The organism is Saxibacter everestensis, assembly GCF_025787225.1.
GTDB classification, from domain to species: Bacteria; Actinomycetota; Actinomycetes; order Actinomycetales; family Brevibacteriaceae; genus Saxibacter; species Saxibacter everestensis.
Genome location: NZ_CP090958.1, coordinates 3893809 through 4003944, shown reverse-complemented (window position 1 = coordinate 4003944; position 110136 = coordinate 3893809). Strand labels below are relative to the sequence as shown.

Genomic DNA, 110136 nt, shown 5'->3' with positions numbered 1-110136 from the left:
GAGTACCTCACCCGACCGCGCCGGCATCGGCAGGCCGAGAAGCTCGTGCTCGCCGCCGGATGCGCGGATCAGGTCGAGCAGCATCCGAATCGTCGTGGTCTTGCCGGACCCATTCGGGCCGACGAAGCCGTACACGGCGCCTTTCGGCACCTCGAGATCAACGGACTGTACCGCGGTTTGATCGCCAAAGCTCTTGGTCAGACCGCGAGATCGTATCGCTGCCTCGTAGCCGGGCAGCCCGCTCGTCATCCGGTTCGCTTGGCGTTCAGCGCGGAGTAGAGCGCATCGGGTGCCACCGCTCCGGCTACGATCTGCCCGTCATCGGTGACCAGCACCGAAAACAGTGTGCTGTCCAGCAACCGCCCAGAGCCCCAGTCACCGGATACCTTCGGCAAAGCCTGCAGTGTTCGTTGCAGGTCGCCTGATTTCGCCTCCGCCGGCAACGGCCGGATGCTGACTGCGGTCCATCCGGTACCGACTACCGTCACGTCGTCCCCATCTCGCCGATTACCATCCTTGCCGTCCCTACGCTTCTCGCCAGGATCGACGGACTCCTCGTGAACCTTGGCTCCTGGCGGCGGCGTGAACGTGAACCGGTCGTCGTCGGGTTCATTGAAGTCGACCTTGCTGAAACCCACCTCGAACGGAGGATCTGCCTTACCTGCCGCCCGGACCTGAACACGCACCGGCACGTGCTCCGTGCCGTCGATCGCAATCCGCACCTGCGCGACCCGTGACGCGCCATCCCGAGGGGTGAGCGTCAGTTCATATGCGGGGCGTCCGGCAACCGTCGCATCGTTCGTCGCGCTCACTTTGGTACTTGAGTCGAGGGCCCGCAGCGCTTCGTCGGCGGCATCCTGCGGGGTCCGCGGAGTGACACCCGGGCTTGGTTCGTCGGTCTTGCTTTGTAGACCGGTGTAATGGTGGGCGGTGTTTTCCTTGCTGGACCAGATCCACGCCTCGTCGCCGTTCCTGATCACATCTGACTCGCCGAATTCGCCGAGCAAGGCAACGCGCGACTTGTCGGGCCCGGCAGACCATACCCGCAAGGTGTGGGTGCCGGAAATCAATGACTTCAGGTCCGAACTGCGTTCGCCGCCCACCCCGGGCAAGTCCGGAATCCCAAGGTTCGCGGTCTGCTGCACTGTTCCGGATACTCCCTTGATTCGGGCCTTCTGCACGTCCTCAAGCAGTTGGGCCGGGGTTCGTTCCGGAAGACTGTTATCGGCCGTCGCAGGAAGGGACGTGATCGCGGTACCGCCACCCACCAGGAGCAGAGCGGCCACCAGTGGCACGGCCCAGCGCAGGGCGGCTTTCTGGTTCCAGTTGCGCATGGCTTCCATCATCCTCCCTTTCGGCCCGGATGCGAAGGGGCTCATTTCTGCCAAAGCCCTATGCTTCCGAAAGCCGCGTTCGGTCAGAAGCAACACTGTTCAGCAAGCCATTGACTACTCTCAGAAGGCCTTCGAAGAACTGGCCGGCTGCGAGGTCCGCATAATCGAGGCATGGAGAACAACCGCACACCACGTTGGAACTCGGGCGACCAAATCAGCTGGGTCTATCGTGATCCGGCATTTCCGGACCTTGTTGATCTCCGGCCGGTGACTGTCGTCGACGACACTGACGATCATCTCGCGGTGTACTTGGAGTCCGGAACTCGCATGCTGTGCCAGGTACTCTCCGACGGGCACGATATTCGCTCACTTCCCGGCCCAGAACGATTCAGCGCCCCTCGTGCCCAGGCTGTACGTCGGTGGACCGGCGGTGGAATTCTTGCTGTATTTCAGCCGAACACAATGTACTCGGTGTGGTGCTTCGAAACTCGACCAGGAATCCGCAATCTCTACTACGTGAACATCGAGCTGCCATTCACCCGGGACGTGGACGGCATCGAGACTTCGGACCTGGTTCTGGATGTGATAGTTCGACCAGACCGCAGTTTTCACTACAAGGACGAGGATGAGCTCGAACTGGCCCGACATGCTGGGATGTATTCAGATTCGCAGATCGCGTCGATCCGGGAAGCCGCGAGCGATGCCGCTCAAACAGTGCGGCGGTGGGCATTTCCATTCAACGCGGGTTTCGAAAACTTTCGGCCCGACCCGACGTGGCAAATTCCTGAACTTCCCAATTCTTCCAAGTGGCAATTAGACCTCGATCCGATCACGACGTAGGGCGGCCAACCTGGCAAGCCGGCCAAACGTCGACGAACTCCGTGGACGACGTTCACATGTTGCGGTAGGTTCATGGCACCGTCAACCCGCGAACCAGACGAGTCTCGTTAACCAGACTGAGGAGCAGCCATGACCAGTGAACCAGGTGCCGGCGCATCAGGCCCGGAGCTTATTACGGCAGATCAAGAAACCACGGCCGTCGTCCGCGGCGTTGTCCGGATGTCTGAACTCAGAGGCTTTTTCGACCACTCCTTCCAGGCGCTACCCGTGGCCATCTCGGCACAGGATGTCGCCATCATGAGTCCGGCATTCGCGTTTTATCACCAGCCTCCGGGTGAGACCGCCGACCTCGAGGTCGGTTTCATCACCGACCGCGCGATCCAGCCGGACGGCGATGTCGCGGCCGGTTCCATTCCCGGCGGCCGGGTAGCCAGATTGGTCCACCTCGGCGGGTACGAAGGGCTCGGCGCCTCGTGGGAGCGACTGAACAGCTGGATCCGGGAACAGGGCCTCACTCCAGGGCAAACCATCTGGGAGTACTACGTCACCGAACCAACTCCCGACATGGATCCCAGCGAACTGCGAACAGAGCTCAACTGGTCGGTCGAGGACAACCAGGGCTGAGTTATAGCAACCGTGGCGGTTCCACCTGGCTGCGTAGGATCTTGCGGGCGCGACGGATGGCCTCCTCACATTCATAGACCGCGCAGGAGCAGGACGACATATCTATCAGGTGTCGGCCCTGCACCCAACGCAGCAGACGGTCGGTCAGGCTGATCTGCGAGCGGGCATCAACCGGCGCCGGCAGCAGCCAGGCATCGTCGACGAAACCAGACAGGCAAAGCACGAGCCCCTCGGCGGAGAACAGCCGTGCCAATGCCCGGTCGGGACGAAACTCACGTTCGGCGGCGAGCAGCCGGTTGTAGTCGGTACCGAGAAGTCGTCCTGCATCATCGCTCTCTAGGTAGCGATTCAGCTGAATGTAGACCCGCCAGTACCGGACGCGGGTGCCCGCGCCACGGCCGACGGCAACGTCGGCGAAGAACGCCTCAAGAACAGCCTCGATGCTGGGAGCGTTTGTCATCATGGCTTCACCATTACAGCTGGCACTGACATTGCAGCTCAGATGACGATGTCAGTGGACGCAACTATGGTGAAGCCATGGCTATTGTGAAGATCAACGCAATCTCGGTGCCGCCCCAGGCGGGAGCTGAGTTGGAGAAGCGGTTTGCGAACCGCGCCCACACCGTCGACAACACTCCGGGATTTCTGGGATTTCAACTCCTCCGTCCGGTCAAAGGCGAAGACCGCTACTTCGTGGTCACCACCTGGGAAGACGAGGAATCATTCCAGGCGTGGTCTAGCGGAGGAGCCAAAGAGGCCCACGCCGGGCAGGCGCGCAATCCAGTGGCCAGCGGCGCCGACCTGCTTGAGTTCGAAGTCGTCGACCTCTCTGAGACACCCACGACTTAGAGGAGCGCTGGCATGGCGCAACCCGGATAGCGCCAAACGCGTCAGCTTCTCCGCACTCCGGTCGGCGTGTTGGCAGATGTGTGTTATTGGCTCAGTCCGTTCCGATAACCCGGGCAGCATCGGAATAGGCACCGGTCGCCGTCTCAAGGTATTTGGACACACCTTCGCGTTGTTCCGGCGTGAGCGCGTCCAACGCCCTCCCGATCGGCTCACGCACCAGATCAAGCGTCTCCGCAAGTCCGGTGGGCAACTTTCCGGTGTGTCGGACGAGAGCCCTACGACGGTCGGCAGAATCCTCCACTCGCTCTGCAATTCCGGACCGGACGAGTCGATCAACCAGGCGTGTCGTCGCACCGGTGGTCAGCCCTAGTCGTCGCGCCAGTTCGCCGCTCGACATCGGGCCGTCGATGTCGAGGAGGTTACTGGCTTGGTAGTCGGTCCCGGACAGCCCTGCTGAATCAGCAGCCGACTGGTGGAAGAGTGTAATGGCGGCCAGGTAACGGCGGTACTGTCTTGGCGATGGACTAGTCCTTGGCATTTTATCTGCTTTCATGCAACTATTGTTTCTATGCAGATAAGTATAGAGCAGACGTTAGTGCGCATCGAGCAGGCGTGGAACGACGGGGACGCTAGGGCGTATGCCGACCTATTCACTCCCGACGCCACCTACGTGATCTTCGCCGGCAGCACCAGTGAGGGCCGGAATGCAATCCGCCGCGATCATGAGCCTGTGCTGACAAAGTGGCAGAAGGGCAGCAAGATGCGTATCGCGGTAAAGAGCGTTCGGCACATCTCCGACGACGTGGCCATTGTGCTTAGCGAGGGCGGCATCAGCAAGGGCAAGACTATCCAACTCAACAAGGTGCAGACATTTGTATTCCATCGGCAGTCCTCGGGAGATTGGCTGTGCGCCGCATTTCAGAATACGAAGAAGAACAAGCTCCTGACCTGGTTCGCCAGCCGCGGCAGCAGCAAGGCCGAGCCTGACACCCGTGGGGTATAACGATTGTCCGTAGATCGGTTTAAGCCCTCAGGTAGAGTTCGATTCGTTGTTGTTTCTCCCCTTAAGCCAATCCCGCGCCGTCCCCACCCCCAAGGACTTTCGATATGCAGTGGCTGTTTAAGAAAACTAACCTAGCGCTTGCTTTTGTCACCTCGATATTGCTTGCGCTCAGTTCAGTACTGATCGGCATGCCTCCCGCGCATGCCGTGGAGGCCACTTCATGGGCCACGTGGAATAGCTTCGAAGGCGAGGCGAATAGCTATCAGGGATCTGTCCAGCTGAACGCAAAGGGGTTTCCGGCTGCGACATTCACCTCGGATTCCCGAGCCGGAAATGTCGGCTTGCAGTCAGGCGGAAGCACGTTCCTGAACACCAGCACCGATGTCGGCCGGAAGTACGGATCCAGCAAGAACAACAAGTACCTCAATCTCCGCCCAAAGGCGGACAACAAGACCTCACCGTCGGTGACTACGTACACATTCGAGTCGCCGACACCGGCCGCAGGTTGGGCCTTTGTGCTCGGAGATATCGACTCCGACTCTGTCGCCGTTTCGGCAACGGATGCCGCTGGCCGGAAGATTCCCGCAGACCAAATCGGCGAGACCCTCGGTTTCAATGGCGCGTTCAACTACTGCGTCGGCAGCCCGAGCCCGTGTTCCGCCAACCCGGACAAGCCGATCTGGGACGCGAGTACCGGCACGCTTAAGGGCAGTGGGGTCGGTTCGGGGAATGCACCTGACACGGATGGCGCTTCCGGCTGGTTTGAACCGACCGTCTCGCTGAGCTCACTTACCTTTACCTTCACCCGCGAACAGGGTTTCCCGATTTATCAGACCTGGTTTGCCACCGTTGCCCGGGATATCACCGGTACGGTTTCAACCGAAGACGGCGGCAGCCGCTTCGAAGGTCTTACGCTCAAACTGATCGGCCCGAACGGCGACGTTCTCGCAGAGACAACAACGGACCAGAACGGGAAGTACGCCTTCGAGGGCTATACCGCCGCCGACGGGTATGCCGTGAAGGTCGAAGGCCCCGAAGGCTACGTCCCGGTTTCCCCGACCCGCCAGGACGTCAACCTGACAAACGCTGACGGGCTGGCGGACTTCACCTTCCGCCCCGCCGAGACCGGATCGGTTGAGGGTGACGTCACCGATGAAGGTGAACCGCTCAAGGACTTTCCGTTGACACTCACCGGCCCGGATGACGAGTCGCGCGTTCTGACGACCGATGAGCAGGGGCACTTCGGTGTGGACGAACTGGAACCCGGCGACTACGAACTATCGGTCACACCTCCGGACGGCAAGAAGGTCGACGGTCCCAATCCGCGGGAGTTCGAGATAACCGAGGATGGCGAGACTGTAACTGAACAGGACTTCGCTTTCGTGCGCGAGACCACGGCGACGCCAACAGAGACGGATGACCCCACAACGCCGCCAACCCAGACGGATGACCCCACCGAAACCAAGGATCCTTCCGTCTCGCCGAGTGACAACCCTTCAAATCCTGGGGACGACCCGAGCGAAAGCGACCCCGGCCGGGATCCGCATGATGAGCTGCCATTCACTGGTGCCGACGTCAGCAAGCTCCTTGGCCTGGCAGCTGCCCTGCTCGCGCTCGGCGCCGTGGCCTATGTCGTAGCGGTCCGCGAACGACGCAGGCGACACTAGGGCGCCCGGCGCTTGCTGGGCTGCACCCGGGGAGGCTCGCCCGGCATCTTCGGGTACTCCGGCGGAAAGGGCATCTCGCCGAGCCCGTTCGCCAGGTCCGTCTCCCAGAGGCCAAGTGCCGCATCGATACCGCCGACTGCTTCATCCATCCCCGCCCAGGCGTCACCCTCCGCGGCGAGTATTTCCGGCACGGTCCGCACTGTGAACGCGCTCGGCTGGATGTCGGCCAGACTTTCCCATCGCACCGGCATTGAGACCGGGGCCCCGGGCAGGGGTCGCGGGCTGTAGGCCGAAGCGATGGTCCGGTCCCGGTTTGCCTGGTTGAAATCAACGAAGACCTTCTCGCCGCGCTCCTCCTTCCACCATGCCGAGGTGACCAACTTCGGTAAGCGGCGCTCGAGCTCTCGGGCGATTCCGATCACGGCGTGCCGGACTTCCTGGAATTCCCACTGGGGCCGGATCCGGGCATAGACATGGAGTCCTCGGTTGCCGCTGGTCTTCACCCAGGGGACCAGTTCCAGCTCGCGCAGCAGCTCACCGAGCGCGAATGCAGCTTCGACGGCATCCCGAAACCCGCGCCCGGGCTGCGGGTCCAAATCGATCCGCAGTTCGTCGGGATTGTCGTTGTCTGCGACCCGGACCGGCCACGGGTGAAACGTCACGGTATTCATCTGCACCGCCCAGACAGCTGTGGCGATCTCATCTATTACCAGTTGCGGGTGTGACCGGGCTGACGGGTAAGTGCACATCGTCGAGCGCGCCCACTCCGGCACGCCGCGTGGTGGGTTCTTGGAGAAGAACTCCTCCCCATCGATACCTGTCGGGAAGCGCTGCAGGGTGACAGGCCGATCGCCTAGCGCGCGCAGCAACTCCTCATCCACAGCGGCCACGTACTCGGCGAGGTCCCACTTGGTGACGCCGTCAGCTGGCCAGATCAGACGATCCGGGCTGGAAATCCGTATCTTTCGAGCGCCGTGCGCCCCCGGAACCTCGATGTCTTTCGCCTGCGATGCCATGTTCGAAGCGTAAGCCGATTTCGACCGCCGGCCAAGGCTCCGCGTTGCCACAACTGGTCGCGGCCGGTGTCAGATCGGGTGCGTTGGGACGGCGGAGAAACGCACCCGATCTGACAACCACAACTCAGTTAGCGCGGCTTCAGTCAGGATCCGCTTGACTCACGCGACTTAGCACCTGCTGGCCAGTTGTGGGCGAAAAAAATGTCTGTGTAGTGCTCGTGCTCGATGTCCAGTTCTGACATCCGATCCAGACCTACCCGGAGCGCGGTCCGTTGGGAACCAAGGTTGTCCGGCGTCGTATAGGCCAGAACAGGCAGATCGGACAAGTGGATTGCCGCATGGCGGACCGCCGTTGATGCCGCCTCGGTTGCATAACCCTTGCCCCAGACATCCGGCGCGTAGCGGTAGTACAGATTCAGTGCCGAACGCTGATGAACCGTTCGGTGCGACAGTCCGGTGAATCCGACAATGACGCCGGGCTGCTCAAGTTGCTCCACTACCCAGACACCGAAGCCGTGTCGTTCCCAGTGTTCGCCAAGCTCCTGGAACCTCCGCGCGGAAGACTCCTCCGTGACGGTCCACGGCTCAGGATGATGTCGGTTCGTGCTCGGATCCGTGTGAATCTGTACCGCGGGATCGAGATCGTCCGGTCGAGGACGTCGCAGCAGCAGGCTTTCGGTCCTGAGCGGAGTCCAATCGTCAACGTCTTGCTGGGTCATGCCAAAACCCTATCCTTGACCACCCACGCCACCTCGACTCCCTGCCTGAACCCAGAAGGTGCACCCCGGGTGTTGTGCTGCCGACCCGACCGAACCACCATTGACATCATGGGTCAGCAGGAATCAGAGCACGACAAAGATCACGACGACCGCCACCGGCCAGAAGTTATGGACGGAGCGTTCTGGGATTCAATGTACGAGCAACGGCCGGCCCTTTGGAGCGGCACGCCGAATCCCCAGCTGGTCAGCGAAATTTCCAGCCTGCCGCCGGGCTCGGCGCTCGACGTCGGATGCGGCGAGGGCGCGGACGCACTGTGGCTGGCCCGAGCTGGATGGACCGTGACGGCAGTGGACATTTCGTCCGTCGCTCTCGGCCGAGCCCGAACCAATGCCGCGGCCGAGGCAGAAGGCTCGGCTGCCATTGAAAGCGCGGCTGACGGCATCAACTGGCTGCAGGCGGATCTGACAACCTGGACCCCTCCGGCACCTGCGTTCGATCTCGTTTCGGCCCAGTATTTTCAGCTTCCAAACCCACCCCGCAGTGAAACGCTTCGGCGGTTGGGCTCCGCAGTGGCACGCGAGGGCCACCTGCTTGTCGTAGGTCACCATCCCGGAGACGAATTGACCCCCTCGGGCAACCGGCGGCATCCGGAGGTGCTCTACAGTCCGGACAATGTGACCGCATTGTTCGATCCTGGGCAGTGGCGGCCGGTGGTATCCGAGGCGCGAACGCGCCAAGTCAGCGACCGGCAGGGAAAACCGGGCGAAGTAACGGATACCGTCGTGCTCTTGCGCAAGATCGGCTAGGCAGCAGGATCGGCTAGGCAGCCGCCGACCACCGGCGGCGATCGCTCCGCTACCGAGCTACCGAGCGGCGCCGACCGCTCCGCTACCGAGCTACCGAGCGCGGCGAACACTTGCTACCGAGCGCGGCGAACACTTGCTACCGAGCGCGGCGAACACTTGCTACCGAGCGCGCGGAATATCCCGGTTGGATAGCAGGTTCACCCTCTGCGTCGTCCCTGGCCCAGGGGACCGACCACCACACGGCAGGAGGCCAGCATGCACATCGCACTCATCGGTGCCACCGGAACAATCGGTACCGCAGTGAACCGTCAGCTGAAGGATCGCGGCCACACGGTTTCAGCACTATCCCGGTCGACCAATCCCGCGCTGTCAATCGAAGATCACGCGTCGATCGTCAATGCGCTCGAGTCACTTGAGCAGATTGACGCCGTCGCCGTCGCCTCCGGATCGACGCCATTCAAACCGCTGCCCGAGCTCAGCCGGACCGACTTCGCCGCGGCACTCGGAAATAAGGCCCTTGGCCAGATCGATATCGCCCAGACCGCGGTGTCGATTCTGCCGGAAGGCGGATCGATCACCCTGATCAGCGGGATTCTCGCCAACGTGCCGGTAACTCAGGGCACGACAGCATCCGTTGCCAACGCGGCAATCGAGGCCTACGTTCGCTCCGCCGCCGGCCTGCTCCCGCGCGGCATCAGGATCAATGCGATCAGCCCAAGCGTTCTGACTGAATCGCTCGATGGATATGCGCCATTCTTCCCCGGCATTTCACCCGTCGATGCCGACGATGTCGCGGCGGCTTACGTTCGGTCAATCGAGGGCGCCGAAACCGGACAGGTTATTACCGTGCTCTGAGCCTGGTCTAGCCCACGGAGAAGTTCTTCGTTGTAATGGCCTCGTTCCCGACCTTGTCCGTCACGAATACAGTGATCGTGTAGTAGGTTCGCTTCCGCTCGAACTTCGAGTCCGGCACCGACACATACCATCCGGCTCCGGAAATTCTGGCCGAGGCGCGCCTTTCACAGGCTGCGCCAGTCCATTTCGAACCGTCGAAACAGCGACTATCCGATGACCTGCGCAACACGTAACTCGCCGTGCCGATGCCGCTTCCGCCGGCGTCGGACGTGTCACCGCAGAGTCCGCCTGAAATGCCATAGCTCTTACAGTTGGCACTCCACTCGGTGTGGGTCATGTCGCCGGTCCGAGACGAGACAGTCAGAACCGGAGGCCGGTTATCGAGCTTGATATGCGTGCTGTGTTCCGCCTCAGCCCGCCCGGCGGTGTCGGTCGCAAAATAAGTGATTGTGTTGTCGCCCTGTGTCGTGACCTTGAATTCGGCGGAATACTGCCGGACGGTGACCGGGGTGCCGCCATTGATCCGGTAGGTGATCGAACGAATCCCGGAGCCAGAAGATGCCGAGGCGAATATCTGCACTTCCACCGAGGACCGCTGGTACCAGCCGTCCGCCCCGGAAGTGTCGTTTACCTGGAGCCGGCTGGTCGCCTTCGATTTACCCACGGCTACCTGCCAGCTATTGCCGCTGGTGCTGGTGCGGTCTGTGAAGGCGGCATCCGCGGCGCCCATCGAGGCCCCGCCCGGCACCAGCAGCACGACCACCGCGAGGGCGGCGATGATTCCAGAGGAACGAGCAACGACACGTTTCGCTGGTTCAAGTGCCCTTGGCCGCTGGGCACCGGATTCCCCGGTCGTCCCGCCAGCCGACCCGGTACCCGCACCATCCGGCCCAGCGTCCGCAAGCTCCCGCGGCGCCTTGCTGAGAATGACAACGGACAGTGCGATCAAAGTCAGCACGGCCCAGGTCGTTAACGCCGGAAAGTTGCCGGTGCCTATCCACAGACTGGGCAGACCAACATAGGGCACCAGCAGCCTGGCCTGACCGCTGATCTGATCGCGGCTGATCGGCGTGCTGTCTATATCCTTATTGGCGTCGCCCGCCGTGTCGAAGGTGCCGTCGTCATTCGCGGAGACGATCCGGTGCAAGCGGGTCTTCGCCACCCCGCTGGGCTCGGCAAATGCCGGGCTGCTGAATTCCACCACGCCACCGACCGGAACAGCTGACTCGCTCGGAAGGTTGGTTGACAGCACGACGTCGCCCGGGTTGATATGGGGTCGCATCGATCCGCTCTGCACGACGGAACCGTGCCAGCCGAAAAGCGCTGGAAGTAGGGCAATCGCGGCAAGCGACAGCAGAAACGTGAGGTACGTCAGCGAAGCCGTTGACAGCGCGAGCCAGCCCCAGCCGCCCAAGGTTCGGGCGATACCGGGGCCGGACTCACGTGGCACTGCCCGCTACCTGACGGGCATCCAATCCCATCTGTCAGGGCTGGGTTGGCGTCTCGTTGCTTTGCAGCTCCCACACCAGATCGATGCTGGTCCGCGCGCCCTGCAGAGCATCGATCTGCTGCTGGGTCATGCCGGTGGTGTCGAACTTCCAGGTTCCCCGGTAGGTCCTCTTCTCACCTGGCTTGCCGGTCGTCGCCCACTTGGACCCGCCGGTGGCGTAGTCGTGGTTGCCCACGGCCAGGTCTGACAGTGACTCCGGGGGAAGAGCGCCCGGGGCAGGCGTGAAGCCGGTGCAGTTGTTGAATGTTCCGCCGGTGCCCTGTTCGACCTGGAAAGTAATGTGATCTTCCAGTCCCTGGGCCGACTCGGAGAGGTTCTGCACATAGGACCTCACCTCTCCGGCCACATTAGAGCCGGATGTGACGACGATGCACTTCTGGCCGGTGGCGCCCGGCACCAGGTTTTGCACGGTGAATCCGGCCGCACCCAGGTCATCATCGCTGAGCATGACCTGGCCCGAACTCCAAGCATTGCCGGAGTTGCGGGTGTCGGCGGTGAAGGCTGCCTGGGAACCCTGCCAGACGAGGCCGCCTGCCATGAGCACGGCGAGGGGACCCGCGCTGAGGGCAGCGATTTTTCGGGTGCGGGCGCTAGGGATTTTCATTTGTATGGACCTTTTCCGGTGATACTTCGAAGGCAGGGGGATACCACTCGGCTGCGGTATCAACCCCATGGGACAGGGTGAGGATCATCTAACGTGACGCTTTGGCGGTCAGGTGGTGGGCGGATCGTCAGCATCTCTTGCGAGCTGCTTGACGATCGGCCGCATTGGGATCGATCCGGTTGACCATTTCGAGCGTCTGCCGATTTGCTGTCGCGTTAAGGACCGTTGGACCATGCCCCGCGCAGGACAGCTAGAACTTGATCCTAGTCCAGAATCACCGCCGCGCAAATCAGTTACGAAAATTTGCGTGGCGCGTAACCCTCAGACGCCGCCTGGATTTGCCGATAAGGGCAACCGACAGGTGTGCGGTAGCGTGGTGAGGTCTCGTTTCCAATTGAGGAGATCCATGGCTCCCCGCGCCCTATTCCGTTCAATTGCGTTCGCCGAAGCAGTGACCTGGACGCTGCTGCTGATCGGTCTATTCCTGAAATACGTGACTCACACGACGGAACTTGGCGTTCGGATCGGCGGCGGCCTGCATGGGTTCGTATTCCTGTGCTACGTCGTCGGAACCTGCTTCGTATGGATCAACCAGAAATGGCCGGCCCGCTCGGGGCTGCTCGCCGTGGTTTCCGCGATAATTCCCTACGCCACAATCCCGGTGGAGAAGTCACTTGATCGCAAGGGCATGTTGGCCGGCGGATGGCGACTGGCTGCCGGCGGCGAGACACCGGTTGGCCTCTTGGAGAAAACTCAGAGCTGGATCCTTCGGAATCCAATTCTGTCGGTCGTCGTCGCCATTGCCGGCGTGACAATCGTATTCAGCTTCCTATTGTTCCTTGGCCCGCCGGGAACCTGGTTCGCCTAGCTGACCGAGCGAAGAGTGTGGCTTTCCCGCGGTCGCCTGCACTGCTGTTCGCCTGATTGTCACGGTTGTGCAGGTGGGTGTGAAGATCTACTGTCACGGCTCACAAGGTCAACGACAGCAGGTTCTTAGCTCGTGTCGCCGGAAAGTCATACCTGGTTCAGTCGCCGAGTGAGGAGTTCGTCGAGGCGTCCCCATGCCGGGCTGTCGATGCCGAGGTGCCCAGTAAGGATGTCGATGGTCTCTGGTGATGCCTTGATGAAGTCGGGGACGTCGGAGGCGAGTGTCATTCGTCGTGCGAGTCGTGCGGCCGCGTCGGCGAGCTGGTTGAGTCGGGGGTCGTCGGGGCCCCAGTCGATGGCATCGTCGTAGCCGCACAGCACGGCAACGTACTCGTCATCGTCGAGCAAGGCTGTGCGTGCGGGGAGGATAGCTCGGGTGATGTCTGGTGCGACGGCGTGGCCGAGGATCCAGCCGTCTCGAATGGCGTGCTCGTGGCGTTCGGATAGCCCGATTGCGCGGAGTCGGTTCATGTACTCGACGGCCTCGGGAGGAAGGCAAAGTCGGTCCGGTTGGTCGAGGTGCCGGAGGCGAACACGGCGTTCTTGGAGTTGGCGGACGTGGTTGCGCAGGTCAGTGTCGATCCTGTCGATCTGTTCATTGGCGGTCTCGGCGTCGGCGTTCAAGACGTCGGGGATGCGTGCCAGCGGAACACCGGCTTGGGCGAGAGTGATGATGCGGGTCAGGTCGATGACCGCCTGCGCGTCGTAGCGGCGATACCCGGAGGCGTCTCGCTCCGGCTCGGTCAACAGCCCCTTCGCGTGGTAGACGCGGATGGCCTTGGTCGATACGCCGGCGTAGGTGGCGAGCTGCCCGATAGTTAGCATCCTTCATGATGGTACTTGACCTTGCCCTTAGGGCAAGGTTGCAGGCTGTTTGCATGACCAATTACGAGTTCGATGAACACACCCTCCGCGCCCTCGCGGACGAGGGCAATGAGACCGCGCTGGACCAGCTCGCCGATCTCGCCGATGCCCGCAATGATGTGGACGCGCTCTCCGAGCTGCTCGACGAGGGCAGTGAGCACGCCGGACGTCTGTTGACCCGCCGCGCCGTGGAGAAGCGCGACGTGCGCGAGCTGCAGCGGCTCTCCGACGCCGGCAGCCCGGACGCCGCACCGGAGTTGGATCGGCTCCTCGACGAAGGGCGTAAACCGTGAGCGGCAGCGCGTCCAGGCAAGCACCGACAGTACTCGGAGTGGATGTAACGGCCCCCGCGATCGTGGTGTCAGGCGTTCGGAAGGCGTACGGGAAGAACGTCGCGCTGGACGGCGTCTCGCTGACCGTGCCGCGCGGGACCGTCTTCGCCTTGCTCGGACCCAACGGGTCGGGCAAGACGACCCTGGTGCAGTTGCTCTCCACTCTGCGTCTCCCGGACGAGGGAACCGCCGAGGTGCTCGGCCACGACATCCGGCGCGCGCCCGCGAAGGTTCGGGCCGGCATCGGGGTGACCGGACAGTTCTCCGCTGTGGACAGCATGCTCACCGGTCTCGAGAACCTGTTGCTGATGGCGAAGCTCTACCACGTTCCCAATGGCGAGAGGGAGGCGCGGGCGCGCAAGCTGCTGGAACGCTTCAACCTCACCGAGGCGGGGTCTCGTCCTCCGGCCACCTACTCCGGTGGAATGCGGCGACGACTCGATCTCGCGATGACTCTCATGGGCAACCCGGCATTGATCTTCCTGGACGAGCCGACCACTGGCCTGGACCCTCGCAGCCGCCAGACGATGTGGCAGATCGTCCGCGAGCTCGTCGCCGACGGGGCGACCGTGTTCCTCACCACCCAGTACCTCCAGGAAGCCGACGAACTCGCCGACAACATCGCCGTGCTCGACCACGGGCAAATCGTCGCCCAGGGCACCCCAGCCGAACTCAAACAGCAGGTTCCCGGCGCGCACCTCACGCTGCGTTTCACCGACTTAGGCATTCTCGACGCCGCCGCAGAAGCCCTTCCTGGCAGCACACCCGACGCGGACTCGCTCATCCTGCGCGTGCCGCTAGACGCGGACGGCGGCGCAATCAAACGAGTTCTGGACGAGGTACCGAGCGGCCTGGCAATCGAGGACATCACCGTGCACACACCCGACCTGGATGACGTGTTCTTCGCCCTCACCGGCATCAGAACCAACGCGAACCCTGACGAGAGCACACAGACCGAGGACCACCGATGACGACCATGACCGCTGCCCGTGATACCTCCGCGATGGTTGGGCGCGGGCCTCTCCGGGTCCGGAAGCACGCTCAGCTACGTGGACTTCCTCACGCCGGGCATCCTCGTGATGACTGTCGCAGCTGGAGCCCTTCCCTCCGCGGTCAGCGTGTCCACTGACATGTCTGAGGGCATCATCGATCGATTCCGCACAATGCCCATCGCCCGCAGTGCGGTCCTGACCGGGCATGTCGTGGGAGGCATCGTCCGCACCCTGCTCTCCGCAATCCTGGTGACCATTGTGGCCCTGCTGATGGGGTTCCGTCCGGCTGGGAGCCCTCTCGCTTGGGTCGCTGCTGCAGGGATCATCCTCGCCTTCGCGTTCGCGCTCACCTGGCTCGCCGTCGCTATCGGCCTCGCGGCCAAGACTCCCACCGGAGCCAACAGTCTGGCGCAGATTATCTCGACCGTGCTGCCCTTCCTGTCCAGTGCGTTCGTGCCCACCGCGTCCATGGCTGTCGGGATTCGCTGGTTCGCCGATTTCCAGCCCTTCACCCCCGTCGTCCATAGCGTCCGCGCTCTGCTGACCGGCACCGAAGCAGGTAACAGCGTGATATTCGCGCTCACCTGGTGCATCATCATCGCCCTGGTCGGCTACATCTGGGGACTCCGCGCATTCCGCACCAAAACGGCATGACACGGCTTACCGAGGACAGAGGGCGCTGGTGGATGACGTTCGAGAGCAGGTTCCAGACCGCGGCATGTTGTCCGCGAGCGATAACGCGTGGGAGCACGCCACGAAGATGGCGAAGATGAATCGTTTACTCACAGATCTCCCGATCGTGGGGCACGGCCGCGCGGATGCTGCAGCGTCAGACCTGGGCATCTCACGTCGGCAGGTTTACGTTCTTGCTGCAGAGGTGGCAACACTGCGATGGGGCTCGTTTCAGACCTGATTCCTGGACGATCGAACGGTGGTCGGGGTCGAACAAACCTGCCTGAGCCGGTCGAGATGATCGTCTCGGAGGCGCGCCCGCACGTGGAGTTCTACAGCAGGCCAAGCACCAGTGACATCACGAGAAAGAGCAACAGCTGATAGCCGGTGTTGATAGCCGTGAGCCTCGCGGGTTTCATCTCGAAAGCGTTGTGCTGAACGAGCGTCGACGCCGAGAACGCCCCCCACAGTGCGAGCCCCACGAGCAACGCGGCCCCTACCGAGTCGTTCCCGGTCGCCTGTGCCGTGACGCTAATGGCCACGGCCAGACCGAGCGCCATCACGATGACCGTGATGAAGAGTTGGACCATGCTTTTCGCCCGGACGGGCTTGATCCGCTCCGGCGTCACTCCCGTCAGCTTCTCCCAGGCACGGGCAATGGGGCCTTTCTGATACCAGATGAACGCGACGAGCATCCCCGCGACGATGGCGAGAACGACGCCGAGCCAGCTGAGTTCGATCACGCGTTACTCCTCGGTATGTCCGAATGTCACACCGCTCGAGACCTGGGGTGATGGCTCGGATGACGGGTTGATATTATCTAGCATGATAGAAAAAGTAAAGCGGCGCGGTGCCCGCTCCTATGGGCAGTTCTGTGGCCTCGCCCGCGCGCTCGACCTCGTGGGGGAACGCTGGAACCTTCTCATCGTCCGAGAGCTACTGCCCGGGCCGCTGCGCTACAACGAGCTGAAGACGTCGCTCGCCGGCATCGCAACTAACCTCCTGGCTGAGCGGCTACGCACTTTGGAAGAAAACGGCATCCTTCAACGACAACTCGGAGACGCTGGGATTCGCTATGCACTGACCCCGTGGGGCGCTGAACTTCGCGAACCGCTGGAAGCTCTCGGCAGGTGGGGAGCACCGCTCGTGGCCTCGGGACGCGGCGACGATTCCTTCCACCCCCGCTGGCTGGTTCTCGCGTTGCCGGCGCTGCTACGAGGCGTCACTGCAACGCCGCCGGCAGAACTCGGCCTGAATATCGAAGGGTTCTCTATCGTCCTGCACGTCGACGAGCACGGCCCACGAGCATTCGCGCACCCTGAACACGCGGCAGGAACCGTCATCGAAGCGGCCCCGGAAATCGTCGTCGGCCTTGCCGCTGGTGCGATCACGGTTGAACAAGCCCGTACATTCATTCGAGTCGAGGGGGACGCGAGCCTTCTCGACGCTGTCTTTCCAGCAGAGCGCTCCGCCGTTGCGCCAAGACTCAAACCCAAAACCTGATCGCCACCGAAACCTAGGGCCGAAACCTCTGCGAGTACGAAAACTGACGTCAGTAGCTGAACTGACCCACCAGCTGCTTCATCTCCGCAGCCATATCCGCCAGCTCATCGGCGGCCTCACTGGTACTGGCGGCAGCCGCCGTCGTGTCGGATGCCGTTCGGGCGACAACCGCGATATTGCCCGCGATACTGGTCGACCCCGTCGCCGCCTCCGCAACGTTGCGACCCATTACGTTGGTCGTCGCGGTCTGTTCCTCCACGGCGGAAGCAATAGTGGACTGGGAGTCATTGATCTGCAGAATGATCTCCAGGATCTGGGAAATCGCTGAAACAGCGGCGTCGGTACGGATGGTGTTACTGCCTTGATCGGCCGCCCAGCGGTTGATCAAACCCATTCGTGGAAGAAACCCGTCACCGCGCCCGCGCCGCACGGCCCGTCACCGCGCGCGCTGCACGGCTCGGCGACATCCGTAATCCACGCCGGAAGCCGCATCTGCGTGGGGTTATTCTCAAGACATGAACGCCTTGCCGCCACCACCCCGGGACACCAAGGACTGGACCTGGGTTCTGGACCGTCCGTGCCCGGAATGCGGCTTCAACTCAACTGATTTCGATCGCGACGACTTCGCGGACCGCATCGATGACACCGTGAATTTCTGGCGCGCCCGGCTTGCCGCCGACGACGTGCGAATCCGTCCCGAGATCACCATCTGGTCACCGCTCGAATATGGCTGCCATATCCGCGATGCCCTGGCGGTGTTCGATCAACGATTTGCGCTCATGCTCAGCCAGGACGATGCGCATTTCGACGATTGGGACCCCGACCAGGCTGCGCTTACCGGCGAGTACCCGCTGCAGAATCCGCGCACGGTTGCCGGTCAGATCGCCGTACATGGGGCGGCGGTCAGCGAGCGGCTCCGGTCAATGCGGCCCGAAGACTGGAATTGCACCGGATCCCGCAGCAACGGCTCCCTGTTCACAGTCGACTCACTCGCCCGGTATCTGCTGCACGATCTGATCCACCACGAATGGGACGTGGACGTCAGCTAACGATGCTGCCAGCCCGGAGCCGCCGCGCCAGGCGCAAAAACCCTGTCGATCCCGTCTAGGCGGAAGCAGACTTGAGCCTTGTAATCACGCAGCGACGTAATTACGGTAAGACGCATCTGGACAAACCTGAGCACCTTCGAGACGGCTGGAGCCCACCATCACGACCATGACCACCCGCACGCCGGCACCTCAGATTTATGTCAGTTTCCCCGGAACCGCGCGGGACGCGCTGAACTTCTACGCGGGCATTTTCGGCGGCGAGCTCTCCTTGCACACATACGAGGACTTCAGTAGGAAAGACGGTCCGGCAGGCGCGATAGCTCATGGAGAGCTTAAAGGCGTGGTTGCTCTGGCGGGAGCGGATGCAGCAGCCGGAGAGAAAACGGCCCGGCCCGAAGGCATCATGTTATCGCTGCTGGGGACCGCCGAACCGGCGGTTCTCCATGAGTGGTTCGACCAACTCGCTGTTGGCGGGTCGGTTGTCGATGCCCTCGCGCCAAAGCCCTGGGGTGCATCGGATGGCCAGGTCATTGATCGTCATGGCCTTCATTGGCTCGTTGGATATGAGCCTGAGGCGTGAGTGACGCGCAACTGCTTGCTCAGTTGGCGAACGAGCGCAGCCACGTGCTTCAAGCCGTGGACGGGCTCGCGGAGGCCGCGATGCACCGAGTAATGGCCCCGTCCGGTTGGACGATAACGCAGCTCCTCAACCACCTCGCGTTTGACGACGAGATGTTCGTCGATCGCGGCTGTACTCGGTGGCGACGCTCGCGCAATCGGGGCCCTTCACAATGGTTGGGCGTCGGAGCCGATGACCGGCAAGGAAGCTATCAACGTCTATAAACGTGCGATCACCCGAAGTGACGAGGTCCTTGCGGAGGCCGACCTCGATGCCGCTCCCCGATGGTGGCCACCCGCCAACGAGTTCGCCGCACCACCGATGCGCGACGGGCGCGAGGTCGTGTTTCGCGTGCTCGCCGAGACTTCCGTCCACGCCGGCCACCTTGACATTGTGCGGGAGCTGATCGACGGCCATCAGAACCTGGTGGTGGGATAAGCCGGACTCTCCAACGGCACACCCGAGGCACTTCCAGCTCTCGGCGTCCTATCCCGGACGGACAAGCCGCGTCGATACCGATTCAGTCACGACCCTGTCGCACGCCGGCCGCAATCAGCTTCCTGCGCATAGGCTGATTGTCGCTGTGCCGCCGACCAGATAGCTCCCCACCCCGACGGCATTCCCCGTACCCGACGATGGAGACTCCCCCGCGTGAACGTTTTTCGCCGAATCATTCTTCCTGTTGTCTGGCTGGCTATCGCAGCGGTGATCGCGGTCTCGCTGGTCAAGCTGGCTTTCGGAGCTGAATCTGACGCCACGGAGTCACCCCTGCAACCCGATGGCGAAGTCGTGTCATCTGAGGTCGTCGTCGAACGTGGCACTGTGCACAACACCGTCGACCTCAAGGGCACTATCCGGAAAGACACCTCCGCGCCGGCAAAGGCCTCGCACACGGGCTCCGTCAACCATTTCTTCGTGTCGCCGGGGACAGAGGTTCGTGAAGGCGACCGAATCTTCCAGATCGTCAGCGACGGCGAGCCCACTGGGCAATCCGCGCCTGAGGGCAATCAGGAGTCCGGCACCGATTCGTCCGAGGGCTCCCCGGAATCGGAAACCGAAGCCGGCGAACCAGCCGTGAGCAAGCGGTACTACACAGTCGTCGCGCCGGCCGACGGAACTGTCGGAGACTTCCAGGTGGTCCGGAACCAGGCCGTGACGACGGGCGATGTGGTGACGAAGATCGTCAAGGACACCTTCCGGGCCACCGCCACCATCGCGCCCGAGCAGCAGTACCGTCTGCTGGACGAACCGGATGTCGCAACCGTCACCGTCGCGAGCGGCCCCGAGCCCTTCGAGTGCACCAGCGTGCGCATCTCATCCGCGGACGATGCGTCGAGCAATTCCGCGCAGACCGATTCCGGCTCTGACGGCACAGAGGATGACCCCGCAGTGGATGACTCGGCAGCCGGGTCGGGTCCGGAGGACGGCGAGAGCGCCACCGGTTCGGAGGAAAACGGCGCCAGCATCAGCTGCCGGGTGCCCCGGAAGGTCAAAGTGTTCTCGGGACTCACTCTGACGATGTCTATCGATGCCGGCTCAGCCGAGGACGTGCTGACCGTTCCGGTCACCGCCATCCGAGGCGTGGTCGACAGTGGCACCGTGTGGATCATCAATGAGAACGGTGAGCCCGAAGAGCGCAGGGTCAAACTCGGACTCAGCGACGGCTCCGTCGTTGAAGTCAAAGACGGACTTACCGAAGGCGAACCAATCCTGGAGTTCGCGCCCGGCACCGAACCCGAGGAACCCAGCGACGACGGCGCGGAAATGTACGCGCCGTGACCCCACTGCTAGGCGTGACGCCACTGCTGGAACTGTCGGAGGTGACCCGGACGGTGAAGCTGCCTGACGACCAGGACCTGCACATCCTGACGGGGGTCTCGCTTTCGGTGCACCCAGGCGATCACGTTGGCATCATCGGCCGGTCCGGCACCGGAAAGTCGACCTTGCTCAACCTGCTGGGACTGCTCGATCGGCCAACGACCGGAACACTGCGGTGGGCCGAGCACGATGTCCGCCGGCTGTCGCAACGCGTCGCAGCACGGATTCGCGGTCGCGACGTCGGTTTTGTCTTTCAGCAGTTCAATCTGTTGCCCGGCCGAACCGCCCTGGAGAACGTCGCGGCTCCGCTGATGTACGCGACCGGGAAGGAATTCTGGAATCGGAATCGCCTCGCTGCCAGGATGCTGGAGCGGGTAGGACTTGGCGAGCGGCTCAATTCGATGCCGGAAAAGCTATCCGGTGGCGAACAGCAGCGCGTCGCCATTGCACGGGCGCTCGTCCGCGGGCCGAAGGTGGTGCTCGCCGACGAGCCGACCGGGGCACTCGACGTCGAAACCGGCACAAGCGTTATGAATCTGCTGGACGGCGTCACGCACGAAACCGGCGCGGCACTTATCACCATCACGCACGACATCAACATCGCCCAAATGGCACGCCGCCGATTCCGGCTTACCGGCGGAAGACTTGTCGCCCTGCGGGAGGACGGCGAATGACCGGCTTTATGGCGGCACTCGTCGAGGCGTGGCAGGAGCTGAGGATCCACAAGCTGCGCGTGCTGCTCTCTCTCATCGGAGTTGCCGTCGCGGTCTGCGCCCTGACGACGGTGGTAGCGCTCGGCAACATCGCCGAGCAGGCCTCCATCGAGGCGCAGGAACGCTCATCCGGGCGTCCCGCCCTCTTCTCGATCACAATGTTCAACGACAGCGGCGAAACAACGGCCGACTTCCAGGAAGTGCGGCTGAAGATCGGCGACGTGATGGATCGGCACGGCATCAGCTATTCCTCGCCTGCTGCGTTAACGACTGTCGGCGCGCGAACGCCGTCGGGCAAGCAATCAATCGACATGACGATCGTCGACCAGCCTTACGCCGATATGCACAGGGTCAGCGCAACCCAGGGACGATGGTTCACCCGCGCCGACGGCGAGCTGTACGGGCCAGCGATCGTAGTGGACCAGAAATTCCTGGACGCCATGGGAGTCGAGCGACTCGATCAGGCGCGCAGCGTCACCCTCGCCGGCGATCGCGATGTGAAGGCGACGATTGTTGGCGTCATCGACGGCGATCCCTATACGGAGGCACCGACAGGCTACATATTGTCCGACTCCTATCAGCGGTGGTTCTCATCGGTGGAATCCACTGTGGAACCAAGCTGGGAAATGTGGGTTCCGCTCGACAACGCCGAGGAACTCGGCACCTCGGTACAGGGAGAACTGCAGAAACAGATGCCGGGCTGGTCCGTCGACGTCAGCCGACAGGACTACCTCACCTGGGGCGGGGACGACGGCCTCGGCGTGATCAAGACAGTGCTCGCCGGAATCAGCGTTCTCGTCCTGCTGCTCGGCGCCTTGAGCCTGCTGAACGTCGCACTGGTCACTATCAAGCAGCGGGTTCGGGAAATCGGAATCCGACGCAGCTTCGGCGCCACGTCCGGACGGGTTTTCTTCTCGGTGATGATGGAAAGCGTCGTCGCTACCCTGGCCGCCGGAGTTGCCGGCGTCATTGCATCCATAGCCGTAGTCAACAGCTCATTGGTCCGCAATTTCATCGGCGAAGGCGTGGTTGATCTGCCGCCGTTCCCGCTTTGGGCGGCTGGAGTCGGCCTTGGCACCTCCCTGTTCGTCGGCGCACTCGCCGGGCTGTTGCCGGCGCTCGTCGCGGTCAGGGTGAAAATCATCGACGCGATCAGGTTCTAGGCCACGGGGGGCCGCGCTACAGCAGTGAGCTGGGCCACCGGGCCACAGCAGCGAGCCGCGCTACAGCAGTGAGCTGAATCTCTCCGCTTTACTCTTCGGCCCAGCGACGATTATCTCGTCGTCCGAGTAGAGCACTGTTTGCGGCGTGGTGTAATCCCAGATGCCGCCCTTGCGCTTGACCGCCACAACGGTGATCCCGTGTTTTGCCCGGATGCCGGTGGCAACCAACGGCCGATTCTGGGCTTCTTCCGGCGGATGCGTTTTCACCATGGCGAAATCGTCCTCGAACTCGACGTAGTCGAGCATCGAGCCCCGGACCAGGTGCGCGACCCGTTTCCCCATGTCGTACTCGGGCCGGATCACGTGGTGCACGCCTAACTGTTCGAGAATCTCGCCGTGCGGGCCGCTGATCGCCTTCGCCCACACGGTCGGCGTCTTGAACTTCAGCAGCGCCGAGGTGGTCAGGATACTGGCCTCGAGGTCGGTTCCGATGCCAACCACGACCCGATCGAATTCGTGCACGGAGAGCTGCCGGAGCACTTCCTCGCGGGTGGAATCAGCTCGAACGACGTAGGTCAGTATGCCGTCGTAGGACTGCACCAGGTCTTCATCGATATCGATCCCCAGCACTTCGGTGCCTGAGGCGATCAGCTCGGTGGCCAGAGCGCCGCCGAACCGGCCCAGCCCGATCACGGCGACCGCTTCCGAACCTGAAATTCGCTCGACCGATCGGGTGAACGGCATGCCTGCCCTAGCCAATTAGCGGCCTCTCTCTAGGAAATTCATAAAGTGACTTGCGTTGCCGGAGTGCCAGCGCTGATGCCAGAGTCACCGGACCAAGCCGCCCGACGAACATCAGCACGATCAGCAACACCTGGCCGGCCGCCGGGAGCTGCGCGGTGATTCCGGTCGACAACCCAACCGTGGCGAACGCCGAGACTGCTTCGAACAGAAGCCGGTCAAGCCCGAAGTCTGTCATCAGCATCAGCGCCATCGTAGCGCCAACCACGAAAGCGACCGACAACAAGACAACTGTGATGGCCTGCCGATGCACCGATCGCGCCAGCCGTTTGCCGAACACGTTCACCGCGGTGCCGCCCTGCACCTCGGTGTAAAGAATAAAGAACAGCACGCCGAAAGTGGTGATCTTCAGGCCGCCGGCTGTCCCCGCCGATCCGCCACCGATGAACATCAGGATGTCGATTCCCAGCCAGGTCACCGGATCCAGCGCTCCGATGTCGACGCTGTTGAACCCTGCGGTCCTGGTGACCACCGACTGGAAGAACGAGGCAAGTAACTTATCTGCGCTGCCCAGCGCTCCGATCGACGAGGCGTTGTTCCATTCGATTGCGGCGATGAATCCGGTTCCGCCAAGCAGCAGAATTACAGTTCCCAGCAGTACAAGCTTGGTGTTCATGCTCCAGTGATGCGGCATCCGATACCGGCGCCGGAGTTCGAAGAGTACCGGGAATCCAAGTCCACCGATGATGATGGCCGCCGCGATCGGCAGGCAAACCCACGGGTCACCGACGAATGGCATCAGATTGTCGCTGAACAAAGCGAAGCCCGCGTTGTTGAACGACGACACCGCGTGGAATATGCCGTTCCAGATCGCTCGTCCGATGTCGAAGTCGTAGCCGATCACAAACCGCAGAGTCAGCACGACGGCGACGATGAGCTCGACGAACAGGCTGACTTTCACCACGCCGAGCAGCACGGAACGCACATCGCCGAATCCGGTGCTTTTGGTCTCCGCAGCGGCCGCGATCTTCGACTGAAGTCCCAGGCGATGGGCAAGCACCACGCCAAGCAACGAAGCGAACGACATGATGCCGAAGCCGCCGACCTGCATCAGCGCCAGGATCACGAACTGCCCGAAAAAGGACCAGTAGACCGGAGTATCGACCACGGCCAGGCCGGTGACGCACACCGCAGAGGTTGACGTGAACAGTGCCTCGAGGAATCCCGCGCCTCCGTCCCCGCGTCGGGAAAACGGGAGCATCAGCAGCAGGGTGCCGATCAGGATCGCACCGGCGAATCCCAGCACGATCAATTGCGGGGGGTGCCACCGCGTGTTCCGGCCTATCGCCGGTCCGAGAGTGCCCGGTACCAGCCGCCGAAACCGCTGATTAAGCGCCGAGCCGTGAGAACGCATGAGCGAAACAGTAGCGGAACAGTCCCCTTCCTCGTCGGGACTGGCGGCCATATGTGACGACGTTAACGACCTACCGGACCGTTTCGCCGCCCGGAACACAGAAATCTTGCACTCTACGATAAATCGTGCAACTATGCATAGATGCAACTTAGCTAAGCTATGTATCCATCCAGAGAGGTAATTGAAGAAGAATTCATGACGACCACCCGCACCACTCCGCAAGAAAAACGCTCGGACAGCTCCAAGCGCGGCATCGTCCTGCTGTTCATCGGACTCATGTTGTCCATGCTGCTGGCCTCGCTCAATCAGACGGTGCTCAGCACTGCGCTGCCGACAATCGTCGGCGAACTCGACGGCGTCGACCACATGCTGTGGATCATGACGGCGTTCATCCTGGCATCGACCATCATGATGCCGGTCTACGGCAAGCTCGGTGACCTGCTCGGCCGCAAAGGCCTGCTGCTGATAGCCATTTCGCTGTTCATGATCGGCTCGATCTTCGGCGGCCTGGCCGGCGATATGACCTGGCTGATCGTCGCGCGTGTCATTCAGGGTCTGGGCGGCGGCGGTCTGATGATCCTTTCCCAGGCCATCATCGCTGACGTCATTCCCGCCCGGGAGCGCGGCAAGTACATGGGCATCATGGGCGGTGTCTTCGCCGTATCCTCGGTTGCCGGTCCCCTGCTTGGCGGCTGGTTCACCGAATCGATCGGCTGGCGCTGGGCATTCTGGATCAACCTGCCGGTCGGTGTCCTCGCATTTGCTGCCGCTGTCGCCTTTCTGCACCTGCCCAGGCACGCCAAAGTCACTCGGCGAATGGACTACGCCGGAATGGCGCTCCTCGCGGTCACCACAACCTGCCTGATCCTGGTCGCCAGCTGGGGCGGCAAGGATTACGAGTGGACCTCGCCAACGATCCTCGGTCTGGCACTGGTGACAGTCGTCGGCGCGGTGGCTTTCGTTCAGGTCGAGCGTCGCGCCGAGGCGCCGGTCATTCCGCTGCACCTGTTCAAGGAGCGCAACTTCAGCCTGACCACCGCGGCCGGCCTGCTGATCGGCATCGCTATGTTCGGTGCGATCGGCTACCTGCCCACCTACCTGCAGATGACCACGGGAGCGGACGCCACCGAGGCCGGTTTCATGATGATCCCGATGATGGGTGGCCTTCTGGTGACCTCGGTGATCTCCGGACAGCTGGTCAGCAAGACCGGGCGATACAAGTGGCTGCCTCTTGTCGGTTCGGTGATCCTTGCCGTAGGGCTCGGCCTGCTGTCGACGCTGACAACCGAAACGCCGTTGTGGGTTTTCTGCTGCTTCATCGCGGTGATGGGCGTCGGTCTCGGTATGAGCATGCAGATTCTTGTGCTGATCGTGCAGAACTCGTTCCCGAACAGCCAGGTCGGCACGGCCACCGCGTCGAACAACTATTTCCGCCAGATCGGCGCTTCACTGGGAACTGCCGTTGTCGGCAGCCTCTTCACCAGCCGACTCGCAGACCTGCTGGCGGAACGGCTTCCCACAGCCGGAAACGGACCGGCAGGAGGAGCCAATTCTCTGACGCCGGCCCTGGTGAACAGCTTGCCCGATGCCGTTCGGCAGCCGATTATCGAGTCCTACAACGACGCGCTCACGCCGTTGTTCCTCTTCATGGTGCCTCTGGCCGTCATCGCCGCCGTGCTGCTGTGCTTCGTCAAGGAAGTGAAGCTCGCTACCAGCATCGAACGCGACATCACGGTGGAATCCATCGCCGAAGGAGAACTGCATATCAGCAGCACCGATGCGACCCGGACAATCGACGATCCGGGAGTGGATGAATCCACGCCAGCAGAGACGCGTTCGAAGGTAGCCCGGCCCTGACCAGCGCAAACACCGCCACGGTCTCGCCGTACGCCGAGTCACAGGAGCATCCATCGCTTCGAGAACGCAAGCGGGCGGAAACGTGGGGGAACATCCACGAAGCTGCCGCAACGCTTGCCCTGGCGAAGGGCCTCGACGGCACGACAATCGACGAGATCGCGTCGGTCGCCGGCGTCTCACATCGCACCTTCTTCAACTACTTCGAAAGCAAGGACGATGCGCTCCTGGGGCTGCAGGACCCGGCGCTGGATGACGACACCCGGACTGCGTTTGTCGCTGGCAGCGAAAAGGATCTGCTGGATCAGGTCGCCCGGCTGATGCTGGCCGTCATCCGGTCCAGCTTCGGCGGCGACCGGGAACAGAGCCGCCGGATCGAGATACTCCGACGTTTCCCGGAGCTGGTTTCGCGTCGATTCAGACGGCTGATCCAGGCCGAGGATCTGGTGCGGGCGGCCGTGCAGGAGCGCCTCGAACGTCCCGACTTCACGCCGCCTGCCCCGGAGTATTCCAGGCAGGATGCCGCGCGGATGATCGTCATGCTGGCCGGGATGGCGGTGCGGTTCGCCATCCACGAGACCGCAGATGATCCCACGCCGAACCGGCAGGAGGCGGCTCTCGCACGCTCAGTGGCACTGGTGCGGATCACTCAGGCCGAGTTCTAGTCCTTTCAGGATTTCGCTGCTGGCGACTGCAGTGCACTGAGGACGCGAACGACGGTTCGTGCTCAATTGCCCGCTTCATCTCGCCCCGCTAAGGCGAATTTCGCTCAGGCAATCCCGGAAGAGTCCATATACATGACCTCCCAGAGGTGTCCATCGGGATCCTGAAAGCTCCAGGCGTACATGAAGCCCTCATCCATCGGATCATTCGATGGCGCACCACCGGCGGCAAGTGCCTTGGTCACCATCTCGTCGACTTCCTCCCTGCTTTCGACGGAGAGCGCGACGATGGCCTCGGTCGAGGTGGATGCGTCCGCAACGTCCTTTTTCGTGAACGTCTTGAAGAAGTCCTCGACCAGCAACATCACATAGATGTCCTCGGTGACGACCATGCAGGTGGCGTTCTCATCGGTCATCTGCTCATGAAAACTAAAGCCGAGCTGGGTGAAGAAATCGACGGACCTGTTCAGGTCCTTAACCGGAAGGTTGACGAAGATTTGAGTGGCCATACCTCAGCCTAAGCGCGTCAGGTGTGACTGTCACCACATTGCAAACGGTCAAGATCGGAAATAATATGCAAACGCATCTAGTTGAAGGAGGTGTAGACACAACACGAGGAGCAGATCACGATGCAGTTTGGGATCTTCACGGTCGGCGACGTCACCACCGATCCAACCACCGGCAAGACGCCATCCGAGAACGAGCGGATCAAGGCAACCCTCGAGATTGCGTTGAAGGCCGAAGAAGTCGGGCTGGACGTCTTCGCCACCGGCGAGCACCATAATCCACCATTCATTCCCTCTTCCCCGACGACAACGCTCGGTTACATCGCTGCTAAGACCAAGAACCTGATCCTCTCGACCTCGACAACGCTGATCACGACGAATGACCCGGTGAAGATCGCCGAAGACTTCGCCGTCCTGCAGCACCTTGCCGAGGGCCGTGTCGACCTGATGATGGGCCGCGGCAACACCGGGCCGGTATACCCATGGTTCGGCAAGGACATCCGGCAGGGTATTCCGCTGGCAATCGAGAACTACCAGCTGCTGCACCGGCTGTGGCGCGAGGAAGTTGTCGACTGGAAGGGAAAGTTCCGCACACCGCTACAGTCGTTCACCTCGACGCCGCGTCCGCTGGATGGCATACCGCCGTTCGTTTGGCACGGCTCAATCCGCAGCCCGGAAGTTGCGGAGCAGGCGGCCTACTACGGCGACGGCTTCTTCCACAACAACATCTTCTGGCCGATCTCGCACACCCGGCAGATGGTGGAGCTCTACCGCAAGAGGTTCGAGCATTACGGCCACGGTACCGCCGACCAGGCCATCGTCGGCCTCGGCGGTCAGGTGTTCATGCGCAAGAACAGCCAGGACGCAAAGCGGGAGTTCCGGCCGTTCTTCGACAACGCACCGGTCTACGGCCACGGACCATCAATGGAAGACTTCACCAGGGAGACGCCGCTGACGGTCGGAAGCCCGCAGGAAGTCATCGAGCGCACGCTCGGCTTCCGTGACCACGTCGGGGATTACCAACGTCAACTATTCCTGATGGACCACGCCGGCCTGCCGTTGAAAACCGTCCTCGAACAGTTGGACATCCTGGGTGAGGAAGTAGTGCCCGTGCTGCGCAAGGAGTTCGCGGCGCTGCGTCCCGCACACGTTCCCGAGGCCCCGACCTTCGTATCACTCAAGGCGGCCCGAGATGCCGAGGCGGCCCGCAGCGCGGAGGCGGCTCGGAATGCCGAGGCGGCCCGCAGTGCGGAGGCGGGAGTCGAGCAGGGCGCGGCTCCACCGGCAGCCTTCCCGGCCGGAGGTTCGAAGTGAGCAACGTGAAACTTGCCGCCGAGAGCTGGGAGTCGCTGTTTCGAGCCCAGGTGACATTGATGCGCCGATTTGCCGCCGACGATATCTGGCAGCCGATCAGCATGCGCGAGTACGACGTGCTGTTCACCCTGAGTCACTGCCCGGAAGGCCTGAGACTCAATGACCTGAATGAGGAAATCCTGATCAGTCAGCCTTCGCTCAGCAGGATGGTCGAGCGTCTTGAGGCGAAAGGACTCGTGGTCAAAGAGCCCGCGGCCGATGACAGGCGAGGCACCCGGATCCGGCTGAGCGAAGCTGGAGCCCGGATGCAGAAGCAGATCGGCCGGCGGCACGTCGCCAGCATTGCCAAATACCTCGGCCCCGCGCTCAGTGACGACGAGATGAAGAGCCTGCAGCTGCTCTGCACCAAGCTGCGGCATGCCCAGGCAGAAATCCCGGACTAGCCGATCGACAGACCGACGTCCACCCGATCAGCAAAAGGAATACCAATGACAACCCGGAAAATTGCCGTTATCACCGCAGGGCTGAGCCAGCCGTCATCCACCCGGCTGCTCGCTGACCGGCTGACCCAGGCAACTGCGAAGAGCCTGGCTGAAAGCGAGGGCAACGTAGAGGTGACCGTGATCGAACTTCGCGATCTGGCGCACGAGATCACCGACAATATGCTGACCGGTTTTCCGGCCGGCAAGCTACGGGACGCCATCAAGGCAGTCACCGCGGCGGACGGTGTGATCGCGGTCAGCCCGATCTTCTCCGCCTCATACTCCGGCCTGTTCAAGTCGTTCTTCGACGTTCTGGATAACAAGGCCCTGATTGGCAAGCCGACGTTGATCGCGGCAACCGCCGGCACGGCTCGGCACTCACTTGCGCTCGAGCATGAGCTCCGCCCGCTGTTTGCCTACCTGCGAGCCGTTGTCGTACCGACAGCAGTATTCGCAGCATCGGAAGACTGGGGTGCTGGCGGAGAGGGCTCGGGTGACCTTTCCCGTCGAATCGCCCGCGCGGCAGGTGAATTCGCGACGCTGCTCGCTGGCCACATCGCGGGCCCCGATCTCAGCGACGAGTTTTCGAACCTGGTTCCCTTCGAGCAACAGCTCGCCGAGCTCCAGTAGGTCACCTGCGGCGGAGCTAATATCCTTGACACCTCCGGGCCTGGGAGCGCACGCTACAAGCGACCAGCGACGCGACCCGCGCCGCGGCTCAGCCGTCAAGGGAGACTGCCATGCCTGCCGTTAGCTCAGCCCCACCCGGATCGCCATGCTGGATCGACCTGGCCAGTTCGGACCTGGAGAAGGCCAAGGAATTCTACTCCCAGGTCTTTGGCTGGACGGCGGTCGACGCCGGAGAAGAGTACGGGCACTATCACAACTTCAGCAAGGGCGATGCCCTGGTGGCGGGCGTGATGCAGAACTCCCCCGATTCTGGCTATCCGGATGGCTGGACGGTCTACTTGGCCAGCGACGACGCGAATGCTACTGCCGAGGCGGCAACCGATGCGGGCGGACAGGTCGCGCTGGAGCCGATGCAGGTCATGGGTCTGGGCTCGATGGCGGTGCTGAGCGATGCAGGCGGGGCGATGATTGGCATTTGGCAGCCAGGCGAACATAAGGGATTCGAAGTTGTGGAGGAAGCGGGAGCCCCCACCTGGTTCGAGTTGCACACCCGGGATTTCGCCAAGACGGTGCCGTTCTACGAGCAAGCCCTGGGCTGGAAGACATCGGTGACCGGCGACACCGATGAGTTCCGCTACACCGTGCTTCAGGAAGGCGGCAAGCAGTACGCCGGGATTATGGACGCGTCGAAGTTCCTGCCGGAGGGCGTTCCCGCCCACTGGTCGGTATACATCGGTACGGACGACATCGATGCCACCCTGCGAAGGATCGAGGAATCAGGTGGCTCGATCGTGATGCCCGCCGAAAACACGCCCTATGGCCGTTTGGCCACGGCAGCCGATCCGACCGGAGCGGTGTTCAAGCTGAGGCAGTAGGCCGGAGCCCGGCTACCCCGGTTGCGACTACCGCCAGACGCCTGAGGAGCCCCTACGGTGACTGTCAATCAGGTGGGTATCCACGACGCCGACCGCCTCCATCAGCGCATACATCGTGGTCGGGCCGACGAACGCAAAGCCCTTCTTACGGAGAGCTTTGGACAGCGCGATTGATTCGGCGGATGTCGTTGGCACCTCGTCGATGGACCGTGGCGCCGGCGTGGCCGCGGGTTTGAATGACCAGACGAATTCCTCCAGGCCGCCCTCGCTGCGCAAGTCGATAGTGGCTTGGGCATTGGTGATGGTCGCTCGGATCTTGAGCCGGTTGCGCACGATACCGACGTCAGACATCAGCCGCTCGAAGTCCGTCTCGGTGTATCCGGCAACCCTATCGGGATCGAAATCGTGGAAGGCCGCGCGAAAGGCTGGCCGCTTGCGCAGGATCGTTGCCCAGGACAACCCCGCCTGGAACCCTTCGAGACTGATCCGCTCGTACATCGCCTGCTCGCCACTCACCGGCATCCCCCACTCGGTGTCGTAGTACTCGCGCATCATCGGATCGACCGCTGCCCAGGCTGGCCGCGCTAGTCCGTCGTCGCCGACCACTACGCCGCCCAGGCTCTTGACCGTTGAGGGCTCGGCGGACGTCGACGGGCCTGCACTGCCAGCGTGGTCTACCGAAGGCTCGGCGGACGTCGACGGGCTTACGGACGACGACAGGCGTACGGGTCTCGCCGGGCTGGTACCGACGCGGTGCTGATCGGGCATGCTCTCATTTCTGGCCGTCGACAGGTCGCTATTCAACGCTTTCGTGGCGAGTCTAAGCCATGCCGGTGACACGCATCGTGATGTTCAACCGGCCGCCCTGCAATCCGGTTTCCGGGGCGGCAGTATTGGGGTAGATCTTCGGCACCCCGTGAAAGGCGAACCGCGACGGGCCGCCGAAGACGAAGAGATCTCCGGAGGCAAGGTCAAGATCGGTGTAGGGCTTCGTCCGGGTCTCGGTATTGCCGAACCGGAACAAGCAGGTATCCCCGATGCTCAACGAGACCACCGGCGCAGCCGCCTTCTCGTCCTTGTCCTGGTGCATTCCCATCCTGGCTTGATCGTCGTAGAAGTTGATCAGCGCGGTATCCGGGTTATACCCCTCGCCGGCCGCAGGGTCCTGATGTGCCTCGGCAAGCGCCCGCCGGCCCAGGTCTGCCATCCATTCCGGGAAGTCAGCCACCCGGCGCCCGTCGACGTCATCCGCCGTGCGGCTGTACTTGTACGGCTGCCAGTGCCAGCCGAGGCAGACGGTCTGCACCGACATCGAATGCCCGCCGGGCAGCTTCGCCGATCGCATCGGCACCGGGCCGCGCGCCCAATCGCGGCATGCCGTCACTAGTTCGCGCTGCTCATCCAGGCTGAGCCAGCCCGGCACATGTACTGCACCGGGCGCAATCTCGCGGGGCTGGGCAGGGAACAGACTTGAGTTCATCACGCCGCCTCGAGGGTCAGCAGCGTGTGTTTGGCAACCGGTCCGCCCACATAGCCGCCTTCGCTGCCGTCCGAGCGCACCACGCGGTGGCACGGCACGACGACCGGCACCGGATTCTTCCCGCAGGCAGTTCCGACGGCGCGCACAGCTCCTGGATTTCCGGCGAGCGCTGCAACCACGGCATAGCTGGCGGTATGACCGTAGTCGATATCGTTCAAGTGGGCCAGCACCTCGCGCCGGAATCCGCTGGCCAGTTGCAGGTCGACGTCCAGGTCGAAGGACTTGCGGCGGCCGGAAAAGTACTCGTCAAACTGCCGGACGACGGTCTCAAGCCGCCTGGGTGCACGCAGGATTCGCGGACTGACCTTGTCAGCCAGCTTGGCCAGCACGGCAGCGTGGTCTTCACGGGCGTAGGCCACCCGAACCAGTCCGCGTTCGGTGGCGGCGAGCAGCAGCTCGCCGACCGGGGAATCTATAGTCGTGTAGGCCACATCGAGCAAACCCGCGGGGCCGGCCTCGCCACTCAGCCGGGCGTGCAGCCTGGCCAAGGTCGCGGCATCCGTTGTCGCTAACGGGGCCAGCAATTCGGCGTCGGATGGCGATGTCCTGTTCATGGAGACACTTCCCTTCGAAGTTTCCTGATCCCATCGGCTGCCGATCTTCGGGCAGCTTCGGTCGATTTGCCGAGCATCGAGCCGATCTCGGCATACGGTATTCCGCCCAGGTGGTGATAGGCGACCGCTTCACGCTGTTGCAACGGCAGCCGGCTCATTGCTTGCCACAGGTCCTCGTGATCGGACCAGTGCTCGTCGTGATGCACCGGGTCGGGCAGCTGGTCGACGGGCACCGGATGACGCTCCCTCGCCCTGTGCTGGTCGATGGCTTTTCGTTTAGCTATCGTGACCAGCCAGGCTTCGACGTTCGCGTCCCGGTCCAGTTCCGGATAGGCCTTCATGGCGGCGAGGAACGTTTCTGACCAGGCATCCTCGGCATCGTCGAGACCCACTATCGCCCGGCACACCCGAAGTATCGTCGGCCCATGCTCGGCGACGATCATTTCGAACGGTTTAAGTCCCATACTCTGTAGACGTCTCCTGGCGGTAAAACGTGAGGCCCGGCCAATATCAATTTCCGATTGCACTTGAGGGATTAACGTCTAGCACAAAAATAGGCCATCGATCCTCCGCCATCTGCGCCGGCGATGATTGAATGGCAGCACAGCGCGAGCGACGGAGGTCTTGATGACGGAGCAGCCCCTGACTTTCGACCAGGTCTGGAAAAACACCGTCTCACAGCACGGTGAGCGAATCTTCCTGCTGTTTCACCAAGTCGAATCGGCAAACGCAGACACGGACGCAGCCGTTGGCGGGGATCGGTTCTGGAGCTACGCCGAATTCGACCGAATCGTAGACCGGGTGGTCGCCAGCCTGACCGCACGAGGCGTTCAGCCCGGAACCTCGATCCACCTTGCGCTAAGGAACTCACCGGCGTTCGTCGCCGTCTGGCTCGCCGCGGCAAAACTCGGCGCCTGGATAGTGCCGGTGGACCCGGCATCCAGCGCGCGCGACATCGCGAGCCAGATCTCCAGGACTCGGCCCAAGGTCGGCATCTATGCGGCCGAGCGCGGTGAGGTGTACCGCGAGGGCGCGATCGAGCAGCTCGCCAATCTGATTGAACTCACCGAGACTGCCGCCGACGTCGAAGACGGCTCAGCGCTTACATCGGGCACCGATGCAGGTGGCGCAGGCGTTGAAGACTCGGCCGTCAGTACGCAAAGCTCCCGGTCAGTGCCGAGCGATCGGCTGGCTGTCATGTTCACCTCGGGCACGACATCAGCACCCAAAGGAGTAGTGCTGACCCAGGCCAATTACGCCTCGGTTTCATCCGCGATGTCGACGATCATCGACCTGCAACCCGAGGACCGCTGGCTGGTCACCCTGCCCCTGTTCCACGCAAATGCCCAGTACTACTGCTTCGCGCCGGCGATTGCGGTCGGCGCGAGTGTCGCACTGACCTCGACGTTCTCGGCCTCGCGCTGGTGCCAGCAGGCGCACGATCTGGCGGCGACCCACGCCAGCTTGTTCGCGGCGCCAATCCGGATGATCCTCGCCCGCCGTCCGGCTGACGCTCCGCGGCTGCAGCTTAGGCACCTGTGGTTCGCGCAGAGTCTGGCCGAGTCGCATTTCCGGGAGTTCACCGACTACATCGGCTGCCGGCCCAGGCAGTTATATGGAATGACCGAGACGGTCGCGATTGTCACCGCCGATATGAGTGAGGCTCCGCGCCACGACGTGATTGGCACGCCAATTCCCGGCCGGGAGGTAGCGGTTGTCGATCCCTGGACCTTCGAGCCGGTGCCGCAGGGCGAACCTGGGCTGCTGGCATTGCATGGAGTGCCGGGCGGAGACATCTTCACCGGCTATCTGGATGACCCAGGGACGACCGAGAACGCATTTCGGACCGTGGACCGGAAACGCTGGTTCAAGACAGGCGACCTGGTTTCGGTGATGGATGACGGCAGCTTCCGATTCGTCGGCCGGATCGATGACGTGATCAAGGTCGCCGGCGAGAATGTGAGTCTTACCGAGGTCGAAGCTGCGCTGTCCGGAGCACCTGGCGTCCTCGAGGTCGCGGTGCTGGCGCAGCCGGATCCGATTCGGGATCAGGTGCCGATTGCCTACGTCGTGGCGCGCGATCCCGACCACGCACCGGACGCCGGTCAGCTGGCGGCCTGGGCCGATTCGAATCTTGCCCCGGCGGCGAGGCCCCGCGAATGGCATCTGATTTCCGAACTGCCCCGGACGAGCGTCGGCAAGGTCCGGAGGTTCAAACTGCGCGACGACAAACCGTGACTCATCCGGTGTCGATGCGGCGCCGGGGCTGGAGGCCACCATGAGAGATCGACGGTACCGTGACCGGCACGACGCCGGGCAGCAGCTCGCCGCCCGGTTGACTTCGGACTACGAACGACCCCGGGTGATCGTGCTCGCACTGCCCCGCGGCGGTCTGCCGGTCGCGGCCGAGGTCGCACAGGCAATGGACGCGCCACTGGATGTCGTAGTGGTGCGAAAGATCGGCGTGCCCTACCAGCCTGAGCTTGCGATGGGGGCTATGGCATCCATCGCGGGCGTCGAGGAGCTGGTGCTCAACCAGGACGTGATGGACGTGACCCGGCTAGCACCGGGACAGGACGCGTTCGATGAAATCGTTGCCCGCGAACGGATCGAGTTGGGGCGCCGCGAGTCGGTGTACCGCGCCGGCCGTGAACCGCTGGACCTGACCGACCGCACAGTGATCCTGGTGGACGATGGGATGGCGACCGGCTCGACCATGATGGCCGCCGCAGCCGCCATCCGGCGGCAGAAACCGGCGAGGCTGATCGCAGTGGTTCCGGTCGGGCTTGGCAAGGCCTGTGAACGGCTCGGCACATTGGCGAATGAGGTGGTCTGCCCCTGGTCGGCGAAGAATCTCGGTTCGGTCGGCCAGGCGTACATCAGCTTCGACCAGACGAGCGATGCCGAGGTGCAGGACATCCTCGCCGATGCCTGGAGCCGAGGTCGCTAGGAGGGTTCTTAGCGCCTGGGGCTTTCGGCACCGGGTCGGGGACGCCCGGGCGGCGTCGCGGGGCGGGTCTCCTGGAGCCATCGCGGGTCGAGTGGCCATCTCGTGCTGAGACGGGTCGCCCAGTCCGGGCGTCAGGCGAACTCGAGATCGTCTTCTTCGAGTTCTTCATCGGATGCACGCATCCCGAGAAGACCGCGGGTAAAGGCTTCCCGGTCGCTGCCGAGCTCGTCAGCGCTTCGTCGAAGATCGTCGTCGCCCGGTTCCCGGCCGTCTTCGACCGCGATCAACACCGCACGACGAATCAGCTCCTTTGCAAACGATGCCGGTGTCCCTTCGGTCGCTTCTGCTGCGGCCGACAGCGCAGACCGACTGAACTTGAGCGATTTCGCATACAAGTCGAAGAGATGCACTCGATCGTCGTAACCAGGCAGTGGGATTTCGACCGCGAGGTCGACTCGGCCGGGGCGCTGCGCAAGCGCCGGCTCCAGGATGTCCGCTCGGTTCGTCGTGAGCAGAAAGGCAACATCGGCGTCGTTCGCCAGGCCGTCGAGAGCATCGAGCACCTCGAAGAGCAAGGGAGCAGAGTCCTCACCCATCATCGACCGGTCCTGGGCGACTAGATCGCAGTCTTCAAGGACCACAATCGACGGCTGCAGGGCGCGGGCAGTTTCGGCGGCGTAACTGATTGCCGATAGCGCTGTGCCCGACAACATGATGATGGTGGCCTCGCTGCTCTGCGATGCGAGGTACCGAACAGTGTGGGTCTTTCCAGTCCCGGGCGGACCGTAGAGGAGTACGCCTCGTTTGAGATGCTGACCAGCGGCCTTGAGTTTTTCGGCGTGCCTGCCCACTCCCACCACGTGTCGCTCGATCCGGCGCAATAGGCCCTCCGGCAAAATTACGTCCCCGGCTGAGACCGCTGGTCGGCGGTGAAACGTCATCAAAGCGGTCGAATCATCGTAGTCCGAGCTACCGAGCGAGATCATTTGGCCCCTCAGCAGACTTCTTTCGTTGCCAAGGCGAGCTACGGCTCCCAGGAACAGATCGCCGATCTCATCGTCACAGCAGACCAGCTCGATTCGAGCGTTGGTCGAGCCGAACTCGGGATTCGGTCCCCGGAGCAACACGCCGATCCTGTGCTCCTTGAACGTCATCAACCACAGCCCGAAGCCCACGACCTTTCGACGTTCGTCCGGACCAATCGGCACTGACACGTAATCGACCGTGCCGACACCAAACTGTCCATATGTCGATGAGACCCGGATCATTTCAGAGAGGGAGGTGTGCATGCGTTCCTGGCCGCCCGCCACACCTAGGAGTTGAGCCCCACCGGTAGGGTCGGATTCGGCTAAGACGCTGAGCGCAACATCGATGTCTGCATGACGGTGCGCAGGGAAGTCCTTGACGACTACGGGAACCTTGCCGGCATCACAGTTCAGATAGTCGCTGAGCGCCTGATGAATGGCAGGGCCGCCCGCATCGTGGTTCTGTTGATCATTGGCGAATTCGATAAAGCGCGCGAATGTGGCCATGAATGCCTTGAGCTCAGTGTCCATCCGCCCAGCCTATCCAGCGCCGTCGGCGCCTCTTTTCCTGACTGTGCACTGGCGCCTAGCCGGGCCAGGGTCGCTCAGGCTCAGCCTTCGATCGCGTCCTTGTTGGGCGGGACGTTGTAGCTGTCGGCCAGTTCCTGCCCGGAGAGGCCGTGAATCTTGCCCATCACGGCATCGGTCAACGCCCGTCTGACTTGTGCCTGCGCCTGTGGCAGCTCAATGTCCTGGAGCCAAATCGGATTGCCGAACTTCACGGTCACCTTGGCCCTCCGCAACCATCGTTTGCCGACAGGCTGGAGGTTTTCAGTTCCAGCAAGCGCAACCGGAACAATCGGCGCACCGGTAGCCGTCGCAAGCCAGCCCACGCCTGTCCTGCCCTTGTAGAGGCGGCCATCTCGTGATCGGGTTCCTTCCGGGTAGATCGCGAAAGCGTGGCCGGCCTCAAGTGTCTGCTGGCCGCGCTTCAGCGAATCGCGCGCGGCCTGAATGGCGCCTCGGTCCACCGGGATGGCACCGACAGCAGTAAAGAAGGTCCGGGAAATCCAGCCCTTGAGGCCGCGCCCCGTGAAGTATTCGGACTTGGCCAGGAAGGCAACCCGGCGCGGCGCGAGAAGCGTCAGCACGACGCTGTCAATGAAGGACAGATGATTGCTGGCAATGATTACCGGACCGCGTCGCGGGACGTTACGCCGGCCAATCACGGTCGGGCGAAAGGCAACTCGAAACAGTGGCGCCAGAATGAGAACCCTCAAAAGTCCGAGCATTTCGTCCTTTCCCGGTACCGCGCCATTGCGCGGGAGACTTTGGAAACAATAAGCCGTCGCTCCGTTTGCCCGCAAGCCTCAGCTACCACAACGCGGACACGCCAGCGACGGTGGCGATGCCAGCAATCGCCGCCGCGATGGCCATGGCCAGGCTGCCGAAGGCATTGAGAAATGCCAGCCGGATCCGCTGCGCCTGGATCAGACGGACGGTTTCCACCATGGCAGCGCTGAACGTCGTATAGCCTCCGCAAAAGCCCACCGCGACGAACAGGTGCCATGATTGTGCGCCGCCAAACGCCGTTGCCCCAGTTATCAACCCGATGAGGTACGAACCGCTGACGTTGATGATGACTGTCGCGGCGGGGAAATCCGAATCCCACCTGGCCTTGATCAGGCTGTCCACGATAAACCGAACCATGGCTCCGACGCCGCCGCACAGGGCTACGAGCAGGAACGTCATGGCAGCTCCCTTGGGTCCCGGGCACGCCTCGCCGCGGGGCGTCCGTCGTTCTGGATCCGCTGTCCGACGTCCGAGTCGGGATCAATCGGCAGCCGCGATTGTCGCCACTGGTGTCCTTTTGCGGCAAGCATGACACCGACCAGGCAGAGCAGAAAGCCGGCCAGGATGCTACCGATTGCGTAGCCCGCGCCAGCCAGGTAGCGTCCGTCGGCGATCAGGCGCTCGGTTTCGATCGCCAGACTGCTGAAGGTGGTGAACCCGCCCAGTACCCCGGTGCCGATACCGAGCCGGACGAAGCGGCCGCGCACCGACTCGCTTCCGCGTCGCACCAGGGCCTCCAGTAATACGCCGAGCGCCAGGGCACCGAGAAGGTTCGCCGACATTGTCGCCGTCGGCCAGCCATGCTCCGAGGTTGGGAGCAACAGGGACAGCCCGTACCGCAATCCGGTGCCGATGGTTCCGCCCGCCACAACAATAAGGATCAGGGCGATTCGAAGGCGGGCCTTGCGGGTTGTTTTCACAAAGTCCCTTCTGTTCGGAGGGCCGAACGACGACGAACTCAAACACACCGACGCGGCCCGGGCGAACGGTCCGATCAGCCGATCTGTCGAGGGCACCGGGCCTCGGGGCTGGCGGTTTGCCGGCCCACCTGGTCTTGGCACCAGCGTCGGGTTGTCGACCACCACCGGCCTCTCGACCGGTGAGTTTCTCGACCAGCTGAGCAGAAACCATCAGCCGGAGGACGGTTTAGGCGCAGGCGCCTCGGCGAGATCCATCGCCGTGCTGTTCGAGTATACCGGCGGCGCTTTTCGAAGGCCGGGCCCGGCGAATGAACCTGCTTGAACAGTGTCGGGGCTGCCCGAGCTGGCGTTGGTCAGGTCGGTTTGGAGTGACTGTCGGTGCCACGTTGTACGGTTATTAATAGAACGACTGGCAGTCTTATTGCTGAATGTATTGGCATGATATATCCAGGGACGGGAAGCGTGACGATGGACGAGGCAGATGCGGGGAACGCAGCTGATGTTCTGGCTGCTGCCCGGACGCTGAGTGGCGTACTGGGCCGTTCGACTGCTGCTGTGGTCGGCGGCTGGGATCGGAACTCCCGGCGCACCGTGCTGACCACGTTGGACGATCTGGCCGGCCAGATCGAACTCCACCGTTCCCGGGTGATCGCCGCCGAAGAGAAAACCAGGGACTGGGCCGCCGACGGAGAGCCGAACATCGCGTCCTGGCTGGGCCGGCACAGTCGGACCGGCTACGGCAAAGCGAAGGCCGACCTGGCCCTGGCCCGCACCCTGGACGAACTACCCGCGGTCGGTGAAGCACTGGACACCGGGCAGCTCAGTTCCGAGCATGCGCGGGTGATTTCCCGGCAGTTCGAGCACGCCTCTGAGGTCCAACGCGAGACCCTGACCAGCGCGCAGGGCCAGGCAGAGCTCCTACAGTCAGCCAAGCACGCCGACGCGGGAGCATTCGGCAAGGCCCTGCGACAACGAATGGCCGGGATCGACCGCGAGAAACTACAGCGCGATCACGATGCGGTCCGGCAACGCCGCTACGCCAGACTCTCTCGCCGCAACGGCGGGGTATTCCTGGAAGCACTGGTCGACCCGTTGGCCGGGCAATACCTGGAGACAGCGCTCAACGCCGCGTCCCCACGCCCCGCGGCGGGGGACGAACGGACCCGGGACCAACTCTGCGCCGACGCGTTGACCACCCTTGCGAAAACCCTCCTCGACCACGGCGACTTCAAACCCGGCGGGCACATCCGCCCACACGTAATGATCACCCTCAGCCGGGAACAATGGGCCACCTGGAAAACCGCACCCAACACCGACAGCGCGGACCCTCCAGCAGCGCCGATGGCCGATGCCGACCGCGCCGCCGCGGGTGGTTCGGGGCCGGTGATGGGCAATACGGTGCCGATCCCGCCTACCGAGCTCGACCTCATACTCTGTGACTCGATCCTGATGCGCGCCGTCCTCGACGCCGACGACCAGCCGATCAACCTCGGCCGAGACGTCCGAACGTTCTCCCACGCCCTACGGAAAGCCCTGCAGCTACGGGACGGACACTGCGCCTGGCCGGCCTGCGGAATGCCTGCACACTTCACCGACGGACACCACATCGATGAATGGAAAGCCGACCAGGGCCTGACCAGCATCGACAACGGAATCCTGTTCTGCTCGTTCCACCACCACCGAGTCCACGCCACCGGCACCATCATCACCTCCATCCCCGGCGGATACCGCTTCACCACCCGCGATGGCACCCCGATCGGCGACCACAACTTCCAACAACGACACAGCCGTAACAACAGCGGCAGCGGCAGCGGCAGCGGTCGGAACGACAGCGCCAGCGGCAATGGTCGGAACGACAGCGCCAGCGGCACAAACCGGCAACGACGACACCGCGGCGGTCCCGCCGATCGAGGCAGCCCAAACGAGCCCACACGCTGGACCACGCACGAACGTCCCCGAAGGCCGGCGCCTGAGCACGTGACACACCCACACCCGGGAACAACTCGCGAACGGATGAGCTCCAGACACCAGCACCACACCGACCCAGGCACCGATCCGCCCATCGAACTGCCGCTGGAATGAGCCGCCGGCGGCGAGGAACTACTCCGGGCGGCCGGTTCTATGGGGAAGTCGGTTCTATAGAGCAACCGGTCCTCGGAGGCTGCTGATACTCGGAGTCAGCGGGTCTCGGAGTCAGCTGGTACTCGGAGACTGCTGGTACTCGGAGGGGCCTGGCCGGAACAATTCAAGGCCGGCTACCGGAAGCAGCCCCGCGTTCGGCAAAATTGCATGCATGCGCCTCATTCTCGTTCGACACGGACAAACTCCCTCAAATGTCGACGGCCTACTTGACACTGCAGTGCCGGGGCCAAGTCTTACTCCGCTTGGCTTCGAACAGGCGGCCAAGTTGCCGGTGGCGCTTCGCGACGAGCCGATTGAATCCATCTACGCCTCGACCCAGCACCGCGCCCAGCAGACCGCGGCGCCATTGGCGGAGACCTTGGGCTTGACCGTCGAGGTGCGCGACGGTTTGCGCGAAGTCGATGCCGGAGATCTGGCGATGAAGGGCGACTTCGATTCGGTAGCCCAATACATGTCGGCCATCTTCGCCTGGTCAGCGGGCGATTATTCCGCCCGACTTCCAGGAGGCGAAAGCGGCGAGTCGACGATGCGTCGCTATGACGAGGCCATCGCCGAGGTGGCGGCATCCGGCCATGCCTGCGCGACGGTCGTCAGCCATGGCGCCGTGATCAGGATGTGGGTTGCCGCCCGGGCAGCCAATGTCGACGCGACATTCGTCGAGGTCAACGCGATCCGAAATACCGGCATCGTCATTCTCGAGGGCACTCCCGAGGAAGGCTGGATGCTCGAAAGCTGGATGGGCACTCCCTCTGGCGGTCTCGCGATCGACGACGTAACCGCAGAAGACCCGACCGGCGACGCCTACTCGACCGACGACGTCTCCTAGCCGATTCGGCGGCTAGGACAAGGGAATCCAGCGTCAAGGAGACGGGATCTCAGCTAGCCGAGGCGGCCCGATTGAGTAAGACACGCTGTCAGGCCCTAGCCGGGGTCGGCTCAATCGAACAAGGTACGCAGCCACGCCTCAGCCCGGGCCGGCTCAATCGAATAAGGGAAGCAGCCAGGCCTTAGCCGCGGTCGGCTCAATCGAGTAAGGAAGCAGCCACGCCTCAGCCCGGGTCGGCCCGATTGAGTAAGGGACGCAGCCGAGCCCTAGCCGGGGTTGGCTCAACTCCTAAACATCCGGCAGTAGTTCTTCGACCAACTTCTCGATCCGCGAGCGGATGTCATCCCGGATCGGTCGAACGGCTTCGACACCTTTACCGGCAGGATCGTCCAGTTTCCAGTCTTCGTAGCGCTTTCCCGGAAAGATCGGGCAGGCGTCTCCACAACCCATTGTGATGACGACGTCCGACTGCTGAACCGCCTCGGTTGTCAGCACCTTTGGTTGCTGACTCGCGATATCGATTCCAACCTCGGACATCGCCGCGACGGCCGCGGGGTTTACCGATTCTGCTGGCAGGGACCCGGCCGATCTGACCTCGATCCGGCCCTTACCGAGGTGGGAAAGAAAGCCAGCGGCCATCTGGGAGCGGCCCGCGTTGTGCACGCAGACGAACAAAACACTTGGACGTTCTGACATTGCATTCTCCTTGCTAGTTACAACCCAACTCCGCCGAGCGAAAATCCGGGCTATCCACCGTACGAAAAGCGCGGGCCCATGTCCGCGAGCAAAAACTGCGGGCTACCCGCCGAGCGAAGTTCCGGGCATCCTCCGCCGAGCAAAAAATTCCGGGCCATCCCTCGCCCAGACAAACAGCTGCCGGCTAGCTCTCGACCAGGCTAGCCGCTCGACGAGACAGCGCCGTCCCTGTCGGCAGCCGTCGGATCCCTGTTGGGAGCCGTTGGATCACCGGGAAAGAAGCGTCGGCCAGCCCATAGTGCGACGTACACAAGGGCAACGAGGACCGGCACCTCGATCAGCGGTCCGACCACGCCGGCGAGCGCCTGTCCAGAGCTCACGCCGAAAGTTGCGATTGCCACCGCGATAGCGAGCTCGAAGTTGTTACCGGCTGCCGTAAAGGCCAATGTGGTCGATTTCGCATAGCCCAGCTTGAGTCGGATCCCGAGCGCCATGCCGGCTCCGAAAGTGAGCAGGAAGTACACCAGGAGCGGCAGCGCGATCCGCAGTACATCCACCGGGGCGGAAACAATCGCATCGCCCTGCAGCGCGAACAGCACGGCGATAGTAAACAGCAGCCCGTATAGCGCCCACGGCCCGATCTTCGGCAGAAAGCGCGACTCGTACCACTCCCGGCCCTTTGCGCGCTCGCCAATTACCCGGGTCAAAAACCCAGCAACCAGAGGAAACCCGAGGAAAATCAGCACGCTCAGCACAATCGCCCAGACCGAGAATCCCGCATCCGTCGTCGGCAAGCCGAGCCAGCCAGGCAGAACCTGCAGGTAGAACCAGCCGAGGGCACCGAAGGCGATCACCTGGAACACCGAGTTGATCGCGACCAACACGGCCGCTGCCTCGCGATCGCCGCAGGCGAGATCATTCCAGATCAGGACCATCGCAATACAGCGAGCCAGGCCGACGATGATCAGACCAGTGCGGTACTCGGGCAGATCCGGCACCATCAGCCAGGCCAGGCCAAACATCAGCGCAGGGCCGACAACCCAGTTCAGCACGAGCGAGCTGACCAGCAACTTGCGATCCCGAGTGACCCGATCGGTCTCGTCATAGCGAACCTTCGCCAGCACGGGATACATCATCACAAGCAGACCGAGCGCGATCGGCAGGGAAATCGACCCGATTTTCACCGAATCCAGCCCTTGACTGAGGCCCGGCACGACCCGCCCGAGGACCAATCCGATTGCCATTGCGGCGAGGATCCAGACCGGTAGGAGCCGATCAAGCACCGACAGCTTTCCGGCAACCGGCACGACGGCCCTGTTACGAACCTCAGTACTGCTGCTCACTTAGCCTCCACTGATTACACCGATCACCCTTGCACTGTCCGCGATTGCGCTGCCCCCGCGATTGCACCGTCCGACATAATATCGATATGGTTCAATATCTGAGTGTGTAGCCTTACATTGACGAGTGTCAATCTAAGCGCTGAGAACTAGAGCCGGAGAGACGAGCTGGTGATGCGGTCATGACCAACGCCGATGCTATCTACGATGCATCCACAGACAACAAGCCCGCCTCCTGTTCGGCGCCGACCTGCGCCCCGATCACCCGCGAGCCACTATCGGAGCAATCAGCACAGCAGTTGGCGAAAACACTGAAGGCTCTCGCCGATCCGACCAGATTGCGTTTGCTGTCGATAATCGGCGCTCACCAGGGTGGTGAGGTCTGTGCCTGCGATCTCACCGGTCCGGTCGGACTCTCGCAGCCCACGGTGTCGCACCATCTGAAAATTCTGGTGGATGCCGGCCTGATCAGCCGGGACAAGCGTGGTGTCTGGGCCTACTACGCCGTCATTCCTGACTCCCTCGAAGCGATAGCCGCAGTCTTGACGGCACGCCGCCTCGAGCCGGCATAACGGGGCACCCATACCCAGTGGCTACTTCCCCGGCGGCCAGAAACCGTCCCCGCGGCGGCCTTACCGCGCTCTGCGTCGGCCAGCTGAGCAGCTGGGGTCTGCTGTACTACTCACTGCCCGTCGCGGTCCACCCGATCACCGAAGACACCGGTTGGTCGGCCACCTGGGTGACCGGCGCATTCTCGCTCGGGCTGATCATCTCGGCCGTCGCCGGTATCTACGTCGGCCGACTGCTCGACCATCGCGGACCCAGGATAACGATGACCGTCGGAACGCTGCTCGGCGCAGCGGGCTTGGTCCTGGTGGGACTCGCACCGAATCTGCCGATGTTCTTCGTCGCCTGGATCGTCGCCGGATTCGCGCAGTCAGCGGCGCTCTATCCGCCGGCGTTCGCCATCATCACCCGCTGGTACGGTCCGGCGCGCGTGCGTCCGCTGACCATAATGACTCTGGTCGGCGGCCTCGCCTCAACCGTCTACGCGCCGATCACCGCGTTTCTGCTGGACGCGTTCGACTGGCGTACAACGTACTTCATCCTGGCGACTGCGCTGGCGGTGATCAACACTCCGCTGCACTACTTCTTCCTGAATTCACGCTGGGAAGCGACCGGCGAAACACACAAGGCGCGCAGGACCCCCACCACCGAAATTCGCACCATCACTCGGAGCAGCCGGTTCATCGTGCTGCAGATAGTGATGGCAACAACTGTGCTCGCCTTGTTCTCCGTGACAATCAACATCATTCCGCTATTGATCGAGCGCGGCATCGACTACCGGATGGCGGCGCTGGCGCTTGGGCTCATCGGTGCCGGGCAGGTGGCCGGTCGCGTGGTGTTCTCGGTGATCCCGCATGGCGACTCGCCGAAAACCAGGACGTACGTGATTGTGATCGGCGCCGCAGCCGGGCTGTGGGCGATCGCCCTGATTCCCGGACCTGGGTGGCTGCTGATCGCAGCCGCCGTACTCACCGGCAGCATCCGCGGCTGTCACACACTGCTGCAGGCGACCGCGGTTGCAGATCGGTGGGGCACGAACAGCTTTGGCACCATCAACGGGATTTTCATGGCTCCGATCACGGCCGTCGGCGCGCTCGCTCCCGTCGCCGGACCGCTGCTGGCCAGCCAGTTGGGAAACTACGGGCTGATGGCGGTCTGCATGGCAGCGCTGACCTCGCTCGTGGCGGTGCTCGCGGTGAAGTCCTGAGCAGACGGCCGACGCAGCGGCGGCTAGACCAGGATCGGTATACCCACGACCAGAACGCCGATGGCGGCAACTACCAGCGCAACGAGGGCGTGGCCTTCCCGATGGTTCTTCTTCGTAAGAGCGATCACGGCAAGAACAATGGCAGCAATCAGCGGGAACCAGGCGACAAAGGAGACGAACGGGACGAAGCTCAGTATCAGACCGAGAACGGCCGGCGTCACGGCAAGCTCGCCGATCTTGTTTCGATGGCGCGCCGCCGGATGGTCGGGCTCCGGCACCCATGGGCCAGCCATCAGCCGGCCATCACGATCTGCTTCGCAACGGTCACCCCTTAAGTATCCCTGAGCGCCAAGCCAAACGCAGCCATGCATTCCATCGATTAGTGTGCAGACTGATGAACACCTCGGGATCTGCTTCTCCTAGTGGGCTCAGTCTTGTCGTGAACAAGCTGGCCTGCCCGATCTGCCAGCAGCACTTGACCCACGATCCGTCGACGCTCAGTTGCCCAGCCGGGCACGCCTTCGATATCGCCCGGCAAGGATACGTCTCGTTGCTGCGCGGCGGAAAACGGGCCACGACCGGCGATGACGCGGCAATGGTTGCCGCTCGGGACGCATTCCTCAATCGTGGCCATTACGAACCAGTTGCGAGCGCGATCAGCGCTTCACTGCCGGACAACGACGGTTTGTGCGTCGATCTCGCCGGCGGCACCGGCTACTATCTGCAGCGGGTGCTCGAAGACCGTCCGGGCATGGTCGGCGCAAGTGTGGATCTGTCAAAGTTCGCTGTGCGCAGGGCCGCCGGGCGGCATCCGCGAATCGCGGCGATCTCCGCCGATGTCTGGCAGCCGCTGCCTTTTCGTTCCGGCACGGCAGAGTATGTGCTCAGCATTTTCGGCCCGCGCAATCCCGGCGAGATCAAACGCATCCTCAACTCTGGCGGCACGCTGCTTGTGGTCACCCCCACCGAACGACACCTCCGGGAGCTGGTCGACTCGCTCGGCCTGATCGGCGTCGACCCGAGTAAGGAATCGCGGCTGGCCGAGCAACTTTCCGATTTCACCCGGATCAGCCGCCGCACAGTCGAATACACAGTCGCCATGGACCATGACGACGTTCGAAACGACGTGCTGATGGGTCCCAGCATCCATCACATCGACCAGGCTGACTTTGAGCATCAGGTCGCCGCACTCCCCGAACAGTGTGACGTCACCGTATCGGTGCAGGTCGCCCTGTATCGGCCCTGATCGACGCTAGGTAACGGCCCTGACCGACGCTAGGTAACGGCCCTGACCGGCGCCCGGTAACGGCCCCACCGACGCCGAGTAACAGCCCTCACCGGCGACCGAGGTCATGATTTGCGTAAAGTCAGGTTCCGGACGCGGACGAGTGACCCGCGCCAAGCCAAGCCTGACCCAAACCAAAGGAGCCCCGATGGCGATCCGCCACATCGTAACCTGGAAACTTGCTGCCACAGATGGGGCGGCGAAGCGCGAGCACGCCACCGAGATTGCCGCGCGACTTGAGCCGCTGGTGGACGTTATCCCGGGCACCCGATCCCTGCAGGTCTCGGAAAACTCCGCCTACCACGACGTCAACTGGGACGTCGTTCTGATTGGTGAGTACGACGACCTGGCAGCGCTCGATGCCTACCAGGGGCACCCGGAACACCAGGCGGCCGCGGCCTTCGTCAGGTCAGTGGTCTCCGATCGGGCCTCGATCGACTTCGAGATCTAACCAGCGGCGCTATCGATGCTGTCGCCTCCCCGGCGGCTTAGGGCTGGGCCGGACGGGCGACGCACGGCTGGGCCGACGCAGGACTCTACGCACGGCTGTCGCCTCCCCGGCGGCTTAGGGCTGGGCCGCCAGTTCGGCGAGCACCGCATCGGTGAATTCGGGCCAGGTCTCGGCTGCCCAGGGGCCGAAGTCACGATCGGTCAGCGCAACGCAGGCCGCTCCGGCATCCGGGTCGACCCACAGGAACGTGCCCGATTGCCCGAAGTGCCCGAAAGTCCCTGGCGAGCTGGACCGACCCGTCCAGTGCGGGTCCTTGTCGTCCCGGATCTCGAAACCCAGGCCCCAGTCATTTGGCCGCTGCCGACCGAACCCCGGCAGGAGTCCTTCGAGGCCGGGATAGACAACCGTGGTTGCCGCCGCAAGCGTGCCGGGGTCGATCAGCGTCGGCTGCTGGAGTTCGGCGGCGAAACGCGCAAGGTCGCCGACCGTCGAGGTCGCTCCGGCTGCCGGTGTGCCGTCGAGGGAGGTCGAGCCCATCCCGAGCGGCATGAGCAGACCGTCATGCAGATATTCCGCAAATGGAATCCCTGAACGGTCGACGATCGTCTCGGCCAACAGCTCGAAGCCGATATTGGAGTAGATCCGGCGGGTACCCGGCTCCGCACGTACCTTGGGCTCCGAGAAGTCGAATCCCGAAGCATGCGCCAGTAGGTGCCGCACTGTCGAGCCATCCGGCCCGGCCGCGTCGTCAAGCTCGAAAACTCCTTCCTCGATCGCGATCAGCGCGGCATACGCGGTGAGCAGTTTCGTCACCGAAGCCAGTGCGAAACGGTGCCCGCTATCCCCGTGGGAGCCGACGATCCGGCCGTCCCTGGCAACAACCGCTGTTGCTGCGTTGTCCACCGGCCACTGATCGATCAATTCCACACTTTGCATGCCCCCGATCCTAGGTCACCGGCGAACTCGCATCCGCACTCGGCAACAGAAGCGATGCCGGCAGCCAGCTCGTCGGACCGGCGCAGCGTCCGACTCGCCCGATGCCGTGAGCGTAGTGTCAGTTATGGGTGGAACAATGTGATTCTCGCCTGAAGAACCAGGTTGTAAGCATCACTCAACAGGAGCGAGTAATGTCCAGCGATGAGTCAATCGAAGTCACCGAGGTAGCACTGCCCGGCATCGGCCTGCGCCACGATTTCGTCACCAGCAAGGGACGACGTGTCGGCGTGGTCTCACACCGCAGCGGCAAGCGTGAGCTCGTGATCTACGATCAGGAAGATCCGGATGCCTGCGTGGACAGCGTCACTCTGACCGGGGACGAGGCGGACACCCTCGCCGAATACCTCGGCACGCACCGCGTGATGGAGCGCCTCGCGACACTTTCCGATCAGGTATCGAACCTGCACACCCGGAAGTTCCCGGTGTCGTCTGGCTCGCGATACGACGGCAAAACGCTTGGGGACACCCATGTCCGCACCAGGACCGGTGCCTCCATTGTTGCGATACTCCGGGACGGCGAAGCCATTGCCTCGCCAACCCCCGATTTCGGTCTGACCGGAAACGACACCCTAATCCTCGTCGGCACGGATGAGGCCCTATCGGCCGTCGGCGAAATCCTGGCAGAGTAGCAGCGACAAAGCCATGGAATCCGGAATCCTCCTCCTTGAGCTCGGCGCCGTCATCCTCAGCCTGAGCATTCTCGGACGATTCGCTGCCCGGGTTCAACTTTCGCCGATACCGCTGTACCTCCTGGCCGGCCTACTCTTCGGCCATGGTGGCCTGCTGCCGCTGGCTACCAGCGAGGAGTTCATCTCCGTTGGCGCCGAGATCGGCGTCATCCTGCTGCTGCTATTGCTGGGCCTGGAGTACTCGGCCGACGAGCTGATGGTCAACCTGCGTACCCACGCGTCCTCTGGCGTCGTCGACCTCGTGGTCAACTCGGCACCCGGAATCGCTGTCGGCATCATGCTGGGCTGGGAGTTGCCCGCGATTGTAGCGATGGGCGGCGTCACCTATGCCACATCATCCGGCATAGCGGCCAAACTGCTCACGGACTTGGGCCGGTTGGGTAACCGGGAGACACCCGTCGTGCTGTCGCTCCTGGTTCTGGAAGATCTCACCATGGCGCTGTATCTGCCGATCCTGACCGCGCTGCTGGCCGGCGTCGGCCTCTTCGGCGGCTCAGTCACGGTGCTGATTGCGGTGGCCACGATATCCATCGCGCTCATCGTTGCGCTGAAGTACGGCCGGCTGATCAACAAGCTGCTCTTTTCCTCGGATAGCGAGCTCCTGCTGCTTGGCGTCTTCGGACTGGCCCTGCTGGTCGCGGGGATCGCACAGCAACTCCAGGTGTCGTCGGCGGTCGGCGCGTTTCTGGTCGGCATCGCGCTTTCCGGCAAGGTGGCCGAGAGCGCCAGGGTAGTACTGTCACCGTTGCGCGACCTTTTCGCCGCCGTCTTCTTCGTTTTCTTCGGGCTGCACACCGATCCGACTCAGATCCCGCCGGTGCTCGGCATTGCAGTCGTCCTGGCTCTCGTGACGACAATCACGAAGGTGTGGGTAGGCGGCTGGGCAGCCAGTCGCGCTGGGATCGCCCGTCCCGGCCAGCTACGTGCCGGAACCATGATGGTGCCCCGAGGGGAATTCAATATCGTGATCGCCGGGCTTGCCGCGAGCGCCGGATTTGCTGGCATCGGCCCGCTGGCCGCGGCCTACGTAATGCTGATGGCCGTTTTCGGGCCGATGCTGACCAGGTTTGTCGGTCCGATTAGCGGCGGTGTACTCAAGGTGCTGACCCGGACAAAATCGCCACCGCCGACCGGCTGAGCTCGCGCGCCCCGAGTGGGCGCCCCGCGCCTCAAGCGGGTCGGCCCCAACGCCCGCCGTCGGCTGACCTCGCGCCGGTAATCATGAACAACAACCCGCCTCCGACGGAGCAAGGGAAGCAGATGGATGGGATGGAGCAGATGGATCAGATGGCGCCCACACACGACGAGATGATGTTCCGTATCCAGCAAGCAATCGAACTTGGTCAATCGAGAGACCGAGCCGAAGCGCGGGAACGCTGTGAAGAGCTGTGGGCCGAAATCGGGTCGACCGGCGATCCGCTGCACCGCTGCGTACTTGCCCACCACGCGGCGGACCTGCAGGACGACATCGCTAGGGAGCTGGATTGGGATCAGCGCGCCCTGCAGGCGGCCGGCGACCTCACCGACGACCGTGCGCAGCAGTTCGACGAGGCGCTGCAGGTCCGGGGATTCCTGCCGTCGCTGCACTTGAACCTCGCCGATGTCTATAACAGACTCCGCCAGGACGAAGCAGCCCGCGAACACCTGCAGCTCGCCGAAGAGTCGCTAAGCCACTTACCGGACGACGGCTATGGCCGGATGATTCAGGGCGGCGTAGACAAGCTAGCGCTCAAGCTCGGTCCCTGCTAGCCGGAAGCAGCATCGACCTGCCGACCTCAGCACTATCGCTACAGAACTACGCCGGTCTCGCGGCGCAAGCGGAACATCGCGTGGCCGGCGATGCCGAGCATCCAGACCTTCATCGTCTCGATGGCAATACGTTCCATCAGTCCAAACGGCAGCCCCCATTCATTGGGCGCGTAGAGCAGCATGGTGCCGACCAGGCCAAGCAGCGCACACAACCCGGTGAGCAGCGCCATGGTTCGATGGGTCCGCCGAACCCGGATGGCTACCAACGCGAGTGCAATGTGCTGACAGATGAATGACGGGCCCGCCGCAAGCAGGTGCAGCCGGATGTCGACATCGCCCGGCGCCAGCCCGGTCGCGATCATGCTGATACCGCAGACGATGAACAGCGCAAGGATGCAACGGTCGATCGCCGAGGAACGCGGCGGCGACCAGAGTCGCCGGAGCCAGACCGCACCAGCGATCGTTGTCACGCCCAGCCAGATGAAGCCTGCGTTCATAACCGGGTGCAGCGGCGAGCAATAGTAATGGACATCGCCTGCGTTGGTGACCGAGGCGCAGCTGGTATAGCCAAGCGCGCTGATCGTGTGGTGCAGGACGTCGTACGGTCGCGGCCAGGCCAGGGCGGCGATGATCTGGGCCGCGAAGTAGAGAACTGAAAGCCCCCATGCCAAGGCGCCCAGTCGCAGGCTGGGATCGCGGAGTCGCCGGCGCTGCTGAGTGCTGACGCTAGTCATTGGGGGTGCCGAGCACGACAGTTCCGTCGTCTTCAACCCGCCAGGCCGGATTGTGCGCAACCTCCCACACGGCACCGTTCGGATCGGCGAAATGGCCGTGGTAACCACCGAAATCGGCAGGCTGCGCGGTCTTCAGGATCGTTGCCCCCGCGGTTGCCGCGTCGGCCATCACCTTGTCGACGGCGGCCGGGCTGTCGACGTTATGCGAGAGGGTGAATCCACTCGGATTAGGCGCGCTGGCCGTAGCGGCGGAACCCGAGACATTAAGGTCCGCGGCAAACTTCCGCGCATCGAACAGGCCGAGCATCAGGCCGTGGCCGACCTGGAAGAAGATGATCTCACCCGGAACGTCGAGGGTGGGCAACCAGCCGAGGCCGGTCACATAGAACTCCCGGGCCTCGTCGAGATCGCTGGTGGCGACGGTGACGAAATGCGCTTTCTGCTCCATACCGACCACTCTGTCAGAGTCGTCGGAAGCACGGAAGCCGCTACGCGCCGACCAGGCGGCGGGCTTCCGCGCTTGCCCGCCCGATCGGATCGGCGAAGATCGACATGCCGTGCGCCACCAGCGCGCCCTCATGAAGCAACATCAGCAGTTCGCCAACTGCCTCCGGTTCCGCGACGCCGCAATCGCGCGCCGAGCTGATGAAAAGCTCGAGCATCCAGCGTTTCTGGTCTGCCATGATCCGGAACGCGGGGTGCTGCGGATCGGTGATTTCCGCGTGGGCATTGACCATGCTGCAGCCCCGAGGACTTTTCGCGTCCATCCAGTCCCGAGCCACGTTAAAGATCTCGGCCAGGCGCTCGACCGGATCATCGACGACTCGGGCCAGCCGGTCGCCGAGGAACGCGCGCCAGGCTTCGTCCCGGGTCAGCAGATACTCGGTCACCAACTGATCCTTCGAACCAAAGCGGTCGTACAACGTCTTTTTGGTCACTCCTGACTCGGCCGCGATCAGGTCCACCCCGACGGCATGGATTCCCTTGTCGTAGAAGAGCCGGGATGCAGCGTCGAGGATTCGCCGGGCAGCCGGGGTGATCGCGACTCGTTTCGGCGCAGCTACATCTGTCATTTGCTCAGTGTAAACCGATCTGTATACTCAGAGCAAAGCAAGTAAACCGATCTGTTTAGTTCTGGAGTTCCCATGAATCTGCTGCTGGCCGCCGCATTCGTCATCTGCTGGAGTTCCGGCTTCATCGGCGCCAAGCTCGGTGCCGGTTCGGCTGATGCCAGCACGATCCTGATGTGGCGCTTCCTGCCACTGACTCTCCTGCTGGCCGTTGTCGTCTTCGCGGTCCAGCGGAACGCCTTTCGAGCCCTCGGGTCCGCCGAACTGGGTCGGCAGGCGGCGATAGGGATCCTCTCGCAGAGCGGTTACCTGCTCACGGTGTACTACGCGATCCAGCTGGGCGTCTCCAGCGGAACCACCGCGCTGATCGACGGCACGCAACCGCTCGTCGCGGGAGCCCTCGCCGGGCCACTGCTCAAGCAACATATTTCTGCCAGGCAGTGGCTCGGCTTCTGCCTCGGCCTGGCCGGTGTCATCGTCGTCACCACGGCCGACGCCTCGGCATCGGCCGGAGTTGCCTGGTGGGCATATGCCGTTCCGTTCGTGGGAATGTTCTGCCTGATAGCCGCGACGTTCATCGAGCGCGGTTTCGAAACCTCCCTGGCCCCGCTGCCCACGCTGCTCATTCACTGCACCACGAGCGCGGCGATATTCTCCGTTCTGGCCATCTCGACCGGTAACGCCGTACCGCCGGCAGAACCTTCATTCTGGCTGGCCATCGGCTGGCTGGTTATCCTCTCAACCTTCGGCGGCTATGGCCTCTACTGGATAATCCTCAACCGCTCCGGCGTCACGAAAGTCAATACGCTGATGTTCCTGATGGCCCCGGTGACGACGATCTGGGGTGCCCTTGCCTTCGGCGAGCCGCTGGGAGTACAAACTATTGCCGGCCTGACACTGGGGCTGCTTGCCGTGATTATCGTGTACCGCTACGACAGGACGCAGGTCAGAACCGAAGGTCAGAACCGGCGGCAACGGACTCGATCCGCAACGCCTTGACCAGGTCCCGATAAAGCTCGTCCCTCGTCAAGAGCTCGTCATGCGTGCCGCGATCCCTGATCCGGCCGTTCTCCATCACCACGATGGTGTCGGCATCGATCACAGTGGAGAGCCGATGAGCAATGGTCACCACCGCTCCCGTCGAGGCACGATCCCGGATGCAGTCGTGGATCGCGGCCTCGGTGAGACCGTCCACCTGAGCGGTTGCCTCGTCGAGCAGCAGAACATCCGGCGTGCGCATGATTGCCCGGGCGAGGGCGATCCGCTGCCGCTGTCCGCCCGAAACTGCCGAGGAGGACAGCGAAGTCTCAACGCCGTCCGGCAGTGAATCAATTTTCTCCTCCAGCCTGACCTCCCGCAACGCGGTACGCACCTCGGATTCCGAGGCATCGGGGTGGGTAAAGAGTAGATTGTCCCGAATCGTGCCAGGCACCATCGGGGTCTCCTGCTCCACATACGCGAGGCGGGCGCGGATGCCGTGGTTTGAGAGCGCCGAGTACGGTTGCCCGTCAAGCAGCAGCTCTCCCTCCTGTGGTTCGAGAAACCGCAGGATCAGCGAGAACAACGTCGTCTTTCCCGCTCCGGACGGACCGACAATCGCTGTGTGCCCGCGCCGCGGAATCGCAAGGTCAATGCCACGAATCGCCGGCTCGGACTCGGGCCCATACCCGGCAGTGACGTTCGACAGCGCTAGAATCGCCGCGGTTTGATCCGGATCACGCTGCGGATTTCCGGCTGGGGCTTCCGCTGGCGGCGATGTCGATCCTCCGATCTCTGGTTCAATCACCTCGATCTCCCGGATCCGCCCCGCCGCGGCAATCCCCGACTGCAAGGTGGACACGTTCTGCGTCAGGCCCATGATCGGCCACATCAGGTTGAAGGCATATAACAGGAATGCGATCAGCGACGAGACTTCCAGCACGCCCTGACTCACCCTCCAGGCGCCGAATCCCAGGATCACGATGATCGCCAACTGGATCCCGGCCCCGGAGAAAGTCCAGGCAATTGCCTCGCGCTTCACCGATCGAATGCTGTGATTCGCCGACAGCCGGGCGTTCATAATAATCGAATCCGCCTGCCGCTCTTCGGCCATCGACGCTTTGACGGTCCGGATGGCACGCAGCGCACCTTCCAGTGCGCCGCCGAGATTGCCGATCGATTCCTGCGCCTTCTCCTGGGCCTTTGCGATCCCCGGCATCAGCATGCCGATCAGGACTGCGACAACGGCTATTGCCGTGATCGTCGTCCCCAGCAACGCCAGGTCGAGGAATGCCATCATCAGCAGCGTCCCGAACAGGGCTATCACTCCGTTAACCAGTTCGACAACGCTCGAGGACGTGGCTTCGCGCAACAGCACGGTGTCCGAAGTCACCCGGGTTACCAGTTCGCCGCTCGGGCGCTTGGTGACCTCACCGACCTTGGCGTTAAGAAACTTCCGAATCATGGACGTCCTTGCGTCCAGCACGATGTTCTCGGCCAGAGTTCCGAGCAGAACCCATTGGAAGTAACCGACCGCCGAGCCGAGAATGAGCAGGCCAAGCAACACCGATATCGGCTGGACGAGCGAGGTTGAGGCGCCGAGCGAATCGAGCACCCATTTGGTCACCATGGGCGAGGCAAGCGCCATCGCAGTGGAGGCCAAACCAAGCGCGAGCCCCACTGCCAGCACTCGCCAGTGCGGGCGGACGAAAGTCCACAGGATCCGAAGCCGAGGAAAGCGCGACTCGTGGGTTCTCATCGATCAATTGGAACAGACATGTTCCAATTATGTCAATGGATGCTTCGTATTGGATCTAGTTGTTAGCATTAGGGCATGACTGTGGAGCAGCTACCGGCGTCTGGCGCTCGCTCGCGCACCCGGAACGCAATTATCGAAGCCGCGATACGGGTGATGGGCCGGGATGCGTCGGCCACCCTCGGGGATGTCGCCTCGGGTGCCGGCGTCGGAAGGACCACCCTGCACCGCTACTTCCCCGACCGGTCGAACTTGTTGGAGGCCATCAGCTCCGAAGTTGTCTCCGGCCTTGGCGGCGCAATCGAACGTGCCCGCATCGGTGAGGGCACCGGCTCCGAGGCACTGCGCCGGATGTGTCGGGAGTACTTCGAACTTGGTGACCTGCTCAACGTGGTGTTTACCGAACTCGTCACAATCCCGGATGAGGCCTGGGGCTGCGATGAAGGTGACGACGATCCCGTTGCCGCGGTCGTGATCCGTGGGCACAACGACGGAAGCATCGATCCGCAGATGTCACCCAGGTGGATTCAGACGATGATGTGGTCCCTGCTCTACGCCGGCTGGAGCCAGGTCAACGACGGCGCCACCAAACACGACACCCTGGACCTCATCCTGCGCACCATGCGAGGCGCGGTCTCGGCAGATAAGTAGGTTTGGCAAACGGGACGTCCGCTGACAACTACGTTGGCTGACAAGTAGGTTTGGCAAACGGGACGTTGGCAGACAAGTAGGTTGGCAAACGGGACTTTGGCAGACAAGCACGTTGGCAGACAAGTAGGTTTGGCGAACGGAAACACCCAACGAGCAGCGGAGCGAATATGAATTCCAGCCAAGTATTGACGGAGGCCTTCGGCCGGATCCAGGAAACTGTCCACGACGTCTGCGCCGGACTGACTCAGGACCAGCTGGCGTACCGGCCGGACGGCGACGCGAACTCCATTGCCTGGCTCGTCTGGCACCTGACCAGGGTCCAGGACGACCACCTTGCGGACCTCGAAGGCACTGAGCAGATCTGGACTTCGGCTGATTGGGCCAACCGCTTCGCGCTGCCATTTGATCCCACCGACACCGGCTTCGGGCACAGTTCCACGGACGTCGGCGCGGTACGCGGCATCTCCGCGGAACTGCTGACCGGCTACCTCGACGACACCGTCGAACAGACCCGCGCGATCATCGGCAGGCATGGCGATAACGACCTGGACCGGATTATCGATGACTCATGGGACCCGCCCGTCACGATCGGCGTCCGCCTGGTCAGTGTTATCTCGGACGACCTTCAGCATGCCGGGCAGGCCGCATTCCTTCGCGGACTCATCGAACGACAGTGACAGTTGAACCACAGCGAAAGCGACCGAATGTAGTAGTCCAATTTCTGACCCTGTTCCACCTGCCTCCGCCAGCGGCTACCGCAGGCAAAAGCAGGTGAAGCAGGGCCACTTACTGCAACACGGTCCGCTTCCGAAACGCGGTCCGCATCCGCAGGCACAGGAGTAAGAGCGTCCGAAGCGCGGTCCGCTTCAGCAGGCACAGCAGGATGAGCTCCTAGCACGCCGCCAGCAACCGCCGCATCACCCGCACACCGAACGTCAGTCCATCGAGTGGCACCCGCTCATCGACGCCGTGGAACAGCCGGGCGTAGTCAAGATCATGCGGCATCCGCAAACCCTTGAAGCCATAACAGTTGATGCCCAGCTTGCTCAACGCTTTGGCATCGGTCCCGCCGGGGTTGCAGTACGGGGTCGGAATGCCATCCGGGTCTTCGGCGATCAAGGCGGAGGCCATGGCTTCGACGAGCGGCACCTGGTATGAGGTCTCCATCGCGATGTCGCGGTGGATGAACTCTCGGGTCACCGACTCCTGCAGCAGCGAGTCCAGCTCAGCGAGGAAGGCCTCCTCCTGGCCCGGCAGAAACCGGCCATCGACGCCAGCCGTCGCCACCCCAGGTATGACGTTGATCTGATAGCCAGCCTGAGCCATTGTCGGGTTCGCCGAGTTCCGCAGAACTACTTCAACCAACTCGCGGATATCCGGGCCCAACCGGTCGAGACTCGCTTCGATATCGTCAGCGTCGAAGACGACTCCCCGGATCTCCGCGACGCGCTCCAACAACCCGCGCACCGAATCGATCAGCCGTATCGGGAATTTATGATGTCCTATTCGGCTAATCGCATCCGCTAGGGCGGTGACCGCGTTCTCTTCATTCGGCGAGGAACCGTGACCGGCCCGGCCCCGGGCAGTGAGCCTTAGCCACGCCTGGCCGCGCTGTGCGTTCTCGATCGGATACAGCCGACGCCGATCATCCAGCGGATAGGAGAAGCCGCCGCCCTCGCCGATCGCCTCGGTCACGCCCTCGAACAGCTCCGGACGGTTCGCCACCAGCCATTGGCTGCCAAGTTTGCCGCCCGCCTCCTCGTCGGCGAGGAACGCCAGCACTATGTCCCGCGGTGGCCGGGAGCCACTGGAAACCAACTCCCGCGCCGTTGCGAGGAACACTGCGACGGTGTCTTTCATGTCGATCGCGCCGCGGCCCCAGAGGTAGCCGTCACGAATCTCGCCGGCAAACGGATCAACCTGCCAGTCGGCGGGGTCGGCCGGAACTACGTCGAGGTGGCTATGCAGCAACAAGGCCCCCCGAGAGGGGTCCTCGCCTGCAATCCGCGCAAACACACTGGCCCGCCCGGGCTCGGACTCGATCAGTTCTGATTCGATGCCGGCCTCGGCGAGCTTCGCCGCGACGTAATCCGCTGCCGCGCGCTCGGTACTGGTGGGATTCGACGTGTCGAATCGGATCAGATCCTGGCAGAGGCCAACCACCTCAGCCTCCGCATCGATCGTCCTGCTCGTTACCTCGGGTGCGACGTTCGTCGACATTTATGACCTCACTTCTTCCGGGGTCGCCGCCGTTGGGCGCTCCAGGATGGTTGTTCCTACCGATCGAACCAGGCCGAGCTTGCCAAGCACGACGTAGAGAATCAACGCCGCGAGCAGTGAGTTCAGCGCCGGGATGCCGACGTCGACAAACATGCCGACTGCGAAGGCGGCGGCCCAGATAAGCAGCGACATCGGAATCCAGGTCGGTACCACTCCTGGTACGACGCCGTCTGCCCTAGTCTCGTCGAGCGCGGGGCGCTGCCGCCGGACGATCCAGTATTCGGCCACGATGATGCCGCCGATCGGCGGGATCGCGACGCCGAGTATCGACAGGAAGTCCTTGAAGTGGTCGAGGAACCCGATCGCCGAAAGCACCGTGCCCGCAGCACCGATGGCGACTGTGACAACACCGCGATGCAGTTTCTTACCGAAGACAACCTGGCTGAAGTTCACCACGCCGAGCGAACCGCCGTAGAGGTTCCAGTCGTTGATCTTGGCGGTCGCCAGGATCACGATGATCAGTCCGGCGAAACCGGACGTGCTCAGCACGATGTTGGTGACATCGGATGTGCCGACTATGTGCCCGAGCATCACGCCGGTCATGCCGACGATGTACTCGCTGAGGATCATTGAGCACGAGCTCTGCGCGGCAACGTGCCAGCCCTTGCGGTTGAAGCGGGTCATGTCCGGTGCCACGATCGCACCGGTCATGTAGCCGCCGGCGATAATCGTCGCCGCCGCCGGAATGGAGATCAGTTCTCCGGACGGCGGAGAATTGATCAGTTCGGTGAACGAGTGGTTGAACAGTTCGCTGCCGACGCTCCATGCGACGAGGCCGAAGAACAGTGGGACGGCTATTCGGGCGACCCACATCATGATTTTGAAGCCGTACATCACCAACAGGGTCAGCCCGGCTCCCGCGATTGTGCACCAGACCCACGGCTGGCCGCCGACCAGGGCGCTCATCGAGTTGCCGAAGATACCGTTCTGCACGCCGAACCAGCCGATCAGGCTTACGGCTATCACCAGGCTGACAAGCGCGGAACCATTGCGACCGAACCCGGCAAACCGGGTCAGCATTGTCATGCTGAGGCCTTCGCGTTGACCGGCCAGGCCCACGGCGAAGATAACCAGCTCCAGAATGACGGCGCCAAGGGTAAAGGCGAGGAAAGCGTCCTTGAACGTCATCCCCAGCCCGATGGTAGCGCCCAATACGAACTGCGAGAGCGAACCGGACTGCGCCAGCCACTGCATCAGCATGGAGCCGAAGCCGTAGCGTTTATCCCTGGGTACCCGGGATAGCGAATAATCGTCATTGCCAATTTTTGCCATGGTGTTACTCCTTGCCGCTTCTTTGCATGCCGAGGGTCTGAAAATGTGCAAGCGATCCGTACAGCGAGACCAGATGCCGGAATTCCGTTTGGTCGTGGAAGTGCAGGGTGCCGTCGCCGAATGCCTTCGCCGTTTCAAGACCGAAACGCGCTGCGGCGGCGATGTCGGCCTCGTGACTCGCACCGGTCGCGCATCCTGCTACCGCGCTCGCCGCGGTAATGGCCAGGCCGACCACCGGAGCGGTCGTGGCCGTCGCCGGCTGAAGGATTGAGTTCAGGTGGTGTGCTCCGTTGCCGTACGGCGTGATGTCCTGAATCGTAATCGGGTAGGTAACCGGCAATTCGCCAGTCACGGTCGCCAACACGCTGAGCAAGTCTTCGCTGACCCGCAGAATGTAGCCTTCTTTCACCGTCGGAGACAACGCTATTCCGCGGTGATTGACCACCCGGTTGCCCTTGGTGGTGTCGATGGACAACACCGCATCCATGTCATCACCGACTTCATAGGCATTCATAGTGGCGATGTCCACGGGGGAATCCATGAACGGCACAGGTTCATGCGGCAACGTCGGTGCGTCGGGACACACGTGCGTCGCCACAATCACATCACCGGCCAGCCGGTCGCCTCTGGCCGCCATCACCAGCAGCTTTGCGGCAACCGATAGGGCCGAAACTGCGCCGTCGGCATCGGAAACCAGTCCGACGATCTCCGGCCTGGCGCCAATGCCACCGAGCCGCCCGATCACCCCGAGCGTCGGCGCGGCGCCGCCCGCCGTCTTGCCGGATGTTCCCGGCACAACGACCTTGACGAAATCCGTGCTGCCCCGATCTCCGGTAACAGTTGAAACTTCGGGCTTGATTCCGGTTCCGCCGGCCAGGCCGGCGAGGTGATCGGCTACTGCGTGACCGTCGACGGACGGGTTGTCGAGCAGATCTGAAATTGCGATGACGTGATTGAGCATCTGTATCTCTCTGGCTGGGCGAGCCTCCGCTTACCGTCTCGGGACAGGGGCCGACACGGTAGGGGCGGTTGGCAATTCTTCTGGCTTCGCACCGAAAAGTCCGGCGCGGTAACGCCGCCACGGTGGGACTTTTGTAGGTGCTGTTGGTTCCAGCGTGTGAGGTTGATACCTTAATTAGCAACACTTTCCCGTTATTCACAACTCATCTGGAAGGCAAAGATGACTAGTCAGGGATTCGGAACCGATCGAGCCACGCCGCCAGGCCTGCTGCAGACCGCCGATCGCGCGCTGCTGGTCCTGCTCGGATTCGACCGGAACCGGCACGAGTGGGGTGTCACCGAGGTTGCCGCCGAGTTCGGCTGGGATAAATCGATCGCCCAGCGAGTGCTGGCGACTCTTGCCCACCGGGGCTTCCTGGTCGGCGATAGCAGCACCCGGCGATATCGGATCGGGCCCGCCGCTATGCAGCTTGGCCGGATCTGGGACAGGTCCGGTTCGCTGCGGGTCATGGTCGAGCCATTGCTGGCGGAACTAAGCGCACTGAGCCGCGCGAGCGCTTTGCTCGCCGTCCCGGACAACTTCCATATGCGATGCGTGGCCGCTGTCGACGGGCCGACGGGTCCGCTGCGTTACTACCCGCTCGTTGGCGAACTATATCCGGCGCACGCGGGGGCAACCAGCAAGGCATACTTTGCGTTCATTTCGGATGAGGAACGGGTTCGGCTGTTTCGCGGCCGGCCGATGGCACGGTTCACCGATCGGACTGTAGTCGAAGCCGACGAACTTGAGGAACAGTTCCAGCAGACACGGCAACAGGACTACTGCTTCACCGTGGGTGAATACGACGCCGGCGTGGCTACTCTGGCCGTTCCGCTACGGTTGCACGGCGAGATATTCGGCAGCGTAAGCCTTGGTGGCGCCGAGGAGGTCCTTGGTGAACCGACGTCGAACCTGAGCGCACTTCGGGACACCGCCGAGCAAATAGAACGGCGACTGACCGGCCCACTCCTGCAGAAAATACCGGCCAAACGCCGTCGCTAGAACCGTCAGCCAACGACCATCAACTAAGGACACCGACTTTGGAACTTCTGCTGCTCTCGAACTCAACCAACAAGGGAGACGACTACCTTGGGCACGCCAAGGCACTCGTCGAGGATTTTCTCGCCGGCATTCCGGAACTGCTCTTCATTCCGTTCGCGCTGGCCGACCACGACGGCTACACCCGGACGGTGCAGGAAGCATTGCCCTTCACATCCGTGCGCGGGATCCACGACGCTCCCGACCCTGCGGCGGCACTTGCGGAGGCTGAAGCCGTCTTCGTCGGCGGCGGCAACACATTCCGGCTTACCAAAACACTCCAGGAAACGGCTTTGCTGGCCGCGCTCCGCCTGGCGGTGCGGAGCGGCACCACGCGCTATATCGGCGCAAGCGCCGGTACGAACATCGCTGCGCCAACACTACGGACCACGAACGACATGCCGATCGTCGAACCGCCGAGCTTCGAAACACTCGGCCTGGTTCCCTTCCAGATCAATCCGCATTTTCTGGACGCCGACCCGTCCAGCACCCATGCCGGCGAGAGCCGGGAAACCCGCCTGTCCGAATACCTGGAGGAGAACGATATCCCGGTGCTCGGCCTGCGGGAGGGAACCCACCTGCGGGTGCAGGCCGATGTGGCTCAGGACGACCGGATCGTAAACGTGCAAGCGGCAGTAGCGGGCAAGGCAGTGTCGAATGCCTCCGGGCCAGCGGTTGTCTTTACCAGGGCCGCAGCCCCGCGGGAGGTCGCCGGCGATGTTTCCTGGCTGTTCGGGCAGTTCGACCGGGAACCGCTTGGCAGCTGAAGCCGAGCGTGTGCGTGGAACGCGAGCCAAATCGCTCGTGGAACGCACGACAGTCAGCCGGGTGATGTGACAGGCTTACCCCATGCGTAACTCCATCGTTCCGCCGTACCTTCTGACCGCGCTTGCCGATGCCGGCCAGGACAAAGTCGCAATTGCTGCCCGGGCGGCGCGGAGGTCATTACTCAACGACGAGCCATTCCGGGCCGCACGATTCGAGTCCGTACCTGCACGCGTGACGCGGCAGGCGGCAGTAACGTCGGCTCCGTCCGGACCGGACCGGAGAATTTCAACCGCGGACGGCCGCGAGGAACTGCCAGGACGGACAGTCAGGGTGGAGGGCGAGGGTTTCACTGGGGATTTCGCGGTGGACGAGGCCTATGACGGTCTCGGTGCGACGTATGATCTGTTCGCCGATGCCTACGGCCGGTCATCGATCGACGACCGGGGGATGCCGTTGCTCGCCACGGTTCATTACGGCCAGGAATACGATAATGCTTTCTGGGACGGCAGCCAGATGGTTTTCGGCGACGGGGACGGCGAGGTGTTCAATCGTTTCACCTCTTCCCTCAGCGTAATTGGCCACGAACTCAGCCATGGAGTCACCCAGCACAGCTCGAATCTGACCTACCAGGGTCAGTCCGGATCACTCAACGAGTCGGTATCCGACGTGTTCGGCGCCCTGGTCGAGCAGCACCACCGGAAGCAGAGCGTCGCCGAGGCAAGCTGGCTGATCGGCGAGGGTCTGTTCACCTCTGCGGTCACCGGAGTCGCGCTGCGCTCGATGTCCGCGCCGGGCACGGCGTACGACGACGATGTGCTTGGCAAAGATCCGCAACCCGCGCATATGGACGATTTCATCGAGACCGAGGAGGACAACGGCGGGGTGCACCTGAATTCCGGCATCCCGAACCGCGCCTTCTACATTTTCGCAACCGCTCTTGGCGGCTACGGATGGGGGCCGGCCGGTCAGGTCTGGTACGACACGATCTCCGGCGACTCGCTCCCAGTCGATGCAGATTTTTCCCGCTTTTCCGCCGAAACAGTTTCCGCCGCGGTCAACCGTTTCGGCGAGTCAGCCAGGGAAGTTACGGCTCTGCGTTCGGCCTGGCAACAGGTCGGCATCGGGGAGGAATCATGAAGATTACCGTGACGCGCACCGGCGGGGTCACCGGGATGACCCAGCGCTGGTCGATTGAGATAACCGACGACGATGAACTCGACGACTGGCGCCAACTGGTTGATTCGTGTCCATGGGACCATACGCCGGATTCGCCTCAACCCGATCGGTATCTCTATCTGATCGTCGCGGCCGAACACGAGGCTCGGGTACCCGAGCAGGACCTGCAGGGCCCGTGGCGCGAGCTGACCGAGCGAGTGCGGGAACGAACCCGCAAGAACTGATCTCAGCCGCAAGGACTGAACCGGGCGAACACAAAGAACTCCCCGCCGCTTAGAGCGACGGGGAGTTCTTTTGCCAACTAACGTTGACTAACAGCAGCTTTTGGGGCCACTAGTTACAGCGGGCGAATGTCTTCCGCCTGAGGGCCCTTCTGGCCCTGGGTGATCTCGAACTCCACCTTCTGGTTTTCGTCCAGTGAGCGGTAGCCGGAAGAGGCGATAGCCGAGAAGTGTGCGAACACATCGGGGCCACCGTCGTCGGGGGCGATGAATCCAAAGCCCTTTTCAGCGTTAAACCATTTTACAGTGCCAGTAGCGATGACGTTCCTCCAGGAACAAATACTTACCCCCGACTGTCGGGGGTACAGGCCGCAGTGCAAGCCACTCGTTCCCGGATGAACAAAGCGAGACCACAACAGACCCACTCACGAGCATAGCCCAGTGTCGCCCTCGACAAAAGCCAAAATGGGAAATCGGCTGAAATTTGCCGCAAAGTCACGGAATCCGCCGCCTCGGCCCGCCTTCGATGCCGGTTCGGACCGACTTCCTCGGGGTCAAACGACGCCGCGCGGCTCGCCGCACCGGCCAGACTCGGTTACCGACCCGGACATCAGAGCCGCATCAGGCGTTCAATCGAGCAGCGTCGGCCACTCGTGGCGGGCGGAGGTTGGTGGGTTCGTTACCAATAAATTACTGTCCCGTCGGCATAACTTTACTTAGGTCGGAGTAGCGTCAGAAGAGGCAGACATACGTTTGCCAAACGGATCGCGAAGTTTAAAAGAATCACTTAAGGAGTGATCATGGGCTTCTTCGGTTACATCATCCTCGGCCTCATTATCGGCGCCATTGCAAAGCTGATTCTGCCGGGCAGGCAGGGCGGCGGGTGGCTCTCCACCCTGATCCTCGGCGTTGTCGGGGCCCTTCTGGGCGGACTGCTCGGCAATCTGCTGTTCAACGTTGGACTGGAAGAGTTCTGGTCACTGCAAACCTGGCTGCTCGCCCTCGTCGGCTCCCTGATAGTCCTCGTGGTCTGGGGCTTTATCAAGAACAGGTCGGCGCCAGCCAAAACCGCTCGACGGTAGTTGACCCTTCGACAGCCGCGCTGAGGCGACGACGTCGAAAGCGACCCGGGGCCGCGCAGCTGAAAACTGCGCGGCCTTCGTCATGTCCATGGCCACCAGCTACCGGCTACCGGCACCGACACCGGCACCGACACCGACACCGACCACCGGGCGGGCAGTTAAACAGTTGCATACTTACTTAAGTATAGATACATTTGGGTAGTGAAACCTCCCAGCCCACAACCGTCCCGGCAACAGGCGCGCCCGGCCGACATCCGTCGCTGGCGGCAATACCTCGCCGATGAACGCGCCGAAGCCGCTGTCTACCGAGACCTGGCTGGACGGCGCACCGGCGAGGAGCGAAACATCCTGCTCGCCCTGGCGGAAGCCGAAGGCCGGCATGAGGCGCACTGGCGCGAACTGCTCGGCGACCAGATCGGCAAGCCCCGAAAAGGGGACATCCGGACCCGGTTACTCGGCTTCCTGGCTCGCCGCTTCGGGTCGGTCTTCGTGCTCGCACTCGCACAGCGTGCCGAGGCGCGTTCCCCGTACGATCACGACGCCGATGCCACCGAGGCGATGGCTGCCGACGAACGCATCCACGAAGAGGTGGTGCGCGCTCTGGCAACCCGAGGACGCAACCGGTTATCCGGAACGTTCCGCGCCGCAGTCTTCGGTGCGAACGATGGATTGGTCAGCAACCTCGCACTGGTACTCGGTATCAGCGCAAGCGGTGTCTCCAACCAGACGGTGCTGATCACCGGGCTGGCCGGTCTGCTCGCCGGCGCATTGTCGATGGGCGCCGGCGAATTCGTCTCGGTGCGCTCGCAGCGCGAACTACTTGAGGCATCCACGCCGAACCCGGAGACCCGCACCGCGCTACCACATCTCGATGTCGACGCGAATGAACTGACCCTGATCTACCGGGCCCGTGGAATGTCCGAACAAGACGCCGCAGTGCACGCGGCGGAGGTGCTGCGCGACAACAGCCTGGCCGGAACGCGGCCCGACACACGGCAAGGCATCTCCGCGGACGATCATGAAGCGATCGGCACCGGCATGAAGGCTGCCGTCTCAAGCTTCTGCTTCTTTGCCTCCGGTGCCGTGATACCGGTGCTCCCCTACCTGTTCGGCGCGCAGGGCTTCACCGCCGTCATCATTGCGGCGGCACTCGTCGGGATCGCTTTGCTGGTCACCGGTGCGGTTGTCGGCCTGCTCTCCGGCGCTGCTCCGCTGAAGCGGGCACTACGCCAGTTAGCCATCGGTTACGGAGCCGCCGCCGCAACCTACCTGCTCGGGCTGGCGTTCGGAACGGGCAGCATCTAGCTGCCAATCGGCGGCAGCCGGGGCCAGGCGATATCGTGGACGTTTAGTCTGCCGCCGGAAGAGGGATCCAGACCGGATGGAACAAAGGAACGACCGAGGGCCAGATCCAGTAGCGTCGGGAACTGATCTCGTCAGTTCGCCGGACGGCCCGACCTCCGGCATCGCGAGCGCCCCGGCCCCCGACACCGGTAGCGACCTGCTGCCCGACACCGGGAGCGGCCTGCCATCGGAAACCGCGAGCGGCTCAGCCAGCCAAGCGGTGAACCGCCGGGCGCATCGCCGACGGGTACCGCTGATTTTCGGTCTGTCGACTGCCATCCTGTTCACGGTCGGTGCGCTCGCCGTGTACCGGATGGTGGCCGTGGCGGACGTGGTGCTTCCGATCGACCACACGGTGCTTTATTGGGGACTGGCCGAGCGCACGCCGGGCCGGGACGCCGTCATTACTGGATTCACCAATCTCGGCGGTTCGATCGGGATGACGATTCTGGCCGGCTGCACCGCAGTCCTGATCAGCGTTCTGCAGCGCAGTTGGATCCCACTGATCACCGTGGCATGTACCGCAGCCGGGACGATCTCCATCACAATCCTCGGCAAGACCGCCTTCGCCCGGTCGCGGCCGGACTTCGAATTCGCCGTCCCACCGCTGGAACACGGTTATTCATTTCCGAGCGGGCACTCGCTGAACGCGGTAGCACTCACCGCAGTCGCGGTGTATCTGCTGGTCCGCTGGCAGCGGACGCGGCTGGCCCGCACCCTGACCATCGTCGTCGGCACTGTATTTGCCCTGGGCATGTGCCTGAGCCGGTTATTTCTGGGCCATCACTGGGCCACGGATGTGCTGGCTGGAATCTGCATCGCGCTGGCCTGGGCTGCCGTGGTGATTGCCACGCACGCCATCGTCGACCTGGAACGCCGACGACGCAGGGCGCAGGATTCGATCAGCGCCCTGCGCAGCGTCGCGGCCTAGCCGAAGGCGATCGCGACAGCGTCACGGCCTAGCCGAAGGCGATCGCGCCAGCGTCACGGCCTAGCCGAAGGCGATCAGAATCACGCCGCACAGCACCACAACGGCTCCGGCCAGCCGCTTTTGCGGATGCGGCTCCTTCAGCCAGAGCCAACCGGCGAGGCTCACCAGCACGACGCTGAACTCGCGGCCAGGCGCTACCAGCGATACAGGTGCGATCTGCATGGCGAACAGCACGAGGATGTAGGCGACCGGCGAACCGATTCCAACGATCATGGCCTGTCGCCGACTCCCGGCCCAGACCGCACGTACCTCGTCCCACTTCCCGGCGAGCAGCGGCGAAATCACCATCACCTCGACGACGGATGACAGCCAGCTCAGCACGATGGGCGAAGCGGCAAGCTCGGTGACAGCGAACGCGTCCCATAGGGTATAGCCGGCGATTATCACCCCGGTGGCGAGTCCGAAGCCGATTGCCGGCTTGTTGATTCGCTGTAGCCGAGCGCCCGCGAGCCCTATCACGGCGACACCCGCGATAACCGCCGCGGCGCCGAGCAATGCCAGCAGGCTCGGGCGCTCACCGAACAACACCACCGCGAAGATCACGGACAGCAGTGGGCCACTCCCCCGGGCCATCGGGTAGACAAGGGAGATGTCACCGGCGAGATAGCCACGCTGCAGCAGCAGAAAGTAGCCGGCGTGCAGAATTCCGCTTATGCCACCGCCCAGCAGCATCGGGCCCCAGAGGACGTCGGTAGTGGCAAGCGTAAAAACGGCGAATGGCGCCAGGACGATGACCGACACGAGGCTGCAAACCCAGACAAAAGGCGGCCCGCTTGACGCGCCTCCCTTGGCGGCGAGATTCCAGGTGGCGTGGGCAAAGGCACCGCCGAGGACAAGAAGAAGAGCGAGAGTAGACACCAGACCCTAATCTGCATACCCCCGGGGCAGGGGTAGCGAAGGATCCTCCAGGCTTTTTTCCCGTCAGATGACTGCCTGCGATCTTCGCAACAACAGTGGCGTCGCTCGGACCAGCCCGTTTCTTAGAACGCGGAACCCTAGACGCTATCGGTGCCATGCTAGCACCGCGGCCGTGCAGTATTTCGGGGCCACGGATACCCTTGAACCATGCCCAGTCCAGCACTCGTCCTGGTCGATCCCGTCACAGGCAGTTTCGAAGCAGCCGACCCCGGTGCCCCGCACCTTCGAGTCGATGACCTGGCCGCGGTCCGTGGCGACGGCATCTTCGAAACGCTTTTGCATCGCAATGGCGTCTCCCGTGCGCTCGAAGCACACCTGAGCCGGTTCGCGAATTCGGCCAGGATGCTCGACCTTCCGGCACCGGACCCGCAGCTGTGGCGTTCAGCCATCGGGGCGGTCATCGACAACCATGGCGACGCAGACGAGATCGCCGTCCGGTTCACCCTCAGCCGCGGCCCGGACGGCGCGAACTCGCCGACCGGTTGGGCACTCGCCTCGACCCCGTCTGCGGCCGTGCTGGCCGAACGCAGCAACGGCATTGATGTGCTCGCCCTCGACCGAGGTTTCGCCAGCGGCACAGCCGAACGGGCCCCCTGGCTACTGCTCGGCGCCAAGACACTCTCCTACGCGGTGAACATGGCCGCGCTGCGCTATGCGCGCCAGCACGACAAGCACGACGTTGTCTTCACCACCTCCGACGGCGTGGTGCTGGAGGGCCCGACATCGACCGTCGTCATTGCCCGCGGGCGTGAACTCCTCACCCCGGAACCGAGCAGTGGGATTCTGTTCGGCACGATGCAGCGAGAACTGTTCCGCGCCGCGTCCGACGCCGGCTGGACCTGCGGCTACAAGGATCTGTCGGTCCAGGATATTGTGACTGCGGATGGCGCCTGGCTGTGCTCGTCGGTGCGGCTGCTGGCCGCGATCAATTCGCTCGATGGAAGGGCGCTCCCGGCCGACCCGAAGCTGCAGGCCGAGATCAAGGCCCTGTTGCTTCAGTGACTGTTTCAATCACACCGCTTGCGCCAACGACACAGCTCGAACCAACGTCGCAGCTGCTGCGCTAACGAGACGAATCCGCTACCACTGATGAAACCACCTCGAACGAGTCTGCTGCGCTTCCTCCGCGCCGCGGCCCTGGCGCTGGTCATCATCGTGTTGGCAACTTCTGCCCACGCGGTGGCCGGCGGCCAGTTGCCCCCGGCATGGCTGGCAATTTCGCTCGGCGTGCTGACCTTGTGGGCGACGATCCTGGTCACCCGGTGGCGCCTCGGTTTCATCCCGCTGGCCGGACTGCTCGCAGCTGGCCAGTTCGCGCTGCACCACGGGTTGATGATGGCACCGGTGCACTGCGCCGGCCCGCTTGGCGCCGCTGGTCAGGGCGCTGGTCACGATGCAGGTCATCACGCCGCAGGCCACGCCCTGGCCGGTCTCAGTACAGCCGGTGGTGCGCCGGCAAGCGCCGTCGAGCTGATTTCCAGCTGCGGTGACGCCACCTCGTCCGGTCACACGGCGGACCTTTCCCTTTCGATGTTCTTGATGCACGGGGCCGCGACGCTTCTCGCCGCCCTCGCGCTGGGATCCGGCGAGCGCACGCTCTGGCGGCTGTGGTTGTGGCTGATCACCGATCTTCCGGCGCTGGACGGCGCTACCCAGCCGACGCCGATCACCCCCGCCGCCCGCTTCCCGGAACCTGAATTCCGCGTTATCGACGTGGTGCACCTCCTGACATCTCCGCATCGCGGTCCGCCGCCTGGGCTGGCTGCCTAAACCGATTCACCGAACCGAGCCGTCGTGAACGGCCGAGTTCGGCATGCCAGATTTCTCTTATGTCAGGAAACCCATGAATACAATTCGACGCATTTCCACTGCCGCTGCCGTGGCTGCCCTCGTAGTTCTACCGGCCGCTGCTGCCTCCGCCCACGTCCGGGTGATACCCGATTCCACCGCCGCCGACAGCTACTCGGAACTCGCGTTCCGGGTACCCAATGAATCGGACACCGCAGGCACCGTGCGGGTCAAGGTCACGCTGCCGACCGCGACCCCACTGACCAGTGTCTCGACCAAGCCGGTGCCAGGCTGGACCGCCAAGGTGACCGAAGGCGAGCTGCCCAAGCCGATCGAGGTGGATGGCGCCACGATCACCAAGGCACCGCTTTCGGTGACCTGGACCGCGGACAAGGGGACTCAGATAGCTCCCGGGCAGTATCAGACATTCCCGATCTCCGCCGGGCCGCTGCCCAAGGAGGGCTTGACGCTTACTCTGCCGGCCGAACAGACCTACTCCGATGGTGAGGTGGTCAGCTGGTCCGAGCGGACAAAGAAGGATGGCTCGGAACCCGAACTCCCGGCTCCTGCTTTCCAGGTCACTGCGGCCGAGTCCGAAGGGCATCACGACCCGGCGGATAAGGCGGCCGGCTCTGCAGATACCGCAACCGAACCTGACGATGTCATGGCCCGCTGGCTGGGCAGCCTCGGCCTGGCGGTTGGAATCATCGCCGTCGCAATCGCGCTGCTCGGGCGTCGTGGCAAGGCAGCCTGATGCGCGTCACAGCCGGGCATGCCCGGCGTGGCCGGCCTGCAAACGTCCGGTATGCCGCAGTCGTACTGGTCGCCCTGCTCGCGCTGAGTTTCAGCCTGATTGGCGGGGCGGCAAGTGCACACAATGTACTGGAGTCGACAAACCCGGAGGATCGGTCCACGGTTACCACGGTTCCGGACCGGATCAAGCTGTCCTTCGACCAGGCGGCCGTATCGATGGGAACGACGATTGATGTCGAGGGACCAGCTGGACGGCTCCCGGTATCGAAGCCGGAGCTAGTCGACGGTGAAGTCTCGGTGCGACTGGGCGGTGAGCTCCCCGCGGGCGATTACTCCGTCACCTGGCGGGTGACTTCTGCGGACGGCCATCCAATCTCTGGTTCCTTCGGGTTCGTTGCGGAACAGGCCGCCAGCTACCTACCGCTCGACGGAGCTGCCGAGCCGAGCAGTTCTGCCGGCACCTCTCAGTCGGCAGACGCTGAGTCTGCTGACGCGCAGAACGAGGGGACGCCGTCCGCCGATGCCGATAACGAGACTGGCTCAGCCAGCCTGGCGATAACGGTCGCGGCGATAGTAGCCGTCGTCATCGCGATCGGAATCATCGCGATCAGCCGGCGCAAGCGCTAGCTGGTGACCATCAGGATGCGCGGTGGCAGCCAGTCGCCGCGCATCCTGGCCTTAACTCCCGATGAAGTTCCAGCTGCCGAGCAACACGGCGGCCGCAATGCTGATCCCGGCCAGCAGGATCGCGCCGAGAATCAGCCAGAAATCACGTGAGGTGAACCGGGATTCCCGCGCCCAGGTTCGCCGATCGCCGCCGAAACCGCGGCCCTCCATCGCTACGGACAGCCGGGTGGCCCGGCGAATTGCCTGCACCAGCAGCCCAAAGGCCTGGCCGAGGAAGCCCTTCAGCCGGGCGAAAATGTTCCGGCCGGATTCGATGCCCCGAGCCCTCCGGGCGAGCCCGAGTGACTGCCACTCCTCAACCAGGAGACCCATCAGCCGGAATCCGGCTAGCGCCCCCAGCACGAAACGAGCGGGAAGCTTCAGCCGCTGCGCAAGTCCATCCGCCAGGTCCGTCGGATCGGTTGTGGCCATCAGGATTATCCCGGGCAATGCGATCGCCAGCGCGCGCAGAGTGATCGCGACACCGGCGAGCAGTGAACCTTCGGAGAAGGAGATCGGCCCCAGCTGAAACAGCATCGCACCGGAATCCTCCGCCAGCAGTGCCGTGCCATAACCCGCAACCACGGCGGCGATCGGGATTGGCCAGAGTCGCCGAGCCAGCGGGCCAAGCGCCAGACCGCTGATCGGCAGCAGGGCGAGTTCCAGGATCAGCGCAACGCCAGCGGACACGATGTCCACACTGAGCACGATCGCAATCGTGATTATGAAGGCAGCGATCAGTTTCGACACCGGATTCGCCGCGGAGATCGGAGTCCGGCGCAACTGCGGAGCGAGCAGGCCGGCGCTCATCGGTGCGCCGCCGCTGATTCGCTGAACGCGGCGCCCAGCCGCAGCCGCTCATCGGCCAGCGCATCGAGAAATGGTTCGTCGTGCGTTACCGCAACGACCGACGTTCCGGCATTCAGCTGTTCGGCCATCAGCTCGACGAGCTGAGCCCAGGTATTGGCATCCTGTCCGAAGGTCGGCTCATCGAGAATGAGAACCTGTGGCCTGGTCGCAAGCATGGTCGCTACGGAGAGGCGCCGCTTCTCGCCACCGGACAGCGTGAACGGATTGGCTTCGGCCAGTCGGCTCAGCCGCAGCCGGTCGAGCAGGCCGTCGACCCGCGCGCGCACCTCGACCTCGGGCAGTTCGATCCGTCGTGGGCCATAGGCCAACTCGTCGAAAACCCGGGAGGTAAGGAACTGGTGCTCAGGTTCCTGAAACACAGTGCCACAACGGGTGACGAGCTGTTTCGACGTCCATCGGATCGGGTTCTCCGCGACACCGCGAGCAAGGGCGGCACTGGCACGCAGTGATCCGGACCGGGCCGGAATCAGCCCGGCAAGCGTCAACGCCAGAGTCGACTTCCCGGATCCGTTCACCCCGACGATGCCGAGCGCCCGTGCCTGACTGATGGTCACGTCAATCCCACTGGCGGCCGGCATTCCGCGCTTGCTGCGGGAGACCGACAGCCCGCTGGCCTCAAGCAGAACGGCCTCGGCAGCACGTCCGGTAGCCGAAGTGGGACGGGAGCGCTGCCGCGCCCGGGCCTGCGGGATACCCGGCGCCACACCGGGCAGCCAGACGCCTGCGCCACTGAGTTCCTGCCGGAGCGCCGGTTCGTGCAGCACGTCCGGGCTGCCGTCAGCAATCAGGCCGCCGCCTGCGCCGAGAACCGCAACCCGGTCTACTGCCGCGGCCCACACCGCGACCCGGTGCTCGACAACGATCAGAGTCGCGCCGGTTGCATCCGCGACCCGGATGACGGCATCCCGGACCTCGGTGACGCCAGCCGGGTCGAGGTTGGCGGTCGGTTCGTCGAGGACGATAAGCCCGGGCCTCATCGCAATAACGCCAGCCAGCGCAAGGCGCTGCTTCTGCCCACCCGAAAGCAGGGCCGTCGGGTGGTCACGCCGCACGTCGAGACCGACGGCGTGGCGAGCGGCATCCACCCGGGGCCAGATCTGGTCCGGCGGGACGCACAGGTTCTCCAGGCCGAAGGCGATATCGTCCCCGACTCGTGCCAGGATTACCTGGCTTTCCGGGTCCTGCAGCACCAGGCCGCTGCCTCCCCGGTTGTGCTGCGGCGGCTTGCCGTCCACCAGCAGGGAGCCCTCGGCATAACCGGTGTCATCCGGCAGCACGCCGGCAAGGGCGTGCAGAAGGGTTGACTTTCCCGCACCGGACGAACCAAGCAGCAGCACGCGTTCACCGGGCGCGACCGAAAGATCCAGGTTGCGCACGGCAAATGCCTTACGGCCGGCATGCCGCCAGCCCCAGTCACGGGCCTCGATGGCAGCCGGGCGAACTTGCGCAGGCATGGTCAGATTTCCTTCGCGCTGCGCCCCGATGCGAAGGCCGAGAGCGCACCGGTCTTCGCCAGCGCCCGGGCAGCGAACCAGGACAGCAGCCCGGCGATGACCACTCCGGAAACCATCGCGGCGACTACGTAGCTCAACTGCCAGACGAACGCCCACTGGTTGTTGTACAGGATGTTCTCTGACACCCCGAGGAACAGTCCGGTGACCAGACCGGCGACCACGGCCACCAGCAGGTTGAACTTCCGGTACCGGAACAGCGCGAATCCCAGCTCGGCGCCCACGCCCTGAACAAAGCCGGAAATCAGCACCGTCATGCCGAAGTGCGTGCCAAGAACGCCCTCCACCGCCGCCGCGATCAGCTCGCAGAACAAGGCGGCGCCCGGCTTGCGGATTATCAGTCCACCGAGCACGCCGGCGATCAGCCAGCCGCCTGCGTACAGGCCGGCGATCGGCGGGAAGGCTGCGGTTGCCACTCCGATAACCGGGTAGAGGGCCGACCAGCCCCAGAACACCACGCCGACGGCGACGCCGAGAACGGCGGCCACGACAATGTCGACAACTCGCCAGGAGTGGCGTGGTTTTGCAACTGCTACAGAATCAGACATCAAAGCCTCCTGTGTTCAGGAGGGGTTCGAGAACTCGACTCCCTTCGCCGGTCCTAACCGGTGCAGGTTCGAGGGTCTGCGGCTTTAATTGGCCCGCACTCTCAGCACCCTTGTGGTGCTCCCCTGTCGTAGTTCCAAGCCTATCAGGGGCATGAACCTTCGGCGGCACAAGCACGTCGCCGATGTAAGCAACGTGGCGAATCTGTCATGGCTCCGCCCGCACGTTTCTGGGTTGTTCCAGTCCTGACACGATCACCCCGGCGCACCACCCTGGACTCTACGATGGCAACTGCGAGCGGCAGGTTGGTTTCCGCCCGCGCAATCTCCGCCCCGCCGAAAGAGGTACCCGTGCCCACCCCAGCATTCCGTCGATCCGTCAGACCAACAGCACGCCGTCGGCAAGCCACCGCCCTATTGCTGACGCTGCTCGCCGGAGCGGTCTTCTCCGCCATTGGCCTGGCCACTCCTTCGAGCGCGGCCACGACCTCGGTGCCCACCATGGTTGTCCTTGACGCTTCGGGGTCGATGAAGGCTGCCGATTCGAGCGGTACCCGGATGGACGCGGCTAAGGACGCGACGAAGTCATTGATCGATTCCGTGCCGGCGGATGCGCGGCTCGGACTGAGCGCCTACGGCACGTCGACGTCGAGCGCCGACTCCGCTAAGGCTGCGGGCTGCAAGGACGTGAAGACACTTGCCAAGGTGGGACCTGTCGACAAGGCAAGGCTCAAGAAGACGGTCGAGGGCATCAAGGCGTCGGGCTACACGCCAGTCGGGGCGGCACTCAAGGCGGCCGCCGCGGAACTGCCCACCAGCGGCGCCCGGTCCATCGTGTTGGTTTCCGACGGGATTGACACCTGCGCGCCGCCGGACGCCTGCGATGTCGCGAAGGACCTGAAAGAGAAGGGCTTCGACCTGAACGTTCACGTGGTGGGCTTCAAAGTGAAAGGCGGCGCGCGCAAACAGCTGAACTGTATCGCCGAGGCGACCGGCGGCAGCTATGCCGACGCCGGCGACACCAGGACGCTGACCGAAAAGCTGCAGACCCAGACGAAGCGCGGCATCGAAGGCTACAAGCCGACCGGAACCCCCGTCGAGGGAACTGAAGATCCGGCAGAAGCGCCGCTGATCGAACCGGGTCAGTACACCGATGTGCTCCGCGAGGCACCGGAGGGAGACCGGCAAGGTTCGGAACTGCACTACAAGATTCGACTCGACGGTTCCGAGCGGATCAACGTTGCGGCCACCTCGCTGCTACCGACGGCGAAGTCCGGCAGCAACGATTACTTCGGAGCCAAAATCGAACTGATGGACTCCGAAGGGGCCAGTTGCACGACGCGCAATAACAACGACCTTCAGGTCGGCACCGGGGCCGAAGCGCTGCCAACGACGATCAATTATTCTGCCGTCGATCCGGCAGACGAAAAGTACTGCAACCGGGAATCTGGCGAGTTCACCATCCTGGTTGCCCGACTCGGCGATTTGAAGGATGTCCAGGTACCGATCGAACTCATCGTCGGCACTGAGCCGATTCCGGCCAAGGCCGACGGAAAGCCTGCGGCCAGCTCACCCGAAAAGTTCGTCGCGCCGGCCGCTCGTTCTGGTGCCGCGCCGAGGGACGTCAAGGGTGGCGACAGCTTCAATACCGCCCCGGTGCTGACGCCCGGAACGTTCACGGACCGGATAGCCGTCGGCGAGCGCAGGTTCTACTCAGTTCCGGTCACTTACGGTCAGCGGTTGTCTGTGTCCGCCACTCCCGGAGGCGAGACGAAGGGCAGCCCGACGGCGAAGGTCGATATCGCCAACCCGCTGCGACAGAAATTGAGACTCTCCGAGGACAGCAGTTACGTAGCCAGCCTCAACAGCGGCGACTACTCCGTTGTCTCGGCCAGCACCATCGTTCCGGTGCGCTACCGGAACACCGAATCGCCGGACGAGGACATCCAGCAGTACTACCTGGACGGCAACTACTACTTCGTCGTCCAGATCGAGGACGAGGACGGCGACCCGAACAAGGGCGTCGAGGTGCCCTACACGCTCAACATCGACACTCCCGGCGAGATCGAAACGGGTGCGACGTATGAGAAGACGGAGGCGACGCCCGGCGATGACGGCAGGAAGGTGGACCCGCTGGCCGCGGTCACTACAGCCCTGACATCCCCATGGGTCTGGGGACCAGCGCTCGGCGTACTGGTGCTGGCGATCGGTGCCGCAATCCTGATTCCGCTGCTGCTTCGCCGGCGCAGGCGAGGCTGACGGCTGCCGAGTTGCTGGTTGAGTTACTGGCTGCTGCTGGCTGCGGGCAGGAGCTGTGCCGCGGGCTGCGCTCTCCGCAGGCCGGCCGCTAAACCCGGTCCGGAATCCCGTCATCCTCCTGCTTGAGCACACCGAGCGGCGCGTGCTCCGGCTCTGAACCGTCTGCGGATGACGATCTGCCGCCCTCAGTTGCTTTGGGCACAGGACGCCTGAATCCGCGGGTCACCAAGGCCAGGTAGCCGATGCCGAGGGCAAGCCACACGGCGCCGATGGCCTGCGCGCTCGCATGCAGTTGCGTCAGCAGGACGATATCGACGATGGCGCCGAGAACGGCGGGGATCGACGCGAGCACACGCAGCGGCAGCGAGACGGGCTTCCTGGTTTTCCAGAGCAGGGTGACGTACGAGATATTGACAGCTGTGAATGCGAGGAAGGCTCCGAAGTTGATCAGCGAGGTGGCCTGCGCAATGTCGAGGGTAGTCGCCAGCAAACCGATCGCGCCGATCAGAACGACGTTGATCCACGGGACCCGGAATCGGTGACTGAGCCGCCCGAATAGCCTGCCGGGCAGCACACCGTCACGGCCCATGACGTACAGAAGCCGGCTCGATGTTGCCTGGATCGCCAGTCCTGAGGCGAAGCCACCGACAATGCCGACCAGGTTGAGCACGTCGGCAAACATCTGGCCACCCGTGGTGATCGAGATGGTGTAACCGGCGGTGTCGGCGATCTCGAACGTGCCTCCGGGGTGCGCGAGCTGCATGAGTCCCGAGACGACAACGAAGATCACGCCACCGATCAGCAGGGTTAGCAGGATGCCGCGCGGGATCGTCTTCCTCGGGTTCTTCGTCTCCTCGCTGAGGGTGCTGATCGCGTCGAAGCCAAGGAATGAATACGCGGCTATCGCCGCTGCCGAGGTGACGGCAACGATTGAGGTGCCGGGATTCCAGATGGCCGGTGCGAGCTCGGGTGCTGGCCGCCCGACGAGGTAACCGACGATCACGAGGGCTGACACCACGATCCCACCGAGAGCTAGTACCGTCAGTGCTTTGTTGACCCGGTCCGCCAGCACGATGCCGAGCACGTTGATGCCAGTCGTGAGGCCAATGTTCAGAAGCAGCCATCCCCAGATCGGCACACCCGGGAATTGAGCATTGAGGTACACCGACTGAATCAGCCAGGCGACCATCGGGAGAAACAGGTAGTCGAGCAGAATGACCCAGCCAACCAGGAACCCGGCACCACGACCGAGCAGGGTGCCGGCATAGGAGTACGCTGATCCCGCGCTGGGGAGACGCCGCGCGAGCGCCGCGTAGGAGAGTCCGGTAAGCAGCATCGCCCCAGTGGCGACAAGGTAGGCGGTCGGCGCCACGCCATGGCTCGCCTCCGAGACGACGCCGAAGGTGGACTGCACGATTCCGGGCGCCATATAGGCAAGGCCGAAGAAGACCACTCCGGCGAGCCCGAGCCGGGTGGCGAGTGTTACGGGTTTGTTCGACGTCATTGTCGGTTTCCTCTCAGGGGCGCAAGTCGCGCGTGGAGCTGGGTTTGCCGGGAGGTTCAGGTTCCGCTGGTTTCCACCGGGCGGGATCGATAGCGCCGTCGTAGAGCGGCAGGCGGATGGGCTGGTCATCGGGTCGCATCTGTGACCACGGCCGAGTCACAGATGCGGTTCCATACCGGCGAGTTGTCCGGACGGCATTGAAATCCACAACATCCGTCAGTACCTCGGCGTCCGCGGCCGCCGAGGCCACCCGCACCCGGCCTTCCGGATCGACTAAAAGCGACCGCCCACTCGCGGTCGGAGCGGCTCCATTGACGGAGGCAACCCAGCACTGGTTGACGATCGCATTGGCACGAGTCAGGACCAATTCCTGTTCACGATCGCTGGTCGCCGTCTGCACCAGGCAGAGCACGAGCTCCGCGCCCATCCAGGCGAGATGGCGGGTCAGCTCGGGAAACCATGAGTCGTAGCAGATTGACAGCCCGACTCTCCCGGCACCTGGAATGTCGAAGACCACGAATTCCGATCCCGGGGTCGTGGTTTCAGCGGGGCGCCACGGGAAGATCTTCCGATACGCCGCGACGCGTTCACCGGCAGGCGAATATACCAGGGCCGTGTTGAAAACCTGGCCCTCGCCATCGTCTTCATAGACGCTTCCCGGAACAAGCCAGATGCCCAGTTCGGCGGCGAGAGAACCCAACGCCTGGTCGCGCGCTCCGCCCAAACATTCCGCGGCGGATTCTGGTAGCTGACCCTCATCGGGCGTGGTGAGGTGGAGCTCCGGGAACACCCAGAGCTCGGTCTCAGGATGCCGCTGCACAAGCTTTCGCAGCGACGCGGCGAATGTCTCGAAGTCGCCGGCAGGTAGAGCGGCATGCTGTACGAGAGCAATCGGGAGGGTATGGTCCACGGGGTTCCCTTCGGTTAATTCATTAAAGTTTCATTAATGAATACCGAGCTGTCAAGTGGGAACCGGGGCTGGGTTCAAGCTGAGCTGCCGTCGGCTGTACACGGAGCCGGGCAGCAGCACTAGCGGATGCTCGACGCGGCGCGCCAATTCGCTGTGCGAGCATGGATGCATGGCACGTCCCCGCGACCAGGATCGCCGCCGCAGAGAGATTGTCGATGCCGCGGCGCGCACACTCGTCGAACGCGGATACGCCGCGACCCGGTTGCGCGACATTGCGGACGCGGCCGGCGTGACATCAGCCTCCGTGCTCTACTACTACCCTGAGCTCGCCGAACTGTATGGCCGAACATACGCCGTGGCCGCGGACGAGTACGTCGCTCGCCGTCGAGAGCGGATGGAGACCGAGACCGGTGGACGGGCCCAACTCTTTGCGTGCATCGAGTCAGGAGTTCCGACCATCGACTCGTCATCCGGCCGGGCCACCCTGCTGCTGATCGAGCTTGAACCGCTGGCCTGTCGTCATCCCGAGATCGCAGCCTCGCATTTCAGCTTCGTCGAAGCTCAGCAGGAACTGTATCGGCTGGCGCTCCGCACAGGGATCGATGAGGGGTCTTTCTCCCTGACTCTCGACCTCGAACGTACTGCGCGGCTAATCCTGGCGGCCGAGGACGGCCTGGCGCTGAACGTGCTGACCGGTCAGGTTTCGCGCGAGGAGAGCATCCGGTCGCTATCCGAACTGGCTGCCGCACTTGTCGGTGATCCCGACATGGGGCATCGGCAATTGCAGGGCTGGGCCGAGTCTCCGCGGTAGCTGGTCCGTGGGCCGATCACCCCTTCGCCCGGCAGCGGGGCCCGTGACCCGCCGGCCACTACCCAATCGCAGCAGTCTCTCCGCCACCGGATGGCGGCGGAGAGACGGCCGGCCGCCTACTAGGAGAGACCCTCCTGCTTGAGCCAGTCGGCAGCAACGTCGGCCGGCTCTTCCTTCTCTGAGACCCGCTGGACGAGCTTCAGCAGGTCGTCTGTTGTCATCGCTGCGGAGACCTTGTTCAGCGCTTCGGTCACCGAATCGCTGGCCTTCTCCTCATTGATGAACGGCACGACATTGCCGGGCAGGAACAGGTTCTTGTCGTCTTCGAGCACAACGAAACCGTTCTTGGCCACCGCAGGGTCGGTGGTGAACAGGTTGGCGGCCTGCACCTGGCCGTTCATCAGTGACTTCACCGTCACCGGGCCGGCGACGTCAAGCGGCTTGAACTCCTTGAACTTCAGCCCATAGGTCTTTTCCAGGCCCGGCACGCCGGTGGGTCGTTTGGTCCACTCCGGCGGGCCACCCAGCACCAAGTCCTTTGCCACCGGCTTCAGGTCGCTGATCGTGGCCAGAGAGTACTTATCGGCGGTTTCCTTGGTTACAGTCACCGAATCCTGGTCAGACGCCTCGCTGGCCTCGAGGACGGTGAGCCCTTCCGGCATCGCCGATTCAAGCGCTTTCTCAACTTCGGCGGGATCGGTTGTGGTGGCTTCCTTGTCCAGGTACTGCAGCAGGTTCCCGGTGTATTCCGGAATCAGGTCGATGGAACCGTCTTCAAGGCCGGGGATGTACGTCTCGCGAGAGCCGATGTTGAGCTTGGTCGAGACATCGACTCCAGCCGACTTCAGTGCTCCGGCGTAGATTTCCGCCAGCAGGGCGTTCTCCGGGAAAGCCGCTGAGCCGACAACAATCGTCTCACCGCTGCCCCCACTGCCGGCATCACCGGTTTCTCCGCTCATCGGGTCCCCGCCGCCACAGGCCGAAAGGGTCAGTGCGCCGATGGCGATAACAGCCAGACCGTTCAGTTTTCGCATGGTGTTCCTTACTCGTGGTTGCCACTCGTGCTTGCCGCCGTCGATGGCGTATCGGACCTAACTGCTACCGGACCTTCGGATTTTCGGTTTCGCCTCCCGCGCGCCGACAACCCCGGAGAAACGATCATAAACTGCAGGACTGACAGTACGACTTCAACGAGGATGGCCAGAACGGCGACCAGCACCGCGCCGGACAGAACCTGCGGGTAGTCCCGCTGCGCTATCCCATCGATCAGATACCGGCCCAATCCGCCGAGGGAGACATATGCCGCTACAGTCGCGGTCGCGATAATCTGCAGCGCGGAACTCCTGACGCCCGCCATGATCAGCGGCATCGCATTCGGAACCTCGACCTGCCAAAGCACCTGTGCCCCGGACATTCCCATCCCGTAGCCCGCCTGTTTCACCTCGGCATCCACGGCTCGTACACCGGCATACGTATTGGTGAGAATGGGCGGAACGGCGAGCACCACCAACACCAGGATGCTGGGCACGCTGAAGGCGAGATTGCCGGGAAAGACCGAGGCCAGCAGCAGATACGCGAGGATCAGCAGGCCGAGCGTAGGCAGCGCGCGCAGGCTGTTGGCCACGCCTGCGATGGCGACACCACCCTTACCGGTATGACCCACGTAGAGCCCGAGCGGGATGGCGATCGCGATGGCGATCAGCAGCGTCACGCCGAAATATGCCAGGTGCTCCAGCAGCCGTATCGGAACACCGCCAGATCCCTGCCAGTTGGCCGGGTCGCCAAGCCAGTCGATCATGCGATCCTCCCGGCGAGCCTTGGCTGGCTGGACTGCCACGGGGTCAGCAGCCGGCCCGCCAGCAGAATCAGGCCGTCGAAGATCGCGGCCAGCACCAGGCAACCGACGATCCCGACGATGATCGGGGTATAGAACGCGAGCTGAAAGCCTTCGGTCAGCAGCTGTCCGAGCTGCGGCACGCCGAGCAGGGCCGCCACCGAGACGATGCTGACATTGGAGACCGCGGCTACCCGCAGGCCGGCAATGATCACCGGAACCGCGATCGGCAGATCCACGGAGAAGAATCGCTGCAGCGGCTTATAGCCCATCGAGTCCGCGGACTGCCGAACCTCCTCGGGCACCGAGCCTAGGCCGTCCGCCACCACCCGGACCAGCAGGGCGAATGTATAGATCGACAGAGCCACCACGACATTGATCGGGTCCAGAATCTGGGTTCCGAGCACACCCGGGAGGATCACGAACACAGCCAGCGAGGGCAAGGTGAAGAGCAGCCCGGTGACGGTGATAGTGGGTGTGTAGGCGGCCCGGTACTTGCTGGCCAGAGCGCCCACCGGTATCGACAGCAACAGCCCCACGAGCAGCGGAACCGCGGCAAGCCAGGCGTGCTGGCCGAACAACCCAAGGTTCTCAGCGGCATTCTGGCCAAGCCAGCGCAGCGGAATGTCCAGCCCGCTCATAGCGGTTCAGCCGTTCCGACGGCGGCCGCACTCTCGGCGCCTCCGGGGCTTTCGGCTCCGGCGTTGACAGTACTTGTGTGGCTGCCGACCACGTCCGGCACGTTTCCGAGGCCGGCCACGACTTCGCTGGCGATTACCGTGCCCGCGAACGTGCCGTCGTCGTGCACCACCACGCCGCGGCCGGATGGCGACGACAGCGCGGCATCGAGCGTCGAGCGAATCGAACCGTCGGTAGAGACGAGGGTTCCGCCAAGGTTCAGCGACTCAGCGGCTATCCGGTCGTCGCCGCCCTTCGTGGCCGATGACTCGGCCGTGGCGAGATCTACCCAACCCAGCGGCTTTCCGGCGTCGGTGACGAGCACCCAGTTGTCCAGTGCCGCCGAGCGGACCTCGGCAAGCGGCTGTCCCACCGCGAAGGTGGGTTCCTGATGCAGCGGCAATTCGCCGGCGGCCTGGAACCCGAGGGCGCGATAGCCCCTGTCCTTGCCGACGAAGTCCGCCACGAAGTCGTTGACTGGGCGACTGAGCAGTTCGGCCGGTGTCGCCATCTGGGCGAGGTGCCCGCCTGCCTCAAAGACAGCGATCTGGTCTCCGAGTTTGATCGCCTCGTCGATATCGTGCGTCACGATCACAATCGTCTTGCCGAGTTCGTCCTGCAGGCGGAGGAACTCATCCTGCAGTTGCTCTCGAACCACCGGATCAACCGCGGAGAACGGTTCGTCCATCAACATCACCGGTGGGTCTGCCGCAAGGGCACGGGCGACGCCCACCCGCTGCTGCTGACCGCCGGAAAGCTGGGCCGGATACCTGCCAGCCAGCTCGGGCGGAAGTCCGACCCGCTCAAGCAACTCGCGGCCGCGTGCCTCACTCTTCTTCTTCGGCCAGCCAAGCAAACGAGGCACCGAGGCCACGTTTCCAAGAACCGTGCGGTGCGGAAACAAGCCCGCATGCTGGATGACGTAGCCGATCCCTCGCCGCAGGGTGGCGGCATCGAGGTCCGCCGTGTCCTGGTCATCGAGCAGTATCCGCCCGCTACTCGGCGTGATCATCCGATTGATCATCCGCATCGTCGTCGTCTTGCCGCAGCCCGACGGTCCGACAAGCACGGTGATCTTGCCCGTAGGCGCCTCGAAGCTGAGGTCGCTCACGGCCACCGTTCCATCCGGATACTGCTTGGACACCGACTCGAATCGAATCATTCTTCGCACGTCCCTGATCTGTCGTTATGCGGCCTTCGCCTCTTAGCTACCGTTTCACGCTATTGCCCCAAGCTAAAGTAGTTGAACCGTCATTACGTAATTCTTTTCGTTGCCAGGCGCGCGGTGGATGGCTGAGGTCTGAGCTTTCCCCGGTGCGGCGGCGGTCTGCCCGGACACGTTAGGCTCATGGTCGAAGGAACCAACGCGAAAGTGGTGTATTTCAGTGAGCGGAATGTTCTACAAAGTATTTGGGTCGGTCGGCGCAGTGCTCGCAGGTATCGTCGCAAAACGGCTCGTCACCGTGATCTGGGAAAAGAGCCTCGGCAAGGCGGCCCCTTCCGACGTGCGAAATCCGGACATCGGCACCCGGGAGGCCGTGGGATGGGCGATCGCTTCAGGTGTTTCGATTGCCGTCGCGCAGCTGCTGGTTCAGCGCGGAGCGGCCAATGTGCTGCGCAAGCGCCACGGTGACGCCAAACTGCCGAAAGCGCTGCGCAAGGTGCTCGACGAAGCCAACTGACTAGGCACGCCTACCCGGATGGCGGCTATTTCTCGATCTCGGCCAGTTCGGCGATCGCGCGGGCCAGCACATTTTCCAGGTGCACGGTCATCGCCTTTTTGGCCTGTTCAGGGTCGTCCGCAATCAGCGCGTCATGGATCGCCTGATGTTCCGCAACCGCCTGCTCGGCGTCGATGACGCCCTGGCCGGCGAACAGCCGGAATCTCTGCACTTGGCCGCCAAGCGCCTCGTAGGCGGCGCGGAGGAAATCGTTTCCGGACTGACGCGCGATAGTGGCGTGGAACGCCTCATCAGCCCGCAGAAAGTCCTGGAAGCTTTCGAAACTCGGGCCACGGCCAGCCTTGTGCTGGTCCTTCATCGACCGTTCGAGCTCACGGGCAAACTCAGGTGTTTTCCGCGCGCATGCCTTGTGGGCGAGTACCGGCTCAAGCACCAGCCGGGCTTCGATCAGATCCTGCATCTCGTCCGAATTGAGCAGGGGCGCTACCCGGTATCCCTTCAGGGCGGTACGACGGACCAGGCCCGGTGCCTCGAGCCGGGCAAGGGCTTCGCGCACCGGCGTAGGTGAAACGCCGAGTAGCCGGGCCATTCCGTCGATGCTCAGGGTCTCTCCCGGCTGGAGCTGCCGGTCCATCAGCATGGCAAGGATCGCGTCGTGCACGCTGTCCGACAGGCTGCGCCGGGCCAGCGGCAGCCGCGCGGATCGTGCGGTGACTTCTTTAGACACTGAGTTCTCCTACTTCGTCCAGGATCTTCCGCACCGCTTCTGGGTCGTGGGCAAATCGACCCAGGAATAGTCCGTCTACTGTAGTGCCAAGCGCAGTGATCAGCCCAACGCCCGCGCTGCCACCGTATATCACCCGCCCGACGAACTCGGTTCGTGATTCCAGGTAGCCGCGAATCTTCTGACAGACGTCCGCGATGTAAGCCGGCTCTGCCGGCGCCGGCGCGCCAATAGCCCACTGCGGCTCGTAGGCAACCAGCAGTGGGGCCGGTCCGCGGTTGGAGAAGTCGGCATCCGACAGGGCATCCTCGATATCTCGGATGCACAAGGCAGCAGCGCTGTCGGGATCGGTCCGCTCCAGCTCACCGATGCACAGCACGGGGGTCAGGCCGGCCCGGAAGGCGGCGGCGGTCTTGGCCCGCACCACCTGATCCGTTTCGCCGAACAGGGCCCGACGCTCTGCGTGCCCCACTTCGACGTAGCGACAACCAACCTCTGCCAGGAAGGGCCCGCTGACTTCGCCTGTGTACGCGCCGGCGTCGGCCTCCGCCAGGTTCTGCGCACCGAAGGAGATCGCCGAGTCCGCACAGATCGATGCAGTGCTTTCCAGCGCGGGAAAACTGGGCAGGATGAACACTTCGGCCACCCCGGCCTTTACGGCGGGGTGTTCCGAGGCGATCTTTTCGATCGCGGTTGCCCAGTCAAGTGTCTGCTGGTAGCCAAAGTACATCTTCAGGCTGACACCGATGATCACTTGCCGACTCCTTTTCCCGCTCCTGCCGGCCTCAGCGGAACCAGAGACCGCCGTTGACGTCGTAGACCTGACCGGTGATGAACGAAGCTTCCTCCGTGACCAGGTAGTTCACCATCGAGGCAATGTCTGCCTGGGTTCCGACCCGGCCGACGAGCAGACCGGCCGCCAGTTCCTCCTTGCGCTCATCACTCAGAGTTCCGCCCATGATGTCTGTGTCGATCGGTCCCGGTGCGACGCAGTTCACCGTTACGCCCATCGGGCTCAGCTCGCGTGCTGTGGCCCTGGTCAGGCCCTCGACGCCGGCCTTGGCGGTTGAATAGGCGGTCTTCGAGAACGTTCCACCACCCATCGGCGCCGAGCAGGACGAGATGTTGACGATCCGGCCGACGTTGTTCGCCACCATGGATCGTGCCGCCCGCTGGGTCACGAAGTGCGGCCCCCGCAAGTTCACGTTCAGCACCAGGTCCCACTCCTCCGGCTTGATGTCCAGGTAGCTGGTGGGGTTCGAGATGCCCGCGATGTTCGCGACCGCGACGAGCTGCGGAAGATTGGCCTCGACCTCGTCGATGCCCGCGTTCACCTGCTCGACATCGGCGACGTTCATGCCAACGCCGTACGTCCTGACTCCGAACTTGCCGGCGATCGCTTCGGCGACCGACTTCGAGGCGATGGGATCGAGGTCGGCCACTGCCACGGCCCACCCTTCGCTGGCCAGCCGCTCGGCGGTGACGCGGCCGATGCCGCGCTCGGATGCCGCGCCGGTGACGAGCGCTGTCTTCTCGGCGGGGAATGGTGCTGCGGTCGTGGTCATCTTCAATCAGATCCTTTAATTCTCTTCGTTATGTCTTCCGGTGCCGCCTGCCTTGCGGTGGTCCGGCATTCCCCTTGTGGCGGCCGGCTGGCCCGCCCTGGCCCGGGGTTGCCTTGTGGCGGGTCGGCTACCTGGCAGCCGTCGGCGGCGGTCCGAGCTCCGCAATCAGCTGTGAAAGCCTCGCGTACGCCTTGTTGCGGTAGGCGATCAGTTCGGCGGTCTGTTCGGCGGTGAGGTCGGTGAAGCCACCGCCGCTCTTGGTGCCGAGCTTGCCTGCGTCGACCAGGTCGGTAAGCATCTTCGGCGTCTTCATCTTGTCGCCGAAGTGCTCCTCGAGCTGCGCGAAACAGAACTTGTAGACGTCTAGTCCTGCCATGTCCGCGATCACGAAGGGGCCGAAGAATGGCGTCCGGAAGCCGAAGGTCGTTGAGACGATCTTGTCGACGTCTTCGGCGGTGGCGATGCCCTCTTCGACGATCTCGATCGATTCCTTGAGCAGCACGTACTGCAGCCGGTTCAACACGAAGCCGGCGTTGTCCTTGATCCTGGCACCCACCTTGCCCACGGCGGAAACGAAGTTCTCCACCGTTGCGATCACGTTCTCGTCCGTGCCCGGATGCGCGATGATCTCAACACCGGGGATGAACGGCGAGGGATTCGAGAAATGCACCCCGAGGAAGGTCGATGCATCCGCGAACGCCGGCGCCATCGACTCGATCTGAATCGTCGATGTGTTGGAGCCGACAATTGCTTCCGGACGTTTCGCGGCGTCGATGCGCGAATGCACGTCCTGCTTGATCGCAGGAACCTCTGGGACTGCCTCGGCTATGTAGTCGACGGAACGGACGGCATCCTCAATCGACTCGGCGGCGGACAGGTTCTCCCTGATTCTGTCGGCGCTGCCTGCTGGAAACAGTCCTTCCGCCTCGAACTCGGCGGCTTCCTTGTTCAGGCGCTCCAGGTTCGTCACGGTGAGTTCCGGCGAAGCGTCGGCCAGGTTGACCGGGATGCCTGCCATTGCCATGACCTGTGCGATTCCGCCGCCCATGTATCCGGATCCGACGACGGCCGCTGTCTTGATTTCAGAAATATGGTTCACGCTCTACGACTCCCCATCAGTTGCTGCTTCGTAGTCACCGATCGCGGCGACCTTTTCCGCCGATGCCGACGACGTGTCGAACCGGTAGGCGAGCCATTCGCCGGCCAGGCGGCGCGCTAGTTCCAGGCCGATGACGCGCTGGCCCATCGTGAGCACCTGCGCGTTGTTCGACAGGATCGCCCGCTCGACGGAGTAGGCATCGTGCGCCGTGACGGCGCGGACCCCCTTGACCTTGTTCGCGGCGATGGCGACGCCAAGGCCGGTGCCGCAGACCAGGAAGGCCCGGTCGGCCTTGCCCTCGGCCACGAGCCGCGCGGCGGCAACCGCGACGTGCGGGTAGGCGGTGTGCGATTCGGCATCGACGCCGACATCGGTGACCGATTCGACCAGGTGATGGCCTTCGAAATCGGCCTTGATCGCTTCTTTATAGTCGAACCCGGCGTCATCCGAGCCGACGACGATCCGTAGCTTCTCTGGTTCACTCATGCGCTCTTACTCCCTTGTCTGGGTCGGATCTGTGTTACGCCAAAATCGTGGCGACGGCATTGACAATCATGGCCAGCGATGTCGCGCCGGCGTCGGGCGTTCCCATGCTCTTCTCGGCTAGCGGCCGGGCGCGCCCCATCTTCGGCACCAGGTCTGCCGTCGCATCGGCGGCTTCCTGTGCCGCGGTGGCAGCGCCCGCCCACGCCTCACGGAGCGGAGCACCGGCGGCAACCCGGTCGCTTAGTTCGCTGGCGAACGGCACCAGCACGTCGACCATGGTCTTGTCGCCGACGTTCGCCTTGCCGAGATGCATCACGCTGTCTTTTGCCGCGGTGATGCCGGCTGCCACATCCGATGCCGATACCCGGTCGGTGTCGCCGAAGGTCTCGGACAGTGCACCGAGCGCAACTCCCCAGAGCGCGCCCGAAGTTCCGCCTGCCCGGTCTGCCCAGGCATCGGCGGCGTGCCGCAGCAGCGTGCCGGCGCCGGCTCCGCCGTCCAGCGCCTTCTGCGCGGCATCGAGCGCCGCTCGCACACCACGCTCCATTCCGATGCCGTGATCGCCGTCGCCGGCAACCGCATCGATCCGGCCAAGTTCCTCGGCGTTGTCGATGATCGTCTTTCCGGTGACCTGCAATGCCGCTAAGACCCTCTCAGCCGCGTCCCGGGAAACTTCGGTGGCTTCCGGGATCGCGTGCACGTCCTCGACCTGGATCTCCGACTCACTGAGCTGCTCGGCGGCTTTCACCACGCCTTTCCGGAAAGCTGGCGCATCGACCGGGTCGGTCCACAACTTTTCAAGTTCGTCGTCGAGCCAGAACAGGGTCAGCGAGGCTCCGGCCATATCGAGGCTCGTGCACAGCTCCCCGACCTCGGGGTCGACGATCTCAAGCCCCTGCTCGGCGAGCAGTTGGTGAACCCGGCGGTAAACGACGAACAATTCTTCATACTTCACGGTGCCGAGGCCATTGAGCAGAACGGCGACCCGGTTGCCCTTTCCTTCCGGGACATCGGCCAGCAGCTTCGCCACGAAAAGCTCCGCGAGTTCGTCTGCGGTCGGGATGTCCTGTTCCGAAATGCCGGGTTCGCCATGGATACCGAGTCCAAGCGACATTTTGCCTGCGGGAACCGTGAACAACGGCTCCTTGGCTCCCGGCAGCGTGCAGCCGGCGAAGGCGACGCCGAACGATCGGGTGCGGTCATTCGCGTGGCCGGCGACCCGGACCACGTCTTCGTAGGAATAGCCGGCGTCTGCCGCGGCACCGAGAATCTTGAAGACGGTGAGGTCGCCGGCGATTCCGCGGCGTTTGTGGATCTCGTCCTTGCTCGCGCTGGCGATATCGTCGGTGACCGTCAGGATCGTGGTCTGGATTCCTTCGGCGTTCAATCGCTCGGCGGCCTGTCCGAAGTGCAGCACGTCTCCGGCGTAGTTGCCGAAGCTGAGCACGACGCCGCCGCCCTGATCCGCGGCTTTGGCCACGCTGTAGACCTGCTGCGCCGATGGCGAGGCAAACAGGTTGCCCATCGCGGCACCGTGTGCCAGGCCCTGACCGACCAGGCCCGCAAACGCCGGGTAGTGTCCGGATCCTCCTCCGATCACGACCGCGACGCTGCCTGCCTCAGGTTTCGCGCTCCGGATGACGCCACCCGGGACCTGGCGCACATGGTGCGGATAGGCGGCCACAAATCCTTCGGTGAGCTCATCGGCAAAGGCGCTGGGCTCGTTGAACAGGCGGGTCATATCTACTCCGATATCGTTCTGGCCGGGTCTGGCGATTTTGTTGGCAGAACGAAAGCCCGCAGCATCGCCACGAGCTCATTCATCACCGTCACACCCCACTGTGCGTTACGCCTGCATGTAGTCGCGCAAGCAATCTTCCAATTTCCTATAGGATTGCCGTTTAGCCCGATTCTGTCAAGTGAGCCGGCCCGCTAGGCCACCTTCTCGGCTTCTCCACCCCAGGGAATATCCCGGACGATCTCGCTCGGCCGCGCCATCAGGTGGTAGACGACGGTCGCGACCAGCAGGCATGCCGCCATGATCGCTGCCATCGGCACCGCGGAACTCGCCCCGAACAGCCCGGATACCGGCGCGATGATCGATCCCACCAGGAACTGGCTCGCGCCGAGGAATGCAGCTGCTGCCCCGGCACGATTGCCGTGTTCATGCAGGGCGATCACTGGATTGTTCGGCATTACGAAGCCGAGACTGAACAGCACGAGCAGAATTCCGCAGACAACACCAGTGACGCCAAGGTCGAGCAGCGCGCTCGCCAGCAACAGCGCACCGGCGCCGGTCCCGCCAATCAGCGCGACTCGCATGATCCGGGCCGGGTGCACCCGGCCGACCAGGAAGCCGTTCAGCTGGCTGCCGGCGGTCAGCATCAGCGCGCCGGCGGCGAAGAGCAGCGCGTAGACCTGCGCACTCATTCCGTACAGTCCCTGGAAGATGAACGTCGCAGAACTTATGTAAGTGAACAGTGCGCCCATCGCAACGGATCCGGTCAGCACGAGACCGATGTAGCGCCGAGACCGGATCAGGACGCCGTAGGATCGCAACGCGGCGCCGATCCCGCCCTTGACCCTGCGCTCTACCGGAAGCGTGTCCTTGACAAAGATCAGCGCGAGAACGACCAGGGCAAGGCCGAACAGGCCCAGACCGAAGAACATGGTTCGCCAGGTACCGAACAGCAAGAATTGTGCGCCGATCGTCGGTGCCAGCACGGGCGCGACGCCGACGATCAACATCAGTCGGGAGATCAGCCGGGCCAGAATCGATCCGGAATACAAGTCCCGAACCATCGCCTGGGAAAGCACCATGCCCGCGGCCGCGGTGAGGCCCTGCAGGAAGCGCATCGCGAAGAGCAGGGCAATGGTGTCCGACAGAGCCACAACGACAGAGGCGAGAACGTATATCGACAGCGCGACGATCAGCGGATTGCGTCGGCCGAGCGCGTCCGAGATCGAGCCGAGCAGCAACTGCCCGAGCGCGAGGCCGGCCAGCGTGGCGGTCAGGGTGAGCTGGACTACTGCCTCGGTCGTGCCAAGATCCTCAGTTACCGCCGGAAATGCGGCCAGATACATGTCGATAGTCAGCGGGCCGATGGCGGTCAGTGCGCCAAACAACAGCAGCCGACCGGCGGATGGCCGGGCGACCCCGTGCGGCCGCACTTCGTGGGCCGGCTGAGCCTCCGCGCGCGCTTGAGCTTCCACCGTCGGCCGCACTTCGGGGGCCGGCTGAGCCTCGCCGGTGGCAGCCGTGATGGCGACGTCGGGCGTTTCGTTGTCGTCGGCTTCGGTCGAAGGTGCTTTGTCGGCACGGGGTGGCAAGGTCACAGCTACCAAACACATAGGAGGTGTATGAGAATTCCCGCGGGTATTCGCCATCGATCCTCTTCGGGTACCTACAGCGTACCGAGTTTGCCGCTCGGCCGGGGCGATATCCACTGGCTCGGCATCGACAATTGCGGGGTCTAACTCCCCCGGGAGCGGCAGGATCGCTCACATTGTGAGATCCGGCCGGTTACTCATGAGTCAGCTCCCGCTTTTGTCGCACGGCTCCGGTTAGCCCAGCCTTGCTAAAACGTGAGGCAGTCAACAAAGTAGGCTTCAGATGAAGTATTGCGCCAGTACTTACTCGCAGTGGAGGTCCCTATGAACCCGTGGCAGATCGCCGCCGTGACACTCGGCGTCGCGGCAACGCTTGTGGGTTGGACATTCTTCATCCGCCGCATCGTGAAGTTCACCAGCTTCTTCAAGCTCGGCGCGCCCACCCTCGACGGCGAGCGAACCACTGAGCCCGGAGCCCGCACTGTCACGCTGATCCGTGAGTTCCTCGGCCACACCCGGATGGCCCGCAAGCCGATTGTGGCGATCGCGCACTGGTTCACCATGGTGTCGTTCGGCGTCCTCGTGCTGACGCTGGCGCAGGCGTCGGTTCAGTTGTGGGACCCGCACTATGTGTTGCCGATAATCGGTCACTTCGTGCCCTATGAATGGCTCACCGAGTTCATGGCGGTAATGGGCCTGTTGGGCATCATCTACCTGTCCGTGGTCCGCCAGGTACGCCACCCGCGCAGGCTGCAGCGCAGCTCGCGGTTCTTCGGCTCCAGCTTCTGGCAGGCCTACTACGTCGAAATCACGATTCTGATCGTCGCGGTGTGCATCGTGGCTCTGCGCGGCCTGGAGTACCAGCTGCAGCTACGCAGCGAGGACGTGTCCGCGATCCACTTCCCCTTCACCTTCTGGCTGGGAAACCTCTTCTCCGGCACCGAAACGTCGACGATCGAAGCCTGGGTCGTCGCCATCGCGCTGATCAAACTGCTGACGTCCTATGCCTGGATGGTCACCGTCGGGCTCAACGCGACGATGGGCGTTGCCTGGCACCGCTTCCTCGCCTTCTTCAACATCTGGTTCAAGCGGCACCCGCAAGGCAGGACAAGCCTCGGCGCGCTGCAGCCGATGGCCGCCAAGGGCAAGCAGATCGACTTCGAGAACATCGACGAACTCGACGAGGACGCCGCGCTGGGCGTCGGCAAGGTCGAGGACTTCACCTGGAAGGGCCTGCTCGACTTCTCCACCTGCACCGAATGCGGCCGCTGCCAGGAGCAGTGTCCGGCATGGAACACCGAGAAGCCGCTGAGCCCCAAGCTGCTGATGATGGCGCTGCGTGACCACGCCGACGCGAAGGCCCCATGGCTGCGTGCAGCGGAAGAAGCGGCCGGTGATGCAGTCACCAAGGCGAAGGCGGCCGGCGAGGAACCCGACGCGTCCGCAATTGCGACTCTGCGGGATCCGCACGAAAACGTCGACCTGCTCGGCTCGTTGTCCGAGCACGCTCAGCAGGAGGCAGTACGCCAGTTGGTGGGCGAAATCGACGCCGCGAATCCCACGCTGGGCGCGGTTGTCGACCCCGATGTGCTCTGGTCCTGCACAACGTGTGGCGCCTGCGTCGAGCAATGCCCGGTCGACATCGAACATGTCGACCACATCGTCGACATGCGCCGTTACCAGGTACTGATTGAGTCGGCCTTCCCGACGGAACTGGGCGGACTGTTCAAAAACCTGGAGAACAAGCAAAACCCCTGGGGGATGAACCAGCGCAAGCGAATGGAGTGGGCCAAGGACCTCGACTTCGAGATCAAACAGGTCGGCGGCGCCAACGAGAGCGACCCGGAAGACCTCGCCGAGGTCGAGTACCTGTTCTGGGTCGGCTGCGCGGGCGCGTTCGAGGATCGGGCCATGAAGACCTCCCGGGCGGTGGCCGAGTTGCTGCACATCGCAGATGTCGACTTCGCCGTGCTCGGTGACGGCGAGTCCTGCACCGGTGACCCAGCGCGCCGGGCCGGCAACGAGTTCCTGTTCCAGATGCTGGCGCAGGCAAATGTCGAGGTGCTCTCGGACCTGAAGGCACGCAAGATCGTGGTGACCTGCGCGCATTGCTTCAACACGATCTCCAACGAGTACCCGCAACTCGGCGGAAAGTTCGAGGTTGTTCACCACACCCAGCTGCTGAACAGGCTGGTTCGCGAAAAGCGGCTGGTGCCGATAGCGCCCGGTCCTGGCGAGGCCGCGTCGACACCGACCCCGGTGACCTACCACGATCCGTGCTATCTGGGACGGCACAACGGCATCTACACTCCGCCCCGCGACCTGATCGGCTCACTGCCAGGCGTGGAGTACCGAGAGATGGAGCGGTCCAAGGAAAAGTCGTTCTGCTGCGGAGCCGGTGGCGCCCGGATGTGGATGGAAGAAAAACTCGGCACCCGGATCAACGAGAACCGGACCGCCGAGGCCGTGGGCACCGGCGCCGACAAGATCGCGATCGGTTGCCCGTTCTGCCGGGTGATGCTCTCGGATGGCCTGACCAAGGCGCAGTCCGAAGGCGCCGCCCGCACCGAGGTGGAGGTCGTCGACGTGGCACAGATGCTGCTGTCTTCGGTCAAGCGCGATGGCGGATCCGCGGCTGCAGAATCTTCCGCGCAGCCGGCGCCGGTCTAGGGCGCGTCTGACAACTGCTGGTCCCGGCGGTCACGGCGTAATGAGGACAGCGGCGCACTAGGCGATCGCGCGTGACCAGCGGGAGCCGGTTCCCTCAGTAAACCGCTCAGGCACTGGTGACCTCCGATTCCGGCTCAGTCCTGTTGTTGTCGGCCGTATCGTAGCGCCGTGGTCGAGATTGGGGCTTGACCTTGATCCCGCATCAACCCTGCATCCTGTTGGCAGGAGCTTTCCACAGGGTGTGGGACCGGCTCTCCAAGAGGAGGCAAATGATGTCGGGTTTCATCGAGAAGGTCGTCGGCGACATCGGCGACAAGGAGCGGCAGCGGTTGATCGGCGCGATTGCCCGCGCCGAGGCAGAGACCGGGAGCCCCCGATCATGAGCTCCGGATCGATCGTCGCTGCGGCGATCCGTGTGCGGGGTCTGGAGAAGTCGTACGGAAAGGTCGACGTGCTGCGCGGGGTGGACTTCGAGGTCGCCCGCGGAAGCATCTTCGCCCTCCTCGGTTCCAACGGGGCTGGCAAGACAACGGCCGTGAGAATCCTGTCCACGCTGCTGAAGTCCGATGCGGGCACAGCCAGCATCAACGGCTTCGATATCGCCGTCGGAGCAGCGGACGTGCGGGAGTCAATCAGCCTGACCGGACAGTTCGCCGCCGTCGACGAGATCCTCACGGGGCGGGAGAACCTGATCCTCGTCGCCAAGCTCCGCCACCTCAAGGCGCCCGGCATGATCGCGGACGGCCTATTGGCGAGGTTCGCGCTGACCGAGGCCGGCAGTAGGAGGGCCTCGACCTACTCGGGTGGCATGCGCCGACGGCTGGACATCGCAATGAGCCTGATCGGAGACCCGTCGATCATCTTCCTGGACGAGCCGACGACGGGGCTCGACCCTGAGGCGCGGATCGAGGTGTGGCAGACCGTGAAGGAACTGGCGCAGCGGGGGACGACTGTGCTGTTGACCACGCAGTACCTTGACGAGGCGGAGGAGCTGGCTGACCGGATCGCGATCCTGCACAAGGGACGAATCATCGTGAATGGCACCCTGAGCGAGCTGAAGCAGCTGCTGCCACCCTCGAAGGTCGAGTACGTCGAGAAGCAGCCTTCCCTCGAAGACATCTTCCTCGCGCTCGTCGGCGAGGGCAGCAACAACGACACCGGCGGGGACGACCGCGCCACGGATTCAGGAAAGAAGTAGGGAACGACATGGTCACGCACTTCGTCGCAGACACCGCCACCCTCACGGGGCGGTCAATGAAACACGTCACCCGGAGCCCTGACACCATAATCACGACCGCGGTGATGCCGATCGCGATCATGCTGCTGTTCGTCTACGTGCTCGGCGGCGCCATCGATACCGGGCCCGAGGCCGGCTCTAGTTCGTATATCGACTACATGCTGCCGGGCGTCCTGCTGATCACTGTCGCGATGGGCATCTCCTACACCGCCTATCGGCTCTTCACCGACATGCAGGGAGGGATCCTCGACCGGTTCAACTCCATGCCGATCGCCCGACCCTCCGCGCTGTGGGCGCATGTGCTGACCTCGCTGGCGGCGAACCTGATCTCGGTCGTGATCGTAGTGGGTATCGCCCTCCTGATGGGCTTCCGAACGGGGGCGGGAGTGCGCGGCTGGCTCGCAGTCGCGGGCATCTTGGTGCTGTTCATCCTTGCGCTCACCTGGGTCGCGGTGATCGCCGGCCTGTCGGCGAAATCGGCGGAGGGCGCGAGCGTCTTCTCCTACCCGCTGATCTTCCTGCCGTTCATCAGCTCCGCGTTCGTGCCCACCGAGTCAATGCCCGGGCCGGTGCGCTGGTTCGCCGATCGCCAGCCGGTGACGTCGATCGTGAACACGATCCGCGATCTGTTCGCCCAGCGGTCGGTCGATGCCGACATCTGGATCGCGCTGGCGTGGTGCGTCGGCATCGCCGTCGTAGCATATGCCTTCGCGATGGTCGCCTATCAGCGGAAGATTGCCTGAGGCACTATGGATGTCATGCTCACCATCAGCCAGCTCGCCGCGTACGCCGGTGTGACGGTGGCGACCGTCCGGCATTACCACAAGCTCGGGCTGCTGCTCGAGCCCGAGCGCGACAGTTCCGGGTATCGGAGTTACGACGCTGCGGCAATGGTGCGGCTGATCCGGATACACATTCTCGCAAGCGCGGGCGTGCCTCTAGCCCAGGTGGAGGACCTCCTCGACGCCGGGCCGGAGGAACTCGCCGAGGGCGTCAGCGAGATCGACAAACGGCTGCGCGCCGAGGTCCGACGGCTGCAGGACACTCGCAAGCGGCTCGCGCGGCTCGCTGCTGGAGAGCAGATGGCGCTTCCGCCGAGCGTCGTGGGCTATCTCGACCGGCTGCGCGGGCTGGGCGTCGAGGAGAAGTACATCGAGATGGAGCGGGATGCCTGGATCATGGTCGCGGCACAGGTCCCCGACCAGATCGACACCATCATCGCCAGCAAGCACGAAGATCTGGACGACCCGGACATGGTGCGCCTGTACAGCCTGCTCAGCGGATCGCCCGACTGGACAGCCGACGACCCGCGAGTGGTCAAGGTCGCCGACATCCTGGACCGAATCCTGACGCGCGCGGTCGAGTCCGGCGACGTCGACGAGGACGGCCTCGACGACAGGTTCGTCGACCTGCTGGACGCGACCATGGCCAAGTCCGCCCCAGCGGCCGAGCGGCTGCTGACGCTCCTGGAGGAGCGGGGCTGGAAGGGCTTGACCCGGTTCGAGCGCATCCCCGTCGACAGAAACTAATACGTAGCGCCAGTATGCCCACCACCTCCGCGCGACGCCGCCAGCAGGCTGCACCAAGGCAGACCCCCTGACAGAACGCGGTCGCAGAACACGAAGGCCTCCTGGTTGCGAAGCGGATTCATTAACAACCCGCCTCGCAACCGGAGGCCTTCGTCATGCCCGGGTTGCACGGCATCCCGGTGCGACGCCTTGATCAGTCGGCGACGTAGAACATTCGCTTGTTCACGAACTCGTCCATGCCCAGCGGTCCGAGTTCCCGGCCGAAGCCTGAGCGCTTGACGCCGCCGAAGGGAATCTCGGCGCCTTCTCCGGCCGCTGTGTTGACATTGGCCATGCCGACTTCAAGTCGCTGCGCGAGCTTGGTGGCCCGCTCGGGGTCGGTGCTGAATACCGAACCGCCCAGACCGTACTGGGTGTTGTTCGCCAGCTCGAGCGCTTCCTCGTCGCTGCCGACCTTGTAAACGACCGCGACGGGCCCGAACAGTTCCTCTCGGTATGCCCGCATCTCCTCGGTAATCCCTGACAGCACGGCCGGGGAGTAGAACGCTGCCGGTCCGTCGCTCAGTACGCCGCCGGCGTGCAGCGTCGCCCCCTTGTCCACTGCGTCCTGCACCTGCTCGGCCAGCGACTCGGCGGCGGCGCGCGACGAGAGCGGTGAGTACGTCTCAGTCGCCAGCGCCTTCTCGGTAAGCTTGCCGACGAAGTCGTCGAACAGGTCGTCCATCACGATCATCCGCTTGTTGGAGTTGCAGGCCTGGCCGGTGTTGTACATCCGGAAGTCCCACGCGGTACCGGCGACCTCGTCGATGTCAGCCGTGTCGAGCACGACGAACGGGTCGGATCCGCCCAGCTCCAGCACGCACTTCTTGAGGTGCTTTCCGGCCAGGGCGCCCACGATTGCGCCGGCGCGCTCCGAGCCGGTCAGCGAGACACCCTGGATGCGCGGATCGGCGATGATCGTCTCGATCTGGTCGTGTGTCGCGAAGACGTTGATGTACGCGCCCTCGGGCAGTCCGGCGTCCTTCATGATCTGCTCGACCGCGAGCGCGGAGCCCGGCACCGACTCGGCGTGCTTGAGGATGATGGTGTTGCCCAACATGAGGTTCGGCGCCACGAACCGGGCGATCTGGTAGAACGGGAAGTTCCACGGCATGATGCCCAGCAGCGGGCCGATCGGCAGCCTCTGCACCATCGCCTTGCCGCCGGAAAACGCCTTGATCGGCTGGTCCGCAGCCAGGGTCGGGCCTTCGTTCGCGAAGTACTCGAAGATCGCCTGACAGAATTCAGCCTCTTCGACCCCCTCGGCTTCCGGCTTGCCCATCTCCCGGGTCGCAATGGCCGCGAGTTCGTCGGCCCGCTCGGCGAACAGCGCCGCAACCTTCTTCACGACCTCTGCTCGCTCGGTGATCGGCACATCTTTCCACGTCCCGTATGCCGCGGCCGAGGACGACAGTGCCGCCTCGATCTCGGCGTCGGTCGCGATGTCGAACGAATCGACGACCTCACCGGTCGATGGGTCGGTGACCTGGTAGGACGGTCCTGATGTAGTGCTGCTCATTGGTATCTCTTCCTGGAATAGCGCCGATGCCTGAAGGCACCAGCGTGACGCCGTGCGCCATTACCGGTTGCGTCGGATGATTGCCTCTGGTTGCCCTCATCCCGAGGTGAAATCCATGGTAGCTCTGCCGACTGCCTACGCGCTTGCGAGTCCGGCCAGAAAGGCAGGAACCGGATTCCCGGCGGCCCCGCGGGGAGGGTCGCTGCGACGGCTGGGAGGGTTGCTGCGACCGGCCGGGAGGGTTGCGGCCCCCATTTCGACTGCTAGCACTCCCAAGTATCCGATCACCGAGGCGCCAATGGTCCCGTGCGTCGCGCCACTCCTCATGAAGGGCCGCTACCCGCCGAGCGCCAGAACCGCCAGGTGCAGAGACGTGCGGGTTTCGGCGTCATCCAGCGAGACACCGAGCAGACGCTCGATCCGGCCAAGCTTCGCATACAGTGCCGGCCGGGACAGGTGCAGCCGTTTGGCGGCATCGACCTTCGACCCGCCTGAGCCGAGAAAGACGCTGAGCACCTCGATCAGGTTGGCACCGGCCGCATCGGCAAGGTGCAGGGCGGCGAGCTCCCGTTCGGCGAAGGCCTGCAGCCGGACGTCGTCGCGCAGCTCGTGCAGCAGACCGCGGACATGCAGGTCCTCGACCCGCCAGATCCACTGTTCCTCCCGCCGCGCTGCGCGGAGCCAGGGCGTGGCCGCTTCCCCGCTAGCCCCAACGACATCGGCGACATGCAGGGCGGTGGCCAATGATTCCCGCGCCGAGCGGACCTCGGCGACGCACTCCCCCGCGCACAGCATCCAGGCCGGCAGCGCCGACGCCAGTGCCGATAACAGCTGTTCGGCACGTTCCGGCGATTTTGCCGGCAACAACATGACAGGTACTCGCCCGAGCCTGCCGATCAGGCCGGAGATCTGCTGCCGGTCCAGCTCGGCGAGCAGGTCGGCATCCGGCGATCCTGCCGCCGTTTCGGGTGTTCGCGCCACCAGCGCAATGCCGGTCATCTGCCGGCCCTCCAGACCGACGCCGAACGCCTTCGCCCGCAAACTCACCTCGCGTGCGGACAACGAGTAGTCCATCAACCCGGCAATGATGTTTCGGTGCGTCGACAGTTCAGGCGCCAACGTTGAGCCGTCCAGTAGCCGGCCCAGCGCGAGCGTCGACGCCGCGCGTTCGAGCAGCATGGCCTGTGAGGGCTGATCGACGGAATCGACCATCACGAGCCGGCCCCAGATGTGCCCGCGGGCGCCGACCGCCGAGGTGATCCAGCCGCGCTCCTGGCTTCGCCGGGAGATCTGCTGCCAGCGACCGAGAATATCGTCGGCATCGGCCTCGGTCAGCCCGGCGAAGCCCAGCACCCGGTGGTTCAGGTCCTCGAGCACCACTGGCGCGGCGGAAAGCCGGGCCGCCTCAGAGATCACCTCGCTTTGGGTGGCACCGCGCACCGTGAGTTCGTGAAATGCCCTGTGCACCTCCTCAGACGCCTTGAGCCGCTCGACCTGCGATCCCAGCACCTGCTCGTGCACGATCCTGGTCACCGCGACAAAACGGATCTCATTGGCGAGCGCGATAAGCGGCAGTCCGCTGCGTTCGGCCTCAGTCACGAGAGCGGCCGGCAGTTCATCCCGGTACCGCTTGCCGAGTTCGATCACCAGACCGGCGACACCAGCGTCGACGATCCCGCGGATGAAGGCGCGCAGCGCCGCCGCATTGTCGGGAAGCGCGATTCCGGTGCTCAGCACCAGCTCACCACCCTGCAGCAGATAGCCGGTGTCCGGCAGTTCGAGGACATGAACCCAGGTGACCTGGCGGTTCAGCGATTCCGCGCCGGCAACCACCTTCGGCTTCCCACGCCGAACGGCTGGAACGTCGAGCACATCGGCAACTGTCAGCGGCATTTACACAATGTACCTAATTTGCTGGAATTGCTGACACTCTGTAGCTACCTCGAAGCCCGAAAGCGGGCAACGATGGTAGTACTGACTACCCCTGCCGTGAACCTGACTGCAGATTCAAAGGAGAACAATCCCAGTGAACGTCCTCAAGCATTACATCAACGGCGAATACGTTGGCGACGCCGCGGCCTCGCGCACCTCACCCGTTTTCAACCCGGCAACCGGCGAACAAGCCTCACAGGTACTGCTGGCCAGCGAACAGGATGTCGACACTGCCGTCGCCGCAGCGCAGGCTGCGCTTCCGGCCTGGCGCAACACCAGCCTGACCAAGCGCACGCAGATCATGTTCCGTTTCCGCGCCCTGCTCGACGCCAACCGCGACCGGCTTGCCGCGGCTGTTACCTCCGAGCACGGCAAGGTGCTCTCCGACGCCGCCGGTGAGGTCTCCCGCGGTCTGGAGAACGTGGAATTCGCTTGCGGCCTTCCAGTTCACCTCAAGGGGGGCCACAGCCTGCAGGCGTCGACCGGGGTCGATGTGCATGAGCTTCGCCAGGCGGTCGGTGTCGTTGCCGGCATCACACCCTTCAACTTCCCGGTGATGGTTCCGCTGTGGATGCTGTCGAATGCCATCGCCTGCGGAAACACTTTCATCCTCAAGCCCAGCGAGAAGGATCCAAGCGCCGCGCTGATCATCGCCGAGCTGTTGACCGAAGCCGGGCTGCCGGATGGCGTCTTCACCGTGCTGCACGGTGACAAGGTGGCCGTCGACGGCCTGCTAAACCACGATGACGTGAAGGCTGTCAGCTTTGTCGGCTCCACCCCGATCGCGCAGTACGTGTACAGCAATGGAACTGCCCAGGGCAAGCGGATTCAGGCACTCGGCGGTGCCAAGAACCACATGGTTGTACTGCCGGATGCCGACCTGAACGCCGCTGCGGACGCCGCCATCTCCGCGGCCTACGGCTCGGCCGGCGAACGCTGCATGGCCGTTTCAGTCCTGGTTGCGGTGGGCGACGTAGCCGACGAACTGGTCGGCAAGGTGCAGGAACGGATTGCCAAACTGTCTATCGGCGACGGCACCGACCCGGCATCCGAGATGGGCCCGCTCGTCACGGCGCAACACCGGGACAAGGTCGCTTCATACATCGACAAGGGCGCCGCCGAGGGCGCGACGGTGGTCGTCGACGGACGCGAACAGAAGTTCGACGGTGACGGCTTCTTCATCGGCGTTTCGCTGCTGGACAACGTGAAGCCGGGAATGGCGGTGTACGACGAGGAAATCTTCGGGCCGGTACTCGCCGTTGTCCGCGCCGAGAACTACACGGACGCCGTCGAGCTGATCAACAACAACGAGTTCGGCAATGGCGTGGCGATCTTCACCCGGGATGGCGGCGCGGCCCGCTCGTTCGAGGCCGATGTCGAGGTCGGCATGGTCGGCGTGAACGTGCCGATTCCGGTTCCGGTCGGCTGGTTCTCCTTCGGCGGCTGGAAGAAGTCCCTGTTCGGCGACAGCCACATGTACGGCCCCGAAGGAGTACATTTCTTTACCAGAACGAAAGTTGTGACCACCCGCTGGCCGGATCCATCGACGAGCGTCGTCGACCTCGGCTTTCCGAGCAACGACTGATTCCAGAAGCGACTGAGACCAGCAACGACTGACGGTTCCAGCCACAAGCAAAGCAACACCGGTCTTCGACAAAAAGACCGAGAGAAGGAAACTGTGATGGCAATCCCAACAACAGCCGACGAGGTGCGGCGCCTCGACCGTGACCACGTGCTGCACTCGTGGTCCGCGCAGGCCCACATCAACCCGCTGCCGATCAAATCGGCCTCCGGTGCGTCGTTCAGCGACTACGACGGAAACACCTGGCTCGACTTCGCCTCGCAGCTGGTGAACTCCAACATCGGTCACCAGCACCCCAAGGTCGTCCAGGCGATCAAGGACCAGGCCGAGAAGCTGTGCTTCGTTGCCCCTGCGTTCGCCAACGACGCCCGAAGCGAACTAGCTCGACTGATCGCGGAACGTGCACCGGGAGACCTGAACAAGGTCTTCTTCACCAACGGCGGCGCCGAGGCGAACGAGAACGCAATTCGGATGGCGCGGGTGCACACCGGTAAGCAGAAGATCCTCTCTGCCTACCGCTCGTACCACGGCGCAACCCACACAGCGATAACGGCGACCGGCGATCCACGTCGCTGGGCTTCGGACAACTCCTCAACCGGTATCGTGCACTTCTTCGGTCCATACGCCTACCGTTCTGCGTTCGGCGCGAAGAATGAGGCAGAGGAACTGGAGCGGTCGCTGGGGCACCTCGAGCAGCTCGTCATGCTCGAAGGTCCGGGAACGATTGCGGGCATCCTGCTGGAAACCATCGTTGGCACCAACGGAGTGTTGCTGCCGCCGGACGGCTACCTGGCCGGCGTCCGCGAAATCTGCGACAAGTACGGCATCATGCTGATCGCCGACGAGGTCATGGTTGGCTTCGGCCGGGTTGGTGAATGGTTCGCCATCAACAACTGGGGCGTCACGCCTGACCTGCTGACCTTCGCCAAGGGCGTCAACTCCGGGTACGTTCCGCTCGGTGGCGTGGTCATGTCGAAGGCGATCGCCGATACCTTCGAAGACCGGCCTTTCCCGGGCGGCCTGACCTATTCGGGCCATCCGCTGGCCTGTGCCGCCGGCGTTGCGTCCATCGAGGTATTCGAAGAAGAGAAGATCCTCGAACACGTCAAGGACCTCGGCGAGCGGGTGTTGCGTCCCCGGCTGGACAAGATGGCAGTCGACCACCCGAGCATCGGCGAGATCCGCGGCAAGGGACTGTTCTTCGCCCTCGAGCTGGTGACCAACCGCGAAACCCACGAGCCGCTTGTCGTGTTCAACGCCTCCGGCGCCGACGCGGAACCGATGACGAAGCTGCTGGCAGCATGCAAGGAGCGCGGAGTCTGGCCGTTCACGCACTTCAACCGGTTGCACATCGCTCCGCCTCTGGTTATCTCCGAAGAGGAGCTGGTGCGCGGCCTCGATGTCATCGATGAAGCGCTGAAGGTCGCTGACGAGTACTACACCGGTTAGGCATTACGCCGAGATCCCGGGCTGCCGTGAGGTGGGCTACCACCCACTCAGGCGCAGTCCGCCTCGGCACAGCCCGCTCGGCCACAGCCGACACCGGCTCAGCCCTTCTCAGCACAGCCCGCGAAGCCAGGGTCTTCAGACACGTGTGTTCACACAACGCGTCGAAGACCCTGGTTTCGCGCTTTTCGGCTGCGCTAAGCTGCCACCATCCACCCTTAAGGAGTAGATACATGTCGCAGAACTCAGTCGCCGAACGCACTGCCGCCATGCTCAGCGAAGAGCACATCGCCAATCTCGTCGAGTTGTACAAGGACCTGCACGCGCATCCCGAACTATCCATGCAAGAGGTCCGGACGGCGGGCATCGTCGCCGAACGGCTGGCAAAGGCCGGGTACGAGGTGACTGAGGCAATCGGGCAGACCGGCGTGGTCGGTGTGCTCAGGAATGGCGAGGGTGCCACCATCCTGTTGCGTGGAGATATGGATGGCCTACCGGTGCGGGAACAGACCGATCTGCCCTATGCCAGCACCTTCCAGGGCACCACCCCCGAGGGTGAGACGACGTACGCGATGCACGCCTGCGGGCACGATGTGCACACCACGGCGCTACTCGGCACGGCCGAGGCGCTGGCCGCCCACCGGGACAACTGGTCGGGCACCGTGGTGATTTGCGCCCAGCCCGCCGAGGAGACCGGCGAGGGCGCCGTCGCCATGCTTAACGACGGTCTGATGACGAGATTCCCCCGGCCGGATATCTGCCTCGGCCAGCACACCGGACCTGCCCGTGAAGGGACGATCCTGCACCGCAGCGGGATCATGATGTCCGCTGCAGCGAACGTCACCATCAAGCTGTTCGGCAAGGGCGGGCACGCCTCGCAGCCGGAATCCTGCGTCGACCCCGTGGTTGCGGGCGCCTACCTGGTCACTCGGTTGCAGACGATCATTTCGCGTGAGGTGCCGCCATCGGATGCCGCGTTGCTATCCATCACGATGTTCCATGCCGGCTCGAAGGCAAACATCATCCCGAACGACGCCACCATCACGATGAACCTGCGAGTGCGTTCCGATCAGCGTAAACAGCAGATTCTGGCCGGCATCGAGCGCATCGCAAAAGCGGAAAGCGAGGCGGCCGGCCTGGTCGCCCCGCCGGAAATCACCGTGTTCTCCAACTTCCCGGTGACCGTGAACGATGGCGCCGTCGTTGACCGGGTCCGGACAACGCATGAAGAACTTTTCGGCGACGCGGTGGTCGAAGGACCTGTTCTGATGGGCAGCGAGGACTTCTCCGAATTCGGCATCCCCGGCGAGAACCGCTACGACGGCGATCCGATCCCATACGCCTACTGGTTCTTCGGCATCACCGACCCGGAGCTGTTCGACGCTGCGGACGGCGACGACTTCTTCGCCAAGATGGCCAACGTTCCGGTCAATCACACCGACCGGTATGCGCCGTCGACGCCGGAGCCCACGGTCCGGCTGGCGACGAAACTACTCACCTCCGCCGCGCTGACCTACTTGTAGCCCCGGGGAATCGCCTGAGTCGTGGGTTTAGCGCTGAATCGTCGGAAACAACCCACGACTCAGTTGCAAACCCACGACTCACCTGCCTTACCCACGACTCACCCCAAAGCCCTTGGCTAGCCGCGTCCCGAGACCTTGTCCGCCACCTTCGCAATCGGGGATGTTGTCGCCCGGTTATTGTTCTCGGCCCGGTCGGCCGCGTAGTAGGCGGTGTACATGGTCTGCACGCCCAGCCATCGAATTGGCTCGACCTCCCAGCGGCGAACCTTGCGATTCACCCACGGCATCGTCACCAGCTCGCTCTTGTCGCCCAGCACCAGATCGCGAAGCGTCCGGCCCGCGAGGTTTGTCGCCGTCACGCCGGTGCCGACATAGCCGCCGGCCCAGCCGATCCCGGTTTTACGGTCGAGTCCCACGGTGGCCTTCCAGTCACGGGGCACTCCGAGCACTCCGGCCCAGGCATGATCGATCGCTGCTCCCCGGGTCGCCGGGAACATGCTGTGCAGAATCTCGGTGAGCATCGTAATCGTTCCGGGCTGCGTTGTGCCGTCGGTGTCTGTCTTTGAGCCGAATCGGTACGGCACACCACGTCCTCCCAATGCGATCCGGTTGTCTTCGGTGCGCTGCGCGTACATGTAGGCGTGCGCCATATCGCCCAGGGTGTCCATGTGCTTCCAGCCGATCTGGTCCCAGACGTCGTCCGGCAGCGGCTCGGTGGCGATCATCGACGAGTTCATCGGCAACCAGGTCCGGTGTTCGCCCTTGAGATTTGCCGTGAAGCCTTCCGTGGCGCGCAGGATGAACTGCGCCGACACGTTTCCTCGATCCGTCCTGGCCAGCCGCGGTGCGATTTCGGTGACCGTGGTGCTCTCATAGATCGTGACACCGAGCCGCTCGACGGCCTCGGCCAGGCCCCGCACCAGCTTCGCCGGGTGCAACCGGGCGCTATGCGGGTGGTGGATGGCGCCAAGGCAGCCTGCGACATCGATCCGGGCGTTTGCCTCGTCGGCCGATAGCAACGTCGCCGCGGCTTCGGGCCATGCGGCCTCGGCATCCGCAAGCTGCCTGAGCCGGGCGAGTTGAGCCGGGTTGCGGGCGACGGTGAGCTCACCGCCCTTGACGATGTCCGCATCGATACGTTCCGCCGCCGCAACCCCGGCAACCTCGTCGACGGTTTCATTCAATAGGGTCTGGAACCGGCCGACGACGGCGCGGTCGTGCGAGCGGAGATACTGTTCGCGGCCGCCGGTCACGCTGTTCGTCAGCCATCCGCCGTTCCGGCCCGATGCGCCAAATCCGGCAAACCGGCTCTCCAGGACGACGATGTCCAGGTCCGGCCTTGCCTGCTTGAGGTAGTACGCGGTCCAGAGACCGGTATAGCCGGCCCCGACAACGACGACATCGGCCGTTCGATCGCCGTCCAGTGCTGGCCGTTCGGTAGGGATACCTGAGGCGGCATACCAGAAGGAGACATTTCCATTGGTTGTCACTTTGCTTCGCTTCCTTTGCTCATGCCATTGCCGGTGTTCGAGTATCTTCCAGCAGGACACCGTCGCCGCCCGCCCAGTACACGAAAGCGTCATCGCCTGGTCTGACGTCGACACTCATTTCGCGCGGGCTGCGGACGATTCCGGTACTGCCGTCTGCCAATCGCAATTCGTACTTGTGCCCTGAGCCGAGGTAAATGTTCTGCACCACGGTCACCGGCACGGAGTCCGCTCCGAAGGGCACCTCCTGCTGATTGGCAGCCACCCGGAGCTGCTCCGGCCGCAACACGAACGCACCGGGACCCTGTATCTGGGATGGGCGGGTACCGCCGATCGTCGTGCCGGCAAAGTCCATCGACCAGCCGTGGCCGTTCGCGTTCACGTCGGCACGGAGCACCGTGGACTCGCCCATGAACTCGGCGACGAACAACGATGTCGGCGTTTCGTACAGTTCGGCGCTGGCACCGACCTGCTCGATTCTGCCTTCGTTGAAGATCGCGATCCGGTCGGAAAGGATCAGGGCCTCTTCCTGGTCGTGCGTGACGAAAACAAATGTCCGGCCCACCTCCTGATGGATCCGTTTGATCTCCAGCTGAAGTCGTTCACGCAGGTTCTTGTCCAGCGCGCCCAACGGTTCATCCATCAGGAGCGCCCGCGGACTGAACACCATCGCGCGGGCAAAGGCGACCCGCTGCTGCTGCCCACCGGAAAGCTCCCGCGGGAATCTGTCGTCATAGCCCTTGAGCCCGACCGTCTCCAGCGCGGCCCTGACCAGGTCGGCCTGAGTGCTCTTCGGGATCTTCCGTTGTTGCAGCGGAAAGGCGAGGTTCTGCGCCACCGACATGTGCGGGAACAGCGCATAGTGCTGAAACACCACGCCGAGTCCGCGCTTGTGCGCCGGAACGTCATCAACTCGCACGCCGTCGATTTCGACGCTGCCTGCGGAAAGGTCGGTGAACCCGGCGATCAGGTTAAGCGTCGTGGTCTTTCCGCTGCCGGACGGGCCTAACAAGGTGATGAACTCACCCGGTTCGATGCGCAGCGTTATATCGTCGACGGCGATGGACGTGGGATACCGCTTGGTGACGTTCTGGATGTCGATCCGGGTACCGGCTCCGGCAAGGTTAACGGACACGTTTTTTCCTGTTCATGGATAGCAGGCCAATGACGATGATCACGGTTGTGATCAGCATGATCATCGTCGCGGCGGCGGCAATGGTCGGATCGGTGTCCCGGGTGACGCTGCCGTACATCTTCACCGGCAGAGTTTCGAGGTACGGGCTCTTGATGAAGATCGACAGCACCACTTCGTCGAACGAGGTAACGAAGGCGAATAGCGCACCGGACACCACACCAGGGATGATCAGCGGCAGAGTCACTTTGAAGAACGTCGGCCACTTGCCGGCGCCAAGGCTCGCCGCCGCCGTCTCAAGCCGTTCGTCGAAGTTGGCCAGGGCCGCCGTCACGGAAATCACCACGAACGGCATTGCCAGGACGCTATGCGCCAGGACGAAACCCAGGACGGTGCCGAGCAGCTGGAACTTCAGGAAGATGGAATAGATGCCGATCGCAAGAATGATCGCCGGGACGACGACGGGTGCCAGCAATCCGGCCTGGACCACGGCGGCTGCGTTCCGCCGGGTCCAGCGGTGCAGGCCGAGGGCCGCCGCGGTTCCGATCAGTGTCGAGATGATGACGACGATGACTGCGACGGTGAATGAATTGCCCAGGGCGGTCATCCAGGTGGGGTCGGTGAAGAACTTTTCGTACCACCTGGTTGACCAGCCGGTCGGCGGGAAGACCAGGGACGCTTTGTCGGTGAAGCTCAACGGAATGACGATCAGGGTTGGCGCGATCAGCCAGATGGCGACCAGAACCGAGTAGGTCCACAGCGTTGCCTGGGTAGCTGTTTTGTGCTTCACAACAGTTTCCCCCGGTCTCCCAGCAGCCTTCGGCTGCGGCGCATCATCAGGCCGAGTACGCCGAGCAGGATCAGGGTTGCAACCAGCAGTACGACGCCAAGCGTGCCTCCTCTGCCCCACTGCAGCTGCTGGTTCACCTGCATATAGATGTACTGCGAAATCAGCATTTCCGAGGGGGAGCCCAGTAGCGCTGGGGTGATGTAGAAGCCGAGCGCCTGGATAAAGACCAGGAGGCACCCGGAAACCACACCCGGCATCGATAGCGGAACGAACACCCGCAAGAAGGCAACCGCGGGCCGCGCCCCGAGACTTTGCGCGGCCTGAACCAGGCGCATATCGACCCCGCTCATCACGGAATACAGCGGCAGAACCATGAACGGCAGCAGAACCTGGACCATCCCGATCAATACCCCGGTTGTGTTTCGGATCAGGTTGTAGGGCCCGAGGCCGATAATCCCGAGGAACGAATTGACCAAGCCGCTGTCCTGCAGCAGCACGATCCAGGCGAAGCTGCGAATCATCAGCGAGGTCCAGAACGGAATCAACACGATCACGATAAGCGCCGCCCGAGCCTTGGGTCCTGCGATGACCATCAGGTAGGCATACGGGTACGCCAGGGCGAGACAGATCAGCATTGAGAGCAGCGCGATCCACAGCGTTCGTCCGAGAATGGCCAGGTTTCCACTCGAGCCGAAGAACCATTCATAGTTCTGGGTTCCAAGCTGCGGATCTGAAACACTGCGCCACATCGACTCGGCCAAGGGATAGGCGAAAATCCCGAGGATCAGGGCGAGCGCCGGCAGGAGCAGAAGCAGTGGGTTGGTGCCGGTGCGGCCGGGCTTGCTGCCCGGCCGCACCTTGGCCGGCGGCGCCTGAGCTTCAGGAGCCCCCACCGGTGGGGCCTGACTCATCCGGATACCCAGGCGGTGAACTTCTCGAGCGTCTCAGCGTAGTTCTCGCCCCACCAGGTGAAGTCCGAGGTCAGGACCTTGTCTGCGACCTCGGGATTGGTCAGCAGGAACTTCTGGCCTTCCGCGTTGACCTGGGGCTTCGCATCGACGTGGATCGGGGAATACGAGGTTTCCTCAGTGAGCTTCTCCTGTTGTTTCTGGCCGAGGTAGTAGTTGATGAATGCCATCGACGCCTTAGGGTTCTTCGCATTCGTCGGCACTGTGAGCACATCCATCACCACGACACCGGTTTCCCAGGCCGGCGCGTATGGAGCACCGTTTTCTACCGCACCGTACGCGCGACCGGACCAGACCACGCCCATATCGATCTCACCCGACTCCAGCATCTGCTGGGCCTGGGCTCCGGTCGTCCAGTAGACGATGCTGTCCCTGATCGTTTCGAGTTTCTTCAGCGCCCGGTCAACATCGAGTGGGTAGAGCTCGTCCGGCGCCACACCGTCGGCAATCAGGGCGCCTTCCAGGATGCCGCCGCCGATGTCTCCGCTCTGAACGCCCCGCTTGCCGGGGTACTTCTCGGTGTCGAAGAAGTCTTTCCAGGTTTTGACCGAGTCACCGAACTTCTCAGTGTTGGCGACCACGACACTCGCATACTGCATCGCCGGCACGTAGCAGTCACTTGCCAGCCCCTCGGTCACCTTTGACTTGTCGATGATCGAGTAGTCAAGCTTCTGGAGCAGCTTCCCGCATTGGCCGGCTGCCCAGTTGGAGTCGGTGTCCACAACGTCCCAGGTGACGTT

Annotated in this window: 119 protein-coding genes, 1 pseudogene and 2 riboswitches (2 of these 122 cut by a window edge); of the genes and pseudogenes, 62 read left to right on the top strand and 58 right to left on the bottom strand. The window is 63.5% G+C overall.

The window, feature by feature from the left end; translation table 11 throughout:
* Both LWF01_RS19005 and LWF01_RS19000 read right to left on the bottom strand, forming a co-directional pair.
* Positions 1 to 249, bottom strand: the start of a protein-coding gene (locus tag LWF01_RS19005; RefSeq protein WP_349638940.1) for an ABC transporter ATP-binding protein. Its footprint begins 702 nt before the window's first position; 249 of the gene's 951 nt are visible here — the first part of the coding sequence; it begins with the start codon at positions 247 to 249; its stop codon lies beyond the left edge, outside the window.
* Positions 246 to 1334, bottom strand: coding sequence for a LolA family protein (locus LWF01_RS19000; protein WP_349638939.1), 1089 nt, complete (start codon positions 1332 to 1334; stop codon positions 246 to 248). Before LWF01_RS19000 ends, LWF01_RS19005 begins: the two co-directional genes overlap by 4 nt.
* 171 nt (positions 1335 to 1505) lie before the next feature.
* Here LWF01_RS19000 and LWF01_RS18995 point away from each other — a divergent pair, with 171 nt between their 5' ends.
* On the top strand, positions 1506 to 2174 hold the full coding sequence (locus tag LWF01_RS18995; RefSeq protein WP_349638938.1) for a ribonuclease FAU-1 family protein: 669 nt from the start codon (positions 1506 to 1508) through the stop codon (positions 2172 to 2174).
* Positions 2175 to 2303: 129 nt separating this feature from the next.
* Positions 2304 to 2798: a GyrI-like domain-containing protein gene (locus tag LWF01_RS18990; RefSeq protein ID WP_349638937.1), complete on the top strand. Its 495-nt coding sequence runs from the start codon at positions 2304 to 2306 to the stop codon at positions 2796 to 2798.
* 1 nt (position 2799) lies between these two features.
* Here the strand turns inward: LWF01_RS18990 and LWF01_RS18985 are convergent, their stop codons facing one another.
* The gene (locus LWF01_RS18985; RefSeq protein ID WP_349638936.1) at positions 2800 to 3261 is read right to left on the bottom strand and encodes a hypothetical protein; all 462 of its coding nucleotides are present in this window, start codon (positions 3259 to 3261) and stop codon (positions 2800 to 2802) included.
* Positions 3262 to 3335: 74 nt separating this feature from the next.
* On the opposite strand from LWF01_RS18985, the gene LWF01_RS18980 reads away from it, so the two are divergent.
* Positions 3336 to 3647, top strand: coding sequence for an antibiotic biosynthesis monooxygenase family protein (locus LWF01_RS18980; protein ID WP_349638935.1), 312 nt, complete (start codon positions 3336 to 3338; stop codon positions 3645 to 3647).
* 91 nt (positions 3648 to 3738) lie between these two features.
* On the opposite strand, the gene LWF01_RS18975 is transcribed toward LWF01_RS18980, so the two are convergent.
* On the bottom strand, positions 3739 to 4200 hold the full coding sequence (locus LWF01_RS18975) for a MarR family winged helix-turn-helix transcriptional regulator (protein WP_349638934.1): 462 nt from the start codon (positions 4198 to 4200) through the stop codon (positions 3739 to 3741).
* A gap of 15 nt (positions 4201 to 4215) precedes the next feature.
* Here LWF01_RS18975 and LWF01_RS18970 point away from each other — a divergent pair, with 15 nt between their 5' ends.
* Positions 4216 to 4650, top strand: a complete 435-nt coding sequence (locus LWF01_RS18970) for an SgcJ/EcaC family oxidoreductase (protein WP_349638933.1) — start codon at positions 4216 to 4218, stop codon at positions 4648 to 4650.
* Between the two features lie 104 nt (positions 4651 to 4754).
* Positions 4755 to 6317: an MSCRAMM family protein gene (locus LWF01_RS18965; RefSeq protein ID WP_349638932.1), complete on the top strand. Its 1563-nt coding sequence runs from the start codon at positions 4755 to 4757 to the stop codon at positions 6315 to 6317.
* On the opposite strand, the gene ligD is transcribed toward LWF01_RS18965, so the two are convergent.
* Both ligD and LWF01_RS18955 read right to left on the bottom strand, forming a co-directional pair.
* Entirely contained in the window at positions 6314 to 7333 is a 1020-nt protein-coding gene (gene ligD, locus LWF01_RS18960) for a non-homologous end-joining DNA ligase (protein ID WP_349638931.1), read from the bottom strand. The genes LWF01_RS18965 and ligD overlap by 4 nt on opposite strands.
* Positions 7334 to 7476: 143 nt before the next feature.
* The gene (locus LWF01_RS18955) at positions 7477 to 8052 is read right to left on the bottom strand and encodes a GNAT family N-acetyltransferase (RefSeq protein ID WP_349638930.1); all 576 of its coding nucleotides are present in this window, start codon (positions 8050 to 8052) and stop codon (positions 7477 to 7479) included.
* A 108-nt stretch (positions 8053 to 8160) separates the two neighbouring features.
* Here LWF01_RS18955 and LWF01_RS18950 point away from each other — a divergent pair, with 108 nt between their 5' ends.
* Together LWF01_RS18950 and LWF01_RS18945 are read left to right on the top strand one after the other, a co-directional pair.
* The gene (locus LWF01_RS18950) at positions 8161 to 8859 is read left to right on the top strand and encodes a class I SAM-dependent methyltransferase (RefSeq protein ID WP_349638929.1); all 699 of its coding nucleotides are present in this window, start codon (positions 8161 to 8163) and stop codon (positions 8857 to 8859) included.
* Between the two features lie 255 nt (positions 8860 to 9114).
* Positions 9115 to 9714, top strand: a complete 600-nt coding sequence (locus tag LWF01_RS18945; protein ID WP_349638928.1) for a short chain dehydrogenase — start codon at positions 9115 to 9117, stop codon at positions 9712 to 9714.
* A gap of 7 nt (positions 9715 to 9721) precedes the next feature.
* Here the strand turns inward: LWF01_RS18945 and LWF01_RS18940 are convergent, their stop codons facing one another.
* Positions 9722 to 11164 (bottom strand): OmpL47-type beta-barrel domain-containing protein, encoded by a 1443-nt coding sequence (locus LWF01_RS18940; RefSeq protein ID WP_349638927.1) that lies wholly within the window; start codon positions 11162 to 11164, stop codon positions 9722 to 9724.
* 34 nt (positions 11165 to 11198) lie between these two features.
* Positions 11199 to 11828, bottom strand: a complete 630-nt coding sequence (locus LWF01_RS18935; protein WP_349638926.1) for a hypothetical protein — start codon at positions 11826 to 11828, stop codon at positions 11199 to 11201.
* Positions 11829 to 12234: 406 nt separating this feature from the next.
* Here LWF01_RS18935 and LWF01_RS18930 point away from each other — a divergent pair, with 406 nt between their 5' ends.
* Positions 12235 to 12696: a DUF3817 domain-containing protein gene (locus tag LWF01_RS18930; protein WP_349638925.1), complete on the top strand. Its 462-nt coding sequence runs from the start codon at positions 12235 to 12237 to the stop codon at positions 12694 to 12696.
* Positions 12697 to 12842: 146 nt separating this feature from the next.
* Here the strand turns inward: LWF01_RS18930 and LWF01_RS18925 are convergent, their stop codons facing one another.
* The gene (locus tag LWF01_RS18925; RefSeq protein ID WP_349638924.1) at positions 12843 to 13580 is read right to left on the bottom strand and encodes a MerR family transcriptional regulator; all 738 of its coding nucleotides are present in this window, start codon (positions 13578 to 13580) and stop codon (positions 12843 to 12845) included.
* A 53-nt stretch (positions 13581 to 13633) separates the two neighbouring features.
* Between LWF01_RS18925 and LWF01_RS18920 the strand changes: the two genes are divergently transcribed.
* The 4 genes from LWF01_RS18920 (at position 13634) to LWF01_RS18905 (ending at position 15856) form a co-directional block, all read left to right on the top strand.
* Entirely contained in the window at positions 13634 to 13912 is a 279-nt protein-coding gene (locus tag LWF01_RS18920) for a hypothetical protein (RefSeq protein WP_349638923.1), read from the top strand.
* Between the two features lie 38 nt (positions 13913 to 13950).
* A complete protein-coding gene (locus LWF01_RS18915; protein WP_349638922.1) occupies positions 13951 to 14922 on the top strand; it encodes an ATP-binding cassette domain-containing protein in 972 nt (323 codons plus the stop codon).
* A gap of 78 nt (positions 14923 to 15000) precedes the next feature.
* A complete protein-coding gene (locus LWF01_RS18910; RefSeq protein WP_349638921.1) occupies positions 15001 to 15597 on the top strand; it encodes an ABC transporter permease in 597 nt (198 codons plus the stop codon).
* A 28-nt stretch (positions 15598 to 15625) separates the two neighbouring features.
* Entirely contained in the window at positions 15626 to 15856 is a 231-nt protein-coding gene (locus LWF01_RS18905; RefSeq protein ID WP_349638920.1) for a hypothetical protein, read from the top strand.
* Between the two features lie 91 nt (positions 15857 to 15947).
* Here the strand turns inward: LWF01_RS18905 and LWF01_RS18900 are convergent, their stop codons facing one another.
* Positions 15948 to 16358 carry a DUF1761 domain-containing protein gene (locus LWF01_RS18900; protein ID WP_349638919.1) on the bottom strand — a complete coding sequence of 137 codons (411 nt, stop codon included), beginning with the start codon at positions 16356 to 16358 and terminating at the stop codon, positions 15948 to 15950.
* An 82-nt stretch (positions 16359 to 16440) separates the two neighbouring features.
* Here LWF01_RS18900 and LWF01_RS18895 point away from each other — a divergent pair, with 82 nt between their 5' ends.
* Positions 16441 to 17118: a winged helix-turn-helix transcriptional regulator gene (locus tag LWF01_RS18895; protein ID WP_349638918.1), complete on the top strand. Its 678-nt coding sequence runs from the start codon at positions 16441 to 16443 to the stop codon at positions 17116 to 17118.
* Between the two features lie 49 nt (positions 17119 to 17167).
* On the opposite strand, the gene LWF01_RS18890 is transcribed toward LWF01_RS18895, so the two are convergent.
* On the bottom strand, positions 17168 to 17512 hold the full coding sequence (locus LWF01_RS18890; protein WP_349638917.1) for a hypothetical protein: 345 nt from the start codon (positions 17510 to 17512) through the stop codon (positions 17168 to 17170).
* Between the two features lie 121 nt (positions 17513 to 17633).
* Here LWF01_RS18890 and LWF01_RS18885 point away from each other — a divergent pair, with 121 nt between their 5' ends.
* The 7 genes from LWF01_RS18885 to LWF01_RS18855 all read left to right on the top strand — a co-directional run bounded on the left by LWF01_RS18885 (position 17634) and on the right by LWF01_RS18855 (position 22480).
* Positions 17634 to 18167, top strand: coding sequence for a DinB family protein (locus tag LWF01_RS18885; RefSeq protein ID WP_349638916.1), 534 nt, complete (start codon positions 17634 to 17636; stop codon positions 18165 to 18167).
* Between the two features lie 166 nt (positions 18168 to 18333).
* Positions 18334 to 18747, top strand: coding sequence for a VOC family protein (locus LWF01_RS18880; protein WP_349638915.1), 414 nt, complete (start codon positions 18334 to 18336; stop codon positions 18745 to 18747).
* Positions 18744 to 19010, top strand: a complete 267-nt coding sequence (locus LWF01_RS18875) for a mycothiol transferase (RefSeq protein ID WP_349638914.1) — start codon at positions 18744 to 18746, stop codon at positions 19008 to 19010. Before LWF01_RS18880 ends, LWF01_RS18875 begins: the two co-directional genes overlap by 4 nt.
* Positions 18979 to 19224, top strand: coding sequence for a mycothiol transferase (locus tag LWF01_RS18870; protein ID WP_349638913.1), 246 nt, complete (start codon positions 18979 to 18981; stop codon positions 19222 to 19224). The genes LWF01_RS18875 and LWF01_RS18870 overlap by 32 nt, the downstream gene beginning before the upstream one ends.
* Positions 19225 to 19437: 213 nt before the next feature.
* Positions 19438 to 20565, top strand: a complete 1128-nt coding sequence (locus LWF01_RS18865) for an efflux RND transporter periplasmic adaptor subunit (RefSeq protein ID WP_349638912.1) — start codon at positions 19438 to 19440, stop codon at positions 20563 to 20565.
* Positions 20566 to 20570: 5 nt separating this feature from the next.
* Positions 20571 to 21278, top strand: a complete 708-nt coding sequence (locus LWF01_RS18860) for an ABC transporter ATP-binding protein (RefSeq protein WP_349640962.1) — start codon at positions 20571 to 20573, stop codon at positions 21276 to 21278.
* The gene (locus tag LWF01_RS18855; protein ID WP_349638911.1) at positions 21275 to 22480 is read left to right on the top strand and encodes an ABC transporter permease; all 1206 of its coding nucleotides are present in this window, start codon (positions 21275 to 21277) and stop codon (positions 22478 to 22480) included. Before LWF01_RS18860 ends, LWF01_RS18855 begins: the two co-directional genes overlap by 4 nt.
* Before the next feature lie 60 nt (positions 22481 to 22540).
* Here LWF01_RS18855 and LWF01_RS18850 read toward each other — a convergent pair whose 3' ends face one another.
* Positions 22541 to 23224: a potassium channel family protein gene (locus LWF01_RS18850; RefSeq protein WP_349638910.1), complete on the bottom strand. Its 684-nt coding sequence runs from the start codon at positions 23222 to 23224 to the stop codon at positions 22541 to 22543.
* Between the two features lie 7 nt (positions 23225 to 23231).
* Positions 23232 to 24635 carry a TrkH family potassium uptake protein gene (locus LWF01_RS18845; RefSeq protein WP_349638909.1) on the bottom strand — a complete coding sequence of 468 codons (1404 nt, stop codon included), beginning with the start codon at positions 24633 to 24635 and terminating at the stop codon, positions 23232 to 23234.
* 195 nt (positions 24636 to 24830) lie between these two features.
* Between LWF01_RS18845 and LWF01_RS18840 the strand changes: the two genes are divergently transcribed.
* From LWF01_RS18840 to LWF01_RS18835, 3 genes and pseudogenes are all read left to right on the top strand, one after another.
* A complete protein-coding gene (locus LWF01_RS18840) occupies positions 24831 to 26492 on the top strand; it encodes an MDR family MFS transporter (protein ID WP_349638908.1) in 1662 nt (553 codons plus the stop codon).
* Positions 26450 to 26653 (top strand): annotated as a pseudogene (locus LWF01_RS19300) (hypothetical protein); the annotation flags it as partial. The gene LWF01_RS18840 and the pseudogene LWF01_RS19300, both read left to right, overlap by 43 nt.
* Positions 26654 to 26809: 156 nt before the next feature.
* A complete protein-coding gene (locus tag LWF01_RS18835) occupies positions 26810 to 27154 on the top strand; it encodes a hypothetical protein (protein WP_349638907.1) in 345 nt (114 codons plus the stop codon).
* Positions 27155 to 27258: 104 nt separating this feature from the next.
* On the opposite strand, the gene LWF01_RS18830 is transcribed toward LWF01_RS18835, so the two are convergent.
* Positions 27259 to 27660: a VOC family protein gene (locus LWF01_RS18830; RefSeq protein WP_349638906.1), complete on the bottom strand. Its 402-nt coding sequence runs from the start codon at positions 27658 to 27660 to the stop codon at positions 27259 to 27261.
* 120 nt (positions 27661 to 27780) lie between these two features.
* On the opposite strand from LWF01_RS18830, the gene LWF01_RS18825 reads away from it, so the two are divergent.
* The 4 genes from LWF01_RS18825 to LWF01_RS18810 all read left to right on the top strand — a co-directional run bounded on the left by LWF01_RS18825 (position 27781) and on the right by LWF01_RS18810 (position 30958).
* Positions 27781 to 28971: an LLM class flavin-dependent oxidoreductase gene (locus tag LWF01_RS18825; protein WP_349638905.1), complete on the top strand. Its 1191-nt coding sequence runs from the start codon at positions 27781 to 27783 to the stop codon at positions 28969 to 28971.
* Positions 28968 to 29414, top strand: a complete 447-nt coding sequence (locus LWF01_RS18820) for a MarR family winged helix-turn-helix transcriptional regulator (protein WP_349638904.1) — start codon at positions 28968 to 28970, stop codon at positions 29412 to 29414. The genes LWF01_RS18825 and LWF01_RS18820 overlap by 4 nt, the downstream gene beginning before the upstream one ends.
* A 45-nt stretch (positions 29415 to 29459) precedes the next feature.
* Positions 29460 to 30083 carry an FMN reductase gene (locus tag LWF01_RS18815; protein ID WP_349638903.1) on the top strand — a complete coding sequence of 208 codons (624 nt, stop codon included), beginning with the start codon at positions 29460 to 29462 and terminating at the stop codon, positions 30081 to 30083.
* Between the two features lie 110 nt (positions 30084 to 30193).
* Entirely contained in the window at positions 30194 to 30958 is a 765-nt protein-coding gene (locus LWF01_RS18810; protein WP_349638902.1) for a VOC family protein, read from the top strand.
* A gap of 27 nt (positions 30959 to 30985) precedes the next feature.
* On the opposite strand, the gene LWF01_RS18805 is transcribed toward LWF01_RS18810, so the two are convergent.
* Genes LWF01_RS18805 through LWF01_RS18790 form a run of 4 tightly spaced genes read right to left on the bottom strand, consistent with a single transcriptional unit; the run spans position 30986 to position 33516 of the window.
* Positions 30986 to 31726 (bottom strand): DNA-3-methyladenine glycosylase I, encoded by a 741-nt coding sequence (locus LWF01_RS18805; RefSeq protein ID WP_349638901.1) that lies wholly within the window; start codon positions 31724 to 31726, stop codon positions 30986 to 30988.
* A 52-nt stretch (positions 31727 to 31778) separates the two neighbouring features.
* Positions 31779 to 32438: an alpha-ketoglutarate-dependent dioxygenase AlkB family protein gene (locus LWF01_RS18800; RefSeq protein ID WP_349638900.1), complete on the bottom strand. Its 660-nt coding sequence runs from the start codon at positions 32436 to 32438 to the stop codon at positions 31779 to 31781.
* Positions 32438 to 33052, bottom strand: a complete 615-nt coding sequence (locus LWF01_RS18795; protein WP_349638899.1) for a methylated-DNA--[protein]-cysteine S-methyltransferase — start codon at positions 33050 to 33052, stop codon at positions 32438 to 32440. Before LWF01_RS18795 ends, LWF01_RS18800 begins: the two co-directional genes overlap by 1 nt.
* Complete coding sequence (locus LWF01_RS18790) at positions 33049 to 33516, bottom strand: RNA polymerase sigma factor (protein WP_349638898.1); 468 nt, start codon at positions 33514 to 33516, stop codon at positions 33049 to 33051. The genes LWF01_RS18795 and LWF01_RS18790 overlap by 4 nt, the downstream gene beginning before the upstream one ends.
* Before the next feature lie 163 nt (positions 33517 to 33679).
* Between LWF01_RS18790 and LWF01_RS18785 the strand changes: the two genes are divergently transcribed.
* Positions 33680 to 35290: a class I adenylate-forming enzyme family protein gene (locus LWF01_RS18785; RefSeq protein WP_349638897.1), complete on the top strand. Its 1611-nt coding sequence runs from the start codon at positions 33680 to 33682 to the stop codon at positions 35288 to 35290.
* Positions 35291 to 35330: 40 nt separating this feature from the next.
* Positions 35331 to 36002, top strand: coding sequence for a phosphoribosyltransferase (locus LWF01_RS18780; protein ID WP_349638896.1), 672 nt, complete (start codon positions 35331 to 35333; stop codon positions 36000 to 36002).
* Positions 36003 to 36133: 131 nt separating this feature from the next.
* Here LWF01_RS18780 and LWF01_RS18775 read toward each other — a convergent pair whose 3' ends face one another.
* The 4 genes from LWF01_RS18775 to LWF01_RS18760 form a co-directional block, all read right to left on the bottom strand.
* Positions 36134 to 37558: an AAA family ATPase gene (locus tag LWF01_RS18775; protein ID WP_349638895.1), complete on the bottom strand. Its 1425-nt coding sequence runs from the start codon at positions 37556 to 37558 to the stop codon at positions 36134 to 36136.
* An 80-nt stretch (positions 37559 to 37638) separates the two neighbouring features.
* Positions 37639 to 38319: a lysophospholipid acyltransferase family protein gene (locus tag LWF01_RS18770; RefSeq protein WP_349638894.1), complete on the bottom strand. Its 681-nt coding sequence runs from the start codon at positions 38317 to 38319 to the stop codon at positions 37639 to 37641.
* A gap of 82 nt (positions 38320 to 38401) precedes the next feature.
* The gene (locus LWF01_RS18765; RefSeq protein ID WP_349638893.1) at positions 38402 to 38779 is read right to left on the bottom strand and encodes a fluoride efflux transporter FluC; all 378 of its coding nucleotides are present in this window, start codon (positions 38777 to 38779) and stop codon (positions 38402 to 38404) included.
* Positions 38776 to 39300, bottom strand: coding sequence for a fluoride efflux transporter FluC (locus LWF01_RS18760; protein WP_349638892.1), 525 nt, complete (start codon positions 39298 to 39300; stop codon positions 38776 to 38778). The genes LWF01_RS18765 and LWF01_RS18760 overlap by 4 nt, the downstream gene beginning before the upstream one ends.
* A gap of 194 nt (positions 39301 to 39494) precedes the next feature.
* A riboswitch (Fluoride riboswitch) is annotated at positions 39495 to 39568 on the bottom strand.
* 200 nt (positions 39569 to 39768) lie between these two features.
* Between LWF01_RS18760 and LWF01_RS18755 the strand changes: the two genes are divergently transcribed.
* Together LWF01_RS18755 and LWF01_RS18750 are read left to right on the top strand one after the other, a co-directional pair.
* Positions 39769 to 41382, top strand: a complete 1614-nt coding sequence (locus tag LWF01_RS18755) for a DUF222 domain-containing protein (protein WP_349640961.1) — start codon at positions 39769 to 39771, stop codon at positions 41380 to 41382.
* A 211-nt stretch (positions 41383 to 41593) separates the two neighbouring features.
* Entirely contained in the window at positions 41594 to 42268 is a 675-nt protein-coding gene (locus LWF01_RS18750) for a histidine phosphatase family protein (protein WP_349638891.1), read from the top strand.
* Between the two features lie 288 nt (positions 42269 to 42556).
* On the opposite strand, the gene LWF01_RS18745 is transcribed toward LWF01_RS18750, so the two are convergent.
* Together LWF01_RS18745 and arsB are read right to left on the bottom strand one after the other, a co-directional pair.
* Positions 42557 to 42964 (bottom strand): arsenate reductase ArsC, encoded by a 408-nt coding sequence (locus LWF01_RS18745; RefSeq protein ID WP_349638890.1) that lies wholly within the window; start codon positions 42962 to 42964, stop codon positions 42557 to 42559.
* A 200-nt stretch (positions 42965 to 43164) separates the two neighbouring features.
* Positions 43165 to 44208, bottom strand: a complete 1044-nt coding sequence (gene arsB, locus LWF01_RS18740; RefSeq protein WP_349640960.1) for an ACR3 family arsenite efflux transporter — start codon at positions 44206 to 44208, stop codon at positions 43165 to 43167.
* A gap of 278 nt (positions 44209 to 44486) precedes the next feature.
* Between arsB and LWF01_RS18735 the strand changes: the two genes are divergently transcribed.
* Both LWF01_RS18735 and LWF01_RS18730 read left to right on the top strand, forming a co-directional pair.
* Positions 44487 to 44876, top strand: a complete 390-nt coding sequence (locus LWF01_RS18735; protein WP_349638889.1) for an ArsR/SmtB family transcription factor — start codon at positions 44487 to 44489, stop codon at positions 44874 to 44876.
* 17 nt (positions 44877 to 44893) lie between these two features.
* Complete coding sequence (locus LWF01_RS18730) at positions 44894 to 46078, top strand: MFS transporter (protein WP_349638888.1); 1185 nt, start codon at positions 44894 to 44896, stop codon at positions 46076 to 46078.
* Positions 46079 to 46101: 23 nt separating this feature from the next.
* Here the strand turns inward: LWF01_RS18730 and LWF01_RS18725 are convergent, their stop codons facing one another.
* On the bottom strand, positions 46102 to 46371 hold the full coding sequence (locus tag LWF01_RS18725; RefSeq protein WP_349638887.1) for a hypothetical protein: 270 nt from the start codon (positions 46369 to 46371) through the stop codon (positions 46102 to 46104).
* A gap of 146 nt (positions 46372 to 46517) precedes the next feature.
* On the opposite strand from LWF01_RS18725, the gene LWF01_RS18720 reads away from it, so the two are divergent.
* Together LWF01_RS18720 and LWF01_RS18715 are read left to right on the top strand one after the other, a co-directional pair.
* Positions 46518 to 47324, top strand: coding sequence for a putative RNA methyltransferase (locus tag LWF01_RS18720; RefSeq protein WP_349638886.1), 807 nt, complete (start codon positions 46518 to 46520; stop codon positions 47322 to 47324).
* A gap of 187 nt (positions 47325 to 47511) precedes the next feature.
* A complete protein-coding gene (locus tag LWF01_RS18715; protein WP_349638885.1) occupies positions 47512 to 47814 on the top strand; it encodes a Dabb family protein in 303 nt (100 codons plus the stop codon).
* Positions 47815 to 47928: 114 nt separating this feature from the next.
* On the opposite strand, the gene LWF01_RS18710 is transcribed toward LWF01_RS18715, so the two are convergent.
* Entirely contained in the window at positions 47929 to 48750 is an 822-nt protein-coding gene (locus tag LWF01_RS18710) for a serine hydrolase domain-containing protein (RefSeq protein WP_349638884.1), read from the bottom strand.
* A gap of 191 nt (positions 48751 to 48941) precedes the next feature.
* Between LWF01_RS18710 and LWF01_RS18705 the strand changes: the two genes are divergently transcribed.
* From LWF01_RS18705 to LWF01_RS18695, 3 genes are all read left to right on the top strand, one after another.
* Complete coding sequence (locus LWF01_RS18705; RefSeq protein WP_349638883.1) at positions 48942 to 49439, top strand: cation:proton antiporter regulatory subunit; 498 nt, start codon at positions 48942 to 48944, stop codon at positions 49437 to 49439.
* 13 nt (positions 49440 to 49452) lie between these two features.
* Positions 49453 to 50637, top strand: a complete 1185-nt coding sequence (locus LWF01_RS18700; RefSeq protein ID WP_349638882.1) for a cation:proton antiporter — start codon at positions 49453 to 49455, stop codon at positions 50635 to 50637.
* A 122-nt stretch (positions 50638 to 50759) separates the two neighbouring features.
* The gene (locus LWF01_RS18695; protein WP_349638881.1) at positions 50760 to 51248 is read left to right on the top strand and encodes a tetratricopeptide repeat protein; all 489 of its coding nucleotides are present in this window, start codon (positions 50760 to 50762) and stop codon (positions 51246 to 51248) included.
* A 38-nt stretch (positions 51249 to 51286) separates the two neighbouring features.
* On the opposite strand, the gene LWF01_RS18690 is transcribed toward LWF01_RS18695, so the two are convergent.
* The 3 genes from LWF01_RS18690 to LWF01_RS18680 are packed head-to-tail and all read right to left on the bottom strand — an operon-like array spanning position 51287 to position 53055.
* Entirely contained in the window at positions 51287 to 51982 is a 696-nt protein-coding gene (locus tag LWF01_RS18690) for a DUF998 domain-containing protein (RefSeq protein ID WP_349638880.1), read from the bottom strand.
* Complete coding sequence (locus LWF01_RS18685; protein WP_349638879.1) at positions 51975 to 52430, bottom strand: VOC family protein; 456 nt, start codon at positions 52428 to 52430, stop codon at positions 51975 to 51977. The genes LWF01_RS18690 and LWF01_RS18685 overlap by 8 nt, the downstream gene beginning before the upstream one ends.
* 40 nt (positions 52431 to 52470) lie before the next feature.
* A complete protein-coding gene (locus tag LWF01_RS18680) occupies positions 52471 to 53055 on the bottom strand; it encodes a TetR/AcrR family transcriptional regulator (RefSeq protein WP_349638878.1) in 585 nt (194 codons plus the stop codon).
* 72 nt (positions 53056 to 53127) lie between these two features.
* Here LWF01_RS18680 and LWF01_RS18675 point away from each other — a divergent pair, with 72 nt between their 5' ends.
* Entirely contained in the window at positions 53128 to 54051 is a 924-nt protein-coding gene (locus LWF01_RS18675; protein WP_349638877.1) for a DMT family transporter, read from the top strand.
* On the opposite strand, the gene LWF01_RS18670 is transcribed toward LWF01_RS18675, so the two are convergent.
* Complete coding sequence (locus LWF01_RS18670; RefSeq protein WP_349638876.1) at positions 53999 to 55789, bottom strand: ABC transporter ATP-binding protein; 1791 nt, start codon at positions 55787 to 55789, stop codon at positions 53999 to 54001. The genes LWF01_RS18675 and LWF01_RS18670 overlap by 53 nt on opposite strands.
* Positions 55790 to 55864: 75 nt before the next feature.
* Between LWF01_RS18670 and LWF01_RS18665 the strand changes: the two genes are divergently transcribed.
* Both LWF01_RS18665 and LWF01_RS18660 read left to right on the top strand, forming a co-directional pair.
* Entirely contained in the window at positions 55865 to 56437 is a 573-nt protein-coding gene (locus LWF01_RS18665; RefSeq protein ID WP_349638875.1) for a TetR/AcrR family transcriptional regulator, read from the top strand.
* A gap of 167 nt (positions 56438 to 56604) precedes the next feature.
* Entirely contained in the window at positions 56605 to 57114 is a 510-nt protein-coding gene (locus LWF01_RS18660) for a mycothiol transferase (RefSeq protein WP_349638874.1), read from the top strand.
* A 214-nt stretch (positions 57115 to 57328) separates the two neighbouring features.
* Here the strand turns inward: LWF01_RS18660 and LWF01_RS18655 are convergent, their stop codons facing one another.
* Genes LWF01_RS18655 through LWF01_RS18645 form a run of 3 tightly spaced genes read right to left on the bottom strand, consistent with a single transcriptional unit; the run spans position 57329 to position 60950 of the window.
* Complete coding sequence (locus tag LWF01_RS18655) at positions 57329 to 58657, bottom strand: M20/M25/M40 family metallo-hydrolase (RefSeq protein WP_349638873.1); 1329 nt, start codon at positions 58655 to 58657, stop codon at positions 57329 to 57331.
* Positions 58658 to 59989, bottom strand: a complete 1332-nt coding sequence (locus LWF01_RS18650; RefSeq protein WP_349638872.1) for a purine-cytosine permease family protein — start codon at positions 59987 to 59989, stop codon at positions 58658 to 58660.
* 4 nt (positions 59990 to 59993) lie between these two features.
* Positions 59994 to 60950, bottom strand: a complete 957-nt coding sequence (locus LWF01_RS18645) for a DUF1177 domain-containing protein (protein ID WP_349638871.1) — start codon at positions 60948 to 60950, stop codon at positions 59994 to 59996.
* 219 nt (positions 60951 to 61169) lie between these two features.
* On the opposite strand from LWF01_RS18645, the gene LWF01_RS18640 reads away from it, so the two are divergent.
* The 4 genes from LWF01_RS18640 (at position 61170) to LWF01_RS18625 (ending at position 64195) form a co-directional block, all read left to right on the top strand.
* Entirely contained in the window at positions 61170 to 61991 is an 822-nt protein-coding gene (locus tag LWF01_RS18640; protein ID WP_349638870.1) for an IclR family transcriptional regulator, read from the top strand.
* Between the two features lie 38 nt (positions 61992 to 62029).
* Positions 62030 to 62794 (top strand): dipeptidase PepE, encoded by a 765-nt coding sequence (gene pepE, locus LWF01_RS18635; protein ID WP_349638869.1) that lies wholly within the window; start codon positions 62030 to 62032, stop codon positions 62792 to 62794.
* A gap of 82 nt (positions 62795 to 62876) precedes the next feature.
* Positions 62877 to 63932, top strand: a complete 1056-nt coding sequence (locus LWF01_RS18630) for a M4 family metallopeptidase (protein ID WP_349638868.1) — start codon at positions 62877 to 62879, stop codon at positions 63930 to 63932.
* Positions 63929 to 64195, top strand: a complete 267-nt coding sequence (locus tag LWF01_RS18625; RefSeq protein WP_349638867.1) for a protealysin inhibitor emfourin — start codon at positions 63929 to 63931, stop codon at positions 64193 to 64195. Before LWF01_RS18630 ends, LWF01_RS18625 begins: the two co-directional genes overlap by 4 nt.
* Before the next feature lie 113 nt (positions 64196 to 64308).
* On the opposite strand, the gene LWF01_RS18620 is transcribed toward LWF01_RS18625, so the two are convergent.
* Positions 64309 to 64512 carry a cold-shock protein gene (locus LWF01_RS18620; RefSeq protein ID WP_349640959.1) on the bottom strand — a complete coding sequence of 68 codons (204 nt, stop codon included), beginning with the start codon at positions 64510 to 64512 and terminating at the stop codon, positions 64309 to 64311.
* A gap of 480 nt (positions 64513 to 64992) precedes the next feature.
* On the opposite strand from LWF01_RS18620, the gene LWF01_RS18615 reads away from it, so the two are divergent.
* The 3 genes from LWF01_RS18615 to LWF01_RS18605 all read left to right on the top strand — a co-directional run bounded on the left by LWF01_RS18615 (position 64993) and on the right by LWF01_RS18605 (position 67549).
* A complete protein-coding gene (locus tag LWF01_RS18615) occupies positions 64993 to 65274 on the top strand; it encodes a GlsB/YeaQ/YmgE family stress response membrane protein (protein ID WP_349638866.1) in 282 nt (93 codons plus the stop codon).
* A gap of 201 nt (positions 65275 to 65475) precedes the next feature.
* Entirely contained in the window at positions 65476 to 66579 is a 1104-nt protein-coding gene (locus LWF01_RS18610) for a VIT1/CCC1 transporter family protein (protein ID WP_349638865.1), read from the top strand.
* Positions 66580 to 66655: 76 nt separating this feature from the next.
* Positions 66656 to 67549, top strand: a complete 894-nt coding sequence (locus tag LWF01_RS18605; protein WP_349638864.1) for a phosphatase PAP2 family protein — start codon at positions 66656 to 66658, stop codon at positions 67547 to 67549.
* A gap of 60 nt (positions 67550 to 67609) precedes the next feature.
* Here the strand turns inward: LWF01_RS18605 and LWF01_RS18600 are convergent, their stop codons facing one another.
* Entirely contained in the window at positions 67610 to 68467 is an 858-nt protein-coding gene (locus LWF01_RS18600) for a DMT family transporter (protein ID WP_349638863.1), read from the bottom strand.
* Positions 68468 to 68674: 207 nt separating this feature from the next.
* Here LWF01_RS18600 and LWF01_RS18595 point away from each other — a divergent pair, with 207 nt between their 5' ends.
* The 4 genes from LWF01_RS18595 (at position 68675) to LWF01_RS18580 (ending at position 71695) form a co-directional block, all read left to right on the top strand.
* The gene (locus tag LWF01_RS18595; RefSeq protein WP_349638862.1) at positions 68675 to 69529 is read left to right on the top strand and encodes an aminodeoxychorismate lyase; all 855 of its coding nucleotides are present in this window, start codon (positions 68675 to 68677) and stop codon (positions 69527 to 69529) included.
* Between the two features lie 87 nt (positions 69530 to 69616).
* A complete protein-coding gene (locus LWF01_RS18590; protein ID WP_349638861.1) occupies positions 69617 to 70297 on the top strand; it encodes a hypothetical protein in 681 nt (226 codons plus the stop codon).
* A gap of 73 nt (positions 70298 to 70370) precedes the next feature.
* A complete protein-coding gene (locus tag LWF01_RS18585; RefSeq protein ID WP_349638860.1) occupies positions 70371 to 71069 on the top strand; it encodes a YcnI family copper-binding membrane protein in 699 nt (232 codons plus the stop codon).
* On the top strand, positions 71069 to 71695 hold the full coding sequence (locus LWF01_RS18580) for a copper resistance CopC family protein (RefSeq protein ID WP_349638859.1): 627 nt from the start codon (positions 71069 to 71071) through the stop codon (positions 71693 to 71695). Before LWF01_RS18585 ends, LWF01_RS18580 begins: the two co-directional genes overlap by 1 nt.
* 51 nt (positions 71696 to 71746) lie before the next feature.
* On the opposite strand, the gene LWF01_RS18575 is transcribed toward LWF01_RS18580, so the two are convergent.
* From LWF01_RS18575 to LWF01_RS18565, 3 genes are read right to left on the bottom strand one after another with little or no spacing between them, the layout of a single operon-like run.
* Positions 71747 to 72544 carry an energy-coupling factor transporter transmembrane component T family protein gene (locus tag LWF01_RS18575; RefSeq protein ID WP_349638858.1) on the bottom strand — a complete coding sequence of 266 codons (798 nt, stop codon included), beginning with the start codon at positions 72542 to 72544 and terminating at the stop codon, positions 71747 to 71749.
* A complete protein-coding gene (locus LWF01_RS18570; protein ID WP_349638857.1) occupies positions 72541 to 74058 on the bottom strand; it encodes an ABC transporter ATP-binding protein in 1518 nt (505 codons plus the stop codon). Before LWF01_RS18570 ends, LWF01_RS18575 begins: the two co-directional genes overlap by 4 nt.
* A 2-nt stretch (positions 74059 to 74060) precedes the next feature.
* Positions 74061 to 74663 carry an ECF transporter S component gene (locus LWF01_RS18565; RefSeq protein ID WP_349638856.1) on the bottom strand — a complete coding sequence of 201 codons (603 nt, stop codon included), beginning with the start codon at positions 74661 to 74663 and terminating at the stop codon, positions 74061 to 74063.
* Between the two features lie 22 nt (positions 74664 to 74685).
* Positions 74686 to 74798: riboswitch (TPP riboswitch) on the bottom strand.
* A 213-nt stretch (positions 74799 to 75011) separates the two neighbouring features.
* Between LWF01_RS18565 and LWF01_RS18560 the strand changes: the two genes are divergently transcribed.
* On the top strand, positions 75012 to 76919 hold the full coding sequence (locus tag LWF01_RS18560; protein WP_349638855.1) for a vWA domain-containing protein: 1908 nt from the start codon (positions 75012 to 75014) through the stop codon (positions 76917 to 76919).
* An 88-nt stretch (positions 76920 to 77007) separates the two neighbouring features.
* On the opposite strand, the gene LWF01_RS18555 is transcribed toward LWF01_RS18560, so the two are convergent.
* Together LWF01_RS18555 and LWF01_RS18550 are read right to left on the bottom strand one after the other, a co-directional pair.
* On the bottom strand, positions 77008 to 78423 hold the full coding sequence (locus LWF01_RS18555) for an APC family permease (RefSeq protein WP_349638854.1): 1416 nt from the start codon (positions 78421 to 78423) through the stop codon (positions 77008 to 77010).
* Between the two features lie 13 nt (positions 78424 to 78436).
* The gene (locus LWF01_RS18550; protein ID WP_349638853.1) at positions 78437 to 79333 is read right to left on the bottom strand and encodes a carbon-nitrogen hydrolase family protein; all 897 of its coding nucleotides are present in this window, start codon (positions 79331 to 79333) and stop codon (positions 78437 to 78439) included.
* A gap of 169 nt (positions 79334 to 79502) precedes the next feature.
* Here LWF01_RS18550 and LWF01_RS18545 point away from each other — a divergent pair, with 169 nt between their 5' ends.
* Positions 79503 to 80144: a TetR/AcrR family transcriptional regulator gene (locus LWF01_RS18545; RefSeq protein ID WP_349638852.1), complete on the top strand. Its 642-nt coding sequence runs from the start codon at positions 79503 to 79505 to the stop codon at positions 80142 to 80144.
* 119 nt (positions 80145 to 80263) lie between these two features.
* On the opposite strand, the gene LWF01_RS18540 is transcribed toward LWF01_RS18545, so the two are convergent.
* From LWF01_RS18540 to LWF01_RS18525, 4 genes are read right to left on the bottom strand one after another with little or no spacing between them, the layout of a single operon-like run.
* On the bottom strand, positions 80264 to 81178 hold the full coding sequence (locus tag LWF01_RS18540) for an ABC transporter substrate-binding protein (RefSeq protein WP_349638851.1): 915 nt from the start codon (positions 81176 to 81178) through the stop codon (positions 80264 to 80266).
* Positions 81179 to 81186: 8 nt separating this feature from the next.
* Positions 81187 to 81981: an ABC transporter permease gene (locus tag LWF01_RS18535; RefSeq protein WP_349638850.1), complete on the bottom strand. Its 795-nt coding sequence runs from the start codon at positions 81979 to 81981 to the stop codon at positions 81187 to 81189.
* Positions 81939 to 82619, bottom strand: a complete 681-nt coding sequence (locus LWF01_RS18530) for an ABC transporter permease (RefSeq protein WP_349638849.1) — start codon at positions 82617 to 82619, stop codon at positions 81939 to 81941. The genes LWF01_RS18535 and LWF01_RS18530 overlap by 43 nt, the downstream gene beginning before the upstream one ends.
* Positions 82616 to 83818 (bottom strand): ABC transporter ATP-binding protein, encoded by a 1203-nt coding sequence (locus LWF01_RS18525; protein WP_349638848.1) that lies wholly within the window; start codon positions 83816 to 83818, stop codon positions 82616 to 82618. The genes LWF01_RS18530 and LWF01_RS18525 overlap by 4 nt, the downstream gene beginning before the upstream one ends.
* 232 nt (positions 83819 to 84050) lie before the next feature.
* Here LWF01_RS18525 and LWF01_RS18520 point away from each other — a divergent pair, with 232 nt between their 5' ends.
* Positions 84051 to 84338 (top strand): DUF4235 domain-containing protein, encoded by a 288-nt coding sequence (locus LWF01_RS18520; RefSeq protein WP_349638847.1) that lies wholly within the window; start codon positions 84051 to 84053, stop codon positions 84336 to 84338.
* Positions 84339 to 84363: 25 nt separating this feature from the next.
* Here LWF01_RS18520 and LWF01_RS18515 read toward each other — a convergent pair whose 3' ends face one another.
* The 7 genes from LWF01_RS18515 to LWF01_RS18485 all read right to left on the bottom strand — a co-directional run bounded on the left by LWF01_RS18515 (position 84364) and on the right by LWF01_RS18485 (position 91548).
* The gene (locus LWF01_RS18515) at positions 84364 to 85065 is read right to left on the bottom strand and encodes a GntR family transcriptional regulator (protein WP_349638846.1); all 702 of its coding nucleotides are present in this window, start codon (positions 85063 to 85065) and stop codon (positions 84364 to 84366) included.
* Positions 85058 to 85816: a triose-phosphate isomerase family protein gene (locus LWF01_RS18510; RefSeq protein ID WP_349638845.1), complete on the bottom strand. Its 759-nt coding sequence runs from the start codon at positions 85814 to 85816 to the stop codon at positions 85058 to 85060. Before LWF01_RS18510 ends, LWF01_RS18515 begins: the two co-directional genes overlap by 8 nt.
* Positions 85817 to 85847: 31 nt before the next feature.
* Positions 85848 to 86627: an SDR family NAD(P)-dependent oxidoreductase gene (locus LWF01_RS18505; protein WP_349638844.1), complete on the bottom strand. Its 780-nt coding sequence runs from the start codon at positions 86625 to 86627 to the stop codon at positions 85848 to 85850.
* A 127-nt stretch (positions 86628 to 86754) separates the two neighbouring features.
* On the bottom strand, positions 86755 to 87726 hold the full coding sequence (locus tag LWF01_RS18500) for a 3-hydroxyacyl-CoA dehydrogenase family protein (protein WP_349638843.1): 972 nt from the start codon (positions 87724 to 87726) through the stop codon (positions 86755 to 86757).
* 3 nt (positions 87727 to 87729) lie between these two features.
* A complete protein-coding gene (locus LWF01_RS18495; RefSeq protein ID WP_349638842.1) occupies positions 87730 to 88212 on the bottom strand; it encodes a ribose-5-phosphate isomerase in 483 nt (160 codons plus the stop codon).
* Positions 88213 to 88246: 34 nt separating this feature from the next.
* Positions 88247 to 89953 carry a dihydroxyacetone kinase family protein gene (locus LWF01_RS18490; RefSeq protein ID WP_349638841.1) on the bottom strand — a complete coding sequence of 569 codons (1707 nt, stop codon included), beginning with the start codon at positions 89951 to 89953 and terminating at the stop codon, positions 88247 to 88249.
* A gap of 191 nt (positions 89954 to 90144) precedes the next feature.
* Positions 90145 to 91548 carry a multidrug effflux MFS transporter gene (locus LWF01_RS18485; RefSeq protein ID WP_349638840.1) on the bottom strand — a complete coding sequence of 468 codons (1404 nt, stop codon included), beginning with the start codon at positions 91546 to 91548 and terminating at the stop codon, positions 90145 to 90147.
* Positions 91549 to 91866: 318 nt separating this feature from the next.
* Between LWF01_RS18485 and LWF01_RS18480 the strand changes: the two genes are divergently transcribed.
* The 4 genes from LWF01_RS18480 to LWF01_RS18465 all read left to right on the top strand — a co-directional run bounded on the left by LWF01_RS18480 (position 91867) and on the right by LWF01_RS18465 (position 96978).
* Positions 91867 to 94212 carry a (Fe-S)-binding protein gene (locus LWF01_RS18480; protein ID WP_349638839.1) on the top strand — a complete coding sequence of 782 codons (2346 nt, stop codon included), beginning with the start codon at positions 91867 to 91869 and terminating at the stop codon, positions 94210 to 94212.
* Positions 94213 to 94591: 379 nt separating this feature from the next.
* Positions 94592 to 95410, top strand: a complete 819-nt coding sequence (locus LWF01_RS18475; RefSeq protein ID WP_349638838.1) for an ABC transporter ATP-binding protein — start codon at positions 94592 to 94594, stop codon at positions 95408 to 95410.
* 8 nt (positions 95411 to 95418) lie between these two features.
* On the top strand, positions 95419 to 96192 hold the full coding sequence (locus LWF01_RS18470) for an ABC transporter permease (protein ID WP_349638837.1): 774 nt from the start codon (positions 95419 to 95421) through the stop codon (positions 96190 to 96192).
* Positions 96193 to 96207: 15 nt separating this feature from the next.
* Positions 96208 to 96978 (top strand): MerR family transcriptional regulator, encoded by a 771-nt coding sequence (locus LWF01_RS18465; RefSeq protein ID WP_349638836.1) that lies wholly within the window; start codon positions 96208 to 96210, stop codon positions 96976 to 96978.
* Positions 96979 to 97171: 193 nt separating this feature from the next.
* Here LWF01_RS18465 and LWF01_RS18460 read toward each other — a convergent pair whose 3' ends face one another.
* Both LWF01_RS18460 and LWF01_RS18455 read right to left on the bottom strand, forming a co-directional pair.
* On the bottom strand, positions 97172 to 98536 hold the full coding sequence (locus LWF01_RS18460; protein ID WP_349638835.1) for an NAD-dependent succinate-semialdehyde dehydrogenase: 1365 nt from the start codon (positions 98534 to 98536) through the stop codon (positions 97172 to 97174).
* A gap of 336 nt (positions 98537 to 98872) precedes the next feature.
* Positions 98873 to 100429 (bottom strand): PucR family transcriptional regulator, encoded by a 1557-nt coding sequence (locus LWF01_RS18455; protein ID WP_349638834.1) that lies wholly within the window; start codon positions 100427 to 100429, stop codon positions 98873 to 98875.
* Positions 100430 to 100562: 133 nt separating this feature from the next.
* Here LWF01_RS18455 and LWF01_RS18450 point away from each other — a divergent pair, with 133 nt between their 5' ends.
* The 3 genes from LWF01_RS18450 to LWF01_RS18440 all read left to right on the top strand — a co-directional run bounded on the left by LWF01_RS18450 (position 100563) and on the right by LWF01_RS18440 (position 105019).
* On the top strand, positions 100563 to 102053 hold the full coding sequence (locus LWF01_RS18450; RefSeq protein ID WP_349638833.1) for a CoA-acylating methylmalonate-semialdehyde dehydrogenase: 1491 nt from the start codon (positions 100563 to 100565) through the stop codon (positions 102051 to 102053).
* 96 nt (positions 102054 to 102149) lie between these two features.
* On the top strand, positions 102150 to 103499 hold the full coding sequence (locus tag LWF01_RS18445; RefSeq protein ID WP_349638832.1) for an aspartate aminotransferase family protein: 1350 nt from the start codon (positions 102150 to 102152) through the stop codon (positions 103497 to 103499).
* Between the two features lie 230 nt (positions 103500 to 103729).
* Entirely contained in the window at positions 103730 to 105019 is a 1290-nt protein-coding gene (locus LWF01_RS18440; RefSeq protein WP_349638831.1) for an amidohydrolase, read from the top strand.
* 116 nt (positions 105020 to 105135) lie between these two features.
* Here LWF01_RS18440 and LWF01_RS18435 read toward each other — a convergent pair whose 3' ends face one another.
* The 5 genes in view from LWF01_RS18435 to LWF01_RS18415 are tightly spaced (at most 19 nt apart) and all read right to left on the bottom strand, a layout consistent with a single transcriptional unit that may run on beyond the window.
* Positions 105136 to 106509 carry an NAD(P)/FAD-dependent oxidoreductase gene (locus LWF01_RS18435; protein WP_349638830.1) on the bottom strand — a complete coding sequence of 458 codons (1374 nt, stop codon included), beginning with the start codon at positions 106507 to 106509 and terminating at the stop codon, positions 105136 to 105138.
* Between the two features lie 19 nt (positions 106510 to 106528).
* The gene (locus tag LWF01_RS18430) at positions 106529 to 107641 is read right to left on the bottom strand and encodes an ABC transporter ATP-binding protein (protein WP_349638829.1); all 1113 of its coding nucleotides are present in this window, start codon (positions 107639 to 107641) and stop codon (positions 106529 to 106531) included.
* Entirely contained in the window at positions 107631 to 108428 is a 798-nt protein-coding gene (locus LWF01_RS18425; protein WP_349638828.1) for an ABC transporter permease, read from the bottom strand. Before LWF01_RS18425 ends, LWF01_RS18430 begins: the two co-directional genes overlap by 11 nt.
* Positions 108425 to 109339 carry an ABC transporter permease gene (locus LWF01_RS18420; RefSeq protein ID WP_349638827.1) on the bottom strand — a complete coding sequence of 305 codons (915 nt, stop codon included), beginning with the start codon at positions 109337 to 109339 and terminating at the stop codon, positions 108425 to 108427. The genes LWF01_RS18425 and LWF01_RS18420 overlap by 4 nt, the downstream gene beginning before the upstream one ends.
* Positions 109336 to 110136, bottom strand: partial view of an ABC transporter substrate-binding protein gene (locus LWF01_RS18415; RefSeq protein WP_349638826.1) — the 3' portion only. Its footprint extends 318 nt past the window's final position; 801 of the gene's 1119 nt are visible here — the last part of the coding sequence; the start codon falls outside the window, past its right edge; its stop codon occupies positions 109336 to 109338. The genes LWF01_RS18420 and LWF01_RS18415 overlap by 4 nt, the downstream gene beginning before the upstream one ends.

What these genes read in the sequence shown, in the direction of transcription:
- LWF01_RS19000 (WP_349638939.1), bottom strand. Translation starts at nt 1,334, where the DNA reads ATGCGCAACTGGAACCAGAAAGCCGCCCTGCGCTGGGCCGTGCCACTG.
- LWF01_RS18995 (WP_349638938.1), top strand. Translation starts at nt 1,506, where the DNA reads ATGGAGAACAACCGCACACCACGTTGGAACTCGGGCGACCAAATCAGC.
- LWF01_RS18990 (WP_349638937.1), top strand. Translation starts at nt 2,304, where the DNA reads ATGACCAGTGAACCAGGTGCCGGCGCATCAGGCCCGGAGCTTATTACG.
- LWF01_RS18985 (WP_349638936.1), bottom strand. Translation starts at nt 3,261, where the DNA reads ATGATGACAAACGCTCCCAGCATCGAGGCTGTTCTTGAGGCGTTCTTC.
- LWF01_RS18980 (WP_349638935.1), top strand. Translation starts at nt 3,336, where the DNA reads ATGGCTATTGTGAAGATCAACGCAATCTCGGTGCCGCCCCAGGCGGGA.
- LWF01_RS18975 (WP_349638934.1), bottom strand. Translation starts at nt 4,200, where the DNA reads ATGAAAGCAGATAAAATGCCAAGGACTAGTCCATCGCCAAGACAGTAC.
- LWF01_RS18970 (WP_349638933.1), top strand. Translation starts at nt 4,216, where the DNA reads ATGCAGATAAGTATAGAGCAGACGTTAGTGCGCATCGAGCAGGCGTGG.
- LWF01_RS18965 (WP_349638932.1), top strand. Translation starts at nt 4,755, where the DNA reads ATGCAGTGGCTGTTTAAGAAAACTAACCTAGCGCTTGCTTTTGTCACC.
- ligD (WP_349638931.1), bottom strand. Translation starts at nt 7,333, where the DNA reads ATGGCATCGCAGGCGAAAGACATCGAGGTTCCGGGGGCGCACGGCGCT.
- LWF01_RS18955 (WP_349638930.1), bottom strand. Translation starts at nt 8,052, where the DNA reads ATGACCCAGCAAGACGTTGACGATTGGACTCCGCTCAGGACCGAAAGC.
- LWF01_RS18950 (WP_349638929.1), top strand. Translation starts at nt 8,161, where the DNA reads ATGGGTCAGCAGGAATCAGAGCACGACAAAGATCACGACGACCGCCAC.
- LWF01_RS18945 (WP_349638928.1), top strand. Translation starts at nt 9,115, where the DNA reads ATGCACATCGCACTCATCGGTGCCACCGGAACAATCGGTACCGCAGTG.
- LWF01_RS18935 (WP_349638926.1), bottom strand. Translation starts at nt 11,828, where the DNA reads ATGAAAATCCCTAGCGCCCGCACCCGAAAAATCGCTGCCCTCAGCGCG.
- LWF01_RS18930 (WP_349638925.1), top strand. Translation starts at nt 12,235, where the DNA reads ATGGCTCCCCGCGCCCTATTCCGTTCAATTGCGTTCGCCGAAGCAGTG.
- LWF01_RS18925 (WP_349638924.1), bottom strand. Translation starts at nt 13,580, where the DNA reads ATGCTAACTATCGGGCAGCTCGCCACCTACGCCGGCGTATCGACCAAG.
- LWF01_RS18920 (WP_349638923.1), top strand. Translation starts at nt 13,634, where the DNA reads ATGACCAATTACGAGTTCGATGAACACACCCTCCGCGCCCTCGCGGAC.
- LWF01_RS18895 (WP_349638918.1), top strand. Translation starts at nt 16,441, where the DNA reads ATGATAGAAAAAGTAAAGCGGCGCGGTGCCCGCTCCTATGGGCAGTTC.
- LWF01_RS18890 (WP_349638917.1), bottom strand. Translation starts at nt 17,512, where the DNA reads ATGGGTTTGATCAACCGCTGGGCGGCCGATCAAGGCAGTAACACCATC.
- LWF01_RS18885 (WP_349638916.1), top strand. Translation starts at nt 17,634, where the DNA reads ATGAACGCCTTGCCGCCACCACCCCGGGACACCAAGGACTGGACCTGG.
- LWF01_RS18880 (WP_349638915.1), top strand. Translation starts at nt 18,334, where the DNA reads ATGACCACCCGCACGCCGGCACCTCAGATTTATGTCAGTTTCCCCGGA.
- LWF01_RS18870 (WP_349638913.1), top strand. Translation starts at nt 18,979, where the DNA reads ATGACCGGCAAGGAAGCTATCAACGTCTATAAACGTGCGATCACCCGA.
- LWF01_RS18855 (WP_349638911.1), top strand. Translation starts at nt 21,275, where the DNA reads ATGACCGGCTTTATGGCGGCACTCGTCGAGGCGTGGCAGGAGCTGAGG.
- LWF01_RS18850 (WP_349638910.1), bottom strand. Translation starts at nt 23,224, where the DNA reads ATGCCGTTCACCCGATCGGTCGAGCGAATTTCAGGTTCGGAAGCGGTC.
- LWF01_RS18845 (WP_349638909.1), bottom strand. Translation starts at nt 24,635, where the DNA reads ATGCGTTCTCACGGCTCGGCGCTTAATCAGCGGTTTCGGCGGCTGGTA.
- LWF01_RS18840 (WP_349638908.1), top strand. Translation starts at nt 24,831, where the DNA reads ATGACGACCACCCGCACCACTCCGCAAGAAAAACGCTCGGACAGCTCC.
- LWF01_RS18835 (WP_349638907.1), top strand. Translation starts at nt 26,810, where the DNA reads ATGCTGGCCGTCATCCGGTCCAGCTTCGGCGGCGACCGGGAACAGAGC.
- LWF01_RS18830 (WP_349638906.1), bottom strand. Translation starts at nt 27,660, where the DNA reads ATGGCCACTCAAATCTTCGTCAACCTTCCGGTTAAGGACCTGAACAGG.
- LWF01_RS18825 (WP_349638905.1), top strand. Translation starts at nt 27,781, where the DNA reads ATGCAGTTTGGGATCTTCACGGTCGGCGACGTCACCACCGATCCAACC.
- LWF01_RS18815 (WP_349638903.1), top strand. Translation starts at nt 29,460, where the DNA reads ATGACAACCCGGAAAATTGCCGTTATCACCGCAGGGCTGAGCCAGCCG.
- LWF01_RS18810 (WP_349638902.1), top strand. Translation starts at nt 30,194, where the DNA reads ATGCCTGCCGTTAGCTCAGCCCCACCCGGATCGCCATGCTGGATCGAC.
- LWF01_RS18805 (WP_349638901.1), bottom strand. Translation starts at nt 31,726, where the DNA reads ATGCCCGATCAGCACCGCGTCGGTACCAGCCCGGCGAGACCCGTACGC.
- LWF01_RS18800 (WP_349638900.1), bottom strand. Translation starts at nt 32,438, where the DNA reads ATGAACTCAAGTCTGTTCCCTGCCCAGCCCCGCGAGATTGCGCCCGGT.
- LWF01_RS18795 (WP_349638899.1), bottom strand. Translation starts at nt 33,052, where the DNA reads ATGAACAGGACATCGCCATCCGACGCCGAATTGCTGGCCCCGTTAGCG.
- LWF01_RS18790 (WP_349638898.1), bottom strand. Translation starts at nt 33,516, where the DNA reads ATGGGACTTAAACCGTTCGAAATGATCGTCGCCGAGCATGGGCCGACG.
- LWF01_RS18785 (WP_349638897.1), top strand. Translation starts at nt 33,680, where the DNA reads ATGACGGAGCAGCCCCTGACTTTCGACCAGGTCTGGAAAAACACCGTC.
- LWF01_RS18780 (WP_349638896.1), top strand. Translation starts at nt 35,331, where the DNA reads ATGAGAGATCGACGGTACCGTGACCGGCACGACGCCGGGCAGCAGCTC.
- LWF01_RS18775 (WP_349638895.1), bottom strand. Translation starts at nt 37,558, where the DNA reads ATGGACACTGAGCTCAAGGCATTCATGGCCACATTCGCGCGCTTTATC.
- LWF01_RS18770 (WP_349638894.1), bottom strand. Translation starts at nt 38,319, where the DNA reads ATGCTCGGACTTTTGAGGGTTCTCATTCTGGCGCCACTGTTTCGAGTT.
- LWF01_RS18765 (WP_349638893.1), bottom strand. Translation starts at nt 38,779, where the DNA reads ATGACGTTCCTGCTCGTAGCCCTGTGCGGCGGCGTCGGAGCCATGGTT.
- LWF01_RS18755 (WP_349640961.1), top strand. Translation starts at nt 39,769, where the DNA reads ATGGACGAGGCAGATGCGGGGAACGCAGCTGATGTTCTGGCTGCTGCC.
- LWF01_RS18750 (WP_349638891.1), top strand. Translation starts at nt 41,594, where the DNA reads ATGCGCCTCATTCTCGTTCGACACGGACAAACTCCCTCAAATGTCGAC.
- LWF01_RS18745 (WP_349638890.1), bottom strand. Translation starts at nt 42,964, where the DNA reads ATGTCAGAACGTCCAAGTGTTTTGTTCGTCTGCGTGCACAACGCGGGC.
- arsB (WP_349640960.1), bottom strand. Translation starts at nt 44,208, where the DNA reads ATGGCAATCGGATTGGTCCTCGGGCGGGTCGTGCCGGGCCTCAGTCAA.
- LWF01_RS18735 (WP_349638889.1), top strand. Translation starts at nt 44,487, where the DNA reads ATGACCAACGCCGATGCTATCTACGATGCATCCACAGACAACAAGCCC.
- LWF01_RS18725 (WP_349638887.1), bottom strand. Translation starts at nt 46,371, where the DNA reads ATGGCTGGCCCATGGGTGCCGGAGCCCGACCATCCGGCGGCGCGCCAT.
- LWF01_RS18715 (WP_349638885.1), top strand. Translation starts at nt 47,512, where the DNA reads ATGGCGATCCGCCACATCGTAACCTGGAAACTTGCTGCCACAGATGGG.
- LWF01_RS18710 (WP_349638884.1), bottom strand. Translation starts at nt 48,750, where the DNA reads ATGCAAAGTGTGGAATTGATCGATCAGTGGCCGGTGGACAACGCAGCA.
- LWF01_RS18705 (WP_349638883.1), top strand. Translation starts at nt 48,942, where the DNA reads ATGTCCAGCGATGAGTCAATCGAAGTCACCGAGGTAGCACTGCCCGGC.
- LWF01_RS18700 (WP_349638882.1), top strand. Translation starts at nt 49,453, where the DNA reads ATGGAATCCGGAATCCTCCTCCTTGAGCTCGGCGCCGTCATCCTCAGC.
- LWF01_RS18695 (WP_349638881.1), top strand. Translation starts at nt 50,760, where the DNA reads ATGGATGGGATGGAGCAGATGGATCAGATGGCGCCCACACACGACGAG.
- LWF01_RS18690 (WP_349638880.1), bottom strand. Translation starts at nt 51,982, where the DNA reads ATGACTAGCGTCAGCACTCAGCAGCGCCGGCGACTCCGCGATCCCAGC.
- LWF01_RS18685 (WP_349638879.1), bottom strand. Translation starts at nt 52,430, where the DNA reads ATGGAGCAGAAAGCGCATTTCGTCACCGTCGCCACCAGCGATCTCGAC.
- LWF01_RS18680 (WP_349638878.1), bottom strand. Translation starts at nt 53,055, where the DNA reads ATGACAGATGTAGCTGCGCCGAAACGAGTCGCGATCACCCCGGCTGCC.
- LWF01_RS18675 (WP_349638877.1), top strand. Translation starts at nt 53,128, where the DNA reads ATGAATCTGCTGCTGGCCGCCGCATTCGTCATCTGCTGGAGTTCCGGC.
- LWF01_RS18670 (WP_349638876.1), bottom strand. Translation starts at nt 55,789, where the DNA reads ATGAGAACCCACGAGTCGCGCTTTCCTCGGCTTCGGATCCTGTGGACT.
- LWF01_RS18665 (WP_349638875.1), top strand. Translation starts at nt 55,865, where the DNA reads ATGACTGTGGAGCAGCTACCGGCGTCTGGCGCTCGCTCGCGCACCCGG.
- LWF01_RS18660 (WP_349638874.1), top strand. Translation starts at nt 56,605, where the DNA reads ATGAATTCCAGCCAAGTATTGACGGAGGCCTTCGGCCGGATCCAGGAA.
- LWF01_RS18655 (WP_349638873.1), bottom strand. Translation starts at nt 58,657, where the DNA reads ATGTCGACGAACGTCGCACCCGAGGTAACGAGCAGGACGATCGATGCG.
- LWF01_RS18650 (WP_349638872.1), bottom strand. Translation starts at nt 59,989, where the DNA reads ATGGCAAAAATTGGCAATGACGATTATTCGCTATCCCGGGTACCCAGG.
- LWF01_RS18645 (WP_349638871.1), bottom strand. Translation starts at nt 60,950, where the DNA reads ATGCTCAATCACGTCATCGCAATTTCAGATCTGCTCGACAACCCGTCC.
- LWF01_RS18640 (WP_349638870.1), top strand. Translation starts at nt 61,170, where the DNA reads ATGACTAGTCAGGGATTCGGAACCGATCGAGCCACGCCGCCAGGCCTG.
- LWF01_RS18630 (WP_349638868.1), top strand. Translation starts at nt 62,877, where the DNA reads ATGCGTAACTCCATCGTTCCGCCGTACCTTCTGACCGCGCTTGCCGAT.
- LWF01_RS18625 (WP_349638867.1), top strand. Translation starts at nt 63,929, where the DNA reads ATGAAGATTACCGTGACGCGCACCGGCGGGGTCACCGGGATGACCCAG.
- LWF01_RS18615 (WP_349638866.1), top strand. Translation starts at nt 64,993, where the DNA reads ATGGGCTTCTTCGGTTACATCATCCTCGGCCTCATTATCGGCGCCATT.
- LWF01_RS18605 (WP_349638864.1), top strand. Translation starts at nt 66,656, where the DNA reads ATGGAACAAAGGAACGACCGAGGGCCAGATCCAGTAGCGTCGGGAACT.
- LWF01_RS18595 (WP_349638862.1), top strand. Translation starts at nt 68,675, where the DNA reads ATGCCCAGTCCAGCACTCGTCCTGGTCGATCCCGTCACAGGCAGTTTC.
- LWF01_RS18590 (WP_349638861.1), top strand. Translation starts at nt 69,617, where the DNA reads ATGAAACCACCTCGAACGAGTCTGCTGCGCTTCCTCCGCGCCGCGGCC.
- LWF01_RS18585 (WP_349638860.1), top strand. Translation starts at nt 70,371, where the DNA reads ATGAATACAATTCGACGCATTTCCACTGCCGCTGCCGTGGCTGCCCTC.
- LWF01_RS18580 (WP_349638859.1), top strand. Translation starts at nt 71,069, where the DNA reads ATGCGCGTCACAGCCGGGCATGCCCGGCGTGGCCGGCCTGCAAACGTC.
- LWF01_RS18575 (WP_349638858.1), bottom strand. Translation starts at nt 72,544, where the DNA reads ATGAGCGCCGGCCTGCTCGCTCCGCAGTTGCGCCGGACTCCGATCTCC.
- LWF01_RS18570 (WP_349638857.1), bottom strand. Translation starts at nt 74,058, where the DNA reads ATGCCTGCGCAAGTTCGCCCGGCTGCCATCGAGGCCCGTGACTGGGGC.
- LWF01_RS18565 (WP_349638856.1), bottom strand. Translation starts at nt 74,663, where the DNA reads ATGTCTGATTCTGTAGCAGTTGCAAAACCACGCCACTCCTGGCGAGTT.
- LWF01_RS18555 (WP_349638854.1), bottom strand. Translation starts at nt 78,423, where the DNA reads ATGACGTCGAACAAACCCGTAACACTCGCCACCCGGCTCGGGCTCGCC.
- LWF01_RS18545 (WP_349638852.1), top strand. Translation starts at nt 79,503, where the DNA reads ATGGCACGTCCCCGCGACCAGGATCGCCGCCGCAGAGAGATTGTCGAT.
- LWF01_RS18540 (WP_349638851.1), bottom strand. Translation starts at nt 81,178, where the DNA reads ATGCGAAAACTGAACGGTCTGGCTGTTATCGCCATCGGCGCACTGACC.
- LWF01_RS18530 (WP_349638849.1), bottom strand. Translation starts at nt 82,619, where the DNA reads ATGAGCGGGCTGGACATTCCGCTGCGCTGGCTTGGCCAGAATGCCGCT.
- LWF01_RS18525 (WP_349638848.1), bottom strand. Translation starts at nt 83,818, where the DNA reads ATGATTCGATTCGAGTCGGTGTCCAAGCAGTATCCGGATGGAACGGTG.
- LWF01_RS18520 (WP_349638847.1), top strand. Translation starts at nt 84,051, where the DNA reads ATGTTCTACAAAGTATTTGGGTCGGTCGGCGCAGTGCTCGCAGGTATC.
- LWF01_RS18505 (WP_349638844.1), bottom strand. Translation starts at nt 86,627, where the DNA reads ATGACCACGACCGCAGCACCATTCCCCGCCGAGAAGACAGCGCTCGTC.
- LWF01_RS18495 (WP_349638842.1), bottom strand. Translation starts at nt 88,212, where the DNA reads ATGAGTGAACCAGAGAAGCTACGGATCGTCGTCGGCTCGGATGACGCC.
- LWF01_RS18490 (WP_349638841.1), bottom strand. Translation starts at nt 89,953, where the DNA reads ATGACCCGCCTGTTCAACGAGCCCAGCGCCTTTGCCGATGAGCTCACC.
- LWF01_RS18480 (WP_349638839.1), top strand. Translation starts at nt 91,867, where the DNA reads ATGAACCCGTGGCAGATCGCCGCCGTGACACTCGGCGTCGCGGCAACG.
- LWF01_RS18475 (WP_349638838.1), top strand. Translation starts at nt 94,592, where the DNA reads ATGAGCTCCGGATCGATCGTCGCTGCGGCGATCCGTGTGCGGGGTCTG.
- LWF01_RS18470 (WP_349638837.1), top strand. Translation starts at nt 95,419, where the DNA reads ATGGTCACGCACTTCGTCGCAGACACCGCCACCCTCACGGGGCGGTCA.
- LWF01_RS18465 (WP_349638836.1), top strand. Translation starts at nt 96,208, where the DNA reads ATGCTCACCATCAGCCAGCTCGCCGCGTACGCCGGTGTGACGGTGGCG.
- LWF01_RS18460 (WP_349638835.1), bottom strand. Translation starts at nt 98,536, where the DNA reads ATGAGCAGCACTACATCAGGACCGTCCTACCAGGTCACCGACCCATCG.
- LWF01_RS18455 (WP_349638834.1), bottom strand. Translation starts at nt 100,429, where the DNA reads ATGCCGCTGACAGTTGCCGATGTGCTCGACGTTCCAGCCGTTCGGCGT.
- LWF01_RS18445 (WP_349638832.1), top strand. Translation starts at nt 102,150, where the DNA reads ATGGCAATCCCAACAACAGCCGACGAGGTGCGGCGCCTCGACCGTGAC.
- LWF01_RS18440 (WP_349638831.1), top strand. Translation starts at nt 103,730, where the DNA reads ATGTCGCAGAACTCAGTCGCCGAACGCACTGCCGCCATGCTCAGCGAA.
- LWF01_RS18420 (WP_349638827.1), bottom strand. Translation starts at nt 109,339, where the DNA reads ATGAGTCAGGCCCCACCGGTGGGGGCTCCTGAAGCTCAGGCGCCGCCG.